Origin of the sequence: Nocardia implantans (assembly GCF_035544775.1) — a bacterium.
GTDB lineage: Bacteria > Actinomycetota > Actinomycetes > Mycobacteriales > Mycobacteriaceae > Nocardia > Nocardia implantans.
In genome coordinates, this window is sequence record NZ_JAYKYQ010000012.1 from 1 (window position 1) to 111,256 (window position 111,256).

The window sequence follows — 111,256 nt, forward strand, 5'->3', positions numbered from 1 at the left end:
TGCCCGACCAACGCCGCCGCGTCCATCAACTCCGGATCCGGCCTGCCCTCTCCCTGCACCCAAACATTCTCCTCGAACCGGCCCGCAGGGCCGGGTCGACACCCCGCGTTATTCAGCAGCGTCCTAGGTGTGCGTCGGCGTGGCAGGTCGGACGGCCATACGCACCCCACGCCGAGCAGCGCCGCGCCGCAGGCGGCGAAGACCGTCACGAGGGTGGACAGCAGGGTCCCGATATCCACTCTCGCTCACCGCTGGCAGCCGTCGCCCGAACCGGCGCGCAGGTCCTCGGCGAGCTTGCTCAACCCATCGAGGACCTGCTGGAACGTCCGGGGTTCCGGCGCGCCGTCGGCATAGGCCGGGTGCTCGGTGTGGTCGATGGGGAAGGCGATCCCCCGCCGGTTATCCTCTCCCGCCCACCTGGGCGGTGACGTCGAGTGGCACATGGCTGCGGCATTTCGCGAGAAGAGCTCTCCACCATGTGCCGTTGATCTTGATGTGTGCGGTCTTTACGCCTGGCCGCTCGGTCATCGTCCGCAGGATTCGGACTTGTGTGGCGGGGAGGCTTCCCTGTTGCTCGGCCATGCGGCTATGTTGCTGCAGGCCAACAGCATTCGGGCTCGGAAAACGGACGGTCCGATGAAGTCGGCCATTCACGCAGAGCCCGGACCGGTCTACACATAGTTCGGCGTCCGAACCGGACCGGGTTCTGGGCCGTTTCGGACCGAGCAGGGGAAAGGGGGCGATGGGGAAGGACGATCAGCCTGGTTCGACATTGCCGCGCAGGCAACTCGGGCGGGCATTGCGGGAGGCGCGAGAAGGGGCCGGGTTCACCCTCGAGCGTGCCGCGCAGCTCATGGAGATGGGCAAGACCTCGGTCGGCAGGATCGAGAAGGGGCAGAACGACAAGGTGAGGCTGCGTGATGTGGAGGCGTTCGGCAATTTGTACGGACTTGGTGAGGATCAGATCGAGCAGTTGAAAGTCCTTGCGCAGCAAACACCTACGAAATCGTGGTGGCAGGCATCCCGCCAATTGTTCCTGCGTGGATTTCACACGTATTCGGGGCTTGAATCCGGCGCATCACAGCTGTCCTTCTATCAGCCCATGATTGTTCCAGGTCTGTTGCAGTCGTCTGAGTACGTGAAAGCTGTCGAGAGGCCGTTCTTACCCGGAGATACCCAAGAGGACGTCGACAGCCGCGTTGCACTGCGACTGCAACGCGCGGCAATCTTGACCAGACAGCGCAGTCCCATATCGGCTGAGTTCGTGTTGCACGAAAGTGTCCTGCATACGATCGTTGGATCGCCGGCTGTCATGGCTGGGTGTCTGCGGCACGTAGCCGACATGAGCACCTTGGCGAACGTCTTCGTGCGGATACTGCCGTTCACAGCCGGGTTTCCATGGGACGGGACTCCTGTGCTGCCGTACATCATCCTTGACTTCCCGGCCGGAAGCGGCGGGTTCGGGGCGGAGCCGTCGGTTGTCTACACCGAAAATACCATTGGCACAATGTTTTTCGAAGATGATGATGACGTGCGACGCTACCGCGAGATTCACGAAACAATCTGGTGCGTCGCACTGGAGGAACAAGCCTCTCGAGACCTGCTCCGGCAGGTGGCAAGGAGATATGAACGGTGACTATCGACCTATCCGATGCGCAGTGGTTCAAATCGAGCCTGAGCAGCGCCAATCGAAGCGTGCGTAGAAGTGGCTTGGCTCGCAACCGGGTACGTCGGTGTCCGCGATTCGAAGAACCCCACTGGTCAGGCGTTGATATTCGCGCCCGGCCAGTGGGATGCTTTCGCCGCTGGCGTCCGTGGCGGCGAGTTCGACCGGCCGACTTCCTGATCTCAGGCGGACTCGTTGAGATGAACAAGCAGCCAAGACCTGCTCCGGCGGGTGGCAAGGAGGTAGGAGCTGTGACTCTCGATCTGAGCGGCGAACGGTGGTTCAAGTCGACACATAGCGGCACGGCGAACGAGTGCGTCGAAGTCGCCTGGCTCGAGGCAAGCAGGTCGGTGTCCGTGATTCGAAGAACCCGACCGGCCCGGCGCTGATCTTCGAGCCGAACCAGTGGGACGCTTTCGCTGCGGACATCCGTGCCGGCAATCCGACCGATCGGCCTGAACTGGATTCCCGCCCCGAACAACAGCGGCCCTGCACTCGATCAACGCATGGTCGGGCCAGGGCCGCTGCCTACGCACAGGAGTTAACCGTTCACGTCGGCCAGTGCCGGGGTAGCCGTGTCGACCGACGCGCGCGAGATCTCCTTACGTTGCAGAGCGTGGCTGCATGCCACGACAGCGAGGGCGACCAGCCCGAGAACCACGCCGATCCACGCCACCGCCGTGTAGCCGAGGCCCGCGCCGATGGCGAGGCCTCCGAGCCAGGGACCTGCGGTGATGCCGACGTTGAACGCGGAGATGTTCGTGGCTCCCGCCAAGGTGGGCGCGTCGCCCGCCAGGGTGAAGACCCGGCTGTTCAAGGTCGGGTTGATGCCGAAGCCGAACGCGCCCAACAGGAACGACAGCACGACGACGGGCACGGTGTGTTCCATCGTGACCGCGAGCAGCGCCGAGGTGAGCACGCCGCCGGTGATGCCGACGTACAGGCTGGTGAGCGGGTGATCGTCGGCGGTGCGCCCACCGACGACGATGCCGAGGAACGCGCCGAGCCCGTAGACGCCGAGCACCACCGGGATCCAGCCGTCCGCCAGTCCGGTGGTGCGCGACAGCAGAGCGCCGAGGTAGGCGAAGGTGACCATCAGGGCGGCGATGGACAGCGCGGTGGTTGCGTAGGACAGCCACAGCGCGGGGCGCAGCATCGTGCGCAGTTCGGTGCGCAGGCGCAGCGGCGCGCCGGTGCGTCCGCCGGGGATCTTCGCCAGCACGCCGATGGCCGCGACCGTCGACAGCAACGCGACCGCCCAGAACGCCGCGCGCCAGCCCAGCTGCTGTCCGATCACGGTGCCCGCGGGCAGTCCGATGATGATGGCCAAGGTGAGCCCGCCCGCCACGATGCTCATCGCCTTGCCGCGCGCGGTGGGCGGGACGAGACCGATCGCCGTCGTCGCGGCCACCGCCCAGAATCCGGCGTAGACGAACGCGCCGACCACCCGCGTCGCGAACAGCACCCAGTAGTCGGAGGTCAGCGCCCCGACGACGTGGGAGCCGACGAACACGGCGAGGAAGGCCAGCAGCGCGGTGCGCCGCGGCCAGCGCAGCGTCGCCACCGCCAGCACCGGCGCGCCCACCAGCATGCCCATCGCGAAGCCCGAGATGAGCAGGCCCGCGCGGGGCACGGAGACGCCAAGGTCCCCGGCCATCTCGGTGAGCAGGCCCGCGAGCATCAGCTCCGAGGTGCCCTGGGCGAAGATCGACAGACCCAGGACATAGATCGCCACGGGCATCGGTACCTCCTTGTTTTGTACTGATCTATCCAAAATGAGGGCGCGGCAGAGCCGTCGCCGGATGCGGTCTCAGAGAGCGTCGAGCGCGGTGGTCGCGATGGCGGCGAGCGTTTCGCGGTCCGCGCCGCCGCGCGCGGCCACCCGCATGCCTCCGATCGTCGCGATCACGAAGTGCGCCAAGGCGACCGGGTTCTTGTCCGGTGCGATCTCGCCCGCGCGTTTCGCCGCCTCGAATACGTCGGTCAGCGCGGCTAGGCGTCGCCCCTGGTCGGCGGCGAGCACGGCGGCCAGTTCGGGGTCGCGTGGGGCCAGTTCGATCGTCGAATTGACCACGAGACAACCGAGGGGGTCCTCTTCGGGGGCCTCGACGATCTGCCACAGCAGGGCGCGGATCTTGGCGCGCGCGTCCGACTCGGTGTCGAGCAGGTCGAACGTCGCGGCGTTCTTGGTCGCCATGTAGCGGCGCAGGGCGCGGCCGAACAAGTCCCGCTTGCTGGTGAAGGTGTTGTAGATGCTGCTGCGGCCCAGGCCGGTCGCGGCGCAGAGGTCCTCGGTCGAGGTGGCCTCGTACCCCGCGCGCCAGAACGCCTGCATCGCCGCGTCCACCGCGCGGTCCTCGTCGAAGGATCTGGGTCGTGGCATGAATTCACGGTAGCACAGTTTTGAACAGATCGTTCCAATATGGTTGGCGGCTAGGGAGTGTCGCGGTCCAAGCGGCTGTTAAGCGTCCGATAGGCGGGATCGCGCAGAATTCCGGGCAAGTCGTCCACTCAGGAAACGAGGATCACCATGCAAGCCATCCTGCGCACCCTGCGCCTGCTCGTGCTCGGCGTGACGCTGTTCGTGCCCGCGTTCGCCGTCGCGACGGTCGGGGCGGGCGCGGCGAACGCGGGCTCGGTCTACGAGATCGAGTTCGCGCCCGGAAGCGATCGCACGTCGATCGACGGAGCGGTCGTCCGCGGCGACGCCGACACCTACGCGTTCGAGGCGCGGGCGGGGCAGACCTTGACTCTCGAGCTCACCTCGCTCGAGGACAACGCGCGGTTCTCCACCACCGGCCCCGACGGAAGCGTCTTGTGCCTGGAGGAGACCTTCAGCCGGATCACCCTGCCGCGGAGCGGCTACTACGCCATCTCGGTGGAGCCCAGCCGCGGCAACGCGACCTATACCTTGTCGGTGCGCATCGTCTGAGCCTCAGGGCGACACCGCGACGCCGAGCGTCTGGGCGACCAGGAAGCGGGGAGCGTGCTCCCCGTAGAACTGCTCGGCGTCGCGGATCTCGAAACCGGCGTCTGCCACCAGGCCGCGGATATCGCGGTTCAGGTGGCAGCCGCCGAACAGTCGTTTCTGGACCGGGTTCAGCCGGTTCTGCCAGGTCCGCACGTTCTCGTCCGGCGCGAGCCCGTGTTCGACGAAATGCAGGGTGCCGCCGGGGACGAGCACCCGGCGCATCTCGGCCAGCGCAGTGTCGATGTCGGGGATGGTGCACATCGTCCAGGTCGACAGCGCGCAGTCGAAGGAGTCGTCCGGGAAGGGCAGCGACTGTCCGTCCAGCCCGGCCCGCTCGACCGGCACGGTGGCGGCGGCCAAGCGCTCGCCCGCCAGCCGCCAGCCCAGATCGGCGGGTTCGACCGCGTGCACCTTCTCGACCCCCGCCGGGTAGAACGGCACGTTCAATCCCGAACCGAAACCGATCTCCACGACCCGCCCGTGCAGCCCGGCGCATGCCCGCTCACGCAGCGGCTTCAAGTCCCGCAGTCCGCAGGCCACGTTGACGATCCGAGGGACCACGTGCTCCGTATAGACGCCCACCCCTCCACTCTTGCAGGCATGACCCGTTCGGACCAGGGGCGCACCACCATTTGCCCAGTGGGTTCTGCGCTCGGTCGCCCCTCGACCCTGGACATACTGGCGCCGCGCGTGCCGTGGTCGCCGCGCATGCCGCGCTGGTCGTACCCCGCGGCGGACCGAGTGAAGAGACTTGGCCCGTTGCCGTGAAGTCGGGACTGCTGCCCGCGAGGTCGGCGTCCGTATCCGGCGGAGCGGGCGTGCCCGTGGGATGCTGGCGCGGTGACTGTGTTCGAGGTGTGGGCGCCGCGGCCGGAGTCGGTGCGGCTGGATCTGGAGGGTGTCGTTCATTCGATGACGCGGTCGCCGCACGGGTGGTGGCGCGCCGACGTGCCCGCCGCGAACGGCGCCCGATACGGCTTTCTGCTCGACGACGACCCGACCGTGCTGCCCGATCCCCGCTCCCCGCGCCAGCCCGACGGTGTGCACGCCCGCTCGGCCCTGCACGCCCTCGATCCGGCGGGATGGACCGACGCGGCGTGGACCGGCAGGCCGCTCGCCGGGGCGGTCTACTACGAACTGCACATCGGGACCTTCACCCCGGAAGGCACCTTCGACGCGGCGATCGAACGGCTCGACCACCTGGTCGGGCTCGGCGTCACCGTGGTCGAAGTGATGCCGGTGAACGCCTTCGACGGCCCGCACAACTGGGGCTACGACGGCGTGCTCTGGTACGCGGTGCAGGAGAGCTACGGCGGCCCCGACGGTTTGCAGCGGTTCGTGAACGCCTGCCACGCCCGCGGGCTCGCGGTCTGCCTGGACGTCGTCTACAACCATCTCGGCCCGTCCGGCAACTACCTGCCGCGCTTCGCGCCCTACCTGACCGAGGGCCGCAACACCTGGGGGCAGAGCCTCAATCTGGACGGCCCGCAGTCCGATCACGTGCGCGGGTACATCATCGACAACGCGCTGCGCTGGCTGCGCGATTTCCACATCGACGCGCTGCGCTTGGACGCGGTGCACGCCCTGGTCGACCGCACGGCCACGCATCTGCTGACCGAACTCGCCGTCGCGACCGAGCGCTTGGCCGCCCACGTGCGCAGGCCGCTGACGCTCATCGCGGAGAGCGATCTCAACGATCCGACCCTGATCACCCCGCGCGCGGCCGGCGGCTACGGCCTGACCGGGCAGTGGAACGACGACCTGCACCACGCCGTGCACACCGCCGTCTCCGGCGAACGGCAGGGCTATTACGCCGACTTCGGCTCCCTGCGCTGCCTGGCCCACACCTTGAAGCACGGATACTTCCACGCCGCAACGTATTCCAGTTTCCGTGGCCGCACACACGGCCGCCCGATAGATCGCGGCCTGATTGCCGGCAGCGCCCTGCTGGCCTATACCTGCGATCACGACCAGATCGGCAACCGGGCGCTCGGTGACCGCCCGAGCGCCTACCTCACCGACGGCCAGCTCGCGATCAAAGCCGCCCTGGTGCTGTGCGGGCCGTTCACGCCGATGCTGTTCATGGGCGAGGAGTGGGGCGCGCGCACGCCGTTCCAGTTCTTCACCTCGCACACCGACCCGGATGTCGCCGCCGCCACCGCCTCCGGGCGCAAGAAGGAGTTCGCCGCGCACGGCTGGCCCGAGGGCGAGGTGCCGGACCCGCAGGATGTGAAGACGTTCCTGCGCTCCAAACTCGACTGGACCGAAGCCGACGAGCCGGGCCACGCGCGGCTGCTGTCCTGCTATCGCACCCTGCTCGCCCTGCGCCGCGACCGCGCCGAGCTCAGCGATCCCTGGCTGACCCATGTTTCGGTGGACTACGACGAGGCGGCGCGCTGGATCGTCGTGCACCGGGGCACCCTGGCCCTGGTGTGCAACCTCGGCGAGGACCAGGTGGGGGTGCCGGTCGCGGGCCTGCCGCTGCTGTCCTGGGAATCGCCGACGGTCGGGCCTTCCGCCACAACCGTTCCCGGCCACTCCTTCACCCTGCTGGACACCGCGCTGCCCGGCCCGCGCTGAGCCCGTGGAATCCCAGCTCGGAGCGGGCTTTCTGGCGGGTGGCGGGTAACGGGCGTACAACTGTCCGAGACAGGCGCTTTGCCGGAATCGTCCGATGCCATTACCGTGGAGAGATGAGCAACGTCGCTTCCGGGGACCTCGCGGTTCTTCCCCCGGGGATGGGTGGCAGCGCCGCCGCCGAATTCGCACCGTTCGTGCGCGCTTTCGCGCGGGCGTTCGGCACCCGCCGGGGTGCGGGCGCGGCGTTCACGCTGCACCGGCACGGAGAACCGCTGGTGGACATCTGGGTCGGCTCCGGTGGCGACGTTCCGTGGACCAGGGACACCGGCACGATCATCTTCTCGGCCACCAAGGGGATCGCGGCCACCGTCGTGCATCGTCTCGCCGACCGCGGGTTGCTCGACTATTCCGCCCCGGTCGCGGAGTACTGGCCGGAGTTCGCCGCCAACGGCAAGCACAAGATCACCATCCGCCACCTGCTGACCCACCGCGCCGGCCTGTCCGCGCTGGCCCCGATCGCCACCGGCGGCCTGTCCGACGTGCTCGACCACGAGCTCATGGAACAGCGCCTCGCCGCCGCGAAACCCGACCGGCTGCTCGGCGTTCCCACCTACCACGCGCTCACCTTCGGCTGGCTGGTCGGCGGCCTGACGCGCGCGATCACCGGCACCAGCTTGGGCGAGCTGATCCGCACCGAGGTCGCCGAACCGCTCGGCATCGAAGGACTGCATCTGGGCAAGCCGCCCGCCGGTTCGCCGATCACCTACGCCCCGCTGGCGGGCACCCAGCTGAGCATGCTCGGCAAACCGCTCGGCGCCGCGGTGATGGGCCGTAGCCACCGGATTCCCGGCGCGCTCGGCGCGGCCACCCGCTGCCTGTTCCTGCCCGGCCTCGAATCCATTCTGGAGGGCGTGAGCCCGCCGATCCTGGAGACCGAACTCGGCGCGGGCAACGGGGTAGCCACCGCGCCCGCGCTGGCCACGATGTACGGCGCGCTCGCGGGCGACGGCACCGTGGCCGACCGCAGGTACCTCGGCCGCCACACCATGAAGGCGCTGCGCCGCATCGAGACCTACCAGCCCGATCGCGCGCTGTTCTACCTGCCGATGATGTGGCGTCTGGGCTACCACTCGCTGCCGATGCCGGGCGCGCACGCCGGGTTCGGGCACATCGGCCTCGGCGGTTCCTTCGGCTGGGCCGAACCACGGCTCGGCCTTTCGGTCGGCTTCGTGCACAACCGCCTGTCCGCCGCGCAGCTCAGCTACGACCAGTCGGCGGCCTTCTGGCTGCTGCCGCTGATGCTGAACTGCCTGCGCGCTTCCCGGCGCCGGATACCGGCGGCGCAGACGCCCAAGGCCGCCTGACCGCCGGAGCCGGGCTCAAGTCAGGTAGCGGTAGGCCGGTGAGTCGGGCTCGAGGCGCTCGCACTGGATCGGGGAGTGGTGCATCCGCTCCAGCAGCGGCGCCAGCCCGTCGGGCGCGCCGAGTTCGATGCCGACCAGCGCGGCGCCGGTCTCCCGGTTGTTGCGCTTGACGTACTCGAACAGCGTGATGTCGTCTTCCGGGCCGAGCACCTCGTTGAGGAATCGGCGCAGCGCGCCGGGCTCCTGCGGGAAGTCCACCAGGAAGTAGTGCTTGAGCCCGCTGTGCACGAGCGAGCGTTCGATGATCTCGCCGTATCGGGACACGTCGTTGTTGCCGCCCGACACCAGGCACACCACCGTCGAACCCGGCTCCACGGTGATCTCCGCCAGCGCGGTCGTGGTGAGCGCGCCCGCGGGCTCGGCGATGATGCCCTCGTTCTGATACAGGTCGAGCATGGTCGTGCAGATCGCGCCCTCGTCGACCTGCATCATCTGGAAAGCGCCCGCGCCCCTGGGGGATTCGGTGACGGTCAGCAACGGCAGCGAGGCGTGCGAGACCACGCGCCCGCCGAACCCGGCCACCGCCGCGTAGGGCACCGCGCCCACCCGGCGCACCGCGGCGCCGTCCACGAACGGATCGATCTCCGGCAGGGTGACCGGGCCGCCCGCCACGAGGGCCGCGGTCATCGAGGCGGCGCCCGCGGGCTCCACGCCGAGGATGGCGGTGCGCGGCGAGCGCGCGCGCAGGTAGGTGCCGATGCCGGCCAGGCAGCCGCCGCCGCCCACGGGCACGATCACCAGATCGGGCGTGGTCGGCAGCTGCTCCAGGATCTCCGCCGCGATGGTGCCCTGACCGGCGGCGGTGCGGGTGTCGTCGAACGGCGGCACCATGGTCGCGCCGGTGCGCTCCACGTCAGCCGTCGCGGCCGCGGCGGCGGCGTCGTAGGTCTCGCCGACCGCGATCAGCTCGACGAATTCCCCGCCGTGCACGCGGATGCGATCGCGCTTCTGCTTCGGCGTCGTGGTCGGCACGTAGATGCGGCCCTTGATCCCCATCGCCTGGCAGGCGAACGCGACGCCCTGCGCGTGGTTGCCCGCGCTGGCCGCGACCACGCCCGCGGCGCGTTCCGCCTCGGTCAGCTGCACCACCAGGTTGTAGGCGCCGCGCAGTTTGTAGGAGCGGACCGCGCTGAGATCTTCGCGTTTCAGATAGACGTTCGCCCCGGTCAGCTTGGACAGCCGCTCGCTGCGCTGCAGGGGCGTCGGATCGATGACGTCGGCAATTCGCTTGGCGGCAGCATCGATCTCGTCCGCGGTGAGCGCGGGGCGAGAAACGGTCAGTGCGTCGAGGACATCAAGCGGATCGGACACCCCGAATATGCTGCCACCCGCCGCGGCGGCGAGCTGCGGCGGGTGGCGGTGACACGCGGGCTACCTGCGCGGAAGCTACCTGGGCGTGAGCACGAAGACGGGGATCTGGCGATCGGTCTTGGTCTGGTAGTTCGCGTAATCCGGCCACACCTCGACCGCGCGCTCCCACCATCGCGCCTTCTCCTCGCCGAAGACCTCGCGCGCGGTGTAGTCCTTGACGACCGGGCCGTCACGCAGCTCGACGTGCGGTTCGGCCTTGATGTTGTGGTACCAGACGGGATGCTTGGGCGCGCCGCCCAGCGACGCCACCACGGCGTACTCGCCGTCGTGCTCCACCCGCATCAGTGGCGTCTTGCGCAGCTTGCCGCTCTTCGCGCCTTTCGTGGTGAGCAGGATGATCGGCACACCTTGCAGGGTGTTGCCCTCGGTGCCGCCGGAGTTCTCGTACTTCTCGGCCTGCTCGCGGGCCCAGTCGGAGGTACTCGGTTCGTATTCACCTGTCAGTGGCATGTCTGCGGCAACACCGCGGCGACTACGTGTGTTCCCGGCGACAGAAAGTTCGCTGGCCCGAACTTCCGATTCCGACTACCCTGAGGAGATGGCGGTCGTTCACTCCTCGGCACGCGGCGCCACCATCGACATCGCGGGCAGCGCGTGGCCGGTATACAAGCTCGACGCACTGGTCGTCGGCCTGGCGACCTGCCTCGTCTTGGCCCTGATCACCGGATCGCTGCAGATCGCGGTGCTCGCCGCGGCGGCGCTCGGCGCGGCGCGGTGGCTGATCGGCATGGCCGCCGCGGGTAGCGGCGAGCGGCCCGGCGGCACTCCATAGCCCACCCGCATTAACGGTTCCCCTCCCCACGCGATGAATTCGAGTAGTCGAGTACGCGGGTTTCGGTGGGATGCCGGCGGGAGGATCAACCTTATGAAACGACTCGTGGTGTGTTGTGACGGCACGTGGAAGGCCGAGTCGAGCAGCACGGTTTCCAACATTGTCAAGATCGCCCAGACGATCCGCTTCGACGCGCAGGGACCGGCGGGGGAGACGATCCAGCAGTGGGTCACCTACGTCTCCGGGCCGGGCGCGCGCGGGTTCCTCAGCGATCGCCTGATGGGCGGCGCCTTCGGCCTCGGGCTCGAGGCGAACCTGTCGTCCGCCTACTGGCACTTGGCCCTGAACTGGGAGAAGGGCGACGAGATCTACATCTTCGGGTTCAGTCGCGGCGCCTTCACCGCGCGCAGCCTGGCCGGTCTGATCAGCCGTATCGGGATCATGACCCCCGAAGCGATGATCGAAGGCAAGTACCCGGAGGCGCTGCGCATCTACCGGCAGCGACCGCCGGCGCCGACCCCGGAGAACCCCGATCCGGACGAGCCCGAGCAGTGGCGGGAATTCCGCCGCAAGTACTGCCGCAGAGCGAAGATCGATTTCCTCGGCGTGTTCGACACCGTCGGCGCGCTCGGCGTCCCCGGCATCACCTCGTTGCGGCACCGCTTCCACGACGTCAAGCTCTCCCGGCACGTGCACTGCGCGCGCCAGGCGCTGGCCATCGACGAGCGGCGGCGCAACTTCGAACCGTCCGTGTGGGAGGTGCCGGTCGAACCGACGGTGAAGTACCGGCGCGGCTTCGAGCGGGTCAAGCAGGTCTGGTTCCCCGGCGTGCACAGCGACATCGGCGGCGGCTATGCCGAATGCGGCCTGTCCGACATGACGCTGCAGTGGATGGTCGGCGAGGCGGAGTCGGTCGGGCTGGCCTTCGACCGCGACCGGCTGGCCGCGCTGTCGAAACGCTGCGACCACACCGACGGCGACCACATGCGGCTGCACGATTCCCTGAAGATCGGTTACCGCATCCTGAATGTGCTTCGCACACTGCGCAATCCGCGCAGCCCCCGGTTCCACTGGGATTCCTGGCGCCGGATGTCCATACCCACCGATCAGGGGGTGCGACTGGCGGCAAGCGCTCAGGACGCGCTGGACTACCATCCCCCGAACCTGCGACGCTGGCGCGAAGAACTGGGCGGCGCGATTCCGGAGAAGACCTTCGAGCAGGTCCGCGGGGTGTTCTCGAAGCAGCTCGAGCATGTTCCCCCCGCGCCTGCGCGGGAGGCGTCAGCGCACCAGGAGCGCGACGGGGAGTCTGGCGAACATCTTCTCCAGCCTGGCCCGGCCCTGGAAGGTGTGGCCGGTCAGCCGGTCGGTCCAGCTGCCCGCGGGTAAGTCGAGGAACGTGTCGCCCCACCCGGTCTCGGCCAGACCGACGCTGTGGCGGGTGACGGCGACGATGACCTCGGGGGCTTCGCCGGCCCGGCCACGGGCGTAGGAGACCACTTTGGACGCGTGGTCGCCGGTGGCGAACAGCGGCCGGTAGGCGCCGCCGACGAAGCACTCGGGACGTTCCCGGCGCAACCACAGCGCGTAGGCGACGATCCACATCTTCGCCGCGCCGGTGGTGTCCAGCGCGGGCGTGCCGGTGAGCGATTGCAGCATGCCGGCGCGGGCGGCGAAGTCCACCGGCCTGCGGTTGTCCGGGTCGACGAGGGAGTCCTCCCACAGCTCGCAGCCCTGGTAGACGTCCGGGATGCCGGGCCCGCACAGTTGCAGGAGCTTCTGCGACAACGCGTCCGACCAGGCGTGCGGAGCCAGCTCGTGCACCAGGTCGCCGAGTTCGGAGCCCACCGGTCCGTCGATCACCGCGTCCAGCCAGGCGTGCACCGCGGCCTCGAACTCGGCGTCCGGTTCCTCCCAGGAGGTCTTGGTGTTCGCCTCCCGCATCGCCTTCTCGGCGAAGGTGTGCAGGCGTTCGCGCAGGCCGGGCACCGACGCGGCCGGTCGCCCGTCGGCGGGCCAGACCCCGAACATGTTCTGCAGCAGGAACAGCGCCGTCGCCCCGTCCGGGGCAGGGGTGGTCTCCAGCCAGGAGTCGACGTTGCGCGCCCAGGTCTCCGCGGCCTGCGACAGCACGCCGATGCGGGCGCGCACGTCCTCGCCGCGCTTGGTGTCGTGCGTGGACAGCGTCGTCAGCGTCGCGGGCCACAGCTGCGCGCGCTGGCTCATGGACAGGTGGAACTCGTTGAGCGAGTGACCGAACCGTGCCGGGTTGCCGCCGACCTCCTGCAACGACACCAGCCGGGCGGCCTGGTAGAACATGGTGTCCTCGACCGCCTTCGCGGTCACCGCGCCGCAGACCTGGCTGAAGCGCACCGCCGCGGCGCCGTCGGCGGCCAGCGCGGCGACCAGGACCGCCAGCGGCGCGGTGAGCTCGCTGTTGCGCTTCTCCACCTCGGCGATCACCGCGCCCGTCATCCCGGCCAGCGGCGCGTAGTCGGCCCGGTAGACCGGCATGAACGCCAGCACCTCGATGGTGGCGTTGGTCAGCGCCATGGTGTCGAAGCTCTCGGCGTTCGCGTCCTGTTTGATCGCGGCCACCAGCCGCCGGACCTCCGGCGTCAGAATGGTCTCCGCGACCGCGCGCTTGATCCGGTGCTCGGTCTCGCCGATCCAGGCCCGGTCGCTGCCGTGCCCGGCGACCCGGCGGGACAGTTCGGTGAGCGCGTGCTCGCCGCGCGGATCGATCAGCACGCCGCCGAAGTCGGCCAGCGCCTCGTAGCCGGTGGTGCCGTCGATCGGCAGCGTCGCGTCCAGCGGCTCGCGGTTGGCCAGGATCTTCTCCACCAGCAGCAGCCGGTGCGGGCCGATCAGCCTGCGCAGCCGGGTGAGATAACCGGCGGGATCGGCCAGACCGTCCGGATGGTCGACCCGCACGCCGTCGATCAGGTCGTGCTCACACCACGCGGCGAGCTCGCGATGGGTGAGCTCGAAGACCTCGGGATCCTCCTGCCGGATCGCGGCCAGGCTGCTGACCGCGAAGAAGCGCCGGTAGGTACACAACCCGGCCTTCCAGCTCACCAGCCGGTAGTGCTGTTTGTCGTGGATGCGCAAGGCGTTGTCGCCGTCGGTGCCCGGCGCGATGGGGAAACGCAGATCGTGCAGCGCGAGCATCGGTTCGGCGCCGGAGCGGTCGACGGTCAAGGCGGCCGGGTCGTTCTCGCTCTGCAGGACCGGCAGCGCCAACCGGCCGCCCGCGCCGTTGCCGGGGCTCCAGTCGATGTCGAAATACGACGCGAACCGCGACTCCTGGCCGTTGCGCAGCACGTCCCACCACCACGCGTTCTGCCGGGGATCGGCGACGCCGACGTGGTTGGGCACCAGATCCACGATCAGGCCCATGCCGCGGCTGCGCACCTCGTCGGCGAGGGCTTTGAGCCCCGTCGGCCCGCCGAGGGCGGCGGAGACCGTGGTCGGATCGGTGACGTCGTAGCCGTGCGTCGAGCCGTGCGCCGCGGTCATGATCGGCGAGAGGTACAGGTGCGAGATGCCCAGCTGCTGGAGGTATTCCGCGATGGCGCGGGCCTCGGCGAAGGTGAGCGCGTCCGGGCGCAGCTGCAGCCGGTAGGCGCTGCGGATCGTGGTCTGGCGGGCGGGCCTGCGTCGCAGGGACACCGGGTCGGTCACGTGCATCTCGGTGGGATCGGGTGCGTTCATCGGCATTCGGGTCAGGCGGCCTGGCGGAGGACGAGGAGACAGCGGGCTTCGACGGTGACGGTCGCGCCACCGGGGTATCCGGCGTCGGCCAGGCCGGTCGGCGTCGAGCAATCCAGTGCCACCGCCCATTCCGCGCCGTCGCCGGTGCTCGGTAGCACGAAGTCGATAGCCGCGTCGTGGGCGTTGAAACACAACAGGAACGAGTCGTCGGAGATCCGCTCGCCGCGCGGGCCCGGCTCGGGGATCGCCTCGCCGTTGAGGTAGACCGCCAGCGACTTGCCGAAGCCGCTGTCCCAGTCCGCCTCGGTCATCTCCTCGCCGGAGGGGGTGAGCCAGGCGATGTCGCGGGCGTTGTCGGGCGAACGGACCGGCCCGCCCGCGAAGAAGCGGCGGCGCCGGAAGACCGGGTGCTCGGTGCGCAGCGCGACCACCGCGCGGGTGAATTCGAGCAGTTCGGCGTTCTTCTCCCGCAGTGACCAGTCCATCCACGCCAGCGGCGAGTCCTGGCAGTAGACGTTGTTGTTGCCGTGCTGGGTGCGGCCCATCTCGTCGCCGTGCGCGAGCATCGGCACGCCCTGGCTGAGCATCAGCGTGGCCAGCAGGTTGCGGCTCTGCCGGTCGCGCAGGGCGAGCACCTCCGGGTCGTCGGTCGGGCCTTCGACGCCGCAGTTCCACGACCGGTTCCAGCTCTCGCCGTCGCGGTTGTCCTCGCCGTTGGCCTCGTTGTGCTTCTCGTTGTAGGACACCAGATCCCGCAGCGTGAACCCGTCGTGCGCGGTGACGAAGTTGATGCTGGCGCTGGGCCTGCGGCCGGTGGCCTCGTAGAGGTCCGACGAGCCGGTGAGCCGGGAGGCGAACTCGCCGAGCGTCGCCGGTTCGCCGCGCCAGTAGTCGCGCACGGTGTCGCGGTACTTGCCGTTCCACTCCGTCCACAAACTGGGGAAATTGCCCACCTGGTAGCCGCCCTCGCCCACGTCCCACGGCTCGGCGATGAGCTTGACCTGACTCACCACCGGGTCCTGCTGCACCAGGTCGAAGAACGTCGAGAGCCGGTCCACGTCGTGCAGTTCCCGCGCCAGCGTCGCGGCCAGGTCGAAGCGGAAGCCGTCGACGTGCATCTCCAGGATCCAGTAGCGCAGCGAGTCCATGATCAGCTGCAAGGTGTGCGGATGGCGCACGTTGAGGCTGTTGCCGGTGCCCGTGTAATCCATGTAGTGCGAGGGGTCGTCGTCGACCAAGCGGTAGTAGGCGGCGTTGTCGATGCCGCGGAAACCGATGGTCGGGCCGCGGTGGTTGCCCTCGGCGGTGTGGTTGTAGACCACGTCGAGGATCACCTCGATGCCCTCGGCGTGCAGCGCGCGCACCATCGCCTTTAACTCGGTGACCGCCGAGCCCGCGCGGTCCATCGTCGCGTATTCGTTGTGCGGGGCGAGGTAGCCGAAGCTGTTGTAGCCCCAGTAGTTGCGCAGTCCCTGGTCCAGCAGCACGCGGTCGTGCAGGAACTGGTGCACCGGCATCAGTTCGATCGCGGTGACGCCCAGGCCCTTCAGGTGGTCGATGATCGCCGGGTGCGCGATGCCGGAATAGGTGCCGCGCAACTCCTCGGGCACTTCCGGATGCGTCATCGTCATGCCTTTGACGTGCGCCTCGTAGATCACCGTCTCGTGGTAGGGCCGGTTCGGCGCGCGGTCGGCGCCCCAATCGAAGTACGGGTTGATCACCACGCCGGTCATGGTGTGGCCGAGCGAGTCGAGCCCGTGGGTGTAGAGCGAGGGGTGATCGTCGAAATCGCCGTCGAAAGCCTTGCCGTAGGGATCGAGCAGCAACTTGCTCGGGTCGCAGCGCAACCCGCGATCGGGGTCGTACGGGCCGTGCACCCGGAATCCGTAGCGCTGACCCGGATCGATTCCGGGCAGGTAGGCATGCCAGACGTAGCCGTCGACCTCGTCGAGCGCGATGCGCGTCTCGGCGCCGTCCCCGTCGATCAGGCAGAGTTCGACCGCGTCGGCAACCTCGGAGAACACCGAGAAATTGGTGCCAGCGCCGTCGTAGGTGGCCCCGAGGGGGTAGGCGGTGCCGGGCCAGACACCCAGGGGTGCCGCGTCACCGGGCGCTGCGTCGGGCTGAGCCATGGCAACGACAGTAGCGCCAGCCGGGCTCCGCGCACTGCGGGTGGTTGTGGATGCGTAGGTCGGGCGAGGTCGGAGGCCCTTCTTCGGTCGGCGGCGGCAGTAGCCGAGGAATGCCACGACGCGCGAGACCGCCGGGTGCGTTCCGGCAGGCATACCCGCCGGGCAACCGTCCTGCAGTCCCGCAGCCGGGCGAGAGGACAGGGTTCGACGCGGAGGACGCACCACCCCGGCGGCCTCGTGCGCGTCAGTTCGCGGACGTGAGCGACCGCCGCCAGGTCTGGCCGACGAGGTCGTGGCCCCAGCTGTGGTGCGGTTGCTGCTCGACGAGTTCGAATCCGGCGCGCTGGTAGACGCGGCGCGCGGCGGTGAGCACGTCGTTGGTCCACAGCACGATCTCTCGGTACCCGGCCTCGGTCGCGAAGCGCAGGCACTCATCCACCAGCGCCGAACCGACGCCGAGGCCGCGGGCGGTCGGCTCGACCAAGAGCAATCGCAGCCGCGCGGTGGTCTCGTCCTCGCGAACGCAGAAGACGCTGCCCACCGGGCGGCCATCGGCTTCCGCGATCCAGGCGCGCTCGCGCCGCTCGTCACGTGAAGCCAAGTAGTCGGCCACGATCCGCACGATCAATTCCTCGTAGGTCGCGTCCCAGCCGTATTCGTTCGCGTAGAGCTCCGCGTGCCGCTGGATCACCCAGCCGTAATCGCCGGAACGCGGCGGCCGCAGCGAGAAGGCGGGCGCGTCGGCGGGCCGGTCCAGGATCTGCTGGATGGTCCGCATCGCGGTGATCAGGCGAGCCCGGGTCGCTTGCGGCTGCGCGCCGAGCAGCGCGCCGACCTCGTCGCTGGAGCGCCGATCGAGCGTCGCGAAGACCTCACGGCCCCGGTCGGTCAGCCGGACCTCCTGGCGGCGGCCGTCGCGGCCCGAACGGTTGCGCCGTACCAGGCCGGACCGCTCGAACCGGGCGAGGATGCGGCTGAGGTAGCCCGCGTCGAGGTCGAGGGCGTGCCGTAGCGCCACCACTTCGGTCGTGTCGGAGGCGGCCAGTTCGAACAGGATCCGCGCCTCGGTGAGCGAGTAGCGGCTGTCGTGCAGTCCTTCTCCCAGCACACCGATCACGCGGGTGTAGTGGCGGTTGAATGCGCGGACGGCGGCGATGTCGGCGGGTGCGGCAGCGGTCACGGCGGCTCCAATCTTTGACTCCGTCAAAGAATATGGCGCGGCGGCGTCGCTGGGTGGGGAAACGGCCGAACTCGGCCCACTGTTGTGGGCGCGCCCAGCTCGGGTGCTAACTTGAACGACGTTCAGGACGCCCCGGGGACCGGGGCCGTGATGCGAGGATTCCCGTGGCACTGACCCCCGACGAGATCACCGCCCTCGACGCCGAGCACGTCTGGCATCCCTACGGCGGCTTCCCCGCGACGACCGAACCGCTGGTGGTGGCCGCCGCGGCGGGAACCAGGCTGACGCTGGCCGACGGGCGCGAGCTGGTCGACGGCATGAGTTCCTGGTGGGCCGCCATCCACGGCTACCGGCACCCGGCCCTGGACGCCGCGCTGGTGGAGCAGGCGCGGCGGATGAGTCACGTGATGTTCGGCGGGCTCACCCACGAGCCCGCGGCCCGGCTGGCCGAACTGCTGGTGGAATCGACGCCGGACGGGCTGGACAAGGTGTTCCTGTGCGACTCCGGCTCGGTGTCGGTCGAGGTCGCCGTGAAGATGTGCCTGCAATATTGGCGTTCACTCGGCAAACCGCAGAAGCGGCGGCTGCTCACTTGGCGCGGCGGGTATCACGGCGACACCTTCACCCCGATGAGCGTGTGCGACCCGGAGGGCGGCATGCACTCGCTGTGGACCGACATCCTGGCGAACCAGCTGTTCGCGCCGGTGCCGCCGCGCGAGTACCACCCGGAGTACGTGGCGGAACTGGAGCGCATGATCGCCGAGCACGCGGGCGAACTGGCGGCGGTCATCGTGGAGCCGGTGGTCCAGGGAGCGGGCGGGATGCGCTGGCATCATCCCGGCTACCTCGCCGATCTGCGCAAACTGTGCGACGAGCACGGCGTGCTGCTGGTCTTCGACGAGATCGCGACCGGATTCGGCCGCACCGGAACCCTGTTCGCGGCCGACCAGGCCGGTGTCTGCCCGGATGTGATGTGCGTGGGCAAGGCGCTGACCGGCGGCTACCTCACCCTCGCCGCCGCGCTGTGCACCACGCGGATCGCCGAGACGATCAGCGCGGCGCACGGCGGGCTCATGCACGGGCCGACGTTCATGGGCAACCCGCTGGCCTGCGCGGTCGCCGTCGCGTCGATCGAGTTGCTGCGCTCGCGCGACTGGCGCGGCGAGGTGACCCGGATCGAGGCGGAACTCACGGCGGGGCTGGCCCCGGTGCGCGAGCTGCCGGGCGTGGTGCAGGCGCGCGTGCTCGGTGCGATCGGCGTGATCGAGCTGGACCGCCCGGTCGACATGCGCGCCGCGACCGACGCCGCGGTGGCGGCCGGAGTGTGGCTGCGTCCGTTCCGCAACCTCGTCTACACGATGCCGCCGTTCGTCAGCACGTCCGGCGACATCGCCACGATCACCGCCGGGATGCGCGCCGCGGTCGCCGCGCAGCTCGGGCGCTGACCGGTCAGGCGATCCACGGCGGGACGATGGTGGCCTCGGTGTCCGGTGTTCCGGCCCGAGCCCCCGCCGGCGCGGTGACGATGGCGGTGAAGCCGTCGCCGGTGCGCACCTGCCGCAGCGCGTTCGGCGGGAGAATCACCGTATCGCCTTCCGCCGCGGTGAGTTCCGTGCCGTCGAGCGCGACGTCGAGCCGTCCGGCGAGGACGGTCCAGATCTGCTCGGCGTCGATGAAGTGCAACGGTCCCGCGGTGTTCGCGGGCACCTCGACCCGCCACAGCGCGAGCCCGGAGCCGCCCTGGGTGGGGGAGGCGAGCGTGGTCATGACGCCGCCGGCGGTTTCGGTGCGGCGGGTGTCGGAGTGCCGGATGACGGTCATGGGGGTACCACCTCTAGAATAGACAACATGGTTGTCCATATAGTCAATGAGGTTGTCCATCATGTCAAGTGACCGGGGCGGCTACGAGTTGCCGCTGCGCATGCTGCTCGGCTTCCGCTCGGCGATCGACGAGGTGCACGCGGATCTGGCCGGGCACGGTCATCCCGAATTGCGGCCGATGCACGGCTTCGTCTTCCAGGCGATCGGTCGCGCGGGCGGTCCGCACGGTTGCACGGCCGCCGACCTCGGGCGCGCGCTCGGCGTCTCGAAACAGGCCGCGGGCAAGCACATCGAGGCGCTGGAGCGGCTGGGCTACCTACGCCGCGGGCACGATCCGTCCGACGCGCGGCGCAAGGTCTACACGCTCACCGAACGCGCCGAAGACGTGCTCATCCGATCGGCGCGAACGTTCGACCGGATCCGCGATCGCTGGTCGGAGCTGCTCGGCGCGGACCGGCTGGCCGCATTCGAGCGCGACCTGCGCTTGCTGACGCCCGGCGAGGTGTTCCGGCTCGATACGCCGAATTGGTTCACCGGTCCGTGAGCCGGTCGGGCGCGTGGTCGGCGATCTCCGGGCGATCGCTGTCGGACACCATCTCCCATACCCGGAAGATGCAGTGATAGTCGTCCGACCAGCCGCGCACCATCAGCAGGTAGGTGTCGCCGTCGCGGAGCACGATGCGGCGACCGCGCAGTTTGGGATGCTCCGGAGTGTAGGTGGGCAGCACACCGGCCAGCTTCGCCAGTGCCTGTGCGCGCGTGCCGACCACTTCGGTGAGAATTCGGGGTGACCAGCGCTTGTGATCGCCCGAACCCGTTGTTTCCTCGACGACTATCGCCCACCGCGGCATCCGGCCGTAATCCTCCCCGGTGCAGCTTGTCACCGCGGGCCGGTGACACCACCAACGATGGCTCAACCGTACCAGCGGACCTCGGGGCGGGTGTCCTGAACGGTGTTCAAGTATGCTGCCCAGCTGTGAGTACCGATCCGTTGAGCTGGTTGGACGAACGCGCTTCCGCACGGGTGGCCGCGGGACTGCGCCGTGAGCTGCGCCCGCGCGCCCCGCGAACGCCGTCGATCGATCTCGCCTCCAACGACTATCTCGGCCTGGTCCGCCATCCCGAGGTGACCGAGGGCGCGATCGAGGCGGTGCGCCGCTGGGGTGCGGGATCGACCGGGTCACGGCTGGTCACCGGCACCACCACCGAGCACGAACTGCTGGAGACCGAGCTGGCCGAATTCGTCGGCGCGGAAGCGGGACTGGTGTTCGCCTCCGGATACGCGGCCAACCTCGGCGCGGTGACCGCGCTGGCCGGGCGCGGCTCGCTGGTGGTCTCCGACGCGGGCAGCCACGCGTCGCTGGTGGACGCGTGCAGGCTCTCCCGCGCCCGGGTGGAGATCGCGCCGCATCGCGACGTCGCCGCCGTGGACCGGCTGCTGTCGGAGCGGACCGAGGACCGTGCGCTGGTGCTCACCGATTCGGTGTTCAGCGCCGACGGCGATCTCGCGCCGCTGACCGAGCTGCATCGCGTGACCAGGGCCAACGGTGCGGTGCTGGTGGTGGACGAGGCGCACGGCATCGGCGTGCGCGGCGCGGGCGGGCGCGGATTGGTGCACGAGACGGGCCTGGCCGGGGCGCCGGACCTGGTGATCACCGCGACGCTGTCGAAATCCCTCGCGGCACAAGGCGGTGTGGTGCTGAGCAGCGCGCGGGTGCGCGCCCACCTGATCGACGCCGCGCGCACGTTCATCTTCGACACCGGTCTCGCGCCCGCCGCCGTCGGCGCCGCGCGGGCCGCGCTGCGGGTGCTGCGCGCGCAGCCGGAGCTGGCCGAACGGGTGCTGGCTCGCGCCGCGGACATCGCCGCCATCGCCGGTGTGCCCGCGCCGCCTTCGGCGGTGGTGTCGGTCGTGCTCGGCCCGGCGCAGGTGGCTTTCGACGCCGCGCAGGCGTGCCGGGCGCGCGGGCTGGACGTGGGCTGCTTCCGTCCGCCGACGGTGCCGGAGGGCACGTCGCGACTGCGCTTGACCGCGCGGGCGAATCTCTCCCCGGCCGAACTGGATGTCATCGCGAGGGTGCTCGGCGAGGTGCTGGCGCAGGCGCGAGAGGCGGTACCGGCATGACCGTGCTGCTCGTCACCGGCACCTCCACCGATGTCGGCAAGACCGTCGTCACCGCGGCCGTCGCCGCCGCGGCGATGGCCAACGGCCGTTCGGTGGCGGTGTGCAAGCCGGGCCAGACCGGTGTGGCGGCCGGTGAACCCGGCGATCTCGCGGAGATCCAGCGGTTGTCCGGCGTCACCCGCACCCTCGAACTCGCCCGCTACCCCGACCCGCTCGCGCCCGACACCGCCGCCCGCCGCGCCGGGCTGCCGGAACTGACGCTGGCCGAGACCGCCGCCGCCGTCGACTCTTTGACCGGCGCCGACCTCGTTCTGGTCGAGGGCGCGGGTGGACTGCTCGTGCGCCTGGGCGATTTCACGTTGCTCGACCTCGCCCAGAAACTCGGCGCACCCGTCCTGCTGGTCACCGCCGCCGGGCTGGGGACGCTCAACCACACCGAACTGACCACCCGCACACTGCACGCGGCGGGCGTGCGGTGCGCGGGCCTGGTGATCGGTTCCTGGCCCGCCGAACCCGATCTCGCCGCCGAGTGCAACCGCACCGACCTGCCGCGCGTCACCGGCGTCGACCTGGTGGGCTCGGTGCCGCAAGGCGCAGGCGGCTGGGAGCGCGCGCGATTCACCGCCGCCGCCCCCGGCTGGTTCGAGCCCGCCTGGTCACCTTTCCGCTGACCGGCCGCGTTCGCGAAGGGCTCCGAACGGCGGTGGCTCCAACACGATGCCCAGGGCGGCACTGATATCCAGGCGGTGGACGCGGGGTGCCCAGCGGAATGGTGCCAGAGGACAACGAAATCGGCCGCCGGACCGTCCCCGGGGAACTCGCGGCCATGGCCGCGGCGGCACGCTGAGCGATAGCGGGCTCGTGGCGACCATCCGCACCCGTGCCTACAGTGGGATGGATGTCGCCGATGGACGAGAGGCACCCGTCCACCGTCTCCGACTGGGACGACGCGCGACGCCGAGCCCGGCTGCGGGACACGAGCCCGGGGCACGGGTGGAAGACGTTGCGCCGCACCAGGGTGACGCTGCTCCGGGTGGCCGCGCTGCTGCTGGCCGGGCTGGTGGTGTTCGCGCAGTACTGGAAGTACGACGTCGCGCCGGAACAAGCGCGACTGGCGCGCACCGAGCCCGCCATCCTGCCCGTCGCCCCGCCGGTGGACCCGCAGAACTGGGACACCGTCGTGGTGGACCTGGTCGGGCTCGGCGGGCTCGACGCCGGTGACACCGCCGCCGCGCTGCCCGCTCTGCGCAGGATGGGCATGGTGTGGGCGATCCGCTACGACAACCAAGGTATCGACACCAAGGTCATCGCCGATCTCGTGGTGCGCGCCGCCGAACTCTCGGGCCTGCGCAACATCGTGCTGGTCGGCCACAGCATGGGTGGAGTGATCGCGCTCGAGGTCGCCGAGCACATCCACCGCGACAGCGACCGCAGACTGGTCGGGGTGATCCTGGACTGCACGCCGGTCGACCTGAACGCCGTGCGCCCGGAGAGCCGCGGGCGCGGTGAGGACATGCTGCGCTGGATGGGCTGGCTGCCCGGCGCGCGGGAAAGCCGCATGCTCCGGCTGGCCGTGGAGACCTACGCCCGCCGGGACCGTTTCGTCGACCGGGGCCACGGGCTGCCCGGCGTCCGGCTCGGCGAGCTGGGCGAGGTGCTGGCGGAAGTGATGCGGGAGAAGATCGTCTCGCGCGACGCGGCGAGCAACGGCCTGATCGAGTCCCAGTTCACCGCCATCGTGGCCGGTGGCGCGACGGACGACTTGCGCACCCTGGCCCAGCCGGTGGCGGACAAGCCGCGGCCCGCGATCGTCTTCATCCGGCCCCGCGACGCGAACGCCGACCGCGTGGTCGATGTCGAGTACTCCCACCGGGTGCTGATCGAGCAGTCCGGCGGAGTGGACGGCACACTGCTGGTGGTGCTGGCGCGCAACACCGGGCACGCCAATCCCATGCAGCGGCCCCGGGAGTACAACACGGTGATCGAACAGCAGATCCTGCCGTTCGTGCAGCGTTATCAGCAGCAGGTCCGGTCGGCGACGGTGGCCGCGCCGCCGCGCTGAGGGGTTCGAACCAGGCTGAGACAAACCGTTCTCGCGCCGGTTTCGTCTTGTTGTAATTCGCGTTATGTTCCGACCAAGTACGTTCCGGTCCGGCCGCCGCGGCCGCGCGACCGCCGCATTGCTCGCCGTTGCGACCGTTGCGACCCTCGGACTCACCGGCTGCGCGAAGGACGACGAGCCGGTCGGTCCCACCGCCGACGGGCCATTGCCGACCGAGGTTCCCGCCGGAACCACCCTCGTGGTCGCCGATCAGTCCGAGCGCCTGCAATCCGTGCTTCGCCTGTCCGGCGAGCTGGACAAACTGCCGTTCAAGGTGGAGTTCGCCAACTTCGTCGGCGGTCCCGCGATCCTGGAGGCGTTCCGCGCGGGCGCCGCCGACGTCGCGCAGGTCGGCGACGTCCCGCCGATCCACGCGTTGGTGGCCGGGCAGGACGTTCCGATCATCGCGTCCTACCAGACCAGCACCACCGCCTTGAAGCTGGCGGTGGCGCCGGGCAAGCCGGTGTCGAAGCTGTCGGATCTGAAGGGCAAGAAGATCGCCTACGCCGAGGGAACCGCCCAGCAGGCCGCCGTGCTGCGCGCCATCGACAAGGCCGGGCTCACCACCTCCGACGTGCAGTTGATCCGGCTGCAGCTGGCCGAGTTCCCCGATGCCGTGCGCACCGGCCAGGTCGACGTCGCGCCGCTGATCGAGCCGAACGTCACCCGGTTCCTGCGCACGCCGGGCGCCTCGCTGGTCCCGGATTCGGAGACCGCAGGCATCTACGGCGGTCTGGCCTACCTGTACGCGCGCCGGGCCGTCGTGCGCGACCCGGCGAAGGCCGCCGCCAGCCGTGCGCTGGTCGGCGCGTTCGTCCGCGCCTACCAGTGGGCCAACACCCACCCGGAGGACTGGGCGCGCCGCTACTACGTGGACAACCAGAAGGTGAGCGCCGACGACGCCAAGCGCATCGTGGAATCCCTGGGCGCCTACGTCTTCCCGCACTTGGACCAGCAGCTCGTCGACCGGCAGCAGGCCACCATCGACGCCATCGCCGAGGCGGGCGAACTGCCCGAGAAGGTGCAGGCGGCCAACGGCTTCGACCTGCGCTTCGACGCCGCGGTGACGCAGGCGGTCACCGAGAGCGGCGCGTCGTTCGAGCCGAAGGCCCGCTGATGGCGACCGTCGACGCCGCGGTGCTGCGCCGCTTCGGTCGCGGCCGCTCCGCGACGGAACCGGTGCCGGCGAAGCGCAAGCCGACCCGGCCGCGCCTCGGACCAGGCCGTCCCATCCCGTTCGGCATCGCGGTGGGACCGCTGTTGCTGATCGCCGCATGGGTGGCCGGATCGGCCACCGGCACACTGGACCCCGAGACGCTGCCCGCGCCGTGGACGGTCGCCGAGACCGCCGGTGACCTGCTGGCCGACGGTCGTCTGCAGAGCAATCTGCTGACCTCGGTGCAACGCGCCGCGATCGGGCTCGGCCTTGGTGTCGCGATCGGCCTGGTGCTGGCGTTGCTGGCCGGGCTGAGCCGGATCGGTGAAGCGCTGGTGGACGGGCCGATCCAGATCAAGCGCGCCATTCCGACGCTCGCGCTGATCCCGCTGTTCATCGTGTGGTTCGGCATCGGCGAGGAGATGAAGCTGGTGGTGATCACCACCAGCGTGGCGATCCCGATCTACTTGAACACGCACGCGCATCTGCGCAGCGTCGACGCCAGGTACGTGGAACTCGCCCAGACCGTCGGTCTGTCGCGGTGGGGATTCATCCGCCGGATCGCGCTGCCGGGATCGCTGCCCGGTTTCTTCACCGGCCTGCGGCTGGCCGTCACCATCTCGTGGCTGGCGCTGGTCGTGGTGGAGCAGGTCAACGCCACCAGCGGCATCGGATACCTGATGACCCAGGCCCGCACCTACGGCCAGATCGACATCATCGTGGTCGGCCTGGTGATCTACGGCCTGCTCGGCCTGTTCGGCGACCTGCTGGTGCGCGCCGTGGAAAGGAGGGCGCTGTCATGGCGGCAGACACTCGGGGACTGAACGTGGTCCGTGTCCGGCGGCTGCGCCGTGGCTTCGGCGACCGGGTCGTGCTGCGCGATCTCGACATCGACATCGCCCGCGGCGAGTTCGTCGCGTTGCTCGGCCGCAGCGGGTCGGGCAAGAGCACGCTGCTGCGCGCGCTGGCCGAATTGGATTACGACGTTCCGGGTTCGGGCGAGTTGAGCGTGCCCACCGAGCGCTCCGTGGTGTTCCAGGACTCGCGGTTGCTGCCCTGGGTGCGGGTGCTCGACAACGTGACCCTCGGCCTCGGCGGTCCGGACGCGGCCGGTCGCGGCCGCGCGGCGCTGGCCGAGGTCGGGCTCGCGGGCCGAGAGCAGGCCTGGCCCAAGGAGCTGTCCGGCGGCGAGCAGCAGCGCGTCGCGCTGGCGCGTTCGCTGGTGCGCGAACCCGAATTGCTGCTGGCGGACGAACCGTTCGGCGCGCTGGACGCGCTGACCCGGATCAAGATGCACGCACTGCTGCAGGACCTGTGCGCCAAGCACCGGCCCGCCGTGCTGCTGGTCACCCACGACGTGGACGAGGCGGTGCTGCTGGCCGACCGCGTCCTGGTGCTCGACGAAGGGCGCATCGCGGTGGACCAGCGCATCGACCTGGAACGTCCGCGCAGCCACGGTGATCCCGCCTTCCTGCGGCACCGCTCCCTGCTGCTGGCCAGCCTGGGCGTCGACATCGCCGACGCGCCCACCGACGAGAAGAAAGCCTCATGAACGCACCGCGCCAACTCAGCCTCAACGCCTTCATCTATCCCTCCGGCCACCACGAGGCGGCCTGGCGGCATCCGTGGAGCAGCCCCGACCGAATCTACGACGTCGCCTACTACCAGGAGATCGGACGCACCGCCGAGGCGGCGAAACTGGACGCGGTGTTCTTCGCCGACGGACCCGCCCTGCGCACCGACGTCGAGCACAACGCGGCCTCCGGTCTGGAGCCGATCACCCTGCTCACCGCGATCGCCACGGCGACAACGCATCTCGGCCTCATCGCCACCGCGTCGACCACGTATTACGAGCCCTACAACCTGGCCAGGCTGTTCTCCACGCTGGACCACATCTCCGGCGGCCGGGCGGGCTGGAACATCGTCACCACCGGCACCGATCTCGCCGCGGCCAACTTCGGTCTGGACAAGCATCCCGTCCACGCCGAACGGTACGCCCGCGCACGGGAATTCGTCGACGCCGTGGTCGCGTTGTGGGACAGCTGGGAGGACGACGCCATCGTCCTGGACCGGGCCTCCGGCGTGTACGCCGACCCGGAGAAGATCCACCGGATCGACTTCGCGGGCGAACACCTGCGGGTACGTGGTCCGTTCACCGCGCCGCGCACCCCGCAGGGCCACCCGGTGCTGGTGCAGGCGGGCGCGTCGAACGACGGGCGCGCGTTCGCGGGCAAGTACGCGGAGGCGATCTTCACCGCGCACCAAAGGCTCAGCGACGCCCAGGCGTTCTACGCCGACATCAAGCAGCGGGCCCGCGGCTTCGGGCGCGACCCAGAGCACGTCAAGATCCTGCCCGGGATCAGCCCGTTCATCGCCGACACCGAGGCGGCGGCGAAGAAGTTGGAGCAGGAGTTCAACGAGCTCACCGTGCCGGAATACGGCCTGGCGCAACTCGAGGGCATCGTCGGGATCAGCCTGCGGCACCTGCCGCTGGACGAGCCGATCCCGGTCGAATTGTTCGACGCGGCGGGCGATGTCACCGACAACGGGCGGAGCCGGTTGCAGGTCGTGGCCGGCATCGTGCAGCGGGAACGGCCGACCGTGCGCGGCCTGCTGCACCGCCTCGCCGGTGCGCGCGGCCACCGGGTGTTCGCCGGGACGCCCGAGCAGGTCGCCGACACCATCGAGGAATGGTTCCGCAACGGCGCCGCCGACGGGTTCAACGTGATGCCCCCGTACTACCCGGGCGGACTGGAGATCTTCGCCGAGACGGTCGTGCCGATCCTGCAGGAGCGCGGCCTGTTCCGCACCGAGTACAGCGGCACCACCCTGCGCGACCACTTCGGCCTGCCCCGCCCCGACAGCCGCTTCGCCCGGCAGCCCGCGCTGGCCCGGTGAGCGGCGGCGACGGAAGCGACTGTCCGCCCGGGCGCAGGGCTGTCCGCCGCAGGACGGCACCGGTGGGAGCGAAATCGGCGCGCGATCTCGCCTCGGGCAGCGTCTTCGGGCTGCCGGTGATCGAGGGGAGCGCGGCGTCGTGGCGTCGAGCGGTGGCGCGATGAGCGAGCGGTCCGCCGTGGCGGGCGAAGTCGTCGGCGCGGTGCGGTTGCGGTCGCTGACCTGGACGGTGTTCGTGCCGATGGTGGTGTACGGCATCGGGTCCGGCGCGGCCGCGCCGATGTACGCGCTGCGCGCGCTCGATCTGGGGGCGTCGGCCGGGCTGGCCGGCGTCGTCGTCGCGCTGTCCGGACTGGGCATGGTGCTCACCGATCTGCCCGCCGGGCGGGTGGTCGCCAGGATCGGCGAACGCGGCGCGCTGGCGCTCGGCTCGGTGCTCGGGGCGCTCGGCGTGCTCGCGGCGATCGTCGCGCCGAATGTCGGCGTGCTCGCGCTGGGCATGCTGCTGGGCGGCGCGGCAAGCGCGGTGTGGGGCCTGGCTCGCCAGTCCTATCTGGTGGCCGTGATACCCACGAACGACCTCGGGCGCGCGATGTCGACGCTGGCCGGTTCCATGCGGCTGGGGTTCTTCTGCGGCCCGTTCCTCGGTGCGGCCGTGGTGCATTCGCTCGGTCCCAACGGCGCGCTGTGGTTGCAGCTGGCGACCACGGTGGTGTCCGGCGCGGCCATGGCGGCGATCCGATCGCCCGAGGCAGCGGGCGGACGGGGCGCCGGGCACGCGCTGACGGCGATCGTGGTCGAGCACCGCAGGACACTCGGCACGCTCGGGCTGGCCGCGCTGCTGGTCGGCGCCGCGCGGGCGGCGCGGCTGGCGCTGCTGCCGTTGTGGGCCGCGCACATCGGAGTGAGCGCCTCGACGACCAGTCTGATCTTCGGCGTGGCGGGCGCGATGGACGTGCTGATGTCCTATCCCGCGGGGGTGTGGCTGGATCGCTACGGCAGGCGGGCGACCGGTGTGCCGTCGATGGTCCTGTTCGCCGCCGGTTTCGGCGTGTTGCCGTTCACCTCCTCGGTGTTCGGTCTCGGGTGCGCCGCCGTGCTGCTCGGGCTGGCCAACGGGATGAGCAACGGGCTGATCATGACGGTCGGCGCGGACGTCGCGCCCGACGGGCAGCGCGCGGAGTTCCTCGGCGCTTGGCGGCTCACCCACGACATCGGCATGTTCGCCGGGCCGGTGGCGGTCGGCGCGATCAGCGCCGTCACGGTGCTGGGCGGAGCGGCCGTCGCGCTCGCGCTCACCGCCGCGGCGGGCGCCTACACCATGCACCGCTGGTTTCCCGGGGTGGTCGTGCCGCCGGCACGGCAGCCGTCCGCCGAGACCGGGTAGCCGCTCGGCCCTCGCCGCCACTGCGCGGGATAAGGGAATTTCCACTGGTGGCTGGTGTCGCTGGGGCGTTGTCACCGATGCGCGTCGGTATGGTGCTGCGCCATGCCCATCCCCTTCCTTCGGCGAGCCGTTCCGGTCGCGGCCTCGATCAGCATGTGCGTCGCTGTCACGCTCGCGGTGGCGCCCGCGGCAGCGGAAAGCCCGGCGACCGGGCAACTGAGTGCGATCGAACTGCTCGATCCGGCGTGGACATTCCCCGAGGCCATGGCCTCGTTCGGGATCGGCTACACCACGACCGATCAGCACGGAGCCGCCGCGCAGGCCTCCGGTGCGCTCTATCTGCCCAAGGGCCTGCCGCCGGAGGGCGGATGGCCGCTGGTGGTGTGGGCGCACGGAACCGCCGGCATCGGCGATGCCTGCGCGCCGTCGCGCCGCCCGCAGTCCGAGCGGAACACCTCGTATTTCGACCGGATTCTGGAGAACGGGTACGCGGTGCTGGCTCCGGACTATCAGGGCCTCGGCACCCGCGGGCAGTTCAGCTACTACAACACGCAGGTCGAGGGAATGTCGATAGTGGACGCGGTCGCCGCGCTGCGCGCGACTCCCTTTCCGCTGTCGCGGAGATGGGTCGTCGTCGGCCAGTCGGAAGGAGCGCACGCGGCGATGAGCGCTGCGGCCCTGTACGCCGAGAAAGGCGGTTCCGCGCCCGGTTTGAGCGGGGTAGTGGTCACCGGACTGCGCACCGACCCGAGTAAGAGCCTGCCGGAGATGTTCCGGCGCGACTCGACCGGCTCGAAGAACCAGATCGCCTACGCGGCGTATTACCTGGCTTCGCTGGAGGAACTGAACCCCGGCAGCGTCACCCCGTACCTGTCGGATTTCGGCAAGGAATTCGTGGAAAAGGCGGCCCACGAATGCTTGTCGCGCCTGGTCGAGCGCGCCGAGGGCCGCAGGCCGTCGGCGCTCGTCGCCGATCCCGATCGGCCGACGCCCACCTTCACCGAGGACATCGCCGCCTTGACGAGATATCCGGAAGACCGGTTCACCAGCGATCTCAGGATCGGCTACGGCACGGCCGACATCGATGTGCCGCCCACCGACACCGAGGGCTACGGGCAGAAGTTGCGACAGCTCAACCCCGGAGTACAAGTGACGGTCCAGAGCTACCCCGGCCAGGACCACAGCGGTGCGTTCTTGGCATCGCTTCCGGACACATCGGCTTTCCTGAACACGCACCTGCGCTGAACCCTCGGCGCGCCACAGCGGGCCGCCGGAAACCAGGCCGCTACACCGAACGCGGAACCGTCATGCCGACGCGTCGGACGTCAGCGGACGCGAGTGCCGAGCAGGTGCCGCACCCCCGCCACGAACAATTGCAGGCCGAAGTCGAAACGAGCGGTGGCGTCGGTGGTCTCCTCCAGCGGCGACGCGCCCTCGGGCAGGGCGCCCGCCGAGTCCATCTGCATCCTGGACTGCTCGTCCACGGTCTCGCCGAGCACGTAGTACAGCAGCGTGAACGCCGCGAGTTCGGCCTCCTGACGCGGCATCCCCGCGCGAATGGCCGCGCTCGCCAAGCGTTCCCGCCCCTTGCTTGTGGTGAGTCTCGACGCGTAGGTCGCCGAGACCAGTTCGGCGCCGTCGCGATAGGCCAGCAGGCAGTCGCGCAGCCGGTGGGCCAGCTCGGTGATCTGCCCGGACCACTCCTCGGCTTCGATCGGGTCATCCATGGGCGCGAGTATCTTGTCCGCGACCGCGCCGAGCAGCGCCTGCTTGTTGGGGAAGTGCCAGTACAGCGCTCCCGGCTGGACCTGGAGCGAACCGGCCAGCCTGCGCATGGTGAGGTCGGCCAGGCCGTATCGGTCCAGAATCGCGATGGCGCCGTCGACCACGTCCGCCCGGTGCAGTTGCACTCGATGCCCTTCCCGTCGTGCTTTGACTCACTCCTGTCGCTACCCTAGCCTGAACACCGTTCAAGTTGCACGGCCACCTCGGCCGGACGAAGGGATTCGTGCAGTGACCCAGGCACCCGTAGCCACCGGCATTCTGTCGATCGCCCGCGAGCAGGTGCTCGAGCGCGGTGAAGGGCTGAATCAGGAGCAGACCCTGGCGGTGCTGCGCCTCGGCGACGACCAGTTGGAGGAGTTGCTCGCCCTGGCGCACGAGGTGCGCATGAAGTGGTGCGGTCCCGAAGTCGAGGTCGAGGGCATCATCAGCCTCAAGACCGGCGGCTGCCCCGAGGACTGCCACTTCTGCTCGCAGTCGGGCCTGTTCCAGTCGCCGGTGCGCGCGGCGTGGCTGGACATCCCGAGCCTGGTGGAGGCCGCCAAGCAGACCGCCAAGACCGGCGCCACCGAGTTCTGCATCGTGGCCGCCGTGCGCGGGCCGGACGAGCGCCTGATGGCCCAGGTGGCCGCCGGTGTCGAGGCCATCCGCAACGAGGTGGACATCCAGGTCGCCTGCTCGCTGGGCATGCTCACCCAGGAGCAGGTCGACCAGCTGGCCGCCATGGGCGTGCACCGCTACAACCACAACCTGGAGACCTCCCGCTCCTACTTCCCGAACGTGGTGACCACGCACACCTGGGAGGAGCGCTGGGACACCCTGCGTATGGTCCGCGAAGCGGGCATGGAGGTCTGCTGTGGCGGCATCCTCGGCATGGGCGAGACCCTGGAGCAACGCGCCGAGTTCGCCGCCAACCTGGCCGAACTCGAGCCCGACGAGGTCCCGCTGAACTTCCTCAACCCGCGACCGGGCACGCCGTTCGGCGACCTGGAGGTGCTGCCCGCGTCCGACGCGCTGCGCGCCGTCGCCGCCTTCCGGCTCGCGCTGCCGCGCACCATGCTGCGCTTCGCGGGCGGCCGGGAGATCACCCTCGGTGACCTCGGCGCCAAACAGGGCATCCTGGGCGGCATCAACGCCGTCATCGTCGGCAACTACCTGACCACCCTCGGCCGCCCCGCCGAACAGGACCTGGACCTGCTCGGCGAGCTGAAGATGCCGATCAAGGCGCTCAACGAAACGCTCTGACCCGGCTCGGTTGCGACGAAGAGGCAGGCGAGCATGGGTACTGTCATGGACATGGACGAGCGCTACAACCCGTTCACCGGCAAGCGGATAGTGCCGGGCCTCGACGACGCGATCCCGCCCGCCGCCGCGCTGGGCCTGGAGCCGCCGCGCTTCTGCGAGCAGTGCGGCCGCCGCATGATCGTGCAGGTGAGCCCGGACGGCTGGTGGGCCAAGTGCTCCCGGCACGGCGTCATCGACTCCGCCGAACTGGAACGCCGCTAGTGGCGTCGTCGCGGGGTGAGGGGCGGGCGGCGGCGGTGGTCGCCGTCGCCGTGGTGGTGGTGAGCGCGCTCGCGGGTGTCGGCTGGGGTCTGCTCGCGCCTACCGAGCGTCTGCTCGTGGTCGAGCCGGGTCGTGGGGTCGCGCTGACCGGAGAGAGCACTCATCAGTTCGACGCGCTGGCGTTGTTCGTGCTCGCGGGGGCGGTGCTCGGCCTGCTCGGCGCGCTGGCCGTATGGCGCTGGCGCTCGGCGCGCGGGCCGCTGCTGCAACTGGGCCTGCTGCTCGGCAGCGGCGCGGGCGCGGTGGCGATGGCCCGCGTGGGGGAGCAGGTGGCCGAGTGGTCGCATCCGCGCCCGCACGACCCGCCGGTCGGCCAGATCGTCACGCTCCCGATCGAATTGGGCAGTGATCTCGCGTTGATCGTGCAGCCGCTGATCGCGTCGTTCGTCATGCTGTTCCTCGCCGCGCTCAGTACGTCGGAGGATCTCGGCAGCGGACGCCGCGCCGCCCGGAAGGAGCAAACCTTCACGGGCTCCGGAGGCGTCGCTGCGAGCGGGGAAGAGCTGCCTTATCGTGGCTACGAGCCTGCCTCGGAAGAGTATTCGGTACCCGAATACCGGCAACGGTATTGACCCGGCGCGTGGTGGCGGCAGGCTCGACCACCGCGGGGTGGCGCGAAGCGCGGGGAAGGAACAGGACGTGACCTTTGTCGGTGGCGGGCCGGTCGTCGAAGAGCTCGACGCCAAGTTCTGGCGGGTGACCGAACCGTTCGTCTACCGCGGGGCGAGTGCGGAATTCGTCATCCCCGCCGGTTTCCGCACCGATTTCGCGTCGGTGCCACGCCCGCTGATCTGGCTGATCCCCCGCTACGGCATCTACACCCGCGCCGCGATCCTGCACGATTATCTGCTCAGCACACACGCCGTCAGCGTGGCCGACGCCGACGGCATCTTCCGCCGCAGCCTGCACGAACTCGGGGTCTCGCTGCCGCGCCGCTGGATGATGTGGGCGGCCGTGCGTGCCGCCCACCGCTTGCGTGGCGCGAGCGCGGGCGAGGTCGCGCGCTTCCTCGTCGTCGCGATCCCTTCGGTGTTCTTCCTCGCCGTCCCCGCGACCGTCGTGACGCTGTTCCTCCTGCTGTTCTGGCTCGTCGAACTGGCCTTCTGGGCCGCTTCCCGACTGTCGCAACGAACCGAAGCTCCCCCGCCGAGCCCGCAGATGAAGGCCGCTTGATCGCCTCTTCATGATCAACGGCACAGGAATCTACTCGCGAAACGCCGCGGCGTGCCGTTGATCTTGTTATTCCGGCGAAAACCGGTGGAGGCCGGTGTGGGCGTGGGGATACGGTGGGTCGCCGAGAAAGCGTTGGAAGGGGTTGGGGCGGTGAGGCGCGCACCTGGAGCGGAAGCCGGGACGGTTCCCGCGGAGAGCGAACGGGCCGATCTGGCGGCGTGGCGGCGGCGGGATGCCTTGCGGCGTAGTAACGCTGCGCGGCCTGTGCCGAGCAAGCGGCAGTACCGTCGTTGGAGCAAGCACCGTAAGGCTTCGGCCGATTAGGGCGGCCAGGCGGGGTCAGGAAGGGCCGGGAGGGCGCAGGGCCGCGAATTCGTCTGTCACGCGGAGTCCGGAGTCGGTGAAGCGGTACACCGCGGCGGGGCGGCCGCCCGCGCGGCCGGGTGCGGCGGTGGCTCCGGTGGGGGTGATCACCTTGCGGCGGGAAAGGACGCGCTGGAGGTTCGTGGGGTCCACGTCGTACCCCAATGCGGCGCAATAGATTTCGCGCAGTGTGGACATGGTGAACCGGTCCGGCGCGAGGGCGAAGGCGATGTTGGTGTAGGACAGTTTCGCCGCCAGCCGGGTGCGGGCGTGGTCGACGACCGTGCGATGGTCGAAGGACATGGCCGGCAGTGCCGAGACCGGATGCCATGCGGTGTCCGGGGGCAGATGGGGGTCGGCGGTCAGCGGGACCAGTCCGAGATAGGCCGAGGCGATGCGGCGCGGGCTCGGCACCCGGTCGGGGGCGCTGAACACCGAAAGCTGTTCCAGGTGGCTCAACTCGCGCACGTCGACCTTCTCGGCGAGCTGGCGGCGCGCGGAGGTGTCGAGGTCCTCGTCGTCGCCGAGGCGTCCGCCGGGCAGCGACCAGGTGCCCTTCTGTGGATCCAATGCGCGTTCCCACAGCAACACCGCCAGTTCGGTCCGCTGGTCGGGCGGGCAACGCCGCAGCATGCCTTCCGCCCGGTCGGCTGGGGTGTGACCTGCGGCGATGTCCCGGGGGAAGCGGCGAACCTGGAACACCGCGGTGAGCGATTCGTGGATGGTGCTACTATGGGCCACGTTTTCGATTATAAGTCGAAAACCTGGTTTGGTGCGAATCGGCGGTGTAGCCGACCGCACGAGGAAGGGAGCCATCCATGGCGACGACGGGTGCGAAACTGGCGCCCCCGCTGATGGGGCAGGTGTTCGACGGACCATCGGGGTTCGCGGGTGTCGAGGCAACGCCGGAGTGGGCGCGGGAAGTAAAGCGACTGGCCAGGGAGCGCAACGCGACGATCCTGGCGCACAACTACCAGTTGCCGGAGATCCAGGACGTGGCCGACCACGTCGGCGACTCGCTGGCGCTGTCGCGGATCGCGGCCGAGGCGCCCGAGGACACCATCGTGTTCTGCGGCGTGCACTTCATGGCCGAGACCGCCAAGATTCTCAGCCCGGCGAAGACCGTGCTCATCCCCGATCAGCGTGCGGGATGTTCGCTCGCGGATTCGATCACGGCCGATGAGCTGCGCGCCTGGAAAGCCGAGCACCCCAACGCGGTGGTCGTGTCGTACGTGAACACCACGGCCGAGGTGAAGGCGCTCACCGACATCTGCTGCACCTCGTCCAACGCGGTGGACGTGGTCGCCTCGATCGACCCGGACCGCGAGGTGCTGTTCCTGCCGGACCAGTTCCTCGGCGCGCACGTCAAGCGGGTCACCGGCCGCGCGAACATGCACATCTGGGCGGGGGAGTGCCACGTGCACGCGGGCATCAACGGCGACGAGCTGACCGAGCAGGCGCGCACCCACCCGGACGCGGAGCTGTTCGTGCACCCCGAATGCGGCTGCGCCACCTCGGCGCTGTACCTGGCCGGCGAGGGCGCGTTCCCGGCCGAGCGGGTGCACATCCTGTCCACCGGAGGCATGATCGACGCGGCCAAGGCGGCGAAGTCGAACCAGGTGCTGGTGGCCACCGAGGTCGGCATGCTGCACCAGCTGCGCAAGGCCGCCCCCGGCATCGACTTCCAGGCCGTGAACGACCGGGCGTCGTGCAAGTACATGAAGATGATCACCCCGGCGGCGCTGCTGCGCTGCCTGGTCGAAGGCCGCGACGAGGTGCACGTCGATCCGGAGACCGCCGCGCTGGGCCGCAACTCGGTGCAGCGGATGATCGCGATCGGCAATCCCGGCGGCGGTGAATGAATCCGACCGCTGCCTTCGCGGCGGTGGGTCGTGCTCCGGCCGGACGCGGTGACCGCCGCGTCCGCTCCGGAGGTCGTTCGCGGAACGGAAGACAGAGAGGCGCGGGCCGATGACAACCCGGGTTTCCATCGACTGGGAGGCCGAGGCCGATCTGGTCGTGATCGGCGGCGGCGTCGCGGGACTGACCGCGGCGCGCACCGCGTCACTGCGCGGCCTGCGGGTGCTCACGCTCAGCAAGGGCGGGCCGACGGACACCTCCACCCAGTACGCCCAGGGCGGCATCGCCGTCGTCGCGCCGCACGGTGACTCGGTCGAATCGCACGTGCGCGACACGGTGGAGGCGGGCGCCGGGCTCTGCGACGTGGACGCCGTGCGCTCCATCGTCGAGGGCGGGCAGGCCGCGGTGGCCGCGCTGACCGACCTGGGCGCGGTGTTCGACCTCGGCCGCGACGGCCAGATCTCGCGGACCCGCGAGGGCGGGCACAGCACCCGCAGGATCATTCACGCCGGAGGCGACGCCACCGGCGCGGAGGTGCAGCGGGCGCTGAACGAAGCCCGGCTGCCGGTGCTGTTCGGCGCGGCGGCAGCCGAGATCGTCACCGGGCCGACCGGTGTGCGGGGTGTGGTCGCGGTGTCGGAGCGGGGGTTCGGCGTGGTGCACGCGCCCGCCGCGCTGCTGGCCACCGGCGGGCTCGGCCAGTTGTACGCGCTGAGCACCAATCCGCCCGGCGCCACCGCCGACGGCATCGCGCTCGGGTTGTGGGCCGGAGCCGCCGTCGCCGATCTGGAATTCCTGCAGTTCCACCCCACCGTGCTCTACACCCCGGGCGGCCTCGGACGCAGGCCGCTGATCAGCGAAGCGGTGCGCGGCGAAGGCGCGACGCTGGTCGACACCGAAGGCGACCCGGTGACCGCGGGGGTGCACCCGCGTGGCGATCTCGCCCCGCGCGATGTCGTCTCTCGCGCCATCGCCGCGCGCATGCGGGCACTCGGCACCGAGCACGTCTATCTCGACGCGCGCTCGATCGACGGTTTCGCACAACGGTTTCCGACGATCACCGCCTCGTGCCTCGCGGCGGGCATCGATCCGCGCACCGATCTCATCCCGGTCGCACCGGCCGCGCACTACCAGTGCGGGGGAGTCGTCACCGACACCCACGGCCGCACCGCGGTGCCCGGCCTGTACGCCGCAGGCGAGGTCGCGCGCACCGGGCTGCACGGGGCGAACCGGTTGGCTTCCAACAGCCTGCTGGAGGGGCTGGTGGTCGGCGAGCGCGCCGGAGCCGCCGCCGCCGAGCGGCTCGGTGAGCGATCCGGGGTCGTCGAGATCCCCTCGCGCGCGGTCGAATACGCCGACCGCGACGTGGTGCAGCACCTGATGACCACGCACGCCTCGGTGGTCCGCGACCGCGCGGGGCTCGCCGAAGCGCTCAAGCGGCTCGACGACGCGGTCACCCGCCGCGACACGCGCGCCGCCGCCCATCCGATCGCCGCGATCGAGGACGCCGCGCTCACCCTCGCGGCCCGCGCCCTGCTGCTCGCGGCGCTCGCCCGCACCGAGAGCCGCGGTTGCCATACCCGCTCGGACCACCCCGACGCCGCGCCCGAACTCCGCCACAGCCTCCCGATCCGGCTGAACGGTGACGGCGTCGCCGAGTACGCACCCCTTCCCTGACCACACGCGCCGAAACGGACTTGTCCACCGGTCCCGCTCGGCGAGAGAGGAACGCTTCGATGGCTCTGGACGCCGCTCTGGATCGCGACGAGGTGCTGCGCGTCATCCGCGCCGCGCTGGACGAGGACCTGCGCTACGGCCCCGACGTCACGACGACGGCCACCGTGCCCGCGGACGCGGTGATCAAGGCATCGGTGGTGTCGCGGGAGCCGGGGACCGTGGCCGGGCTCGACGCGGGGCTGCTGGTGCTGGACGAGGTGATCGGCGCGGACGCCTACGAGGTCACCGACCGCGTCGCCGACGGAACCAGGGTGTCGCCGGGACAGTCCGTGCTGACCTTGATCGCACCCACGCGGGGGCTGCTCACCGCGGAGCGCACCATGCTCAACCTGGTGTGCCATCTGTCCGGCATCGCGACGGCGACGGCCGCCTGGGTGGACGCCGTCGCGGGCACCAAGTGCCGCATCCGCGACAGCCGCAAGACGCTGCCGGGACTGCGCGCGCTGCAGAAGTACGCCGTGCGGGTCGGGGGCGGCGTCAACCACCGCATGGGTCTCGGCGACGCCGCGCTGATCAAGGACAATCACGTGGTCGCAGCGGGATCGGTGGTCGAGGCGCTGCGCGCGGTCCGCTCCGCCGCACCCGACATCGCCTGCGAGGTGGAGGTCGACAGCCTCGAACAGCTCGACGCCGTGCTCGCCGAGAACGTGGAACTGGTGTTGCTGGACAACTTTCCGCTCTGGCAGACCCAGGCGGCCGTGCAGCGCCGCAACGCGGCGTCCCCGCGGACCAAACTGGAGTCCTCCGGCGGCCTGAGCCTGGACGTCGCCGCCGACTACGCGCGCACCGGCGTCGACTACCTCGCCGTCGGCGCCCTCACCCACTCGGTGCGGGTGCTCGATCTGGGGCTGGACATGTAGGCGCGCGGCTTCGCCCGGTCAGGCGGTGAGTTCGCGCTCCAGTGGCGTCCGGAAACGGGGAATGGCGCGCACGTCGCCGTACCACTCGCGAATACGTTGCGCTTGCGTGGCGATCATCGCCTCGGCCTCGCTGCCCACGTCTTCGAGCAGGCGGTAGACGATCTCGCCGTCACCGCGCTGTGCCCAGCCGCCCACGATGCGCCCGCCCCACCAGACGGTGGGACCGATGTTGCCGTTGCGGTCGAACAGGTTCGCGGCGTGGGGGCCGAGGAACCACTCTCGTGCCTGCCAGCCCATGGGCGTCGGGTCGAGGGCGGGCAGCAACGCCGCCCACGGTTCCGGGGCGGCGACCGGTTCCACGTCGTCGGCCAGCAGTACGCCGGTCACGCCGTCCAGATCGACTTCGACCAGATCGAGCGCGCCGAGCGCCGCGCGCACCTCGCCGAGCGTCCATCCGGTCCACCACTTGATGTCGGACACCGGCGCGGGGCCGAACGCGCGCAGCCAGCGGCGGACCAGCTCGGCGCGGGCTTCGGCGGCGGGGAGGGCGGGAACGCCTTGCGGCAACCACGATTCGATCGGCGACCAGGTGTACTGGCTGCTGGTCCAGCTGCCGTTCGGCCGTCCGCGCACGATGCGGCCCTCACAGCCCAGCGTCACCAGCACCCAGGTGGTGATGTTCGTCGGCTTCGAATACGGCTTGTCCGGCGCGGTGTTCACCTGGGTACGCAAGCGCGGGACGTCCCTGCTCAGCTGCGCGCCGGTCGCCGCGCCGCGGTCGAGCAACGCTTTGTGCGTCTCGGTCTCGACCTCGGCCCACCAGCGCCGCACATCGCCGTCCCCGATGCCTGCCTGCTCCAGGTACTTGGCGTAGGTGCGCCGCTGCTTGTGCGCCAGCGCGTCCGCGCACGAAGCCTGCAGCACCGGAACGAGTTCCACCGGCACGACGAACATGGTGCGGCGCATGGCGAGCATCCGCAGCAGCGACCGGTCGTCGTAGAGGGCCCGTTCGACATCCGAGGGCGTCAGCCCCTCGCCGCGCGCCGCGACGGAGAGGAAGACGGTGGCCGGATCGGTCGCGTGCAAGGCGACCAGCGACCGGGCGATGTCCGCGACCTGGCCGCTGCGCTCCGAAGCGGCCAGCCGGTGTCGTATCGCCAACCGAGCGCGCCGCTCGGCGGCATCAATCGAACGCATAGGCGAATCGTAGCGTTCGCGCCGCGGGTCAGAGGCCGAAGCGCTCCGGGGTCAGGCGCAGCGTCCGGCAGGCGTCGCGGACGGCCTCGGCCGCCGCGGGGCCGCATGCGCCCGCGTCGCTGCCGATCAGCAGGCCGGTGCGGATCACCGCGTCCGCCTCGACCGGCCGGTGCGCCGCTGTGGCGATCTGCCGCAGCACGTGGGCGTAACCGCGCACCGGAGCGTTCGCCAGTCGATTGCAGTTGTCCTCGAACAACGCGCGCAAGTCGTCGACCGGGAAGTTGCACAGCACCGGATCGGCCGTGACCAGTTCGCCGACGGTCGCCCGGTCCACGATCGCGTCGTCGGCCACGGCGACCAGCGCGCACAGGGCCACCGCGGCGTCGCGGAAGGAGCCGCCGCGCAATTGATTCCGCTCGGCCAGCAGTAGTTCGCGCCAGCCGGCGGCGATCTCGGGCGTGCTGATCAGGGTCGCGTCGGGGGTGCGGCGGGGTGCGAAGGTCATGGCTGACTCCCTGCGAAGGCGTCCGAACGCGCGGACCCGTGCCATCCGGACTCGGTATGAATACCCGGACCGTAACAGGGCTGCGACGCCGGGACCTGCCCCCAAAGTTCAGGATCAGTCCACGGGCTCCCAGGCGCGGACCAGGTCGAGCAGGCCGGGAAAGCGCGCTTCGAGATCCTCGACGCGGACCTGGCTGCGGCGTTCGAGTCCGTAACGGCGCTGCCGGGTGACGCCGGCTTCACGCAGCACCCGGAAATGGTGCGTGAGCGTGGATTGGGGCGATCGATGCCGAACCACGAGCACGGCCGGTCGGTGTCGGGGGAGTCCAGCAGCAGCCTGCGGACAATGGTCAGGCGCAGGGGGTCGCTCAGCGCGGCGAGCACATGGTCCAGCCGCAGATCGGCACGGTCCGGCTCGGGCAGCACGGAGGTGGCCTCGGCCTACGGATCGAGCGCGGGAGTGACCGCGTTCGGCGTGGTGGTCGGCCTCGCGGCGGTCGCGGGCGGACTGCTCGTCGTCGTGCGCTCCCGCGCCGCGCTGACGACGTGACATCATCCGAGGATGCGACGGGCATCTGCGGCACTCGGACTCTGCTGCGCACTGATCGGCGTGATCATGACGACAATCCCCGCGGCGGCGCCGGTTTCCGCGGAGCCGGACTGCGCCGGGGGCGTGGCGGTGCGCCCGGTTTCGCTGACCGTGGACGGGGATGAGGCGACCGGCCGGGTGTACGAGCCCTATCGGTGCGCCGAGCAGGACACGCCTGCGCAGGCGCTCGTGGTCGCGGTGCACGGGCACGGCGGGTCTTCGGCGGATTTCGCGGGCTACCTCGAGTCGATCGCCCGGCGCACCGCGACGCCGATCCTGGCGATGGATCTGCGCTCGGCGCAGAGCGAATGGCGCGCCGGAGAGTGGAATCTGTGGGCGGGGTGGCGCGATGTCGTCGCCGCGACCGCGTGGTACCGGGACGCCCATCGCTCGATCACCCGCACGGTGCTGTGGGGCTGGAGCCAGGGCGGCATCACCAGCGGTCTCGCGGCGGCGCACGGTCCGCGCGGGATGTTCGACTACTGGGTCGACAATTACGGTCCGGCCGACGATTTCACGATGTGGCTGGGCGCCGGGGCTGTCGATCCGGCGCTGCCCGCGCAGATCGAGCGCGACGCGGGTGGTTGCCCGCCCGCCGCCTGCCCGCTCGCCTACGCCGAACGCTCGCCCGCGCTGCTTGCGGCCCGGATGGACGTGCGGCGCGCGTTTCTCGTCCACGGCACCGCCGACGACGTGGTGCCGTACGCCACCAGCGTCGAGATGCGCGCGGGGTTGCTCGCCGCGGGCAGGCCCACCTCGATGTACACCGTCGTCACGGGGCACGACCTGAACGGCAGGGTGGTTCCCGGCGACCACAGCGTGGGGCCGGCCTTCTTCGAGGGCGGTTGCGTGGTCGAGCGCCTGCTGCTCGGCGCGGAGCCGGTCGAGGGCCCGGACCGCGACTACCTCGTGGACGTCGCGCACGGCGTCGTCACCGCACCGGCGGCCCCCGCGGGCGCGAAATGCGCGGCCTGAGGGAACACGAAAGCCGCCTCATGCGGTTGACCGACAAAACGACGACGAAGTGAGGACGCGATGAACAAACCCGCCGACCCGGCTTACCACTGGAACGGAGCGGACCTCGATCTGGACGCCTACCTGGCCAGGATCGGGTTCGACGGCGAGCGCGCCCCCACCGTCGCGACGCTGCGCGAATTGGTGCGGGCGCACACCACCGCGATTCCGTTCGAGAACCTGGAGATCATCCTGGGCCGGTCGATTCCGCTGGACCTGGCGACCTTGCAGGACAAACTCGTGCGGCGGCGGCGCGGCGGTTACTGCTACGAGAACGTCGGACTGTTCGCGGCCGCGCTGGAACGGCTCGGATTCGGCGTCACCGGCCTCAGCGGGCGCGTGAGCATGGGCGCGGGCACGGCGCTGCGCCCCGCCACCCATGCCTTGTTGCGCGTGACCACCGGCGACGACGACCGCGTCTGGCTGTGCGACGTCGGCTTCGGCGCCGGACCGCTCGTGCCGTTCGAATTGTCCGCGGGCGAATTCACCGGCGGCGACTGGAAATTCCGGCTGGAGAGCAGGCGCGGCGAGCTGGATTCCGAGCTGTGGGTGCTGCACCAGTTCGGCCGCGACGGGTGGATCGACCGGCACAGCTTCACCCTGAATCCGCAGTACGGCATCGATTACGCCGTCGGCAATCACTTCGTGTCCACCTCGCCGCGTTCGCCGTTCACCACCCGGCCGTACGTGCAGCGCTTCCACCCCGACGTCCACTACGTGCTGGACGGCACCACGTTCGTCACCGAGTACCCCGACGGCACGGGCCAGACAAGGGAACTGGAACCGACCGAGCTGCCCAAGGTTCTCGCCGAAGTGTTCGACATCGACCTCGGCGAGGACGATGCCGCGACGCTCGCGCGGGGCGCGTGGGCACGCGACTGACCTGGCGATCGGGTCGGGGTTTTCGTCCGGCCGACCAGACGTAATCGCGCCCGCACTGCGGCCGTGCACGGGTTTTCGTCGGGCGCAGTGCGGCTCTGCTCGTCACGCGTATCCCTGCACCCGGGCTGTGCACGGGTTCTCGTCGGGGGCTGTCCGGCTCTGCTCGTCACGCGGATCCCTGCACTGCGGCCGTGCGTGGGTTTCGTCGGGCTCTGTCCGGCTCCGCTCGTCACGCGTGCCCAGCACCGCGGCCATACGCAGGCTGTCGGCGGACGCGGTCCGCCCGCGCCCATTATGGTCGTCGGGGTGCGTACCAACCGGAAAGCCCTCGTCCTGTTCGCCGCACCGCTGCTCGTGCTCGCCGCCTGCTCGTCCGGACCCGACCAGCCCGACACCGTGGCCGCGCAGTTCGCCGACGCGCTGAACCGCGACGACGTCGCCGCGGCCGCCGCGCTCACCGACGATCCGGCCAAGGCCGCCGAGGCCATCGGCGCCCTGTACGAGGGGCTCGGCAAGGACGTGCGCTTCGAAGTCCGCTCGGTCGAGGAGAACGGCTTCGCGTTGGCCGCCACCTGGAAGCTGGGCGCGGACGGCAAGTCGGAGTGGACCTACACCACCACCGGCGCCGCCCGCGACGAGGGGAACGGATGGCGGGTGAAGTGGGACCCCGCCACCGTCGCTCCCGGACTCGCCGCGGGGCCCTTGAGCTACAGCAGGGTCTATCCGCAACCGGCGCGCGTCCTCGACGCCGCCGGCGGCGAGCTGATGACCGAGCAGATCGTCACGCTGGTGAACGTCGGCCCGAACGCCGACCTGCCCGCGATCGCGGAGCTGCTCGGCCCACTCGCACCCGGTCTCACCGCCGGATCGATGCAAGCCGAACTCGCGGCGGCGCAAGGAAAGCCGATCACCGCGATCACCTTGCGCGAGGCCGACCTCGCCCCGGTCCGAGACCGCCTGACCGCGCTGCCCGGTGTCACCCTGGCGCCGCAGACCCGCCTGCTGACGACCGACAAGGCCCTGGCCGCCCCCACCCTGTCCGGGCTGGCCGAGCTGTGGCAGCAATCCGCCGACGCACACGCCGGGTGGGCCGTGCGCGCCCAGACGCCGCAGGGCACCGAGCGCGTCGCCGGAACCGATGCCACGCCCACCGCCGACATCACGACCACTCTCGATCCCGGCTTACAGCGCGCGGCCGAGGCGGCGCTCGCCCCGGTGGCCCAGCCCGCCGCGATGGTCGCCCTGCGGCCCTCGACCGGCGAGGTCGTCGCGATCGCGCAGAACGCCGCCGCCGACGCGCAGGGCCCGATCGCGCTGACCGGGCTCTATCCGCCGGGTTCGACGTTCAAGACGGTCACCGTCTCCGCGGCATTGCAGGCGGGCGCCGTCACGCCCGACACCGTGCTGCCCTGCCCCGGCACCGCGAACATCGAGGGCCGGCGCATCCCCAACGACAACAATTTCGATCTCGGCTCGGTCCCGTTGCACACCGCCTTCGCCCGGTCCTGCAACACCACGATGGGCGCCATGGCCGTGCGATTGCCCGCCGATGCGCTGACTGAAGCGGCGGCGCAATTGGGCCTCGGCATCGATTACGTCACACCGGGCTTGACCACGGTCACGGGGAAGGTGCCCACGGCCGACACCTCGGCGTTACGTGTCGAGTCGGCGATCGGTCAAGGGCAGGTGACAGCGTCACCGTTCGGCATGGCTCTGGTCGCCGCCTCCATCGCCCGCGGCTCGGTGCCCGCGCCCGCCGTGGTCGCGGGCAAGCCAGGCACCCAGGATCGCACCCCGGACCCGCTGCCGCCGCAGGTCGACGACCAGCTGAAAGCCATGATGCGCGAGACCATCACCGACGGCACCGCGACGCAATTGCGGGATATCCCCGGCCTGCTCGGCAAGACCGGCACCGCCGAGTACATCGACGACGCCCACGCACACGGCTGGTTCGTCGGCATCGACGGCGACCTGGCCTTTTCCGTCTTCATCAGCGACGCGGGCAGTTCGGCGCCCGCGGTGGAGGCCGCGGGCCGGATGCTGCGGGCCCGTGGATAGTCTGTGGCGGGCGATTGCGGGCGGCGAGAAGGCCCGGCTGACGCGTGCGAGCATTCCGGCGCCCGCTACACTCATCCCCGGACCGCGTGAGTAATCAATATGCGGGATGTCACGATTTCGAGAAGGTTCGGAGTAGGCGCCATCGATACCGGTCAGTTGATCGCGGAGCATTACCGCCTGGTCGAGCGGATTGGTAGCGGCGGCACGGGCGTGGTCTGGCGTGCCGTCGACGAACGCCTCCAGCGCTCCGTGGCCGTCAAGCAGATCCACATCCAGCCGAGCCTGCCCGAGGCCGAACGGGACGTGGTGCGCCAGCGTGCGATCCGGGAGGCGCGCAACGCCGCCCGCTTCCAGCATCCGAACGCGATCGTCGTTTTCGACATCACCGAGCACGAGGGCGACCCCTGCCTGGTGATGGAGTACCTGAAATCCAAGAGCCTCGCCGCGGTGATCGCCGCGCAGGGCACCTTGCCGCTGACCCAGGTGGCGCGGATCGGCGAGCAGGTCGCTTCGGCGCTGATCGCCGCGCACCAGGCGGGCATCGTGCACCGCGACGTGAAGCCGGGCAACATCCTGCTCGACGATCACGGCACGGTGAAGATCACCGACTTCGGCATTTCCCGCGCCACCGGCGACGTCACGCTCACCGAGACCGGACTGATCTGCGGCACCGCCGCCTACCTCGCGCCCGAGGTCGCCCGCGGATCCGATCCCAGCCCCGCCTCCGACGTGTTCGCGCTGGGCGCCACGCTGTTCCACGCGCTCGAGGGCGAACCGCCCTACGGGGCGGGCTCCAATCCGCTCGCAGTGCTCTACGCCGCCGCGAACGGGCAGCTGAGCGAACCGCGCAACGCCGGTCCCGCCACGGATTTCCTGCTCGACCTGCTCAGCCCCGAACCGCGCGAGCGTCCGAGCATGCGGGCGGCGCGTGATCATCTCGCCGCGTTCGCCGACGCCGGTCCCGCCCCGGTGGCGGCCGGGTTCGTGCCAGCCAGCGAGGCGTTCGCCCGGCCGCGGGCGGGCCAGTCCGAATCGGCGACCCGCGAGCTGCGGCCGTCGGCGATGGCCTCGGCGCCCTACACGCCGACCGAGCGTCAGCCGCGACCCCGACCCACGCCCCCGCCTCCGGCGCAGCCGGACACCGCGTCGCATCCACGCACCATGGCGCAGCCGCGCCCGGTGCAGCGGCAGGGATCGGGCGGCAAACGCCGCGCGATCCTGATCGGCGCGCTGATCGGCGCGGTCGCCGTGGTGGTGGCCGTCGCGGTGAACATGATGAGCTCGTCGGGGTCGGGCACCAGCGCGGCCCAGGGCAGCACGTCCTCGGCGGTCGCGTCGACGCGGCCGGGCGCGAACACGACGTCGGCCGCCGCCGCGGTGGGCGAGACGAAAAGCGTCGGCAAGGCCGACCCGCGGCAGTCCATCGATCTGGTGGTGAACTTCTACAACAACCTGACGTACTTGAGCTTCTCCGCCGCGTGGAAGCAGCTGACGCCCGCCGCCCAGCAGGTGTTCGGCAGCCAGCAGGCCTTCGAGGACTACTGGACGCAGAACCGGGTCACGGGCTTCAACACCGTCGACGCGGCCGGTGGCGGTTCGGGCAGCAACGCGGACGGTTCGGTGGACGTCAATGTCGCCAGCGTGACCTACGGCGGCCAGAACAAGTCGGTGACGCTCCGGTTGATAAACCCCGGCAACGGGTCCGTGCTCATCGACAGCGACACCCGCTGACGCGAGCGCCGGAACCGGCCTCGCCGACCGGCTCGGACACCACCGGCCAGCGATGAAGCGACGCGCCCAGGTCCGCCGCGGTAACGGCGTCGTCGCGCGGACCTGCGCACACAGGTCCCCTGCGCCCCCGCCGCCCGGACCACGCGGATAACGGCTGGCGTCGCCCCATTAGGCTGGTAACGGCAACTTTCCTGTTGCGCGATCAGCTGGAGACAAGGACCGACACCACATGACAACCCGCATCGAGCTCGCCCGCGTCGATCTGCGCGGTCGCACTCCCTCCGTCGCCGAGCTGCGCGCCGCGCTGCCGCGCGGGGGAGTCGACGTGGACTCGGTGCTGCATCAGGTGCGTCCGGTGGTCGAGGCGATCCGTGATCACGGTGTGTCGGCGGCGCTGGAGTTCAGCGAGCGCTTCGACGGCGTCATCCCGGCGACGGTGCGGGTGCCGGCGGCCGAGCTGGAATCCGCCCTGGAGCGGCTGGACCCCGCCGTCCGCGCCGCGCTGGAGGAATCCATCGCCAGGGCGCGCAAGGTGCACGCCGACCAGCGGCGCGCCGACAAGACCACCGAGGTGGTGCCGGGCGGCACCGTCACCGAACGCTGGGTGCCCGTCGAGCGGGTCGGCCTGTACGTGCCGGGCGGCAACGCCGTCTACCCGTCCAGCGTCGTGATGAACGTGGTGCCGGCGCAGACCGCGGGCGTCGGCTCGCTGGTGGTCGCCTCGCCGCCGCAGGCGCGGTTCGGCGGGCTGCCGCACCCCACCATCCTGGCCGCCGCGCAGCTGCTCGGCGTCGAGGAGGTGTGGGCGGTCGGCGGCGCCCAGGGCGTCGCGCTGCTGTCCTACGGCGGCGTCGACACCGACGGCGCGCAGCTGGAACCGGTCGATCTGATCACCGGGCCCGGCAACATCTACGTCACCGCGGCCAAGCGGCTGTGCCGCGGCCTGGTCGGCATCGACGCCGAAGCCGGGCCCACCGAGATCGCCGTCCTCGCCGACGCGACCGCCGATCCGGCGCACGTCGCCGCCGACCTGATCAGCCAGGCCGAGCACGACGTGCTGGCCGCGAGTGTGCTGGTCACCGACAGTGAGCAGCTGGCCGACGCGGTGGACGCGGCGCTGACCGCGCAGCTGGGGGTGGTCAAGCACGCCCACCGGGTGAGCGAGGCGTTGCGCGGCAAGCAGTCGGGCACCGTCCTGGTCGACGACATCGAGCAGGGCCTGCGCGTGGTGAACGCCTACGCCGCCGAGCACCTGGAGATCCAGACCGCCGACGCGCCCGCGGTCGCGGCCAGGGTGCGCAGCGCGGGCGCGGTGTTCGTCGGCGCGTACGCCCCGGTCAGCCTGGGTGACTACTGCGCGGGCTCCAATCACGTGCTGCCCACCGCGGGCTGCGCGCGGCACTCCTCCGGCCTGAGCGTGCAGACCTTCCTGCGCGGCATCCACGTCGTGGAGTACACCGAAGCGGCGTTGAAGGACGTCGCGGGCCACGTGGTGGCGCTGGCCGACGCCGAGGACCTGCCCGCCCACGGCCAGGCCGTGCAGGCGCGTTTCGAGGCACTGTCGTGACCCGCGCGGTGAGCGCGCCCGGCGCGGACCTGACCTTGGACGAGCTGCCGCTGCGGGACAATCTGCGTGGCAAGAAGCCTTACGGCGCACCGCAGTTGACGGTTCCGGTGCAGCTGAACACGAACGAGAACCCGCATCCGCCGAGCCGGGCCCTGATCGACGACGTCGCCGAGTCGATCCGGGCGGCCGCCGCCGACCTGCACCGCTACCCGGACCGCGACGCCGTCGCGCTGCGCACCGACCTGGCGCGGTATCTGACCGCGCAGACCGGCGTCGCGGTGCAGACCGGCAATGTGTGGGCGGCCAACGGCTCCAACGAGATCCTGCAGCAGCTGTTGCAGGCCTTCGGCGGGCCGGGTCGCAGCGCTTTGGGTTTCGTGCCCTCGTACTCGATGCACCCGATCATCTCCGAGGGCATCGACACCGAGTGGATCGAGGCCGAGCGCAACGCCGACTTCTCCCTCGACATCGAGCACGCGCTGGCCGCCATCGCCGAGCGCAGGCCGGACGTGGTGTTCGTGACCAGCCCGAACAATCCCACCGGGCACAGCATCCCGCAGGACGAGCTGGCCCGCATCCTCGCGGCCGCCCCCGGCATCGTGGTGGTCGACGAGGCCTACGGCGAGTTCTCCGCGCAGCCCAGCGCCATCGGGCTGATCGACCGGTTCCCCGCGAAGCTGGTGGTGACCAGGACGATGAGCAAGGCCTTCGCGTTCGCAGGCGGGCGGCTCGGTTATCTGGTCGCCGCGCCCGCGGTGATCGACGCGATGCTGCTGGTGCGGTTGCCCTACCACCTGTCGGTGGTCACCCAGGCCGCGGCGCGCGCGGCCCTGCGGCATGCCGACGAGACCCTCGGCAGCGTGGCCGAACTGGCCGCGCAGCGCGACCGGGTGGCGGCCGCGCTGCGGGAACTCGGGTACGACGTGATCCCCAGCGACGCCAACTTCCTGCTGTTCGGCCGCTTCACCGACGCGGCGGCCACCTGGCAGCGCTATCTCGATCACGGCGTGCTGATCCGCGACGTCGGCCTGCCCGGCTACCTGCGCACCACCATCGGCCTCGCCGCCGAGAACGACGAACTGCTGCGGGTCAGCGAGCTGCTGGCGGGCACCGACCTGGCACCGCGATGAACCAGCGCCGACAGCCTTCGGCGCCGACCCGATTGGACGTGAGCATGAGTAGGACCGCCCGGGTGGAGCGGGTCACCAAGGAATCCAGCATCGTCGTCGAGCTGGATCTGGACGGCACCGGCAAGACCGAGATCGCCACCGGCGTCCCCTTCTACGACCACATGCTGACCGCGCTCGGCGCGCACGCGAGCTTCGACCTGACCGTGCGCGCGGAGGGCGACATCGAGATCGAGGCCCACCACACCGTCGAGGACACCGCGATCGTATTCGGCCAGGCGCTGGGCAAGGCGCTGGGCGACAAGGCGGGCATCCGCAGGTTCGGTGACGCCTACATCCCGATGGACGAGACGCTGGCGCACGCCGCGGTCGACGTGTCCGGCCGCCCCTACTGCGTGCACACCGGAGAGCCGGATCATCTGGTGCACACCGTGATCCCCGGTTCCGGGCCGGGCGCGCCGTACTCGACTGTGCTCAACCGCCACGTCTTCGAGTCGATCGCGCTGAACGCGCGCATCGCGCTGCACGTGCGGGTGCTCTACGGCCGCGACCAGCACCATGTCACCGAGGCCGAATTCAAGGCGGTGGCGCGCGCGCTGCGCACCGCCGTGGAGCTCGATCCCCGGGTGAGCGGGATCCCGTCGACGAAGGGAACGCTGTGACCGCCAAATCCGTCGCCCTGCTCGACTACGGGTCGGGGAATCTGCACTCCGCCGAACGCGCCCTGGCCAGGGCGGGCGCGCGGGTCGAGGTGACCGCCGATCCGGAGACGGTGCTGGCCGCCGACGGTCTGGTCGTGCCCGGCGTCGGAGCGTTCGCGGCGTGCATGGCGGGACTGCGCGAGGTGCGCGGCGAGCGCCTGATCGGTCAGCGGCTGGCCGGCGGGCGGCCGGTGCTCGGCATCTGCGTGGGCATGCAGATCCTGTTCGAGCGCGGCGTCGAGTTCGGCGAGGAGGCCGACGGGTGCGCCGAATGGCCCGGCACGGTCGAACGGCTGTCCGCGCCGGTGCTGCCGCACATGGGGTGGAACACCGTCTCCGCCCCGTCCGACAGCGTGCTGTTCGCGGGCTTGGACGCCGAGACCCGGTTCTACTTCGTGCACTCCTATGCCGCGCAGAGCTGGGATCTGCCGCCCGCCGAGCACTTCGCCGCGCCCAAGCTGACCTGGGCCGAGCACGGTGTGCCGTTCCTGGCGGCGGTGGAGAACGGCGCTCTGTCGGCGACCCAGTTCCACCCGGAGAAGTCCGGCGACGCCGGCGCCCACCTGCTGCGCAACTGGGTGAACGCGCTGTAGGGCCGGTCCCGCGCGCGCCGGGAGCACGGGACCGCCCGCTCGGTCAGTGCTTCCTGACCTTGCTGACCAGCCAGCGCCCGTCGACGTGCTCCACCGTCACGGTCATCGACATGCGGCCGGTCTGCGGGAGACCGTCGGTCTCGTCGCTGGTCACGGTCCGCACCACGTCGACGTCCACCTCGGCGCGGTTGTCGTCACCGGAGACGATGCGGCAATCGGCCGAGTTGGCCTCGGCGCGGATGTGCGCGGCCTCCGCGCTCGACTGGATGTTGGCGCGGAAGCTCTCGAACTCGGACCGGAATTCCCCGGTGCTGAGGTCGAGCATCCGCCGGGCGTGGTCGCCGAACCGCGCGTAGTCGTAAGTCGCCGCGGCGGAGCCGAATTCGCATCCGGCCAGGCGCGCCTCCTCGGGCGGCGCGGCGGTGGCGGCGGGTGCGGCGACGAAGGCCGCGGAGCAGGCGGCTGCCGAAAGGGACAGGGCGGCAGCGAGTTTGGATCGTGACATGCACTTCCTCGGTGCGAAATGAAAGCGGCGAACGGGATGATCACCGAGCGGAGACGATACCGCCCGCGCGGCACGGCTCGCGGCGAACTCGTGGCGAATCGCCCCTCCACGCCGTCGTGACGTTTTCGTGGTCCGGGCGGGCGGGCGGATCGCCGCGCATGGGATGTTCTCGAACCCCGGCCGGCATTCGAGGCCGGCGGCTTCCGGGTAGACCCTGACTCGTCTATTGGGGGCTCGTTCCGGATCCGCCGGCTGCGGCCCGGAATCTACCGTCGACGCGAGGAGGTCGACATGAGAAGCGTCACTGTTCCGCTGACGACGGGGTGCGCGGTGCTCGCCGCCCTGGCCTGCTACCGCGCACGCGTGCTCGCCGCGCGGTGATCACGGGCGCTTGCCGGTGGACCAGGCGGGAGTGGTCTGCACCCGGGACAGGCGCCAGCCTTCGCCGGTGCGGACCGCGTCGAAGCGGTAGACCTCGCCCAGGGTGTAGACCGGCGGCGGAGGCGTGCCATCGGAGGTGGCGAGCGCGAACGTGGCGATCAGGTTGGCCCTGACCTCCGCCGTGTCGCCGTGCAGGTCGATCAGCACGTTGCCGACGACGTGCTGGATGCGCAGGTGTTCGCCGTGGTTGCGGCTCGCCTGGGTGATCAGCGCGTCGCGTCCCTCGGCCGTGCCGCCGGGCGTCTTCGCGGTCGCGCCGGGGGTGTAGATCGCCCGCAGGTCGTCGAAGCGTCCCTCGTCCAGGGCACGGCCGAGTCGGTCGACCAAGGCGGTGATCTCCTGACGGTCCATCAGTTCCCGCAGTTGCGCCGTCGGCGTCGCGGTGGCGGAGGCGCAGGCCGCGGTGAGTGCGGCCAGCGGGAGGGTCAGCAGGGGCAGGGCGAGCCGGAGTCCGCGCATGGGAGGCACCTTTCGAAAAATGTTGGCTGATCCAACGTTGGCTCTGCCAACGTATCAGGTCGTGGGTGGCCCCAACAAGTCTGGGGGGAGTGGTTCTCGCGCAGCACGTGCTCCGTGCCTGCGCCCCGATCTGATCCGTACGTTGCGAGACGGGGACCGATCGCGGGCGCCGACCGGCGCGCGCCGACCGGTCCGGATCCGTGATCGAGGTCCCATCCGCCCAGGCCCTGCGCCCGGACGCCGCCGGGTAACCACTAGGCTGCTCTCGTGAGTCTTGTGCTGCTACCCGCCGTCGATGTCGCCAACGGAGAGGCCGTGCGCCTCGTACAAGGAGAAGCCGGAAGCGAAACCAGCTACGGCTCGCCTCGGGAGGCGGCGCTGGCCTGGCAGGAAGCGGGCGCGGAATGGGTGCACCTGGTCGACTTGGACGCGGCCTTCGGACGCGGCTCGAACCGGGAACTGCTCGCGGGCGTCGTCGGTGAACTCGACGTCAAGGTGGAACTGTCCGGCGGCATCCGCGACGACGAAAGCCTGGAGGCGGCCCTCGCCACGGGCTGCGCCCGGGTGAACCTCGGCACCGCCGCGCTGGAGGACCCGGTCTGGTGCGCCAAGGCCATCGCCCGGCACGGCGAGCGCATCGCCATCGGCCTCGACGTGCGCATCGTCGACGGCGAGCACCGGCTGCGCGGCCGCGGCTGGGTCAGCGACGGCGGCGACCTGTGGGAGGTGCTCGAGCGCCTGGAGCGCGACGGCTGCTCGCGCTACGTGGTGACCGACGTGACCAAGGACGGCACGCTCACCGGCCCGAACCTCGACCTGCTGCGCGAGGTCTGCGCGGCCACCGACGCCCCGGTCATCGCCTCCGGCGGCGTCTCCACCATCGCGGACCTGGTCGCGATCGCCGAACTGGTGCCGGAAGGCGTCGAGGGCTCGATCGTCGGCAAGGCGCTCTACGCGGGCCGGTTCACCCTGCCCGAGGCGCTGGCCGCGGTGAGATGACCCAGGATCTGTCGAGACTGCTCGCGGAGGCGAGCGAGGTCCTCGACTCGGTGCGCCCTCGGTTCATCGAGGGCATCGGCGCGCCGAGCGCGGTCAGCAAAGGCCGCAACGACTTCGCCACCGAGCTGGACCTGGAACTGGAGCGCACCGTCTCCGCCGAACTGCGCAGGCGCACCGGCATCGAGGTGCACGGTGAGGAATTCGGCGGGCCGCAGCTCACCTCGGGCACCGCATGGGTGCTCGACCCGATCGACGGGACCTTCAACTACTCGTCCGGGCATCCGCTCTCCGGCATGTTGCTGGCGCTGGTCCGCGACGGGGAGCCGGTGCTCGGGCTGACCTGGCTACCGCTGCTCGGCCGCCGCTACGCCGCCATGACCGGCGGCCCCGTGCTGCTGAACGGCCGAGCGCTGCCGCCGCTGCCGCGCGGCAGACTGGCCGAGGCGATGATCGGCTTCGGCGCGTTCAACGTCGACTCGCACGGCCGCATCCCCGGCCAGTTCCGCTTCGACCTGCTCGGCCCGCTGAGCAGGCTGTCCTCCCGGGTGCGCATGCACGGCTCGACCGGCATCGATCTGGCGTTCACCGCCTCTGGCGTGCTCGGCGGCGCGATCGTGTTCGGGCATCATCCCTGGGACAACGCGGCGGGCGTCGCCCTGGTGCGCGCGGCGGGCGGAGTGGTCACCGACCTGGTGGGCAGGCCGTGGACCATCGCCTCCGGCTCCGTGCTGGCGGCCGCGCCCGGCGTGCACGAAGAACTGCTCGACATGATCTGCACGGTCGCCGACCCGGCGGCCGCGGAGAAAGGGTGAGGCAATGACGTTGGCCGTACGGGTGATCCCGTGTCTGGACGTCGACGCGGGACGCGTGGTCAAGGGCGTCAACTTCGAAAACCTGCGCGACGCGGGCGATCCCGTCGAACTGGCCGCGCTCTACGACGCGCAGGGCGCCGACGAGCTGACCTTCCTCGACGTGACCGCCTCCACCGGCGACCGCGGCACCATGATCGACGTGGTGACCCGCACCGCCGAGCAGATCTTCATCCCGCTCACCGTCGGCGGCGGGGTGCGCACGGTCGAGGACGTGGACCGCCTGCTGCGCGCGGGCGCGGACAAGGTCTCGGTGAACACCGCCGCGATCGCGCGGCCGGAAGTGCTGCGCGAGATGTCCGAGCGCTTCGGCTCCCAGTGCATCGTGCTGTCGGTGGACGCGCGCACCGTGCCGGACGGGCAGCCGCCGACCCCGTCCGGGTGGGAGGTGACCACGCACGGCGGCAAACGCGGCACCGGCATCGACGCCGTCGAATGGGCCGTGCGCGGCGCCGAACTCGGTGTCGGGGAGATCCTGCTCAACTCGATGGACGCCGACGGCACCAAAGCCGGTTTCGACCTGCCGATGATCCGCGCCGTGCGGGCGGCGGTCACCGTGCCGGTGATCGCCAGCGGCGGCGCGGGCGCGGTCGAGCACTTCGCCCCCGCGGTGCACGCGGGCGCCGACGCGGTGCTCGCGGCCAGTGTGTTCCACTTCGGTGATCTCACCATCGGCCAGGTCAAGGACTCGATGCGGGCGGAGAAGATCGTCATCCGGTAGCGATTGGCGGAAATCCGCCGCGCAGGAAGGCGGGTGGTCCCGGTGCGGTTGCATCGGGCATGACCATCGGAATCGTGCTCTCGCCGTCGGCCATCGATGCCACCGGCAACGCCGTGGACACGGCGGTGGCGCTGGGTGCGGCGGCGGCCGCCGCGGGAGTCTCGTCGGTGTGGCTGGGCCAGCGGCTCAGCTACGACGCCATCGCGCTGGCGGGGATCGTCGGCCGTGCCGTGCCCGGACTGACGGTCGGCACCTCCGCGGTGCCGATCACCGCCCGTCATCCGCTGCTGATCGCCAGTCAGGCGCAGACCGCGCAGGCGGCCACCGGAGGCCGGTTCACCCTCGGGCTCGGCCTCGGCGCGAGATTCCTCGCCGAACCGGTGTTCGGTGGATCCTTCGACCGGCCGATCACCCGACTGCGCGAGTTCCTCACCGCGTTGCGCACCGTCCTGCACACCGGCACGGTGGATTTCCACGGCGAGACGCTCACCGCCGCGGCGCCGCTGCCGGCCGCGGTGGCCGGGGCGCGTCCGCCCGCGCCGATCCTGGTGGCCGCCATGGGCCCGCAGGCCCTGCGCGTCACCGGTGAGCTGGCCGACGGCACCCTGCCCTACCTGGTCGGCCCGAAGGCGCTGGGGGAGCACATCGTCGCACCCATCACCGCGGCGGCCGAGCGGGCCGGTCGCCCCGCGCCGCGAATCACCGTCCTGGTCCCCGGCGTGGTCACCGCCGACGTCGACGCCGCCCGTGCGGCCGCCGCGGCCCAGACGGCGTTCTACGACGACATCCCGTCCTACGCGCGGGTGATCGAGTTGTCCGGCGCGTCGCGGGCGGCCGACCTGGTGGCGATCGGCGACGAGGAATTGATCGCGGCCCGCGTCGCGGAGTACTTCGCGGCGGGCGCGACGGAGGTGGTGTTCGCGCAGACCGATCTGACCACGCCGGAGGACCAGCGACGCACCTGGGAGGTGCTCGGCGAACTCCAGCGCTCCCGCGTGGGCTGATCGCGGCACTCCGGTCGCGCCTGCTCGCGGACGCTCCTGTTATAACGGTGCCATGAGTCTCGACCCCGCCATCGCCGCCCGTCTCAAGCGCAACGACGCCGGGTTGGTGTCGGCCGTCGCGCAGGAACGCGCCACCGGCGACGTGCTGATGGTCGCGTGGATGGACGACGAGGCGCTGGCGCGCACCCTGGAAACCCGTAAGGCCACGTACTATTCGCGGTCGCGGCGGCAGTACTGGGTCAAGGGGGAGACCTCCGGCCACACCCAGTACGTGCACGAAGTGAGGCTCGACTGTGACGGCGACACGATCCTGCTGATCGTCGACCAGGAAGGCGCGGCCTGCCACACCGGCACGCACACCTGCTTCGACTCGGACGTCCTGCTGGCCGCGCGCTCCTGAACCCGCTCAGGAGTCCCCGTTCCGGCGCTGGGAATCGTCGCGGTTCGCGGGCGTGAGTTCGCCGAGCCGGTCGAGCGCGTCGGCCAGCCGCGCGGCCAGCAGCTCGCCGAGTTCGGCGACCTGCGCCTTCTGCGCCTCGTCCAAGCCGTCGAAGACCAAGTGCCGCACGGCTTCCAGATACCCGGGTGCGGCTTCGACGACCTTGCGGTACCCGTCGTCGGTGAGAACGGCGTGCACGCCGCGCCGCCCCGCCGTCACCGAACGCTGCGCCCAGCCCATGCGCTCCAGCTTGGACACCACATGCGACAACCGCGATAACGATGCATTTGCCTTGTGGGCAAGCTCACTCATCTGCAGTCGGTGGCCCGGTTCCTCCGACAACAGTGTCAACACCCAGTACTCGAAATGCGTCACGCCGGACTCGCGCTGCAGCTGGGTGTCGAGAGCTCCTGGCAGCCGCGTCATCAGCGCCACGATCGCACGCCACGCGCGTTGTTCGACCGGGTCGAGCCACTTCGTCACTGTGTGCCTTCTTTCAAGCCGAGTGACGTGGATTCGCGTGCACAGTCACCCGCGACATCGAGTTTGCCACGACTTCGCTCGACCGTCATAAAGATGCTGCGTGAGGTGAGTTCACTCACACGGGCCGCGACGTCGTGTCCTCGGTTTCCGGCGTGCCCGGGTGCGTGCGCCGCCACCTGCGCAGCAGCCACAGCGCGACGGCGAGCAGGAACAGCAGCGTCGCGATGACCGCGCCGGTGAGCATCGCGCCACGGAACGCGGGCGCGTCGACATCCAGGATCCGCTCACCCGCGTGCGCGGCGCTGCTGTTGCCCAGCACGATGGTCAGCGTCATCAGGCTGGGCAGCGCGAACAGGATCGCGACGACCACGGCCGCGCCCGCCGCGAACCTACCCCCTTTGCGCCGCCACACCAGCACGGCGAAAAGCAGCAGGAAAAGCGTGAGGATGGTGAACAATCCGCCGTAGCACAGGCCCCAACCGATGCCCTTGGCGAAACTTCCGTGCACCATCGATCCGACCCGCTGCGCCCACCAGCGCGGGATGAACGCCGACAGGATGAAGTACAGGACGACGAGGACGGCCACTAGCGCCGCACCGCCGATGATCCGGGTGCGCCAGGCGGATGCCGTGGATTTGCGCTCGACCGGCTGACCCTCGGTGGAAGTCATGGATCTAGCCTAGGCCGCGGCATTGCCCGACCGTGGCTGCGAACGCGGCGCGGCGCGCGACTAGCGGCTGCGCAGGTAGTTCAGTGCTTCGTCGGCATGCACGGCGGCGCGCAGCTCACCGGTGATGACCTTGCGAATGGTGCGGTCTGTGTCGATGACAAAGGTTTGCCGCTTCACCGGCGCGAGTTTGCCCAGCAGTCCGCGCTTGACGCCGAACTTCGCGGCGACGGCGCCGTCGGCGTCGGAGAGCAACGGGTAGCCGAGGCGCTGCTTCGCGGCGAATCCGGCCTGGGTGTCCACGTTGTCGGTGCTGATGCCGACACAGGTGGCGCCGAGCGCGGCGAATTCGGCGGCCAGGTCACGGAAGTGACAGGCCTCAGCCGTGCAGACGGGCGTATTGGCCGCGGGATAGAAGAAGAGGACCAGCGGGCCGTCCGCGAGCAGAGCGTCGAGCGAGCGGGGAGCGCCGGATTGATCGGGAAGCTCGAAGTCAGGGGCGAGCTGTCCTTGCTGCATACCCGGGAACACTACCGCGCGGTCGGTGCGAACGGGTATCTCGCGCGGGGGCGGACCTGATGCTCGTGCCCGGCATGCGCCGCTTGCGATCCGATCGCGGCGCCGGTGATTCGGGCACGAGCCGAGGGGACGGCTACGCGCCGATGAGTGCCGCCACCTCAGGGTTCTTGATCGCCATCACATCGAGGATGCCGTGTGCGCGCAGGAACGGCCGCAGCTCCTTGATGCGATCGCTGTGGACGGCGTATTCGTCGGGGAAGCGGTTCTTGTCGAGAGACTCCAGTGCTTTGACGTAGGTGACGAAGGACGCGAGCGCGTTGCCTGGGGCGCCTTGCCGGTGGGTCGGCTGACCCGGGCCAGCGGTGCGCGCGGCTTGCAGGCGAGCGACGGGGTGGTTCGGGACGTGCCGAGGACCCTCGGGCGCTACCGATTGCGAGGGGTACATCAGTTGTCTCCTCTCGAGATGGATACCGCATGCGACGTGGAACGCCGCGAGTGTAGTGAGCCGCGCCACACCTCCGGCGACCGCGTGGGAACCGGACGGTCGACCTGATTTGTCCGGTTTGCCGCGCCGGGTCGTCGCGTGGGCGGCACCGCTCACCGGCCGGCCGGTCCGGCCTGGGATGATGAGTGCATGCCAGGCGCGTCCACTCCCACGACCACGACCCGCGAACAGTTCCATCAGCTGGCCGCGGAGCACCGGGTGGTCCCGGTGACCCGAAAGGTCTTGGCGGACTCCGAGACTCCGCTGTCGGCCTACCGCAAGCTCGCGGGCGACCGGGCGGGCACCTTCCTGTTCGAGTCCGCCGAGAACGGCCGGTCCTGGTCGCGCTGGTCGTTCATCGGCGCGGGCAGCCCGTCGGCGCTGACCGTCGTGGACGGCGAGGCGGCCTGGCTGGGCAGCGTCCCGGCCGACGCGCCCTCCGGCGGCGATCCGCTGGTCGCGCTGCGCGAGACGCTGGAGCTGCTGCGCACCGAGCGCCTGCCCGGCCTGCCGCCGCTGACCGGAGGCATGGTCGGATACCTCGGCTACGACGCGGTGCGCCGGATGGAGCGGCTGCCCAGCCTGGCGCTGGACGACCTGCGACTGCCGGAGATGGTGTTGCTGCTCGCCACCGACCTGGCCGCGTTCGACCATCACGAAGGCGCGATCACGCTGATCGCCAACGCGGTGAACTGGAACGGCACCGCCGAGCGCGTCGACGAGGCATACGACGACGCGGTGGCCCGGCTGGACCGGATGACCGCCGCGCTCGGCGCGCCCGCCGACTCCACCGTGTCGGTGTTCGACCGGCCCGAGCCGCGATACCGGCGCAGGCGCACCACCGAGGAGTTCGGCGCGGGCGTGCGCCGCCTGGTCAAGGAGATCGAGGCGGGCGAGGCGTTCCAGGTGGTGCTGTCCCAGCGTTTCGAGATGGACTACGACGGCGCGCCGATCGATCTGTACCGGATGCTGCGCGCGTCGAATCCGAGCCCGTACATGTACCTGCTGCACGTCCCGGACGGCACGGGCGAGACCGCGTTCTCCATCGTCGGCTCCAGCCCCGAATCGCTGGTCACCGTGAAAGACGGCGTGGCGACGACCCATCCGATCGCGGGCACCCGCTGGCGCGGCGCCACCGAGGAGGAGGACCTGCTGCTGGAGAAGGGCCTGCTCGCCGACGAGAAGGAGAACGCCGAGCACCTCATGCTCGTCGACCTGGGCCGCAACGACCTGGGCCGGGTGTGCGAGCCGGGCACCGTGCGGGTCACCGAGTACCGGCACATCGAGCGCTACAGCCACGTCATGCACCTGGTGTCGACCGTGTCGGGCCGGTTGGCGCCCGGCCGGATCGCGCTGGACGCGGTGCGGGCGTGCTTCCCCGCGGGCACGTTGTCCGGCGCCCCCAAGGTGCGCGCGATGGAGCTGATCGAGGAACTCGAACCCACCCGGCGCGGCATCTACGGCGGCGTCGTCGGGTACCTGGACTTCGCCGGTGACGCGGATACCGCTATCGCCATCCGCACCGCGTTGCTGAAGGACGGCACCGCCTACGTGCAGGCGGGCGCGGGCATCGTCGCGGACTCGGATCCGGAGTACGAGGACGTGGAATCGCGCAACAAGGCGATGGCGGTGCTCAAGGCGATCGCGGCGGCCGGGACGGTGCGGGCCTACGGCGCCGAACCGGGTACGGCGGACGGCGGACCGCTATGACGGCTGCCCCTGACGACGAACCGGGCCGGGCGCGGGAACCGGACACCGGCGCGCCGGCGCGGCCGGAAGCCGCTCCGGCGGCGGACGCTTCCCCGTCGGCCGGAACGGAAGGCGCTGCGCGCCGCAACCATCCCGTTCTCCCCGTGGCGCTGCTCGCCGTCGCCGCGGCCGCGCTGTGGGGGTCGTCGCGGATGACGTGGGTGACGGTCACCTCGTCGGACGGTCTCACCCAGCCCCGCACCGATCATCTGAACGGCGGTGTGTGGTTCGGCGCGCTGACGCCGCTCGCACTGGTCCTGCTCGCCTCGATCGCGGCCGTGCTGGCCACCAAGGGCTGGTTGCGCCGTGTGGTCGGCGTGCTGATCGCGTTGGTCGCCGCGGTGGCGGCGGTGCCCGCGTTCGCGCTGCTGACCGAGTCCGGCCAGATCGCCGAGCGGGCCGCGAAGCTCGCCGAACTCCCGGCGCGCGCGCAGGTCGAGACGGCGACCACGGCGGCGTTCCCCGCCGTGCTCGCGCTGCTCGGCGCGATCGCCGCGTTCGGCGCGGGCGCGCTGCTGGCCCGCATGCCCGCCGAGACGGCGCGGTTGTCGGGCAAGTACGACAACCCGGTCTTCCGGCGCGCCGCGGCCACCGCGGAGGTCACGCAGCGGCGCGCGCAGTCCACGGACGACCGGTCGGCGCCACAGCTGTCCGAGCGCGTGCTGTGGGACGCGCTGGACGCCGGCACCGACCCGACCGACGAACCCCCGGCCGGGCAGACGCCTCCGGAGGATTCCGGCCACGGTGAGGCAGGCCGCCGTGATCGCTGAGCTATCCGCGCGCGGCGAGTGTGGCGGGTGCCACCTTGCGCCGAGCCCTTCCGCATGGTCCAACCACGGCCCCGGCGGATACGCGCCCGGTAGGTCCATTTATTCTTTGACAGCATCGGTGAGACAGCGCCTGGGGGGATTCTCAGGTAGCAAGTCCGTCTCCCCAGAAAGGATTCGAGCCAGATGACGGTACTCGACTCGATTCTCGACGGGGTCCGCGCGGATGTGGCCGCTCGGGAAGCCCTGCTGGACTTCCAGGCGGTCAAGGCGGCCGCCGCGGCGGCGCCCGCGCCGCTGGACGCCCGCGCGGCGCTGCTCGAGGACGGCATCGGCGTCATCGCCGAGGTCAAGCGAGCAAGTCCGTCCAAGGGCGAGCTGGCGGACATCCCGGACCCGGCGAGTCTGGCCAAGGCCTACGAGGACGGTGGCGCGCGGATCATCAGCGTGCTCACCGAGGGCCGCCGCTTCAACGGGTCGCTGGACGACCTGGACGCGGTCCGCGCCACGGTGAGCATCCCGATCCTGCGCAAGGATTTCGTCGTCGGCCCGTACCAGATCCACGAGGCGCGCGCGCACGGCGCGGACGTCATCCTGCTGATCGTCGCGGCGCTGGAGCAGGACGTGCTGTCGTCCCTGATCGACCGCACCGAGTCGCTTGGCATGACCGCGCTGGTCGAGGTGCACACCGAGGAGGAGGCCGACCGCGCGCTGGAGGCGGGCGCGTCGGTGATCGGCGTGAACGCGCGCAACCTGAAGACGCTCGAGGTCGACCGCGACGTCTTCGCCCGGATCGCGCCCGGATTGCCCACCGAGGTGATCCGGATCGCCGAGTCCGGCATCCGCGGCACGGCCGACCTGCTGGCCTACGCGGGCGCGGGCGCGGACGCCGTCCTCGTCGGCGAGGGTCTGGTGACCAGTGGCGACCCCCGCGCGGCGGTCTCCGAACTGGTGACGGCGGGCACCCACCCGTCCTGCCCGAAGCCGGCGCGGCGGGGCCGGTGACCGGCGTGGCGGTACCCCAGGCCAGCGACGGAGTCGCCCAGCGCAGCGGACACGAGCCCGACGTGGGCGGGCACTTCGGCGTCTACGGCGGCAGGCACGTGCCGGAGGCGTTGATGGCGGTCATCGAGGAGGTCACCGCCGAATACGAGAAATCGAGGCTCGACGACTCCTTCCTCAACGAACTCGACCGGCTGCAACGCGACTACACCGGCCGCCCGTCGCCGGTGTTCGAGTGCAAGCGGCTGTCCGAGCACGCGGGCGGGGCCCGCATCCTGCTCAAGCGCGAGGACCTGAACCACACGGGCTCGCACAAGATCAACAATGTGCTCGGCCAAGCGCTGCTGGCCAAGCGGATGGGCAAGACCAGGGTCATCGCGGAGACCGGCGCTGGCCAGCACGGCGTCGCCACGGCGACCGCCTGCGCGCTGCTGGGCCTGGACTGCGTCGTCTACATGGGCGCGGTCGACACCGCGCGCCAGGCGCTCAACGTGGCGCGGATGCGCCTGCTCGGCGCCGAGGTGATCTCGGTGACCTCCGGTTCGCAGACGCTCAAGGACGCCATCAACGAGGCGCTGCGCGACTGGGTGACCAACGCCGACGACACCTACTACTGCTTCGGCACCGCCGCGGGCCCGCATCCGTTCCCGATGCTGGTGCGCGATTTCCAGCGCATCATCGGCATGGAGGCACGCGCCCAGGTGCAGGCCGCCACCGGGCGGTTGCCCGACGCGGTCGTCGCCTGTGTCGGCGGCGGATCCAACGCCATCGGCATCTTCCACGCGTTCCTCGACGACACCGACGTCCGGTTGATCGGATACGAGGCGGCCGGTGACGGCGTCGACACCGGCAGGCACGCGGCCACCTTCACCGGCGGGACGCCGGGAGCGTTCCAGGGCGCGTACTCGTACCTGCTGCAGGACGAGGACGGCCAGACCATCGAGTCGCATTCGATCTCGGCGGGCTTGGACTACCCCGGCGTCGGCCCCGAGCACGCCTACCTCAAGGACATCGGCCGCGCCGAGTACCGGCCGATCACCGACACCGAGGCGATGGACGCCCTGCTGCTGCTCAGCCGCAAAGAAGGCATCATCCCGGCGATCGAGTCGGCGCACGCCGTGGCGGGCGCCCTGCGACTGGGCAAGGAACTCGGCGAGGGCGCGATCATCCTGGTGAACCTCTCGGGCCGGGGCGACAAGGACATGGATACGGCAGCGCGGTGGTTCGGGCTGTTCGACGAGCCGAAGGAGCAGGGCCGGTGAGTCAGCAGTCCCGCTTGGCGAACACCTTCGCCGCCTGCCGCGCCGATGGCCGCGCGGCACTGATCGGCTACCTGCCCGCGGGCTATCCCGACCTGGCCGGTTCCATCGAGACCGTGCGCGCGATGGTCGCAGCGGGGTGCGACATCATCGAGGTCGGCGTCGCCTACTCCGATCCCGTGATGGACGGACCGACCATCCAGGCCGCCGCCGAGCAAGCGCTGCGCGGCGGTGTGCGGGTGCGCGACGTGTTCTCGGTGGTCGAGGCGATCACCGGCGCCGGAGGCCAGGCAGTCGTGATGAGCTACTGGAATCCGGTGCTCAAGTACGGCGTGGATCGCTTCGCGCGGGATCTGGCCGCCGCGGGCGGCGCGGGCATCATCACCCCCAACCTGATCCCGGACGAGGCCGACGACTGGTTCGTCGCCTCCTCCACGCACAACCTGGACCGCATCTTCCTGGTCGCGCCGTCGTCCACCGAGGAACGCCTGGTGAAAACGCTCGAGGCCAGCCGAGGTTTCGTCTACGCCGCCTCCACCATGGGCGTGACCGGCGCGCGGGACGTGGTGTCTTCGGCCGCGCCCGCCTTGTGCGCGAGGATCCGGGCCCACTCCGACATCCCGATCGGCGTCGGCCTCGGTGTCCGCTCGGGTGAGCAGGCCGCCGAGATCGCGTCCTACGCCGACGGGGTCATCGTCGGCTCGGCGCTGGTCACCGCGGCGGGCCAGGGACTGGACGCGGTGCGTGCGCTCACCGCGGAACTGGCCGAGGGCGTGCGTTCGGCGACCGTGGCGTCCTAGCCGACCCGGCGGTACCGCGCACCACTTGGACCAGCGATTCCGCCGCACGTTGCTCCGAGGTCGCGGCCGGGTCGCCATTGGACCGGGATCAGCCGACGGGTTCCCACGCCGCACGATAGGCGGAACGCCGAAAAGAGCGGTGCGAGGGCGGCCGTCGGTCGGCACCCCGGGCGTGTTCCGCGCGGCCCGGGCGAGCCCTCACACGACGAGCGCGGTGCGCTGGTGGCGGGACGGTCGAGCATCTCCGCTACGGTGGCCCCGTGACGTTACGAGTCCTCGCAGACAGTGTCCTGGCCGACGGCGGCGTCAGCGGCGCCGTGCTGGCCTACCTCCCCAGCCCCGCGCGCGGCGTCTGGCAACTCGGTCCGTTCCCGCTGCGGGCGTACGCCCTGTGCATCATCCTCGGCATCATCGTCGCGATCTGGTGGGGCGAACGGCGCTGGCGCGCACGCGGCGGCCAGCCCGGCGCGATCCTGGACGTCGCGATGTTCGCCGTGCCGTTCGGTCTGGTCGGCGGCAGGCTCTACCACGTGGCCACCGACTGGCAGAAATACTTCGGCGCCGACGGGCACCCGATCGACGCGCTGAAGATCTACCAGGGCGGCCTCGGCATCTGGGGCGCGGTGCTGCTCGGCGGCATCGGCGCCTGGATCGGCTGCCGGGTCTACAAGATCCCGCTGCCCGCCCTGGGTGACGCGGTCGCACCGCCGATCCTGCTGGCGCAGGCCATCGGCAGGATCGGCAACTACTTCAACCAAGAACTCTACGGGCGCGAGACCGACCTGCCGTGGGGCCTGGAGATCTACCGGCGGGTGGGCGACGGCGGACAGCTCGACATGATGAACGGCGCCTCCACCGGCGTGGTCGAGAAGATCGTGCACCCCACCTTCTTGTACGAGCTGCTGTGGAACCTGCTCGTCGTCGTGCTGCTGGTCTACGTGGACAAGCGTTTCCGGATCGGCCACGGCCGCCTGTTCGCGCTGTACGTCGCCGGGTACTGCTTCGGACGGTTCTTCGTGGAACTGATGCGCGCCGACGAGGCGACGAAGATCGCGGGCATCCGGATCAACTCGTTCACCTCCGCCCTGGTGTTCCTGGCCGCGATCGCCTACTTCGTGTTCGCCACCAAGGGGCGGGAGACGCCGCAGCAGTTGCAGCCGGGTGGGAGCCCGCGACCGTGGCCGTGGCAGCTGCGGGCGTTGCGCGCGGCAGGAGCGGCGCGAACCGAGAAGCCCTCGGGCACGGGCGAAGCCGAGAACGCCGGGTCCGTTGCCGACGCCTCCGGGACCGGCACGTCCGTTGCCGAGCCGGACGCGACCGAGCCGGCCCGGCGAAGCGAGGGTTCCGAGAGCGGTTCGCAGAGCACGGATTCGGACAAAGCCGCCTCCGACAAGGGTTGACCCGGCACGTGGCATCCGCTAGGCAACGTTCGGGCGACCCGCCGCGATAACCACTGGAAGCGCCGGCCGCTCCGGGGAGGACAACCAGGTCGTTCCCGGTGACAATGACTCGTGATCGTCGCGAGCCACGGTTCGGCGATCCAGTGAGGCCGGGGGCCGACAAGAGGGTGCCCGCACTAATGAGGAGGACATCGGTGACCGACCCTTACCAGCAGAACCAGGGCGCCGGGGGCCCGCAGTACGGCCCGCCCGGCACCGGGCCGGACCTGACCAAGCCGCTGGAAGCGCAGAGCCAGCCGTCCTACAGTCCGCCGTCGGACCCCTACGTCCAGCAGCCCCAGTACGGTCAGCCGGCGGGAGCCTACGGCCAGCAGCCGGGCGGTTACTTTCCCGCGCCGTACCCGGCCGGTCCGCAGGGCTACAACCCGAACGACCCGGAGGCGCCCTGGGGCCGCGACCCGTTCGGTGTTCCGCTGTCGGACAAGCAGAAGCTCGTCGCCGGCCTGCTGCAGATCTTCCTCGGCAGCTTCGGCGTCGGCCGCTTCTACCTCGGCTACACCGGCCTCGGCGTCGCCCAGTTGGTGGTCAGCGCCATCACCTGCTTCACCGTCGGGTGGATCTGGGGCATCGTCGACGGCGTCCTGATGCTCACCGGCAAGGTGCCCGACAGCGACGGCCGCCCGCTGCGCGACTGACCGCGGCGGATCGTCGGAGGCGGGCGCGGCGTGCCCGCCTCCGAGTCGTCGCGGGCCGCAGGCATCGACAGCAACCGTTGCGCGCACGGTGATCGGGATACTGTCGCCGGTGAAAATCCTGGCGTAGCATGACCGGACTCGCGTGCCGTGTGTGGAGCTCCACGCACCGAAGAGAGGGATTCCGTGCGTCGCAAGCTGTTCGCCGCCGCCATGCTCGCCATCGTCGCCGCCACCGGATCGACCGCGTGCGGTGGCAGCGACCCCAACGTGCTGAAGGTCGGCACCGAGGGCACCTACGCCCCGTTCAGCTTCCAGGGCTCCGACGGCAAGCTCACCGGATACGACGTCGAGGTGATCCAGGCGGTCGGCGACAAACTCGGCAAGAAGGTCGAGTTCGTGCAGACGCCGTGGGACGCCATATTCGCGGGCCTGGAGTCCAAGCGCTTCGACCTGGTGGCCAACCAGGTGACCGTGAACGACGAGCGCACGGCCAAGTACGCGCTGTCGACGCCCTACACCACGTCGGTGGGCGTGATCGTCACTCGCGCCGACAACAACGCCGTCACCGGCCTGGCCGATCTCGCCGGGAAGACCTGCGCGCAGTCGGCCACCAGCAACTGGAGCAAGGTCGCCACCGACGCGGGCGCGAAGGTCGAGGCCGTCGAGGGCTTCGTGCAGGCCGTCCAGCTGCTGAAGAACGGCCGCGTGGACGCCACCGTCAACGACAATCTCGCCGTCGCCGAATACACCGAGAAGACCGGCGACACGAGTGTGAAGATCGCCGCCAGGACCGGATCGGTGAGCAAGCAGGCGTTCGCGGCGCGCAAGGGCGACGCGCTGATCACCGACGTGGACAAGGCGCTCGACCAGCTGCGCGCCGACGGCACCCTGGCGAAGATCTCGGACAAGTACTTCGGTACCGACGTCAGCCGGTAGCCGGCATCGTTCATGGACGCCGCCACCCGGGATCTCATCTGGCACAACCTGTCGCCGATGCTGCAGGCCACCGTCACCAAAACCCTTCCGCTCACCGCCATCAGCTTCGCCATCGGGCTGGCGCTCGCGCTGTTCGTCGCGCTGGCCAGGATGTCGCCTGCGTGGCCGTTGTCGGCGGCGGCCCGTTTCTACATCTCGATCATTCGCGGCACGCCGCTGCTGGTGCAGCTGTTCATCGTGTTCTACGCGCTGCCGCAGTTCGGCATCGTGATCGACCCCTTTCCCGCCGCGGTGATCGCGTTCAGCCTCAACGTCGGCGGATACGCGGCCGAAGTGGTGCGCGCCGCGATCCTGAGCGTCGCGACGGGCCAGTGGGAGGCGGCGCAGGCGCTCGGCATGTCGTACCCGATGATGCTGCGGCTGATCATCCTGCCGCAGGCCGCGCGCATCGCCGTGCCGCCGCTGTCGAACACGCTGATCTCCTTGGTGAAGGACACCTCGCTGGCCTCGACCATCCTGGTGACCGAGCTGCTGCGCGTCGCCCAGCTCGCCGCCGCCCCCACCTTCGACTTCTTCGCGCTCTACGGGGTCGCGGCGCTGTATTACTGGGTGATCTGCCTGATCCTCGGGTTCGGGCAGACCCGGCTGGAAACGAGGTTGGCCCGTCATGTCGCCCGCTGAATACTCATTTGTACCTGCGATGGAGCTGTCGTTCATTTTTTTCACCAAGGATTCACCGTGGCCACGGCGGGACCTGTCCGCCGAGCGGGACTAGGCTCTACCCGTGATGCGACGGACGAAGATTGTGTGCACGCTCGGACCGGCCACTGCCACCGAGGACCGTATCCGCGAACTCGTCGAGAGCGGCATGGACGTGGCTCGGCTGAACTTCAGCCATGGCGAGCACGCCGACCATGCCGAGAACTACAAGAAGGTGCGTCAGGCCTCCGACCACCTCGGCCGGGCCGTCGGCATTCTCGCCGACCTGCAGGGTCCCAAGATCCGCCTCGGCCGTTTCCTGGAGGGCAGGACCGTCTGGGCGACGGGCGAAGAGGTCCGCATCACCGTCGACGACATCGACGGCACCCACGACCGCGTGTCCACTACCTACAAGGAACTGGCCCAGGACGCCAAGCCCGGCGATCGCCTGCTGGTCGACGACGGCAAGGTCGGCCTCATCGTCACCCGTGTGGACGGCAACGACGTGGTCTGCCGGGTCACCGAGGGCGGACCGGTCTCCAACAACAAGGGCGTGTCGCTGCCCGGCATGGACGTGTCGGTCCCCGCGCTGTCGGAGAAGGACATCGAGGACCTGGAATTCGCGCTGAAGCTCGGCGTGGACTTCATCGCGCTGTCGTTCGTGCGGTCCCCGTCCGACGTCGAGCTGGTGCACGACGTGATGGACCGGGTCGGCCGCCGGGTGCCGGTGATCGGCAAGCTGGAGAAGCCGGAGGCGATCGACAACCTCGAGGCCGTCGTCCTGGCCTTCGACGCGGTGATGGTCGCGCGCGGCGACCTCGGTGTGGAGCTGCCGCTCGAGCAGGTGCCGATCGTGCAGAAGCGCGCCATCCAGATGGCCCGCGAGAACGCCAAGCCGGTCATCGTCGCCACGCAGATGCTGGAGTCGATGATCGACAACTCCCGCCCCACCCGCGCCGAGGCTTCCGACGTGGCCAACGCGGTGCTCGACGGCGCCGACGCGGTGATGCTGTCGGGTGAGACCTCGGTGGGCAAGTACCCGATCGAGACGGTGCGCACGATGGCGCGCATCGTGCACGCGGTGGAGACCGAGTCGACCCGGGTGCCGCCGCTGACCCACGTGCCGCGCACCAAGCGCGGTGTGATCTCCTACGCCGCCCGCGACATCGGCGAGCGGCTCAACGCCAAGGCGCTGGTCGCGTTCACCCAGTCGGGCGACACGGTGCGCCGCCTGGCGCGCCTGCACACCCCGCTGCCGCTGCTGGCGTTCACGCCGCTGCCTGAGGTCCGCAGCCAGCTGGCGCTGACCTGGGGCACCGAGACCTTCATCGTGCCGACCGTGAGCAGCACCGACGCGATGATCCACCAGGTGGATGTAGCACTTCTGTCGATGGGCCGATACCAGAAAGGTGACCTGGTGGTCATCGTGGCCGGGTCGCCGCCCGGTACCGTCGGTTCCACCAACCTGATCCACGTTCACCGAATCGGTGAGGAGGACCATTAGTGAGTGCTTCCCTGAGCAGCCCCGTCGCCGTCGCGGAGTCCGATGCGCAGCGTTCCGACCTGGACGTGCTGCTCGGCCTGCTCGATCTCGAGCAGATGGACGAGGACGTCTTCGTCGGCCAGCACCCGGAGAAGGTGTGGAGCCGCACCTTCGGCGGTCAGCTCGTCTCGCAGGCCATCATCGCGGCGGGCCGGACGGTCGGCGACCGTCCGGTGCACGCGGTCAACGCGCATTTCGTGCGCGGCGGCGATGTGAAGAAGCCGATCGAGTACCGGGTGGACCGGCATCGCGACGGTCGCGCCTTCGCCAACCGCACGGTCACCGCCAGCCAGGACGGCCAGGAGCTGTTCGTCATGCTCGCCGCCTTCCAGGACTGGGGCACCGGTCTGGAGCACGCGCACGCGCAGCCGGAGGTGCCGGACCCGGAGACGCTGCCGCGGGTGGAGGAGAGCTTCGAAGGCTTGGAGGACAAGCTGGAGATGTTCGTCAAGGCGCCGCATCCGATCGATATGCGCTACACCAACGATCCGGCATGGATCTTGAAGGGCACGGGGGAGCGGCTCAACCACAACCGGGTGTGGATGCGCGCGGACGGCAGGCTGCCCGACGATCCGCTGATCCATGTGGCGACGCTGGGCTACTCGTCCGACACCACGGTGCTGGACTCGATCATCACCACCCACGGGCTGTCATGGGGGCTGGATCGCATCGTCGCGGCCACGGTCAACCACTCGATCTGGTTCCACCGCCCGTTCCGTTTCGACGAGTGGGCGCTGTACTGCACCGAGTCGCCGGTGGCCGCGGGCTCCCGTGGCCTGGCGACCGGCCGCTTCTACTCCCGCAGCGGTGATCTGCTGGCCACCACGGTGCAAGAGGGACTCATCCGCCACTTCCCCGCGCGGCGCTGAGCCCCGCAGCGGTTCGAATCACAGCAGTTCGAGATCGCGATCGATGTCGAGATCGACGTCGGTGCAGTGCGAAGCGTGAATCGAGACCGGGATATCGGCTCCCGGCTCGGTTCGCGCCAGCCCCGAGATGCCGTGCAGCAGCTGGCGTTCCAGCGCGGCCATGTGGTCGTCGGTCAACTGGTCGGGTGCGCCGACCAAACTGAGCGCGATCTCGTAGGTGCTGCGATGGTCCGAGCTCTCGCCGGGACGATCGGCGCGGCAGCGGCTCTCCAGAGCCGTGTGGGCCGGATCGTCGGCGTCGACGGGCAGGGTGAAGCGCCAGGCGAACACGTCCCGGTCGGTGAGATGGTCGTCCACCACCTCGCGCACGGCGTCGACGACGCGTTCGAGAGTTTCCGGTGTCACATAAACATGGAGCGAAACATCCGAAATGCGTTTCGGCATGTCTGATTCCTGTCCTGTGTCGAACCAGCAACGGCGGAGAGTGTTGTCCGGCGGGAGTTTAATGCGTCCGGCGCGGAAATGAACACAGCCCGTTGATAACAGGTTCGATACGCGATGGCGCCCAGCGCGCTGACGGGTGCGATTTCCGCCCGCGGTCACCGGGTGCGCTGGGCGGCGAGGAAGGTCGCCAGCGGCGCCGGTGCGCCGCCGGGGCGGATGACCAGTCCGCGGCGCTCGTCGTGCGGCCAGCGCGGCTGTTCGTGCGGGGCGAGCGCCAGCAGCAGCGGCACCAGCGCCTCGGCGATGCGGTCGCCCACCTCGCAGAACGCCTGGGCGGACAGCCCGACCGGATCGGCGATGTTCTCCCGGCCCACCAGGGACAGGTCGTTGCGAGCACGGTGCAATTCGGCGACCGTGCGCGCGCCGGTGACGTGCGCGATGCGGTGGGCCTCCAGCAGCGTGAAGGTGCGCGCTCCGGCGCCGAAGGCCAAGTCCGCCACCTGCTCGCGGATCTGCTCGGTCATCGTGAGAACCAGGTCGGCCTTGTCAATCATCTCCGGCTTCAGGCGGCGTGCCCGGAAATTGCTCGCGTCGGCGCCCAGCCCGGTGATGGTCTGCGCGGCCAGCGGCTCGACGGGAAATCCCACCAGCGCACGGGTTCCCGCACTTTCGGCGGTGAGATAGGGGAGATCGTGTTCGACCGCGAGGGCGCGCGTGAGCCGCTCGGCGATCACCGAACGGCAAACGTTGCCGTTGCAGACGAACAGGACGTGCATACCGCTAACGATAAACGGCGCGGAGGCTACCAGAAGGGTCTGAGTCGTTCGTCCCACATGTGGGAACAACATATTCATCTGTTCGTAGCGCGCCGTACACGAAGCGCGCCGCTTCGACCCTCTGGCCTGCGACGTACGTCACTCCGAAGAGCGGTGCGGTTCAATTGTCTCCAGGTTTGTACCCCGGCGGTCCCGCATTCAAACGACACACTGTGATTGCTTCGTGATTGGAAGGGCACGCAGGTTCTCGGATTCGCCACCGTAGTAAACGCTTTCGCTCACCACGGGTTCGATCACGGCCTGCCTACCCCGGACGCGACCTCGCCTCGTGACCGCTGGAGGCGACCACGGGCGCGAACCGCGCAAGTCCCGTCGCGGGATCCATCCCCCGGCGGCACATGGATCACGCGAGCGCTCCGGTGCACGGTTCGCCGCGTCGTGGGTCGGACTGGCTCGGGGGATCTCACCGACCGAACATGGCGATCCGGAACAGTCGCCCGCGATGACCCGGGCGCCTCTGACCACTGGCGTCGATGCCGCTCGCGGGCCAGCTCGCACGATTCCGGCAAACGCAGAACGGAGGCGTCGACACCTGGACTCACTGTCGCAACGCACTCGAAGCCCCGATCGCGACGCACCGCCGAAGCCCCGATCGCGACGCACCGCCGAAGCCCCAACCACTACGCACCGCCGAAGCCCCGATCGGAACGCACCGCCGAAGCCTCAATCGCAACCCACCCCAAAACGCCCCATCCCACGCGACGCAACCACGCACTCCGGGGGGTTCGGGGGGCGAAGCCCCGCCGAGCGGGGCCTGGGGGTTGCACCCCCAGAAAAAACGACGAGCGCCCCCCGCGAGCAGGGGACACCCAAAGCGAGTGCCGAGTGTGGGACTCGAACCCACACGTCCTTTCGGACAACGGTTTTTGAGGTTGTCACTCTCGACGTTTGAGGTCGTTGGCGGACGTTGGATACCGGGGTCTATCTGGGGGTGACCAGCGAACATGTCGGTTTGGCTCGTTGTTGTCGTTGGGTGTCTTGGGGGCCGCTGCGGACTGGCTGCGGACAAGTGGGCTGGCCCGAAACGCGCGTAGATAGATGCGTTGGACATGCGGAGCCCTCGGTCCGACCGGGCTACTGTTCACTCCTGTGCTGACGACTTGGGATCAACGCGACATAGCCATGCTGGCGCTCATCGTCGCGACGTGTAGTGCAGTTTTTGTCCTTGGCGGCCTCGTTTGGCAAATTACTTTGTACCGATTGTCGGGTGCGCGGTTACGTGTGACGATCGCCCACGGCGCGATCAGTCCTTTGACTGAAGCGCTGCATTCAGCGGCACCTGGTCACCTCCTATCTGTCGACAAAGTCGACACCCCCAAGTCGCGGATGCGGGAGGAGTTGATCGAGGTGGTTTTGTGCAAGGTCGTCAACACCGGACGGGCCGCGATCTCGATTGAGCACATTGGGATCGACTTCGGGAGAGAACGTTGGTGGCGGCGTGGTCGGCGGTCAATGGTGCCAGCCGCAGTCACCGCATTCGGCGGAGTTGCGGTTGGTACCCATCGGCTCGACGCTGGCGAATCCGCAACGCTGATATTCCCGCTTTGGGGTTGCGTGACGTATGAGCAGCGTCAGCGGGGTGATGTCCGCCTTGCTGCCTACGCCTCACCGGCGGGCAGACGAACAGTCATCTCCAAACGATCAAAACGATTGGTGTTGAGAACGGGCAAAGAGACACTGCTCCGCGACCACGTCGTCACCAGGGAGGAGCGGGCGCACCGAGCATTTTGGTCACATACACGGGGGACTGACGGCCAAGGCGAATCAGGCGTCAGATGGTCTATGCTGCGTGATCGACTCGAAGCGGCAAAGAGCGCCGAGGATGTGCGCGATGGCCTCAACCTGAATGGGGATGAGAACGGTTACCACATAGCCTCGGCGGCAGTTTGGGAGGCGTACAACTGGAGTGCCGGACACCAGCGTGTCTGGGATGGGTACTAACCGCTCGGTCGCGTCGGTGTGTGTCGATTGCCCGGCGCCGCATGTCCCATCATTCGTGTGCTCGGGGCGGCAGTAACAGTCGCAGAGATCGCGGCTAATTCAAATTCGCGCTTCCGGCACTAGCGCACCTAAGTGACACGCGCCTGGCCCTGGTTGGTGGTGGGTTGCGCTCGTCGGGGCTGGCTACCCCGCCTGCCCCCTAGGGCCTGCCCGTCACGCGCAGAGGCTCACAGGTCAAGAGTCGGCGAATGCCGATCCCGTAGGGACGCCGTAGGCGCTCTTGAGGTGTGAGGGGCGCGGGATCACAATGCAGGCCACCACCGACCAGGGCCAAGCGGCCGAAGGACGCTCAGTAGTTCGGCAACCGTGAGAAGGGGGCCGAAAGCCCCCTCCGGGTCAGTACGGGTAGCGGTCGAGCATCTAGAGATTGCGTCGGTGCTGGGTGTTGCACGGGGTGCAGTGCCAGATGACCTCGTCCTGGGGGCCGTACTTGGAGGTGAATGGGACGGCGGCGGGCTGGTCGCATCCGCGGAGCTGGCAGGTGGTGGGCTTGGTGGTCATCTCGCGGGTTCCTCTCCGGTTGGGGTGGTCGGGCTGAGGGCGTCTCGATCACGGCTCCGGTGGGTGTCAAGAGTGGCGCCAGCCATCACGCAGTGACGCCGTAGGCGCTCTTGATGCCCGCTGGTGGCGTGATAGCCCTCGGATCAGTCAGGCCGCCACGGCCGGAGAGAAACTGGTGACCGGCGAGCCCTGTCGACTGGATGCGGTGACCTCGCTTGTGCAATTCGGGGACCTCGGCGGGACCACAGCCAGTGGACCGGGCAGAGTGCCGGCCGATTCGTGCACGGCTGCGGGAGGTAAGTCGGGTACGGCTCTCGGCGTGCCCAGCACTGCTTCGGTTGATGCAGAAGCGACCAGACAGGAACTGGGTGCGCCCCGGCGGCCGAGTGTCGCCGACGCGCTCGACGCGCCGCGAGCGACGCCCCATCAGCCGCGCTGCGCGTCGCAGCGCGGCGGCGGCGCGAAGCGCCGCCGGGGCGCTCTTGTTGCTGTATGGCGAAATTCGGCAACAACTCGCGTACGTGCCCCTGGTGGTGACGGGTCAAAGTCGGAGAACGGCGAGCGTCTTGTCGTCGTGACGCTTCGAGCGGGGAAGGATACGGCCTCGGGGGTCGGTCTCAGCCTCCCACGCTTCGCATCGGTCGAGTTCATCATGGAGTTGTGCGGACGTGTGGTTCGCGATCTGCGGCCAGGAAACCTCGAGCGCGGCGAGGGTGTCGCTTGCGCCATCGGTTGCGGCGATGACCCACGAAACACGGTCGCGCGGGAAGATTTTGCAAAGAGCGTGGTCGGCGGCGTTGGGGTCGGCCTCGGCGATCCAGTAGCCGCCTGAGCGATTGCGGTGCTGACGTTCCCGCTGTTGCAGTTGTCCGAGAAGCTCTCGATGGTGCTGGTCGAAGTCCGCCCCTGCGGCGAGACGTGCACGGTAGGTCTGGGCTTCGGCGAGGTCGAGTTGAGAGAGCCTTGTGTCGGTAATGGTGCGGTGGGTGCCGTCACGGAATCCGACGACAGCACACGAGTCGCCGAGTACGAGCACCTCGACCGATGCCTTGCCAACGCGCACAAGGACCACAGTGCTTGATGGCGCTTTACCGCGGATCAGATGCAGGTCTGCGGCGGTGGCGGCGATGGATACACGAAGGACTTGGGGAAGGGGGGCGGTGGAGTCGAGTTGGTGGGCGAGATGTCGGCCGAGGTGCCGAACGTAGTCGCTGGCGGGAGGAGTGCCCGGGGTGTGAGAGGTCGCTCCGTCGAGCACCACGAGCCCTCTCGGAGTCGGGAAGACCCAATCGTCGGTTCCGCGTTCCGGCAGCTGCGCCGCAGCGACTTCCATCACTAGCGCTCGATTCGGTATGGGCCAGCGATAAGGCGGGAATCGGTGATCACGGTTTCGCTCTCGAAATCGCACGCGATCGCGCAGCTGATGAACGTGTCTTTGGGGCTGTACACGTCTGTGAGATGGGCGGTGAGCCAGTGCGCCACTCCGAGCGATCCGATGGCCGTGATGCCCGCGATGTGGACGATGACGCGGTTGTCTTCGATCCGGCGCGATAGGTAGCCGACATCCGAGCGGCGAGCACTGTCCTGCCGGTATGGGGAACCGTGGCGCAGACCGGTCTGAGCATCGATGATCCACCAGCCGTCGCTGTTGTGTTCGAACGACAGGTTCGTGTCCGCTTCGAGCAGCCTGCGGGCAACTGGGGCCGACTTCGGGCCACACACAACTATCGAGTCACCGTCAGGCAGTGACTCAGTATCCGGACGGATTGCAAATCGACTGGTGCTGAACGAAAGCCGTTCAAGGTCGGCGTTGAGCCGGTCGCGAACAGCCTCGTCGCTCTCATCAAGAAACGGTCGTTCACGACCGTCCTCGAAGCCCATTCGGTGCGGTATCCCGATCGCGACAGGGCCGACACCGAAGAATGCCCGCTCGGGCGGTGGCGCCGACTTCCGAATCTGGCTGACGCGGCTCTTGGTAATCCCGATCTGCGCGGCGAGATCGGTGTAGCTGAGTCCGGTGGTCTGATGTGCCTCTTCGAGGGCTTCCCTGCGTAGCCGGGCCAGCTCGGCTCCACGCTGTTGGTAGACAGTCATCAGGTCCGTTGCCCGCCGTCCCCGGCGGATGGGGTCCGGGTCTCGCCGGACCTGGTCGAACTCATCAGCGTTGGCCACAGCACGAGTTTAGAACCCCTTGACCACGAGCCGCACGGTACGTATGGTTTTAGTTTATACCCCTCAACTATGCAGCTGGAGCGCAGCAGGCACGAGTTTAGGGGTATCAACTCAAGCATCAAGGAGACGAAAACATGGCTTTGAAGGATGTTTGGTTCACCCCGGCGTTCGAAGACGCGTTCCCGATGGGTCTGTTCCTGTTGGGTGAGATCGCGCCGGTGACAGAGTTCAGCTCCGACCGCAACGCGCCGAAGCGTCAGCGGTTGGATCTGGACGCGGAGGGCAACGGCACCGGTAAGCGGTTGTGGAAGGGCACGGTCACCGATCCGGCGGCGGCGAACGCGAAGCAGGCGAGTTTCGATGTGGTGTTCGTCGCGGATGTGCAGCCGGTTCCGGCGGCTCCGGAGATCGCGCGGGGTATGCGGCCGGTGGAGCTGGAGGGGTTGCAGGTCAAGCCGAAGATCGCTGGTCAGGGTGAGTTCAAGTCGATCGGCTGGACGATCCGAGCGACGGGGATCAAGGGCGACAACTCCGGTGCCAAGGCTGCGACCGGTAAGGCGGCGGCGTGATGTCGGAGGTCGAGATCGGCTCGCGGGTGAGTACGACGGTGCTCGTTGAGCAGTTGAGCGTGAAGTACCGCCCGGCCTATGAGTTCCGTGGTGACCGGTATTCGGCGTCGGTGGATATCGATTTCGGGGTGGGCATATCAGCGTCGGTGACGTTGAGCATCGCTGATGCCCGCACGCTGGCCGAAGTTCTGCCCGGCATCCTGGCTGAGCATGATGCCGCGGTGTCCGCGTCGGTGGATAAGGCGGCCTGACGATGAATACGGCGGACCGGTCGGCGGGGATGCGTCTTGCGCGCTGGTCCGCCGTGGTCATCATCATCGCGGTCGGCGCCGCGGCGTTCCGACTCAGCTTCGCCACGCTGAAGGACCTCGCGGTCCTGGCGCACATCCCGGCGTCGGATGCGTGGCTGTTCCCGCTGATCGTGGACGGCACGATCCTTCTCGCCACGTTCGGGGTGCTGGTCCTGGCCAACGCTCCGGAACGCCGGTTCTTCGTTACGGTCCTGGTCATCGGCTCGATCGTGTCGGTCGCGGGCAACTCGCTGCACGCGGTCGCGGCCGGTCGGGAACTGCCGTGGTGGGCCTCGGCGCTAGTGGCTGCGATCGCCCCGATTTCCCTGCTGGCCGATACGCACGGGTTGGCGCTGCTGATCCGTGCGGCACAACGAGATTCGGCACCCGAACCGGCTCCTGCTGCCGTGGTCGAGCCTGCCGTCGAGCAGGCAACGCCCGAGCCCGATCCGGAGCCGGTGTCGGTCCCCGAACCCGAACCCGAAACCAAGCCTGAGCCTGTCCCGTTGCCGGTGCCTGAGCCGGTACGGGTGGCTGAGCTTCGCCCGGTGCCTGATGCGCCGGTCCACATTCCTGTTCGTTCTTCGCGACCGCAGCAGACCATGCTGCCGATCGCTGTTCCTGTTGGGGGTTGAGATGACTGCTTTTGTTCCTGCTGTGGCGACGGGTGTTTCCGCGCTGGTCACCGTGCTGGCTGGTGTCGGGGTGCTGGTGGACCGGCCTTCGGATACTCCGGCTCCGGTTGTCCCGGCCGCTGCGTCCTCCTCGGTGGCGACTACGACCGCGAGCCCGGCTCTGGTTTCGGATCGGTGCGTGATGTTCTGCGAGAACGCCGGGCCGGGTCGCTCTGAGTTCGAGATGGTTCCGGCGTCTCCGGTGCCACAGGGGTGCCGGTTGTTCTGCGAGTTGGAGCGTGGCCGGGAAGGTGGGGCGTTCTGATGAGTGTCGCGGGAACGGTGATGCTCGCCAGCGGTATGTGCACGGGCGCGTCGGCGTTCTGGTGGCTACGGTCACTGGCTGCGCGCGGCGGGGATATGCGACCGGCTGGTGCTGTCCGTGAGGTCGTCGCGGCGGCTCCGGTCGAGTTGCGCACGGCGGTGTTGGTGATCGCTGATCCTGAGCAGCGTCCGCGCATGTTCCTGGCGCTGAAGCTGGGGTCGGTCGAGGCCGGTTTCCCGGTGCTGGAGGACTGGGTGTACACCGACTACGGCCTCCAGGTGGATCTGTTGATGCTGTCGGGTCAGACCCGCAACGACTGGTCCAAGGACGAAACCCGCGACGCCCTGTGCCAGGTCCTCGCGGTGCCGGAGGTACGGGTGGTGTTCCCCCATCCGGGCGTGGTCCGTCTCGAACTGCGGGTGTTCGACACCCTCGCGGATACCGCCACCCTGCCCGGCTCGGTCTCCGCGGCGGGTGTGGATTTGGAAGCGGTCCCGGTCGGGGTGACCGAGGACTTCGACACTTGGCGGGTACGGGTGCTCTACGGACACACTCTCCTGGCCGGGGCCACGGGGTCGGGTAAGGGGTCTGTGCTGTGGTCGATCATCGCCGCACTCGGCCCCGCGATCAAAGCCGGATTGGTGGATCTGTATCTGGCTGATCCGAAGGGCGGCGCGGAGTTCGGCAAGGGCGAAAACCGGCTGTTCGTGCGCTTCGCCACCGACAACACCACCATCCTCGCCATGCTCGCCGAAGCCGTCGAGCTGATGCGTGAACGTCTCGCCAGGATGCGGGCGGCGGGGCTGCGCAAGATCGTGCCCAGCACGGATGAGCCGCTGATCCTGATCATCATCGATGAGGCGGCCTCCCTGTCGTCCTACGCCACTCGGGAGGAACAGCAAGAATTCCGGCGCCTGACCGGGCTGTTGCTGTCGCAGGGGCGTGCGGCGGCGGTGTCGGTGATCGCGGCGTTGCAGGACCCGTCGAAGGAGACGATGCCCAACCGGCAGCTGTTCCCCGTCCGCATCGGTCTGCGCCTGGACGAACCCACCCAGACTGGCATGGTCCACGGTCAAGGCGCGCGCGATCGCGGTGCCCGCTGCGACGAAATCTCCGACCTGACACCGGGTGTCGGCTACGTCGGCGAGGACGGCAGCAGCGAGTTCGTGCGGGTGCGGGCGTACTTCGTCTCCGACGACGACATCGACGCCATCGTGGACGCCTACTCTCCGGCGCCCGAGATCGGCGCTCCGGCTGAGGATTACAGCGGGTTCGACCCGGATGACCTCGGTGACGGCGACGAGTCCGAAGGGTCGGTGGCGGCATGAAACGCGGTCTGGTCATCGAACAGCACGTGGTCGTCTACTGCGATTCCTGCGGCGACCACTACACCGAGGGCGAGAACGAAGCGATCTGCTTCGACTCCATCACCCAGGCCATCGCGTATCTGACCGTCCATTCCGCGGGCGGTGTCGGCTGGGTCTACGACGGCGACAAAGTCACCTGTGACGGCTGCCGGGCCACCAACCGGTGCGTCGAGCACGGCCATTCCTTCCCTGAGTCCTGGCGTACCACGGTGTGGCCGCTGGGCAATTCCACCCGTTCGCGCACCTGCCAGGTGTGCGGCGTCCCCGAGATCGAGGCCCAGCCATGAGCGACCACACCACCGGCCACCGTTACGACGACAACGTGATCGACCTGGCGGCTCGTCGCCGCTGCCACCTGGAGCGCTCCGGGTTGGAGTCGGCCGCGATCGCCGCGCACCTGCTGGTCGAGACCGGGATTGTCCCGCTGTGGGACAACAGCGACGACGACCACGACTTCGACGGCGGGGACTGGGCGGCATGACCGACACACCGAACACCGAAGCCGGGCGGGTGAATCCGATCGTGCGGGCCGCGGCCGAGCAGGTGAGCGACCGCAAGCGGCGTGCCCGCAAGGACATCCACGCTCCGTGTTCTGGGCAACTGGCGTTGTTCGACCCGAGACCAGGAGAGCGGGCATGACACGGCCGAGGCTGCTGGACTTGTTCTGCTGCGCGGGTGGGGGCGCCACGGGCTATCACCGTGCCGGGTTCGATGTCGTCGGCGTGGACATCGCGCCGCAGCCGCGCTACCCGTTCACCTTCCACCAGGGGGACGCGCTGGAGTTCCTGGCCGCCCACGGGCACGAGTTCGATGTGGTGCACGCTTCCCCGCCGTGCCAGCGCTACAGCCCGCTGGCGGCGTTGTACCCCGACCGGGAGTACCCCGATCTCGTGGCGGCGACCAGGACGGCGTTGCTCGCTGTCGGTGCGCCGTTCGTGATCGAGAACGTCATGCCCGCCCCGCTGGATCTGGCGCGCTCGATCACGTTGTGCGGCAGCATGTTCGGGCTGCGCACTTACCGCCACCGCCGCTTCGAATCCAACGTCACATTGCGGCCCCCGGCTCACCCGGCGCATACCGCTCGCACCGCCACGACCAAGAGGCGGCAGCGGTGGGCGGAGGGCTGGAACGTGTCGGTCACCGGGCACATCGGCACCTACGTCGGGCCTGAGGCCATGGGCATCGACTGGATGACCGGTGACGAACTGTGCCAGGCCATCCCACCCGCCTACACCCACCACATCGGCGCCCAGCTGCACACGCACCTGAGCGACCCGTCCGGACAACTCTCACTCTTCGAGGTAGCGGCATGAACACCACCACCGTCCACATTCGCAAAGACACCCACCTGGACGCCTTCGACCTGGCCGCGCTCGGCCTGCTCCACCTCGCGGCGGCAACCCTGGTCGGCCTGTGGTGGCTGGTGCTGTTCCCGATGATCTCCCTCCCCCTCGCCTTGGTCGTCACGGCCTGGGTGCTGTGGGGGTGGCCGGTCGGGCTCGCGGCTGCCGGGGTGTCCGTCGCCGGGCTCCTGCTCTGGCAGCGTGCCCACCCGCGGATGTTCGACCGCTGGGTCACCGCGCGGGCACGTTCCCGGTTCCTGACCTGGCACCGCTACCGGCGCCGCTGGGTCAAGCTGATGCGCGCCTGCCACCTGAGCATCGACCGCGGCGACCGAACCTTCATCCCCCGCCTGCTCGGGGTCGAGATCGGCCCGGCTACTGATCGGGTACGGGTGCGGATGCTCGATGGGCACTGCCCGGCGGACTTCGAGAACCGGGTGTCGCATCTGGCGCACGCCTTCGGCGCCCTGGACTGCCGCGCCACCATCACCGGACCCGGCACCGTCGAGCTGGCGTTCCGGCGCGCCGATGCCCTCGCGGAGACCGTCATCCTGCCGCGGGTGGACCACTGGACCAAGGGAGGAGGGCAGGCGGCATGACCAAGCCCATCGACCTGGACAACGACAACAACGACACCACCCCGGCCCGGCAGACCGCGGCTGAGCTGCGTGCGCTCCCGAACTTCACCGATGTCGCCATAGCTACGGCCGAGAAGTTCGGGGTCTGCACCCGGCCGGTGACGATGCGATCGTTCGACCCCAAGACGGGCAAGGTCGAATACGTCGCTTCCCCGTGCAAGTCCACCGTCGCGTCGGTGTGCAAGCCGTGCGCGGACAAGGCCCGCTGGCTGCGGATGACCCAATGCCGTGAAGGCTGGCACGCCGAAGTCGAACCGGTCGAGGAAACCCGCGACCCGTCCGACACACAAACCGAGTTGCTCACCGCGCGCGCCGACCTGGCCCAGCAGTACCGGCAGGCCCGCGATGACGGGGATGACGAGATGGCTGATGCCATCGGTGAACTGGTGGGCAGCCTGGACCGTGACTTGCGGGACTCGGGGTTCCGCGGGCCGATCCCTCCGTTGGACCCGAAGGAGCGGAAGCGGCGGTCCCGCTCGACCAAGCGGCGTCAGGATGTGCCGAACCTGCCTCGGAAGAAGGTCGAGCGCCACACGATCGGGCGGGTGATCGGCGGCTACCGGTCCTCGATGATGGTGACGCTCACGATGCCGTCGTATGGGGCGATCAACCAGGACGGGGCGGTGGACAGTGAGGGTAAGCCGTGCTCGGACGGCTCCCCACGAAACCCCGACAGCTACGACTACGCGCGGGCTGCCCGTGACATCGTGTTCTTCTCCAAGCTGGTCGACCGCTGGATTCAGAACTTGCGCCGCTGCGTCGGCTACGACGTGCAGTACTTCGCCACCGTCGAGCCGCAGAAGCGCGGGGCGCCGCACCTGCACCTGCTGCTGCGGGGTGTGATCTCGCGGGAGATTCTGCGGATGGTGACCGCGGCGACGTATCACCAGGTGTGGTGGCCGCACTTCGACCCGGAGAACGAGGTGTACTCCGGCGACCGGATGCCGGTGTGGGACTACCGGGCCATGACGTTCGTGAACCCCGACACCGGGCAGGCGTTGACCGGCTGGGACGACGCGATGGACGTTCTTGATGCGGTGGATGATCTGGAACCGGCGTACACGGTGCGGTTCGGCGAACGCATGGACCCCGGCCACATGAAGGGTTACATCCCCGGCCAGAAGGCCGACCGGGCGATCGGCTACGTGACGAAGTACCTCACCAAGTCGATCAGCGAAGTCTTGGAAACCGATTCAACCCGCACCGCGATCCACTACGACCGGTTGCACGCGGAGTTGCAGCACACGCCGTGTTCGCCGCGGTGCGCGGTGTGGCTGCGCTACGGCATCGTCCCGCAGGGCGCCAGCGACAAAACGATTCCCGGCCGCTGCAAGGGCAAGGCCCACCGGCGGGACACCCTCGGCCTTCCCGGCCGCCGTGTGCTGGTGTCGCGGCGCTGGAGCGGGAAGACGCTGCCCGATCACAAGGCCGATCGTGCGGAGTTTGTTCGGCAACTGCTGGCCTCGGTCGGCATCCACAAGCCGGATACCTCGCATCTGATCATCCGGCCGGTCGAGCCTGGAGACCAGTCCGCCCCGCCGCGGGATCACCTGATCCTGGCCGCGATCGCCCAGCGCACGAAATGGCGCGCGGAATACACCAACGCCCTACTGGCGGCGGGGGCAGCGGCACAGCAGGAACATTCGGCAATTCAGCAAGCAGCATAGGGAGGGAAACGATATGAGCGAGGAAGAGATCTACCTGCGGGCCAGAGACTGTGAGGCCCTGACCGGGATTCCGGAAGCGACTTGGCGGTGGTGGGCGCACGTCGGATCAGGTCCGGCGAGCTTCAAGCTGGGTCCGCGGCGGCGCGTATGGCGTAAGTCGGTCGTGCTGGCCTGGATCGCGAAGCAGGAGAAGTTGACCGGTTCCGGTGAGGCTGCCTGATGGCAACACGGCGCAATCCCCGCGCGGGCATCGAGGACCGCTGGTATCCGACCGTCGTTGAGGTCGATCCGGAAACCGGCAAGGTGACCAAGAAGAAGGTCAAGTCGGACGAGCGTTTCGGCAAGGGCAAGCGATGGCGGGCGCGGTACGTCGACCCGAACGGCGTGGAGCGCTCGCGCTCGTTCGACACCAAGGCCGCCGCTCAGAAGTTCCTCGATAGCGACGTGACAACCAAGGTCGTGACGGGAACCTGGGTTGACCCAGACCGTAGCGGCGTGCTGTTTGAGGTCGTCGCTGAGAAATGGTTCGCCACGAAGAAATTCCGCAAGCCGAAGACTGTCGCCGGATACCGGTCATTGCTCGACACGATCGTGCTGCCGCGGTGGGGCGAGGTTCGGCTGCGAGAAATCGAATTCGAAGACATTCAGGAGTGGGTGGTCGCCCTGTCGGAGTCGGGGAGTTCTCGATTCGAGGGGCGTGGCTTGTCGGCGTCGCGAGTTATCCAGTCTTACCAGGTGCTCAGCCAGGTTCTGAGGTTCGCCATCAAGGCGAAACGTCTGGCAGCGAATCCAGCGGAGGACATCGACCTTCCTTCGATGATGGCGGGGGAGCGGCGGTACTTGACGCACGTGGAGGTGATGCGGCTGGCGATGGCGGCGGGCCGGTTTCGTCCGTTGGTCCTGACCCTGGCCTATACCGGGATCAGGTTCGGCGAGGCGATCGCACTGCGCACTTCCAATGTCGATCTTGAGCAGCGGCGTATCCGCATCACTCGTTCGGCAACCGGGGTCACGGGCAAGGGCATCGTGGAGACCGATACGAAGAACCACACCACGCGGGCGGTTCCTGTGCCGGGCACGCTGGCGAAGGACCTGGCGAATCTTCTGAGCGGTCGTCGGCCGGACGCGCTCGTGTTCCCGAGCCACAAATGCGGCTACCTCACCTCGACGGAGTTCCGGTGGGTGTTCGACCAGGCGGCGAAGGAGGCGGGGCTCGTCGGAGTCGTGCCGCATGGGTTGCGTCACACGGCGGCGTCACTGGCGATCAGTGCCGGGGCGAACATCAAGGTCGTTCAGCGGATGCTCGGTCACAAAACCGCGACCCTGACGCTTGACCTCTACGGGCATCTGTTCCCGGATGATCTGGACGTGGTAGCCGATGGAATGGACGCCGGAGCGAGGGCGGCTGCGGACTATCTGCGGACTGCGTGAGGAGGGGAATGTGGGCGGCGTTGAGAAAACCGCCCACTACCTTGGTGCCGAGTGTGGGACTCGAACCCACACGTCCTTTCGGACAACGGTTTTTGAGACCGTCGCGTCTGCCAGTTCCGCCAACCCGGCGCACCGGATGGCAACTATAGCCGGTCGGGTGGCGCAGACGGAAATGGGTTGGTCCGTGCGGCGCGGGGGGGCGGTTTGCGCAGGGTATATGCGTTCTATGCCGAAGTGAAAGGTACTCTTTACATCACTCGACAGCCCGAGGGATGGCCCGTGCTCGTCCCCGTGCGAGCGCGGCTTTCCTTTGGTTGGGTCGGGTACAGGGCATCGGAACCAGAGGGGTCTACCTATGAGCACAGCAGCTGGGGGCGCCGGCACCAAGAAGGACGCCGGGGCGAAGCGGGTCGTCGTCGCCGAGGACGAGGCGCTCATTCGCATGGATCTGGTCGAGATGCTGACCGAAGAGGGCTATCAGGTGGTCGGCGAGGCGGGTGACGGCCAGCAGGCGGTCGACCTCGCCGTGGAGCACCGGCCCGATCTGGTCATCATGGACGTGAAGATGCCGCGCCGCGACGGGATCGACGCCGCGGCGGAGATCGCGTCGAAACGCGTTGCCCCCGTGGTCATCCTGACCGCGTTCAGCCAGCGTGACCTGGTGGAGCGGGCGCGTGACGCGGGTGCGATGGCCTATCTGGTGAAGCCGTTTACGAAATCGGATCTGGTGCCTGCCATCGAATTGGCCGCCAGCCGCTTCCACGAGATCACCGCGCTGGAGAGCGAGGTCGCCAATCTCGCCGAGCGGCTGGAGACCCGCAAGCTGGTCGAGCGCGCCAAGGGCGTGCTGATGCAGACGCAGGGCCTTTCGGAGCCGCAGGCGTTCAAGTGGATTCAGCGCACCGCGATGGACCGGCGCACGACGATGAAGGCGGTCGCCGAGGTGGTGCTGGAGAACCTGACGCCGAAGTGACCGCGCGTCGCGAAAGAATTTACGCGAACGAAACGTAGTCGTGAACAAGAATTCGGAACGATGTCGCGCGCATGATCCGAATGTGATGCGGAACTAACGTACCGACGCTATGTTCTGACCGGGCTGATGTGAGTCGGCCTCCTCGGCGACCCCGGGGGAGCACAGAACATAGATGAGGTGCAAAGTGCTTAGTTCGACATGGCGCAGGCGCTCGACGCGAGCTGTTGTGGCCGTCGGCGCCGCCGCCGCGCTGGTGCTGACCGGTTGTAGCGACAAATCCACCAGCAGCGGTTCGGATTCCTCGGGTACCAACGGGGCGGGCGGCCTGTCCATCCAGCCGCTTCTGCAGGTCGACCAGCAGGGCAAGGAAGTGCCGAAGGCCGACGCGGCCACGGCGGCCGATCCCGCCGGCGACGGCAAGGCGACCTGCGCGCCCGGCACGGCCGTCGCGATGGCGGGTGCGCTGACCGGCCCCGACGCCGCGCTCGGCATCAACATCGTCAACGGCGTCAAGCTGGCCCTGGACAAGCACAACAAAGCCAACCCCGGCTGCAAGATCGAGCTGAAGCAGTTCGACACCGAGGGTGACCCGCAGAAGGCCACCCAGGTGATCCCGCAGATCGTCAACGATCGTTCGATCATCGGCCTGGTCGGTCCCGCCTTCTCCGGCGAGACGAAGGCGACCGGAAAGATCCTCAGCGACGCGGGCCTGGTCTCGGTGACCTCGTCGGCCACCAACGCGACGCTGACCCAGAACGGCTGGACCACCTTCTTCCGCGGCTTGGCCAACGACGACGTGCAGGGCCCGTCGGTGGCGAAGTACCTCGTCAACAGTGCCGGATACAAGAAGGTCTGCGTCATCCAGGACAACACCGACTACGGCACCGGCCTGGCGAAGTCCATCACCGACGGCCTCGGCGCCGCGGCCGACCCGGCGTGCGCGGCCAGCATCAAGAAGGGCGACAAGGACTTCTCGGCGACGGTCACCAAGGTGGCGGCGGCGAATCCGGACGCCATCTTCTACTCCGGCTACTACTCCGAGGCGGCGCCGCTGGCGCAGCAGTTGAAGTCCGGTGGCGTGAAGGCGGTCTTCGTCTCCGCCGACGGCACCAACGACCCGCAGTTCGTCGCTCAGGCTGGCAGCGCGGCCAAGGGTGCGAAGCTGTCGTGCCCGTGTGGTCCCGCTCCGGAGAAGTTCGCCAAGGATTACGAGGCGCTCAACGGTCAGGCGCCGGGCGTGTACTCGGTGGAGGCCTACGACCTCACCACGATTCTGGCCAAGGGCATCGACGGCGGGAAGGTGACCCGTCCGGACCTGCTCGATTATGTGCGGACGTACGACGGTGCCGGCCTCGCGCGTCAGTACAAGTGGAACCCGAACGGTGAGCTGTCGAATGCGCTGATCTGGGTGTACGAGGTCAAGTAGTCCCGGATCCCGGGCGCACGGCACGTACGGGGGTTCGCCGGAATCCCCGTACGTGCCGTTGTTCGGTGGGCGAATGGATGAGGGCGGAAATAAATGAAACAAACGGCATCGGCCGCCGGGATACAACTCGTGGCCGGCTCGATCGACTTCAACTACGAGGCGCTGATCGATAATTTTTGGCGGCTGACCGTCGACGGCGTGACCTACGGCGCCATCTATGCCTTGGTCGCCGTCGGCTACACCCTGGTGTACGGCGTATTGCGGCTGATCAATTTCGCCCATTCGGAAATCTTCATGCTCGGGTTGTTCGGCCAGTTGATCGGATTGATGATCTTCGGATTCACCGCGAGCCCCGATGTGTACAGCCAGGGGGTGGTGCTCACCGTCGTGTATCTGGGTCTGGCGATGGTCGTGGGCATGCTCGTGTCCGGCGGCGCGGCAGTCGGATTGGAGCGGGTGGCCTATCGCCCGCTGCGCAAGCGCGGCGCGAAACCGCTGGCCTTCCTGATCACCGCGATCGGCATGTCGTTCGTCCTCCAGGAACTGGTGCACTTCGTGCTGCCGAAGATCCGTCCCGATCTCGGCGGCACCAACGCGCAGCAGGCCATCCGGCTCGTCGAGCCCACCGTGCAGTTCGGCTTCGGCGGCGCCGAGGTCACCAACATCATGCTGCTCATCGTGATCGCCGCCGTGGCGCTGGCGATCGCCACCGAAGTGCTGATCAACCGGACCAAGTTCGGGCGCGGTATCCGCGCCGTGGCGCAGGATCCCGACACCGCGACGCTGATGGGCGTCTCGCGGGAGCGGGTCATCATGCTGACCTTCCTCATCGGCGGTGTGCTCGCGGGCGCGGCGGCGATGCTGTACACGCTGAAGATCCCGAACGGGATCATCTACTCCGGCGGATTCATTCTCGGTATCAAAGCGTTCAGCGCCGCGGTGCTCGGCGGCATCGGCAATCTGCGCGGCGCGCTGCTGGGCGGACTGGTGCTCGGCGTGGTGGAGCAGTACGGCCAAATCCTGTTCGGCACCGAGTGGCGCGACGTGGTCGCGTTCGTGGTGCTCGTCCTGGTGCTGATGGTTCGCCCGACCGGCATCCTCGGCGAGAGTCTCGGAAGGGCGCGCGCATGACCGACACGACCAAGACGGCGGCCACGCCGGACACCGCGCGCCGCGGCGTCGGCGACGCGATCCGCACCTGGTGGGACGGCCTGAGCAGGCCCGCGCAATGGGGCGTCGGCGTCCCGATCCTGCTGCTGCTCGCGCTGCTTCCGCTGTTCCCGCCGCCGCTGCTGAACACTCCTTCCTACAACTTCGGCCTGGTGATGGCGCAAGTGGCGATGTACGCGCTGCTGGCCATCGGCCTCAACGTGGTGGTCGGGCAGGCGGGCCTGCTCGATCTCGGCTACGTCGGTTTCTACGCCGTCGGCGCCTACACCGTCGGCCTGCTCACCAGCCCGAACAGCCCGTGGAACCAGACCGACGGCGGCTGGCTCGATCCGAAGTGGGCCTGGCTGGCGTGCCTGCCGATCGCGGTCGCGGTGACCGCGGTGTCCGGCCTGATCCTCGGTTCGCCGACGCTGCGGCTGCGCGGCGACTACCTGGCGATCGTGACGCTCGGCTTCGGTGAGATCGTCCGGCTGCTCGCGGAGAACCTGACCGAGCTCACCAACGGCAGCCTAGGCCTGTCGGGTGTCGCCTACCCGCACGTCGGCGAGTCCGCGAGCAGGCCGGAGGGCGTGTTCTCCGGCGGAAACCCTGGCGACCCGGACAGCGCCAACCTGCTCGACCGCGCCAGCTACGGCACCTATTGGTACTGGTTCGGCATGGCGCTGGTGGTGATCGTGCTGCTGGTGGTCGGGAACCTGGAACGCAGCCGCGTCGGCCGCGCCTGGGTCGCCATCCGCGAGGACGAGGACGCGGCCGAGATCATGGGCGTACCGACCTTCAAGTTCAAGTTGTGGGCGTTCATGATCGGCGCCGCGGTGGGCGGCATGTCCGGCGCGATCTACGCCGGGCAGGTGCAGTTCATCAATCCCACCGGCTTCAACATCATCAACTCGATGCTGTTCCTGTGCGCGGTGGTCATCGGCGGGCAGGGCAACAAGCTCGGGGTGATCTTCGGCGCGTTCGTCATCGCCTATCTGCCCGCGCGGTTGCAATCGGTGAACCTGGTGAGCAACGAGTCGACCGGCTACGTCCTGCTGGCGATCGATGTCGCGGTGTTCGTCGCGTTGATCGTCGCGTGGCGGTTGTGGTCCGGTCGGCTGGGAGTGTGGCCGCGGCGCGGAGTCGTCACCGCGATGGTGGTGACCGGCGTACTGGCGCTGCTGTTGCTCGGCAGCGTGCTGCTGTTCCGCAAGGGCGGCGCGCAGTCGCTGGGCGACCTCAAATATCTGTACTTCGGTATCGCGTTGGTGGTGATGATGATTCTGCGTCCGCAGGGTCTGTTCCCGGTGCGGCAGAAGCTGCTCACCTATGGCAGGCAGGTGTACCAGGCCGTGCGCAGACCGGCCGCGGCCGAACCGATCGGAGCGGGCCGATGACCGGGCCGAGCGCGGGTGACGCGCTGTTCGACAACGAGGACATGGCCGCGGGCTACGCGGCCGAACCGGAGGCCGAGTCGGCGGGCACGGTCGACGTCACCCAGGTGATCCCGGAACTCGCCGACGCGGCGACCGTCGCGGAAGTGGTCGCCCCGCACCGCGATATCGAGACCGCGGTGGGTGAGCCGCTGCTGCGCACCGAGGGCCTCACGGTGAAATTCGGCGGTCTCACCGCTCTGGATCAGGTGAGCTTCGAGATCCGCCGCGGCGAGATCCTCGGTCTCATCGGGCCCAACGGCGCGGGCAAGACCACCTGCTTCAACGCGATCACCGGCGTCTACCAGCCCGCCGCCGGACTGGTGTACTTCGACGGCAAACCGCTGACCAAGACCAAGCGCAACGCGATCACCCGCCTCGGCATCGCCCGCACGTTCCAGAACGTGCGCCTGTTCGGTGAGATGACCGCGCTGGAGAACGTCGTGGTCGGCACCGACGCGCGGCACAAGACCTCGGTGCCGGGCGCGGTGTTCCGTACGCCGCGGCATCGGCGCGAGGAACGCGACGCCATCGAGCGCGGCATGGCGCTGCTGGAGTTCGTCGGGATCGCCCCGCGCGCGGTGGAGAAGGCGCGCAACCTCTCCTACGGCGATCAGCGCCGCCTGGAGATCGCCCGGGCGCTGGCCACCGAGCCGAAGCTGCTGTGCCTGGACGAGCCTGCGGCCGGGTTCAATCCGAGCGAGAAGTCCGCGCTCATGGACCTGATCCGCAAGATCCGCGACGACGGGTTCACCGTGCTGCTGATCGAGCACGACATGCGGCTGGTCATGGGCGTGACCGACCGGATCGTGGTGCTGGAGTTCGGCCGCAAGATCGCCGACGGACTGCCCGCCGACATCCGCGACAACCCCGCCGTGATCGCCGCGTACCTCGGCGTGCCGGATATCGATGCGGTCGAAACCCGCACCGACGCAAGCGAACACGACGTGCCCGGGGATGACGCGGCGTCCGGCCCCGAGCCGGATGTGTCGGCCGAAGCTGCGGTGGTGACAGCGCCGGGGACGGAGGCGACGCGCGAGCCCGCCGCGGGCGCGCCGCTGCTGGAAGTCGAGGACATGGTCGTCAACTACGGCAGAATCCAAGCGCTGCACGGGATCTCGCTGACGGTCGCGGAGGGCGAGCTGGTCACCCTGCTCGGCGCCAACGGCGCGGGGAAGACGACCACGATGCGTGCGATGTCCGGCCTGCTGCCGCTGACCCGGGGCCGGATCCTGTTCGAGGGCCGCGACATCACCCGGATGAAGGCGCACGAACGGGTGCTGCACGGGTTGATCCAAGCGCCGGAGGGGCGGGGTGTCTTCCCCGGCATGACGGTGCAGGAAAACCTCGACATGGGTTGCTATGGACGAGGTTTCAAGCAGAAGGCGGAGTACGAGCGGACCTTGGAGTGGGTGTTCGAGCTGTTTCCCCGGTTGCTCGAGCGGCGCAAGCAGGTCGGCGGCACGCTCTCCGGCGGTGAGCAGCAGATGCTTGCCATCGCCCGCGCGCTGATGGCGCGGCCGCGGCTGCTGTTGCTCGACGAGCCGTCGATGGGGTTGGCGCCCATGGTGATCCAGCAGATCTTCCGGATCATCGGCGAGATCAACCAGCAGGGCACCACGGTGCTGCTGGTGGAGCAGAACGCGCAGCAGGCGCTGGCCCGCAGCGACCGCGCCTACATCATGGAAACCGGCGAGGTCACCAAAACCGGGCGCGGCGCGGAATTGCTCACCGATCCCGCGGTGAAATCGGCGTATCTCGGCGTGGGTTGACCTCCCCACCCGGCGCGCAGCCGAGTCCGGTGCCGCGCGGCCCGGCTCGAGGCATGATCGTGACCATGGATGGTCACGACGAGCTGATGAGCTTGGCCGAGCGGTACTGGGACAGCGTGCTCGAGGCGGCGCCGAGCGAGGCGACCCTGCTCGGCGACCGCCGCTTCGACGATCGGATCGAGGATCTGTCCGTCGAGGCCGAACAGCGGCTGCTGTCGACCTGGCGCGAGCTGCTGCGGGCGGTCGACGCGCTCGACGCCGAACGGCTCGGCCAGGCCGACCGCATCACCCGTAGCCTGCTGCGCACCGAATTGAGCGGCGCGGTCGAGCACCTGGAATGGCGGCCGATGGAGCTGGCCTCCGATCAGATGAACGGCGTGCACGCCGGCGTGCTGATGGTGGCGCCGCAGACGAACGCGCCGCGGCCGGAGCACGCGCTGGCGCTGGTGCGCCGCTACCGCCAGTTCGGGGACATGCTCGGCCAGGCCGTCGAGCGGTTCCGGGCGGGGCTGGCCGCGGGCCGCACGCCCGCGCGGATCGCCATCGAGCGCTCGCTCAACCAGCTGGACGGCTACCTGGATTCCGACGTGGCCGCCGACCCGTTCGTCACCTTCGCCGGTCCGGAGGGCTGGGACGGCGAGGCCGCGTGGCGTTCGGAACTGGCCGAGGTGACGCGGGATGTCATCCGGCCCGCATTCCAGGTCTACCGCGACGCGCTGTACGACGAACTGCTGCCCGCCGCTCGTCCCGACGACCAGCCGGGCCTGTGCTGGCTCGGCGGCGACGGCGAGGACATCTACCGGCGGTTGCTGCGCCACCACACCACGCTGCCCGATCTCGGCGCCGACGAGATCCACGAACTCGGCCGCACCGAGCTGGCGAAGCTGCGCGAGGAGTACGCGACGGTGGGCGCGCGGCTGTTCGGCACCGGCGATCTCGGCGAGATCTTCGCCCGGCTGCGCGACGATCCCGCCCTGCGCTACGACGACGCCGAGCAGATCATGTTCGACGCCCGCCGCGCGCTCGCCCTGGCCACCGCCGAAATGGGGAACTGGTTCGGCCGGCTGCCGAAGGAGTCCTGCGACATCGTCCCGGTGCCCGAGTTCCTGGCCGCGGATTCGCCTGCGGCGTACTACTTCCCGCCCGCCGCCGACGGCTCGCGGCCGGGCACGTACTTCGTCAATCAGCACCATCCCACCGGTCGTGGACGCTTCGAGACCGCGTCGGTGGCCTACCACGAGGCGATTCCCGGTCACCATCTGCAGCTCACCATCGCCAACGAACTCGACCACCTGCCGCGCTTCCAGCGCCAGTCCTTCGCCAACACCGCGTTCGTCGAGGGCTGGGCGCTCTACACCGAGCGGCTGGCCGACGAGATGGGTTTGTACGAGGACGATCTCGGCCGCCTGGGCATGCTGGCGGGCGATTCCTGGCGTTCCTGCCGGTTGGTGGTCGACACCGGCCTGCACGCGAAAGGCTGGAGCAGGCAACAGGCCATCGATTTCATGGTGGCCAACGCGCCGGTCGGGCTGGCCGAGATCACCGTGGAGGTGGACCGCTACATCGCCATGCCGGGGCAGGCGGTCGGCTACAAGATCGGGCAGCTGGAGATCCTGCGCCAGCGGGTGGCGGCCACCGAGCGGCTCGGCGCAGGCTTCGACATCAAGGCCTTCCACGACGTGGTGCTCGGCTCCGGCTCGGTGAGCCTGCCGGTGCTGCGCGAACTGGCGGGCACGCTGTGACGGCGCGGGGCGCGATCGCCGGTCGCGCGCCCCGCGAACCGCGATCCGGTCCCGGCGGCCGCGGCTGCCGGGTGTCGGCGTATCGCCATGTCGGTGCCGGTCCCTAGACTCTGGGGCGTGAGTTCACCCACGACCGCTCCGCGTCCTGCCCCCGCGTCCGGCTCCGGCGATCCCGGCTCGGGAGACCGGCCGACGCTGCTGTTGCTGGACGGGCATTCGATCGCCTATCGCGCGTTCTTCGCGCTACCGGCGGAGAATTTCAAGACGGTCACCGGGCAGACCACCAACGCGGTCTACGGCTTCACCGCGATGCTGATCAACCTGCTGCGCGATGAGAAGCCGACGCACGTGGCCGCGGCGTTCGACGTCTCGCGCCAGACCTTCCGCGCCGAGGCGTATCCGGAGTACAAGGCCAACCGCAATGCCACGCCGGACGAGTTCCGCGGCCAGGTCGAGCTCACCAAGGACGTGCTGGGCGCGCTGGGCATCCCGGTGATGGCGATCGAGGGCTTCGAGGCCGACGACATCATCGCCACGCTCACCACGCAGGCGACTGCCGCTGGTTTCCGCGTCCTCATCGTCACCGGCGACCGGGACTCCATCCAGCTGGTGAACGAGAACGTCACCGTGCTGTACCCGCGCAAGGGCGTCTCGGACCTCACCCGGTTCACCCCCGACGAGGTGATGGCCAAGTACGGCCTCACGCCCGGCCAGTACCCCGACTACGCGGCGCTGCGCGGCGACCCGAGCGACAACCTGCCCGGCATCCCCGGCGTGGGGGAGAAGACCGCGGCGAAGTGGATCCGCGAGTACGGCGACCTGAACACCCTGGTCGAGAAGGTCGACCAGGTGAAGGGCAAGGTCGGCGACGCGCTGCGGGCCAACCTGAGCAGCGTGGTGCTCAACCGGCAGCTCACCGAGCTGATGCGGGAGGTGCCGCTGCCCTACACCCCCGACCAGCTGGCGCAGGGACCGTGGGATCGCGAGAAGATCCATCAGCTGTTCGACGATCTCGAGTTCCGGGTGCTGCGCGACCGGCTGTTCGAGACGCTGGCTCCGCCGGAGCCGGAGGCCGAAGCCGGTTTCGAGATCAGCGGCGGCGCACTGGAGATCGGCGCGGTCGCCGACTGGCTCGCCGAGCACGCGAAAGCCGGTGTGCGCCATGGTGTCTCGATCGTCGGCACCGGCTCGCCCGCCGGTGGCGACGTGCGCGCGCTCGCCATCGCCGCGGGTGACGGCGAGAGCGGCTACATCGACGTCACGGTGCTCACCCCCGAGGACGAGGCGGCGCTGGGCGCCTGGCTGGCCGACCCGGCCGTGCCGAAGGCGCTGCACGAGGCCAAGTCCGCCCTGCACGCCCTGCGCGGGCGCGGGTGGACGCTCGGCGGGCTCACCAGCGACACCGCGCTGGCGGCGTATCTGGTGCGTCCCGGCCAGCGCACGTTCAACCTCGACGACCTGTCGCTGCGCTACCTGCACCGGGAGCTGCGCGCCGAGACCGGCGACACCGCGCAGCTGTCGCTGCTGGACGACGAGGACGCCGCCGACGCGGAGCTGGCGCGGGCGCAGATGCTGCGCGCGCGTGCCGTCGCCGACCTGGCCGACGCGCTCGACGGGGAACTGGCCCAGATCGAGTCCACCCCGCTGCTGGCGGACATGGAACTGCCGCTGCTGGGTGTGCTGTCCACCTTGGAGGCGGCGGGCATCGCGGTGGACACCGACCAGCTCGCGACGTTGCAGCGGCAGTTCGCCGACCGGGTCGCCGAGGCGGCCGAGGCGGCCTACGAGGTGATCGGCAAGCAGATCAACCTCGGCTCGCCCAAGCAGTTGCAGGTTGTGCTGTTCGACGAGCTGGACATGCCGAAGACCAAACGCACCAAGACCGGCTACACCACCGACGCGGACGCCCTGGAATCGCTCTACGAGAAGACCCAGCACGCGTTCCTGGAACATCTGCTCGCGCACCGCGACGCCACCCGCCTGAAGGTCACCGTCGACGGCCTGCTCAAATGCGTCGCCGAGGACGGTCGCATCCACACCACGTTCAACCAGACGATCGCGGCCACCGGCCGGTTGTCCTCGACCGAACCGAACCTGCAGAACATTCCGATCCGCACCGACACCGGCAGGCAGATCCGTGACACCTTCGTGGTCGGCTCCGGCTACGAGTCGCTGATGACCGCCGACTACAGCCAGATCGAGATGCGGATCATGGCCCACCTGTCCGGGGACGAGGGACTGATCGAGGCGTTCAACTCGGGAGAGGACCTGCACAGCTTCGTGGCGTCGAAGGCGTTCGACATCCCGATCTCCGAGGTCTCCCCGGAATTGCGCCGCCGGATCAAGGCGATGTCCTACGGCCTGGCCTACGGGTTGAGTTCCTACGGCCTGTCCGCGCAGCTGAAGATCAGCACCACCGAGGCGAAGGAGCAGATGGAGGTCTACTTCGCCCGCTTCGGCCGCATCCGCGACTACCTCTACGAGGTGGTGGAGCAGGCGCGCAAGGTCGGCTACACCGAGACGCTGTTCGGCCGCCGCCGCTACCTGCCCGATCTGGACTCCAGCAACCGGCAGCGGCGGGAGGCCGCCGAACGGATGGCGCTCAACGCGCCCATCCAGGGCACCGCGGCCGACATCATCAAGGTGGCGATGATCAACGTGCACCGGGCGATGCGAGAGGCGGGCCTGCGCTCCAGGATGCTGTTGCAGATCCACGACGAACTGCTGTTCGAGGTCGCCGACGGGGAGCGGGAGACGCTGGAGGCGCTCGCGCGCGAGCAGATGTCCGCGGCGATCGCGCTGTCGGTGCCGCTGGAGGTCTCGGTCGGCGTCGGGCGCAGCTGGGACTCCGCCGCGCACTGACCGGCGCGAGCGCGTCGCACCGACATGCCGGGCCCCACCGCACGGGCCCGGCATCCGGCATCCGGAGAGCTATCATCGGGCCACCGCGCGCAAGTAAACGAATCACGGTGAACGGGACCCATGTCCCATGCCGCGCGGCCACCTACCGTGGGGCTGGTCATACATAGGGATTCACGCATACCGAGCGCAGGGGATGGCCCATGACTGTCACCGATGAGTACCTGCAGAACAACGCGGCATACGCGAGCACCTTCCAGGGCCCGCTGCCGCTGCCGCCCGCGAAGGGCGTGGCCGTGGTCGCGTGCATGGACGCGCGGCTCAATGTCTACGGCGCGCTCGGCCTCGCCGAGGGCGAGGCGCACGTCATCCGCAACGCGGGCGGTGTCGTCACCGCCGACGAGATCCGCTCGCTGGCCATCAGCCAGCGGCTGCTCGGCACCAGGGAGATCATCCTGATCCACCACACCGACTGCGGCATGCTCACCTTCACCGACGACGACTTCAAGGCGAGCATCCAGGAGGAGACCGGCATCAAGCCCGAGTGGGCGGCGGAGGCCTTCTCGGATCTGGAAACCGATGTGCGCCAATCGATCGCGCGCATCGTCGCCAGCCCGTTCGTGCCGCACAAGGACTCGATCCGCGGCTTCGTCTTCGACGTCGCCACCGGCAAGCTGAACGAGGTGCTGCCCGCGTAGGGGCGAAAACCACACTGCCGCAGTGAGATCCGGGTGCGATCGCCCGGATCTCACGGCGTTTCACGACGGTCGCCGCGCGATCCGCCGCGCCGACGCCGCGCCGAGGTCCACCTCGTCGCGCGGCGGCGCGCCCGCGGAGGAGTCCTCCCGGTGCATCAGCGTCGTCATCCGCTGTTCGAACTCGTGGTGTTCGCCGCCCTGGAAAACCGCCGTGACCTCTTCGAACCCCGCCGCGGCGACCGGGATCCCCGACCGCTCGCGGGTCCAGGGCAGCGCGCGGCCGCCGGTGAGCTTGTTCCAGGCGACTTCGGCGAAGGCCAGCAGGATGAGCAGGACGGCCAGACCCGGGATGGTCGGCGCCACGAGGAGACCCATGTCACCGACGCTAGCCTCCGCCGGGCTGCGCCGTCCTGAACTGCGACGATGGTACTCGCCAGTAGACAAATCGGGCATCGTATGTGGTTGCTATTGCGTCGCGATGTCCCTATCCTCGATCCCGTGCCGAATCCCGCCGACCGCCGCAGCGCAGCGCTCCACGTCGCAGACCGCGACAGCGCTCTGCTTTCGGCGTCGCTCATCGGGCCCTCCGTGGCCGCGCAGGCTACCGCCTCCGTGCCCGAGGTTCGCGCCGAGCTACTTCCGCTCACCGCGATGGTGGCGTCGCTTCCCCGAGTCCTCGTAGTAGCCCGCCGTAGCGGGGTCTGATTCGGGCCGGCCCCCTCGCTGCGGGCAAAAACCACTTGTTAGTGCTGGTCCCCTCTGTCAACTGAGCCACGACATTCTTCGGGAAGACCTACTTTCAATGACCATCCTGACTCTTGATACAGACATGTTCCACGCCGCCGCCCCCAAGGGCCTACGCGCCGAAGCCGCCGGGCTGACCTCGGCGGAATTCCACAGCCGCTACTGCGCGCACGGCGGACCGATCCGGCTCGGCGAGTGGTCGCCCGCCGGCACGCGGACCGCGGAGTTCACCGCCACGCTGGAGTTCGCCGGGCATCTGCGGAGCGTCGTCGCCACCGGCAACCCTGTCGCGGCGATGACCTCTGCCCTCTACGACGAGGGCTACCCCGTCGAGATCCTGCAGTTCCACCAGCGGCGCACCGCCGACGGCACCGCCACCTTCGTGCAGTGCGAATGCAACGGCAGGCGCGGCTGGGGCGCGGCGATCGCGGACGACGGCGCCGAGTCGACCGTCCGCGCCATGATCGCGGGCGTCAACCTGCTCGGCGCGTCCTGACTCGGGGCATCGCACCCTCGGGGCATGCCGCCCTGAGGGTGCGCCCGGCCCCGGACGCGCAGCGGGCCCGGACACGGACTGCCGCTTCCGCGTGTCCGTATCCGGGCCCGAATGAATTCCCTTGCGGCGCGGTGGTTCACCGCGCCGCGCGGATCACTGTCCAGCCTGCTGCTGCTCGGCGAGTTGCTTGCGCACCTCGTCCATGTCCAGTGCCTTGACCTGGGTCACCAGATCCTCGAGCGCCGCGGGCGGCAGCGCGCCGGGCTGCGCGAACACCAGCACGCCCTCCCGGAAAGCCATGATGGTCGGGATGGAGCGGATGTTGGCGGCCGCCGCGAGGCCCTGCTCGGATTCGGTGTCGACCTTTCCGTGCACCACGTCGGGGTGCTTGTCGGAGGAGGCCTCGAAAGTCGGTGCGAAGCTCTTGCACGGACCGCACCAATCGGCCCAGAAATCGACGAGTACCACGTCGTTCCCGGTGACTACCTCATCGAAATTGTGCTGGGTCAGCGTCTGGGTGGCCATGACGTCCTCTCGTTTCGGTGTGCTCGCTATAACGCGGGCTGCTCCGGTTATCTTCCACGGCGGACCCGGCCGACCGGCCACTCGCGCCGCTGATCCCCGTCCCATCGACGGATACCCACCACCGTCGCGGAGAAATCCCGGTCCCGGGCGACGGCGTGGACGGCCTCGCCGAGCTGGAGCGGAGGCACCCGCCTGGCGAGGGTGATGTGCGGAGTCCACGCGTCCGGATGCAGGTTGGCCGGAACGCCGGGGCACGAGGAGATCGTGTGGAAGATCCGGCGGTGCAGGGCGAGCAGCGCCTCGGACGGGACCACCAGCCGGACCAGAATGGGGCGGCGGGCGCCGAAGACCACCAGCCCGCCGAGCCGGACGGGGATCGGCGCGACGGCCAGCTCGTCCAGCGCCTGCTCGATGCGCGGCCAGATCTGCCTGGCCACCCCGGCGGTGATGTGCGGACGATTCGACGCGTCGCCGCGCGCGGCGAGACTCGGCACGCCCGCTTCCGCCAGCAGCTGCCACTGGCGGCGGATCTCCGCGTCGGCGGCCTCGTCGAGCAGTAGTTCGACCGACTGCACCATGGTCCCCCGAAGGTAGCCGCAACCGGCGTGTCCGCGGGCCGGTTCCGGCGGCAGGGCGCGCCGGCGGGAGGATGTTCCGGTGAACGACGCGAATCGACCCCGGCTGGACCGGGCGCTGCGGCTGGGCCTGATCGACGGCGACGGCATCGGCCCCGAGGTGGTGCGAGCGGCCAGGCAGGTCGTCGACGAGGCGCTGTCCGCGGCCGGAGCCGCCCCGGTCGAGTGGGTGCCGCTGGTCATGGGGCATCAGGCCATCGCCGAGTTCGGCACGCCACTGCCGGAGCGGACGCTGGAGCGGTTGGCCGCCGTGGACGCATGGATTCTCGGCCCGCACGACAACGCCTCCTACCCGCCCGAACATCGCGTCGCGCCGGGTGGGGCCATCCGCAAGCATTTCGGCCTCTACGCCAACATCCGTCCGGCGCGGGCTTTCGCCGGCGTGCGCGCCGCGGCGCCCGACATCGACCTGGTGATCGTCCGGGAGAACAGCGAAGGGTTCTACGCCGACCGCAACATGGTCGCCGGGTCGGGGGAGTTCCGGCCGACGCAGGACATCGCGATGTCGGTCGGGCTGGTGACCCGGGCCGCCTGCGAACGGATCGCGCATCAGGCGTTCCGGCTGGCCGCCAGGCGACGCAAACGGGTGACGATCGTGCACAAGGCCAACGTGCTGCCGCTGACCATGGGTCTGTTCCGCGACGTCTGCCGTGAGGTCGCCCAGGAATACCCGGGAATCGAGGTGGACGACGAACACGTCGACGCGGCGGCCGCGCACCTGGTCCGCGCCGCATCCGACTACGACGTCCTGGTCACCGAGAACCTGTTCGGGGACATCCTGTCCGATCTGGCGGGGGAGCTGAGCGGATCGCTCGGGCTGGCCGCGTCGCTGAACTGTTCGGACACCACGGCCATGGCCCAGGCGGTGCACGGCGCGGCGCCCGCGCTGGCCGGGCACAACCGGGCGAACCCGGCGGCACTGCAACTGTCGGCGGCGATGCTGCTGCGCTGGCTGGCGGCCCGGCACGCCGAGGTGACCTTGGCGCGGGCGGGCGAGCGAATCGAACGGGCCGTCGCCGCGGCCTTCGAGGCCGGCATCGCCACCGCCGACCTCGGCGGACTGGCATCCACCAGCGAATTCACCGAGCAGGTGTGCGCCAGGGTGCATCGCAGGTAGCCGGAGAACGTTCACTCCAGGTCGACGCCGATCTCGCGCGGTCCTGCTGGACCAGTTCGCAGCCGGTTCGTCGTTCAGGTGGAGCGCCCGGCCAGTTCTCGCAACCGCGCCCAGTTCAGCGTCGGAGGCGCGACCCGCGTCCCCGGCCGCGTCCGCGGGACCCGCACGCGCAGGGCGCCGGGCGAGATCGCGCAGCGCACGGGCGTTTCGAGGCGCAGGGATTCACCGTCCACGCCGACCGGGATCTCGGCCGCGTCCGCGTCGACGACCACCTCGGTGGCGGTGAGCCGCACCAGACCGCGATCGTGCGCACGGCGCAGCAGACCCACCGCTTGTCGCGTGCTCGCCACCGTGACCGTCACGACGCCGAGCAGGCCCGCGTCCAACCGGGCGCGGCGGCCGAGGCCGGCGAGATCGCCGGTGGCATACGGGCCGTTGCTCACCAGGACCGCCTGCGGCCCGTCCACGGCCACGTTGCCGACGCGCGCTCGCAGCCCGGAGCCGCAGCCGTGCCCGAGCAAGTCGGGCAGCATCCGCAACACGGTCCCGGTCTTGTCGTCGCGGTACTGCGGGCTGCGCACCACCTCCGCGTAGACGCCGAAGGAAGCATTGTTGACGAACGTGCGCCCGTTGATCGTGCCGAGGTCGACCCGGATCTCCACACCGTCGCGCAGCGCCGCCAGGCCGGTGGCCGGATTCTTCGTATCCAGTCCCAGATCCCGCGCGAAGTGGTTCCGTGTTCCAGCGCCGATCACCAGGAAAGGTAGCCGGTATTCCGCCGCGACCGCCGCGACCGAAGCCTGTGTTCCGTCGCCGCCGGCCACGCCGAGCAGATCGGCGCCGCGCTGGACCGCTCGCCGGGCCAGCGCGGCGACATCGATCGGATCCGGGCCGGCCAGCAGGGCCACTTCGGCGCCGAGTTCGCGGGCCTTGCGCGGCAGATCGAACAGCAGGACTTTGCCCCCGCCGGAGCGGGGGTTCATCACGAGGAACGGGTGTTGTGCCGGGGCGGCGGGGAACTCGGGCACCGGCCACTGCGCACGGTCGTCGCGCAATGCCCGGCGCGCGCACACCTGGGCCACTGCGAGCAGCGCGCCGCAGATCAGCATCACCCACAGTTGACGTTCCCGCATGAACAGAAGCACCACCACGATCGGCGACAAGATCGCCAGGGCCGCCGAAACGGCCCGCAACGCGCCCCGGTTGATCAACGACCAGTAGACCCCGGCGACGGTGAGCGCGACGCCGCCGGCCCCGGCGATCAACAGAGCGAGCAAGCCGCGCAGCCCGGCCACCGCGAGCGGCAGCACGACCGCGGCGATCGCGGCGGCGAATGCCGCCCTGGCCCACCACTGCCGAGCGCTCAGCGGCCGCGCCGCGCCGACCTGGGCTCCCGGCATCACGCACCGCCCCCGACCGAGGTCCCGTTGTCCGCCTCGGGCTCGGCCGGTCGCCGCCCGACCCCAGCGGGACGAATCATCAGCGTGCGGCGCGCGCTCGGGAAGCCCGGGTCCGCACCGGGTTCGGCGGGCGGGATCGCCGCAGCTGCCGTACCGCGTTCATGCCGCGCCCGGATCCACGGTGCGCCGCGGTGGGCGAAGCCCACCCGCCGGTGAGGTAGGCGCCCAGCGCGCTCACCAAGCCTGGCACGGCGACCCCCCGCAGCGCGGTCCGCGGCGGCGTCGGCACCGCGGTGGTCACTCGCGTGGGAATCCATGGGTTCCGCACTCCGGGAACGGAGTCGGGGCAGGCGGGACGCGCCCGGGCGCTGCTCAGACCGTCGCCGAGCCGGAGGGCGGCGCTTCGGGGCCGGTGGCCGCGTTCGGCCCGGAGAACGTCGTGTCCGGGTTCCATGTCGCGACGGCCCAGATCACCACGGTGTCGAGCGCGATGATCAGGATGGACCAGCCCGGGTAGTAGGGCAGCCACAGGAAGTTGGCGATGATCGACAGCGCCGCGATGACGATCGCCGACACCCGCGCCCAGGTCGCGCCGGTCATCAACGCGATGCCGACGACGATCATCACCACGCCGAGCGCGATGTGAATCCAGCCCCACGCGGTGAAGTCGAACTTGAAGGTGTACTGCTGGCCTTGGACGAAAAGCTCGTCCTCGGCCACCGCCGATATCCCTTGGAACAACTGAAGGAACCCGATGGTGGTCAGTATGATCGCGGCCGCGATCGATGTGCCTGCGGCGATGCCTTGCCGGACGCGATGGTCTTCTCGATTCACCGGCGTGTGCTGCGACATTTGCGCTTCCCTTCGCGACTGATTCCTATCGGCATGAGCGGTGCGCATACACGTCGTGCCGGAACGGGCTTCGTGCCCCGGGGGGCCGGGCCGGATATTGCACGACCGGGTGACGGTCGGCGGCATATGACTGAGATTAGCACCGGGATGGCAGGCGAATTCGTGGTTGTCAGTTCCCGGATCCGTGATACCGGTTCGTATTCCGGCGGATATCGATCGGCGCGGCGGCCCGATTCGAACGGATTTCGTCGTTTCGCAACGGAAAAGAGGCTTCCGGTGACCGATATCGATATCGCCGCGATAGGGTTGGTTGACTGTCCCGTTATCGAATCTCCCCCGGTATGCGGCCCAGCCCGCCGCGCCACCGGCCGGGCCCGCGCCACCGAGTGACGGCGGTGCGGGCATGGACCGGATCACCGCGTCGAAGGAACTCGCTCAACTCGGAGCGCCGCTCACCGCGCCACCGGCCGGGCGGGGGGTACCCCGGTCTGCTGCGGCGCCTGCGCGGCGCTCGGTTGCGCGGCGTGGCCGGGCTTTCCCGCCAGTGCATGGGCCTTGAGCTGCTCGAACTCGGCCACGGTGATCGCGCCCGAGTCGAGGAGGGCTTTGGCGTCGGCGATGCTCTCCGCGGGAGACTTGCCCGCGACCTCCCGGATGTATTGGTCGGTGGCCTCTTTGGCCTCGGCTTGGGCCCGCTGGGCGCGCAGCGCCATACCCCGGCCCCGGACGATGAGGTAGACCAAGGCCGCGAGATAGGGGAACACCACCAAGGCGATCACCCACAGGGCTTTGGCGACGCCAGAAACGGAGTGGTCGCGAAACAGATCGACCAGGATCTGGAACAGCACGATCAGGTATGCGACGAAAGCGAATACAAGGATCGTGTACCACACGTAGTCCCAGAACGAATCCATGATGAACCTCCTCGGGTGAGCCCGCGGCGTATGCGAATCCACGGCTCACCATGTTCTGGATCGGGCCGTCGGGCGGCCCGGTGGCCGGAAAACAAACCTTCCTCTGTGCGCGTGCCGGGCTCTGCCTGTCGTACGCCGATTCGCTCGGTAGGCCGACCCGCATCGGTGCTCGGGGCGGGCGTCGGTGCGAAGCGCTCGAGAAAGAAAACGTTTCACCGGCGCCGTGCCGCTCGAATATTCGAGAGCACATCAATTTTCGAGTGTCCGGACAGGTCGTTCGCTGCAGCCGTCGAGCCGGAGAAACTCGTCCGGCCCGAAAAGACCGGCAAATAATCATCGACGCTGGCGGAGACGTCGTCAAGATTTCCGGTGAATTCGCCGGCTGCGCGGGGGCCTCGCGCACGGAGCCGGTGTCGCAGCGGTGTCCTGCATGGTATGTGACCACTTGTGCCCGTGAGCCGCGGCCGACGCCCCGAACAGCGCGTGCGGGAAGCAGCGGCACCGCGCCGACGCACCCGGCGGGTAGGGTCTCGCGCCGGTGCACCGGCACGGGGTCGCGCGAGCAGATCTTGTTGCTGTTGCATTACTGTCCAGCGCGGAGCGGCCCGGTCGCTTAGATTGCCAAACGGGTGATGACGCCCGGGTTGCGTGGATCCGAAATGTGGAGGGCTGCTGTGTCTGATCGTTCGTTTCTCGGCAGGCGCGCCCTGCGAGCCGCCGCGGGCGCGCTCGCCGCGGGCGCGCTGGTGCTGACCGGATGTACCACGAACACCGAGGACACCGGCCCCTCGGTGGCGAAGGTGCAGGTGGAGAAGGTCGACGAGATCGCGGCGCAACTCCCCGACAAGATCGAACAGTCCGGCAAGCTGGTCGTCGGAGTGAACATCCCCTATCAGCCGAACGAGTACAAGGACGCCGGTGGCCGGATCGTCGGCTTCGACGTGGACCTGATGGACGCGGTCGCCTCGGTGCTCGGCGTCAAGGCCGAGTACGTCGAGTCGGCCTTCGAGAAGATCATTCCTTCGATCCAGGCGGGCACCTACGACGTGGGCATGTCGTCGATCACCGACTCCAAGGAACGCGAGCAGCAGGTCGACTTCACCACCTACTTCAACGCGGGCATCCAGTGGGCCCAGCAGAAGGGCAAGCCGGTCGACCCGGAGAACGCGTGCGGCAAGAAGGTCGCCGTGCAGGCCACCACCGTCGAGCACACCGACGAGGTGCCCGCCAAGAGCGCCAAGTGCGTCGCCGCGGGCAAACCCGCCATCGACATCAAGTCGTTCGACGAGCAGAGCGCCGCGACCAACGCGCTCGTGCTCGGCCAGGTCGACGCCATGTCGGCCGACTCACCGGTGACGGCGTACGCGATCAAGCAGAGCGACGGCAAGATCGAGAACGCGGGCCCGGTGTTCGACTCCGCACCCTATGGCTGGGCCGTGCCCAAGGGCGCGCCGCTGGCCGCCGTGCTGCAGAAGGCGGTCCAGCACCTGATCGACACGGGCAAGTACCTCGAGATCACGAAGAACTGGGGCGTGCAGGAAGGCGCGATCGCCAAGTCCGTCGTCAACGGTGCCGTGAGCTGAACGATGACGGACAAAGACACTCGGCCTGCGCCCGGCGATCCCGGGCCCGGCGGAGCGGACTCGACGCGGGAGCCGGAGCCGATCAAAGCGGTTCCGCTGCGCAGGCCGGGGCGCTGGATAGCGGCGGCGGTCATCCTCGTCCTGGTGGCGCTGTTCGTCTACGGCGCCGCGACGAACCCGGCCTATCGCTGGGACACCTACGGGAAATACCTGTTCGATACCAGGATCACCGCGGGCGCCGTCGTGACGCTGGAGCTGACCGTGTGCGCGATGGCGATCGCGGTCGTGCTCGGAACGACGCTCGCCGTGATGCGGCTGTCGCCGAACCCGGTGCTGCGCAGCTCGGCGTGGGTGTATCTGTGGATCTTCCGCGGCACCCCGGTGTTCGTGCAGCTGGTGTTCTGGGGACTGGTCCCGTCGCTGTACAGCCGGATCCAGCTGGGCGTTCCGTTCGGGCCGCAGTTCTTCCACCTCGACGTGCAGCAGTTGCAGGCCGCGTTCGCCTTCGCCGTGCTCGGCCTGGGACTCAACGAGGCGGCCTACATGGCCGAGATCGTGCGGGCCGGGATCAACTCCGTCGGGGAAGGGCAGCGGGAGGCGTCGTTCGCGCTCGGCATGTCCTGGAGCCAGACCATGCGCCGCACGGTGCTGCCGCAGGCCATGCGCGTGATCATCCCGCCGACCGGCAACGAGCTCATCGGCATGCTGAAGACCACCTCGCTGGTCACCGGCATCCCGCTGAGCACCGATCTGTTCGGCCGGGCGCGCGACATCTACGGCGTGAACTTCCAGCCCATTCCACTGTTGCTGGTCGCCGCCACCTGGTATCTGGCGATCACGAGCGTGCTCATGGTCGGGCAGTACTACTTGGAGCGCTACTACTCGCGCGGCGTCTCCCGCACGCTGACCACCAAGCAGCTACAGGAACTCGCCGACGCGCAGCAGGGGGAGAAGGCGAAATGAGCGTGGACGTCGCGAAGACCACGGCCCTTCCCATGGTGGTCGCGGACCGGGTCTGCAAGAACTTCGGCGCCCTGCAGGTGCTCAAGGGCGTCTCCCTCGAGGTGGGCCGCGGCGAAGTGCTGTGCCTGATCGGGCCGTCCGGCTCGGGCAAGTCCACCTTCCTGCGCTGTATCAACCACTTGGAACAGGTGAACGCGGGCCGGCTCTACGTCGACGGCGAGATCGTCGGCTACCGGGAGAAGAACGGCAAGCTCTACGAGATGCACCCGCGCGAGGCGGCCAAGCAGCGCCGCGAGATCGGCATGGTGTTCCAGCATTTCAATCTGTTCCCGCACCGGACCGCGCTGGACAACGTCATCGAGGCGCCCACCCAGGTCAAGAAGGTGCGCAAAGCGGAGGCGGTGGCCAGGGCGAAGGAGCTGCTGGACCGGGTCGGGCTGGCGGACAAGGCGAACGCCTACCCGGCGCAGCTGTCCGGCGGTCAGCAGCAGCGCGTGGCGATCGCCCGCGCCCTGGCGATGGATCCCAAGCTCATGCTGTTCGACGAGCCGACCTCCGCGCTGGACCCGGAGCTGGTCGGCGAGGTGCTGACCGTCATGCGGGAACTGGCCGAGTCGGGCATGACGATGGTGGTGGTGACCCACGAGATGGGCTTCGCCCGCGAGGTCGCCGATCAGCTGGTCTTCATGGACGGCGGCGTGGTCGTCGAGGCGGGGCCGCCCCGGCGCGTGCTGGCCGATCCGCAGCACGAGCGCACCAAGGCATTCCTCTCGCGATTGCTCTGACACCCGCCCGCCGAACGCCGGTAGGAACCTCGGCGGTCGGGCGGTGTGCCGCCATCGGGTCCAGCGGAGACGCGCGGCCGGGTTCACGTGTCGGCGCGCAAGGCGATGCGCAGCTGCCCGAGCAGCACTTTGGCCGCGGGGCTCGCGGGATGGTCGGTGCGCCACGCCAGCGCGAGGCGCCCGCGCGGTTCCGGCTCGATGATGCGGACGGTGCGCACCCCGAAGGACGCGGCCTCCGCGGCGGTGAGTTCGGGCACGACGGCGATGCCGAGACCTCGGGCGGCCAGGCGCAGCAGCAGCGCAGGCGCCGCCGCCTCGTAGGCGACGGCGGGCTCGAACCCCGCCGCCGCGCAGGCGCGCTCGAACACGCCGCGGATACCGGTGCCCGGTGTGAGGCAGATCAGCGGGCGATCCCGCAGCGCGGTGAGCGGCAGCTCCGCGCCGTAGCCGGGGTCCGCCGCCGCGACCGCGGCCACCAGCGCGGTCTCCAGCACCACTTCGATGCCGATGGCCGGGTCGAGTTCCGCGCCGGTCATCCCGATCAGGGCCATGTCCAGTTCGCCTCGGCCGAGGGCGTCGAGCATCCGCTCGGAGGTGTCCTCGGTGAGGCTGATGGCGACCTGCGGGTGGTCGTGATGAAAGTCCGCGAGCACGGCCGCGACGTCGAATTCCTCGACCGCGGCCCCAGAGATCAAGCCCACCCTGACCTGCCCGCGCAGCAAGCCGGTGAACTCGTCCACCGTGTGACCGACCCGCTCGGCGGCGGCGAGCGCCGCCTGCGCGTGCGGTAGGACGGCGGCGCCGACCTCGGTCAGCGTGACCGTGCGTCCACCCCGGTCCAGCAGCGGATGACCGAGTTCGCGCTCCAGTTGGCGGATCTGGGCGCTGAGCCCCGGTTGGGCCAAGTGCAGCCGAGCCGCCGCGCGGGTGAAGCTCGCTTCCTGGGCGACGGTGACGAAATAGCGTAGGTGGCGCAGCTCCATAATTGATCATTATAGGGATCAGAAGAACTATCTGTTTTACTTCTTTCTCCTGGCCGGGCAGGGTCGAACTCATGGGAAACAACACCGCACAGATCGAAGACAACAGCGATATCTTCACCGGCCCGGTGTTCCGTCCGGGCGACGAGGGCTACGACGCGGAGGTCGCCGGGTTCCAGACCGCCTACACCCATCGGCCCGCCCTGATCGTCGGCGCCGCGCACGCCGAGGACGTGCGCGCGGCCGTGGAATACGCCGCCCGCCACGAGCTGCCGATCGCCGTGCAGGCCACCGGCCACGGACTGTCCGTCGCCGCGGACGGCGGCGTGCTGATCAGCACCCGGCGCATGACCGGCATCCGGATCGACCCGGTCCGCCGGTCCGCGCACGTCGGCGCGGGAGTGCGAGCGGGCGCGCTGGTCGAAGCGGCGGCCGAACACGGGCTGGCTCCGTTGAACGGGTCGTCGCCGTCGGTGGGCGTGGTGGGCTACCTGCTCGGCGGCGGCGTGGGGCTGCTCGCGCGCAGGTTCGGGTACGCGGCCGAGCACGTGCGATCGATCGAGCTGGTCACCGCGGACGGCCGGGTGCGCACGCTGACGCCGGAGGACGAGCTGTTCGGCGCCGTGCTCGGCAGCGGGGGCAATTTCGGCGTCGTCACGGGCATGGAGGTCGGCCTCGTCCCGGTCACCACGGTCTACGGCGGACAACTGATGTTCGATACGCCGCTGGTGGAGCGGGCTCTGGACGCATGGCGGCAGTGGACCGCGACCGTGCCGGAGGAACTCACCTCGACGGTCACGATGCTCGCCTTCCCCGACATCCCGCAGGTGCCCGCGCCGCTGCGCGGACGGTACGCCGCCTCGATCCGGATCGCCTACCACGGACCTGCGGAGGAAGGGCAACGGCTGGTCGCGCCGCTGCGGGCGGTCGGGGAGCGGCTGAAGGACGACCTGCGCGAGATGCCGTACACCGAGTCGCACACCATTCACAGCGATCCCGACCATCCACATGCCTACGCCGCCACCAACGCGCTGCTCGGCGAGTTCACCGGCGAGACGGCCGCGGCCCTGCTCGCCGTTGCCGGCCCGGATTCCGGCGCGGGAGCGGTCGTCGATGTCCGGCATCTCGGCGGCGCGCTGGCCCGCCCGAGCGACGCCCGCATCGCCGTCGACCATCGCGAGGCCGCGTACGTCGTGCGGATCATCACCGGCCCCGAGGACGCCGCCGCCCGCGCGGCGATCCGTGCCGCGCTGACGCCGTGGACACTCGGGCACAGCTTGAACTTCCTCTACGGCGCGGGCGCCGAGGCGGACGAAGAGCAGACCCGGGCTGGGTACGCGCCGCAGACCTACGCCCGGCTGGCCGCGCTCAAGGCCCAGCACGATCCGCGCAATCTGTTCCGTTTCAACCGCAACATCCGGCCGGACGCCGGGTGATCGCGCCGCCGCCGCGCCTGTTCGGCGCGGCGGCAGCATGCTATCGTCGTGATATCACTCTGATATTGGGAGGATGTCATGCAGTTTCGCTCCGCGTTCCACCTCGACGGCTTTCTGGTGCTGTTGGGCTGGTTCGTGCTCACGGTCCTGTTCGGCGGCGGCGCGGCGCTGGGTTTCGCCGTCGGCGCCAGGAACGGCAACGGCATCGCCGTCGCCGGGGCGGTGGCGGCCACGGTGGTGGTCGTCGTCCTGCTGTTGCTCGCCACCGGCTTGACCGTGGTGAACCCGAACGAGGCCAAAGTGGTGCAGTTCTTCGGCCGCTACGTCGGCTCGGTGAGCGAGCCGGGCTTCTACTCGGTGCTCCCGCTGACCGACCGCAAGAGCATCTCGCTGCGCGTGCGGAACTTCGAGACCCAGAAGCTCAAGGTCAACGACGCCGACGGCAACCCGGTGGAGATCGCCGCGGTGGTCGTCTACCGGGTGGTGGACAGCTTCAAGGCCGCCTTCGCCGTCGACGACTACGAGGAGTACGTGGAGACCCAGTCCGAGGCCGCCGTCCGGCACCTGGCCACGACGCACCCGTACGACGCGCACGAGGCCGACCGCACCAGCCTGCGCGACGGCGCCGAGGTGGCCGAGGAGCTGACCGTCGAACTGCGCGAGCGCACCGAGATGGCCGGCATCGAGGTGCTGGAGGCGCGGATCACCCATCTCGCCTACGCGCCGGAGATCGCCCAGGCGATGCTGGTGCGCCAGCAGGCCGCGCAGGTGGTCGCCGCGCGGACCAGAATCGTGGAGGGCGCGGTCGGCATGGTCGGTCTGGCGCTGGAGCGGCTGGCCCAGGAGGGCATGGTGGAACTGGACGAGGAGCGCAAGGCGGCGATGGTGTCGAACCTGCTCGTCGTGCTGTGTGGCGACCGCCCCACCCAGCCCGTCGTCAACGCCGGTTCGCTTTACTCCTGAGGCGGGGGCTGCCCGTGGCCGAGCGCAAGAAACTGCTGCTACGCCTGGATCCGGCCGTCCACGACGCCATCGCGAAGTGGGCGGCCGACGACCTGCGCAGTATCAACGCCCAGATCGAGTACGCGCTGCGGCTGGCGCTCGAGCAGGCCGGGCGTAAACCGAAGTCGCAGTGACACGACCTCGATACCGATCAGAGATGGTGCCCCGGCCCGATGGCGCGAAGACTTGCAAGGTGTCAGCAAATCTCCGGCCATCGGAACCGAAAGGGGAAATGATGACCACGATCGTGCATATCGACGACACCGTGCGCGACTACGACACGTGGAAGCCCGCCTTCGACGGTCTCGAGCAGTTCTTCGCGGATGCGGGGGCCCGCAACTGCCGGGTGGCACGGTTCACGCACAACCCCAATCGAGTGCTCGTCGAGCTGGACTTCGACACCATGGCGGAGGCCGAAGCCTTCCGGGACGAACTGCACAAGCTCATCGACCTGCCGCGGACGCAGATGCTGCTGGTCAGCCACGAGGTCTCCCTCCTGGAGCTGGTCGACGACCGCCGCCTCACGGTCCGGGCTTCCTCGTGACGAAGATGGCCGTACCGGGAAACAGTTCGCCGCGCAGCGGGCTCCACTGTCCCCATTCGCGGTCGAGCCATTCCGGCCACTCCGGTTCGACGATGTCCTCCAGCGCCAGTCCCGCCGCGACGATCTCCCTGACCCGGTCGCCGATGGTCCGGTGATGCTCGACGTAGGTGGGCACGTCGTCGCCGTCGACCTCGACATATGGGGTGCGGTCGAAGTACGGGATGGTGGCGGTCAGGCCTGCGGGACCGGGATCGTCCGGGAAGATCCAGCGCATCGGGTGGTTCACCGAGAACACCCAGCGGCCGCCGGGCCGCAGCACCCGCGCCACCTCGCGCATCACCAGCGCCGAGTCCGCGACGAACGGCACCGCGCCGAACGCCGAGCAGGCCAGATCGAACGACGCGTCCGCGAACGGGAGAGCCTCGGCGTCCGCTTGCACCAGCGGAACCCGCGGGCCACCGCGCGCCATGACCGCGAGGCCGCGCTCGAGCATCCCGCGCGACAGGTCGAGCCCGACAGGCCGCGCGCCCTGCCCGGCCAGCCAGCGCGAGCACGGAGCCGAGCCGCAGCCGATCTCCAGCACCGCCTTGCCGGTGACGTCGCCGAGGAATCGCATGTCGCCCTCGTGCAGGCCCTCCGGGCACCACACGAACTCGCCGCCGGGGGAGTCGACGCCGAGGAACTCCGCGTGCGTCTCGTGGTATTGCGCGGCGTCGGCGTCCCACCACCGCCTGCTGGCCAGTCTGCTGGCCGCCGAGCCGATCCGGGTCCGCACCGTGCCCGCCGTTCCGAGCTGTGCGTTTGCTTGCGCATGGCGATCTTCCGACACGCCGATCAGACTATCGGCGTGGCGACCCGACCGGTTTGCCCGCCCGGACCGAGGTCGCGTACGCTGAACGCGCGAGTGTCTTCCGTACAGCCGTACCGGAGTTCAACCCGTGCTGAGTTTCACGCGCGTCGCGTGCGGTACGTTCCTAGTGTCCGTCTTCACACCTCGCGGTGAGATCGCAGCGTACCGAAAGTTCCAATGTCCGCAACCGACCACAATCCGTCCGGAGCAAACCGACATATGCCCACCACCGTCACCTCGCCGCAGGTAGCCGTCAACGACATCGGCTC

117 protein-coding genes, 1 tRNA gene and 2 pseudogenes (1 of these 120 cut by a window edge) are annotated in these 111,256 nt (G+C 69.5%); 83 read left to right on the forward strand and 37 right to left on the reverse strand.

Annotation, left to right across the window (positions count from 1 at the left end):
- Nucleotides 1-239: hypothetical protein (locus U3653_RS25825; protein ID WP_195082667.1), on the reverse strand; the 239-nt coding region annotated here is incomplete at its 3' end.
- Between the two features lie 503 nt (nt 240-742).
- Here U3653_RS25825 and U3653_RS25830 point away from each other — a divergent pair.
- The 3 genes and pseudogenes from U3653_RS25830 to U3653_RS25840 form a co-directional block, all read left to right on the forward strand.
- Nucleotides 743-1,636 (forward strand): helix-turn-helix domain-containing protein, encoded by an 894-nt coding sequence (locus tag U3653_RS25830; protein ID WP_195082668.1) that lies wholly within the window; start codon nt 743-745, stop codon nt 1,634-1,636.
- A gap of 69 nt (nt 1,637-1,705) precedes the next feature.
- On the forward strand, nt 1,706-1,846 hold the full coding sequence (locus tag U3653_RS25835; protein WP_323124500.1) for a DUF397 domain-containing protein: 141 nt from the start codon (nt 1,706-1,708) through the stop codon (nt 1,844-1,846).
- Nucleotides 1,847-1,866: 20 nt separating this feature from the next.
- Nucleotides 1,867-2,087: pseudogene (locus U3653_RS25840) on the forward strand (DUF397 domain-containing protein); the annotation flags it as partial.
- A 120-nt stretch (nt 2,088-2,207) separates the two neighbouring features.
- On the opposite strand, the gene U3653_RS25845 reads toward U3653_RS25840, so the two are convergent.
- Nucleotides 2,208-3,407 (reverse strand): Cmx/CmrA family chloramphenicol efflux MFS transporter, encoded by a 1,200-nt coding sequence (locus tag U3653_RS25845; RefSeq protein ID WP_195082669.1) that lies wholly within the window; start codon nt 3,405-3,407, stop codon nt 2,208-2,210.
- 69 nt (nt 3,408-3,476) lie between these two features.
- Complete coding sequence (locus U3653_RS25850; RefSeq protein ID WP_195082670.1) at nt 3,477-4,049, reverse strand: TetR/AcrR family transcriptional regulator; 573 nt, start codon at nt 4,047-4,049, stop codon at nt 3,477-3,479.
- A gap of 147 nt (nt 4,050-4,196) precedes the next feature.
- Between U3653_RS25850 and U3653_RS25855 the strand changes: the two genes are divergently transcribed.
- Entirely contained in the window at nt 4,197-4,598 is a 402-nt protein-coding gene (locus U3653_RS25855) for a hypothetical protein (RefSeq protein WP_195082671.1), read from the forward strand.
- 3 nt (nt 4,599-4,601) lie between these two features.
- On the opposite strand, the gene U3653_RS25860 is transcribed toward U3653_RS25855, so the two are convergent.
- Entirely contained in the window at nt 4,602-5,219 is a 618-nt protein-coding gene (locus U3653_RS25860) for a class I SAM-dependent methyltransferase (RefSeq protein ID WP_195082672.1), read from the reverse strand.
- A gap of 258 nt (nt 5,220-5,477) precedes the next feature.
- On the opposite strand from U3653_RS25860, the gene treZ reads away from it, so the two are divergent.
- Both treZ and U3653_RS25870 read left to right on the forward strand, forming a co-directional pair.
- Complete coding sequence (gene treZ / locus U3653_RS25865; protein WP_195082673.1) at nt 5,478-7,217, forward strand: malto-oligosyltrehalose trehalohydrolase; 1,740 nt, start codon at nt 5,478-5,480, stop codon at nt 7,215-7,217.
- 113 nt (nt 7,218-7,330) lie between these two features.
- Complete coding sequence (locus tag U3653_RS25870; protein WP_195082674.1) at nt 7,331-8,581, forward strand: serine hydrolase domain-containing protein; 1,251 nt, start codon at nt 7,331-7,333, stop codon at nt 8,579-8,581.
- 15 nt (nt 8,582-8,596) lie between these two features.
- Here the strand turns inward: U3653_RS25870 and ilvA are convergent, their stop codons facing one another.
- Entirely contained in the window at nt 8,597-9,952 is a 1,356-nt protein-coding gene (ilvA, locus tag U3653_RS25875; RefSeq protein WP_195082675.1) for a threonine ammonia-lyase IlvA, read from the reverse strand.
- A 75-nt stretch (nt 9,953-10,027) separates the two neighbouring features.
- Nucleotides 10,028-10,462: a nitroreductase family deazaflavin-dependent oxidoreductase gene (locus U3653_RS25880; RefSeq protein WP_195082676.1), complete on the reverse strand. Its 435-nt coding sequence runs from the start codon at nt 10,460-10,462 to the stop codon at nt 10,028-10,030.
- A gap of 88 nt (nt 10,463-10,550) precedes the next feature.
- On the opposite strand from U3653_RS25880, the gene U3653_RS25885 reads away from it, so the two are divergent.
- Together U3653_RS25885 and U3653_RS25890 are read left to right on the forward strand one after the other, a co-directional pair.
- The gene (locus tag U3653_RS25885) at nt 10,551-10,784 is read left to right on the forward strand and encodes a hypothetical protein (protein WP_195082677.1); all 234 of its coding nucleotides are present in this window, start codon (nt 10,551-10,553) and stop codon (nt 10,782-10,784) included.
- Between the two features lie 93 nt (nt 10,785-10,877).
- Nucleotides 10,878-12,173 carry a T6SS phospholipase effector Tle1-like catalytic domain-containing protein gene (locus U3653_RS25890; RefSeq protein ID WP_195082678.1) on the forward strand — a complete coding sequence of 432 codons (1,296 nt, stop codon included), beginning with the start codon at nt 10,878-10,880 and terminating at the stop codon, nt 12,171-12,173.
- Here the strand turns inward: U3653_RS25890 and treY are convergent.
- The 3 genes from treY to U3653_RS25905 form a co-directional block, all read right to left on the reverse strand.
- Nucleotides 12,066-14,474 (reverse strand): malto-oligosyltrehalose synthase, encoded by a 2,409-nt coding sequence (treY, locus tag U3653_RS25895; protein ID WP_323124505.1) that lies wholly within the window; start codon nt 14,472-14,474, stop codon nt 12,066-12,068. The genes U3653_RS25890 and treY overlap by 108 nt on opposite strands.
- Before the next feature lie 35 nt (nt 14,475-14,509).
- Nucleotides 14,510-16,630 (reverse strand): glycogen debranching protein GlgX, encoded by a 2,121-nt coding sequence (glgX, locus tag U3653_RS25900; protein WP_195082680.1) that lies wholly within the window; start codon nt 16,628-16,630, stop codon nt 14,510-14,512.
- 244 nt (nt 16,631-16,874) lie between these two features.
- Nucleotides 16,875-17,810 carry a bifunctional helix-turn-helix transcriptional regulator/GNAT family N-acetyltransferase gene (locus tag U3653_RS25905; protein ID WP_195082681.1) on the reverse strand — a complete coding sequence of 312 codons (936 nt, stop codon included), beginning with the start codon at nt 17,808-17,810 and terminating at the stop codon, nt 16,875-16,877.
- 164 nt (nt 17,811-17,974) lie between these two features.
- Here U3653_RS25905 and U3653_RS25910 point away from each other — a divergent pair, with 164 nt between their 5' ends.
- Nucleotides 17,975-19,255, forward strand: coding sequence for an adenosylmethionine--8-amino-7-oxononanoate transaminase (locus U3653_RS25910; RefSeq protein WP_195082682.1), 1,281 nt, complete (start codon nt 17,975-17,977; stop codon nt 19,253-19,255).
- A 4-nt stretch (nt 19,256-19,259) separates the two neighbouring features.
- Here the strand turns inward: U3653_RS25910 and U3653_RS25915 are convergent, their stop codons facing one another.
- A complete protein-coding gene (locus U3653_RS25915; RefSeq protein ID WP_195082683.1) occupies nt 19,260-19,631 on the reverse strand; it encodes a cupin domain-containing protein in 372 nt (123 codons plus the stop codon).
- Between the two features lie 61 nt (nt 19,632-19,692).
- On the opposite strand from U3653_RS25915, the gene U3653_RS25920 reads away from it, so the two are divergent.
- Nucleotides 19,693-20,175: a MarR family winged helix-turn-helix transcriptional regulator gene (locus U3653_RS25920; RefSeq protein WP_195082684.1), complete on the forward strand. Its 483-nt coding sequence runs from the start codon at nt 19,693-19,695 to the stop codon at nt 20,173-20,175.
- Here the strand turns inward: U3653_RS25920 and U3653_RS25925 are convergent.
- Nucleotides 20,162-20,482, reverse strand: a complete 321-nt coding sequence (locus U3653_RS25925) for a hypothetical protein (protein ID WP_195082685.1) — start codon at nt 20,480-20,482, stop codon at nt 20,162-20,164. The genes U3653_RS25920 and U3653_RS25925 overlap by 14 nt on opposite strands.
- A 125-nt stretch (nt 20,483-20,607) precedes the next feature.
- Between U3653_RS25925 and U3653_RS25930 the strand changes: the two genes are divergently transcribed.
- The 9 genes from U3653_RS25930 (at nt 20,608) to U3653_RS25970 (ending at nt 30,543) form a co-directional block, all read left to right on the forward strand.
- Entirely contained in the window at nt 20,608-21,756 is a 1,149-nt protein-coding gene (locus U3653_RS25930) for an 8-amino-7-oxononanoate synthase (protein ID WP_195082686.1), read from the forward strand.
- A complete protein-coding gene (gene bioD / locus U3653_RS25935; RefSeq protein WP_195082687.1) occupies nt 21,753-22,427 on the forward strand; it encodes a dethiobiotin synthase in 675 nt (224 codons plus the stop codon). Before U3653_RS25930 ends, bioD begins: the two co-directional genes overlap by 4 nt.
- Before the next feature lie 227 nt (nt 22,428-22,654).
- Entirely contained in the window at nt 22,655-23,818 is a 1,164-nt protein-coding gene (locus U3653_RS25940; protein ID WP_195082688.1) for an alpha/beta fold hydrolase, read from the forward strand.
- A 64-nt stretch (nt 23,819-23,882) separates the two neighbouring features.
- Nucleotides 23,883-24,974, forward strand: coding sequence for an ABC transporter substrate-binding protein (locus U3653_RS25945; protein ID WP_195082689.1), 1,092 nt, complete (start codon nt 23,883-23,885; stop codon nt 24,972-24,974).
- Nucleotides 24,974-25,837, forward strand: coding sequence for an ABC transporter permease (locus U3653_RS25950; protein ID WP_195082690.1), 864 nt, complete (start codon nt 24,974-24,976; stop codon nt 25,835-25,837). Before U3653_RS25945 ends, U3653_RS25950 begins: the two co-directional genes overlap by 1 nt.
- Entirely contained in the window at nt 25,813-26,565 is a 753-nt protein-coding gene (locus tag U3653_RS25955) for an ABC transporter ATP-binding protein (RefSeq protein WP_195082691.1), read from the forward strand. The genes U3653_RS25950 and U3653_RS25955 overlap by 25 nt, the downstream gene beginning before the upstream one ends.
- Entirely contained in the window at nt 26,562-27,911 is a 1,350-nt protein-coding gene (locus U3653_RS25960; RefSeq protein ID WP_195082692.1) for an LLM class flavin-dependent oxidoreductase, read from the forward strand. The genes U3653_RS25955 and U3653_RS25960 overlap by 4 nt, the downstream gene beginning before the upstream one ends.
- A gap of 160 nt (nt 27,912-28,071) precedes the next feature.
- Complete coding sequence (locus U3653_RS25965) at nt 28,072-29,298, forward strand: MFS transporter (RefSeq protein WP_195082693.1); 1,227 nt, start codon at nt 28,072-28,074, stop codon at nt 29,296-29,298.
- Between the two features lie 102 nt (nt 29,299-29,400).
- Nucleotides 29,401-30,543 (forward strand): alpha/beta hydrolase family protein, encoded by a 1,143-nt coding sequence (locus U3653_RS25970; RefSeq protein WP_195082694.1) that lies wholly within the window; start codon nt 29,401-29,403, stop codon nt 30,541-30,543.
- A gap of 80 nt (nt 30,544-30,623) precedes the next feature.
- Here the strand turns inward: U3653_RS25970 and U3653_RS25975 are convergent, their stop codons facing one another.
- Complete coding sequence (locus U3653_RS25975; RefSeq protein WP_195082695.1) at nt 30,624-31,208, reverse strand: TetR/AcrR family transcriptional regulator C-terminal domain-containing protein; 585 nt, start codon at nt 31,206-31,208, stop codon at nt 30,624-30,626.
- A gap of 103 nt (nt 31,209-31,311) precedes the next feature.
- Here U3653_RS25975 and bioB point away from each other — a divergent pair, with 103 nt between their 5' ends.
- From bioB to U3653_RS25995, 4 genes are all read left to right on the forward strand, one after another.
- A complete protein-coding gene (gene bioB / locus U3653_RS25980) occupies nt 31,312-32,325 on the forward strand; it encodes a biotin synthase BioB (protein WP_195046255.1) in 1,014 nt (337 codons plus the stop codon).
- Nucleotides 32,326-32,358: 33 nt separating this feature from the next.
- Complete coding sequence (gene bsaP / locus U3653_RS25985) at nt 32,359-32,586, forward strand: biotin synthase auxiliary protein BsaP (RefSeq protein ID WP_323124499.1); 228 nt, start codon at nt 32,359-32,361, stop codon at nt 32,584-32,586.
- Nucleotides 32,586-33,218: a DUF2567 domain-containing protein gene (locus U3653_RS25990; RefSeq protein WP_195082696.1), complete on the forward strand. Its 633-nt coding sequence runs from the start codon at nt 32,586-32,588 to the stop codon at nt 33,216-33,218. The genes bsaP and U3653_RS25990 overlap by 1 nt, the downstream gene beginning before the upstream one ends.
- Before the next feature lie 67 nt (nt 33,219-33,285).
- Nucleotides 33,286-33,819: a DUF1353 domain-containing protein gene (locus U3653_RS25995; RefSeq protein WP_195082697.1), complete on the forward strand. Its 534-nt coding sequence runs from the start codon at nt 33,286-33,288 to the stop codon at nt 33,817-33,819.
- Between the two features lie 339 nt (nt 33,820-34,158).
- Here U3653_RS25995 and U3653_RS26000 read toward each other — a convergent pair whose 3' ends face one another.
- On the reverse strand, nt 34,159-34,923 hold the full coding sequence (locus U3653_RS26000) for an NUDIX hydrolase (protein WP_323124498.1): 765 nt from the start codon (nt 34,921-34,923) through the stop codon (nt 34,159-34,161).
- Between the two features lie 77 nt (nt 34,924-35,000).
- On the opposite strand from U3653_RS26000, the gene nadA reads away from it, so the two are divergent.
- From nadA to nadC, 3 genes are all read left to right on the forward strand, one after another.
- Entirely contained in the window at nt 35,001-36,044 is a 1,044-nt protein-coding gene (nadA, locus tag U3653_RS26005; protein ID WP_195082698.1) for a quinolinate synthase NadA, read from the forward strand.
- 109 nt (nt 36,045-36,153) lie between these two features.
- Nucleotides 36,154-37,719 (forward strand): L-aspartate oxidase, encoded by a 1,566-nt coding sequence (locus tag U3653_RS26010; RefSeq protein WP_195082699.1) that lies wholly within the window; start codon nt 36,154-36,156, stop codon nt 37,717-37,719.
- A gap of 59 nt (nt 37,720-37,778) precedes the next feature.
- A complete protein-coding gene (nadC, locus tag U3653_RS26015; RefSeq protein ID WP_195082700.1) occupies nt 37,779-38,639 on the forward strand; it encodes a carboxylating nicotinate-nucleotide diphosphorylase in 861 nt (286 codons plus the stop codon).
- 18 nt (nt 38,640-38,657) lie between these two features.
- Here nadC and U3653_RS26020 read toward each other — a convergent pair whose 3' ends face one another.
- The 3 genes from U3653_RS26020 to U3653_RS26030 all read right to left on the reverse strand — a co-directional run bounded on the left by U3653_RS26020 (nt 38,658) and on the right by U3653_RS26030 (nt 40,590).
- Nucleotides 38,658-39,836, reverse strand: coding sequence for a winged helix DNA-binding domain-containing protein (locus U3653_RS26020; RefSeq protein ID WP_195082701.1), 1,179 nt, complete (start codon nt 39,834-39,836; stop codon nt 38,658-38,660).
- Between the two features lie 28 nt (nt 39,837-39,864).
- On the reverse strand, nt 39,865-40,341 hold the full coding sequence (locus U3653_RS26025) for a TerB family tellurite resistance protein (protein ID WP_195082702.1): 477 nt from the start codon (nt 40,339-40,341) through the stop codon (nt 39,865-39,867).
- 114 nt (nt 40,342-40,455) lie between these two features.
- Complete coding sequence (locus U3653_RS26030; protein WP_323124497.1) at nt 40,456-40,590, reverse strand: hypothetical protein; 135 nt, start codon at nt 40,588-40,590, stop codon at nt 40,456-40,458.
- 96 nt (nt 40,591-40,686) lie between these two features.
- On the opposite strand from U3653_RS26030, the gene U3653_RS26035 reads away from it, so the two are divergent.
- The 9 genes from U3653_RS26035 to hisH all read left to right on the forward strand — a co-directional run bounded on the left by U3653_RS26035 (nt 40,687) and on the right by hisH (nt 50,602).
- Nucleotides 40,687-40,890 carry a hypothetical protein gene (locus U3653_RS26035; RefSeq protein ID WP_195082856.1) on the forward strand — a complete coding sequence of 68 codons (204 nt, stop codon included), beginning with the start codon at nt 40,687-40,689 and terminating at the stop codon, nt 40,888-40,890.
- Nucleotides 40,891-40,902: 12 nt separating this feature from the next.
- Entirely contained in the window at nt 40,903-41,904 is a 1,002-nt protein-coding gene (locus U3653_RS26040; RefSeq protein ID WP_324722479.1) for an alpha/beta hydrolase family protein, read from the forward strand.
- A 60-nt stretch (nt 41,905-41,964) separates the two neighbouring features.
- A complete protein-coding gene (locus tag U3653_RS26045) occupies nt 41,965-42,825 on the forward strand; it encodes an arylamine N-acetyltransferase family protein (protein ID WP_195082704.1) in 861 nt (286 codons plus the stop codon).
- A gap of 294 nt (nt 42,826-43,119) precedes the next feature.
- A complete protein-coding gene (locus U3653_RS26050) occupies nt 43,120-44,883 on the forward strand; it encodes a penicillin-binding transpeptidase domain-containing protein (protein ID WP_195082705.1) in 1,764 nt (587 codons plus the stop codon).
- Between the two features lie 99 nt (nt 44,884-44,982).
- Nucleotides 44,983-46,614 carry a serine/threonine-protein kinase gene (locus U3653_RS26055; RefSeq protein WP_195082706.1) on the forward strand — a complete coding sequence of 544 codons (1,632 nt, stop codon included), beginning with the start codon at nt 44,983-44,985 and terminating at the stop codon, nt 46,612-46,614.
- A gap of 229 nt (nt 46,615-46,843) precedes the next feature.
- Nucleotides 46,844-48,181, forward strand: a complete 1,338-nt coding sequence (hisD, locus tag U3653_RS26060; protein WP_195082707.1) for a histidinol dehydrogenase — start codon at nt 46,844-46,846, stop codon at nt 48,179-48,181.
- Nucleotides 48,178-49,311: a histidinol-phosphate transaminase gene (locus tag U3653_RS26065; RefSeq protein ID WP_195046268.1), complete on the forward strand. Its 1,134-nt coding sequence runs from the start codon at nt 48,178-48,180 to the stop codon at nt 49,309-49,311. The genes hisD and U3653_RS26065 overlap by 4 nt, the downstream gene beginning before the upstream one ends.
- Before the next feature lie 44 nt (nt 49,312-49,355).
- Nucleotides 49,356-49,970: an imidazoleglycerol-phosphate dehydratase HisB gene (gene hisB / locus U3653_RS26070; protein WP_195082708.1), complete on the forward strand. Its 615-nt coding sequence runs from the start codon at nt 49,356-49,358 to the stop codon at nt 49,968-49,970.
- Entirely contained in the window at nt 49,967-50,602 is a 636-nt protein-coding gene (hisH, locus tag U3653_RS26075; protein ID WP_195082709.1) for an imidazole glycerol phosphate synthase subunit HisH, read from the forward strand. Before hisB ends, hisH begins: the two co-directional genes overlap by 4 nt.
- 43 nt (nt 50,603-50,645) lie before the next feature.
- On the opposite strand, the gene U3653_RS26080 is transcribed toward hisH, so the two are convergent.
- Both U3653_RS26080 and U3653_RS26085 read right to left on the reverse strand, forming a co-directional pair.
- Entirely contained in the window at nt 50,646-51,107 is a 462-nt protein-coding gene (locus tag U3653_RS26080; protein WP_195082710.1) for an Rv1363c family protein, read from the reverse strand.
- Nucleotides 51,108-51,488: 381 nt separating this feature from the next.
- Nucleotides 51,489-52,007 (reverse strand): nuclear transport factor 2 family protein, encoded by a 519-nt coding sequence (locus tag U3653_RS26085; protein WP_195082711.1) that lies wholly within the window; start codon nt 52,005-52,007, stop codon nt 51,489-51,491.
- A 267-nt stretch (nt 52,008-52,274) separates the two neighbouring features.
- Here U3653_RS26085 and priA point away from each other — a divergent pair, with 267 nt between their 5' ends.
- The 5 genes from priA to hisI are packed head-to-tail and all read left to right on the forward strand — an operon-like array spanning nt 52,275 to nt 56,000.
- Complete coding sequence (priA, locus tag U3653_RS26090) at nt 52,275-53,006, forward strand: bifunctional 1-(5-phosphoribosyl)-5-((5-phosphoribosylamino)methylideneamino)imidazole-4-carboxamide isomerase/phosphoribosylanthranilate isomerase PriA (RefSeq protein ID WP_039797252.1); 732 nt, start codon at nt 52,275-52,277, stop codon at nt 53,004-53,006.
- Nucleotides 53,003-53,818: an inositol monophosphatase family protein gene (locus tag U3653_RS26095; RefSeq protein WP_195082712.1), complete on the forward strand. Its 816-nt coding sequence runs from the start codon at nt 53,003-53,005 to the stop codon at nt 53,816-53,818. The genes priA and U3653_RS26095 overlap by 4 nt, the downstream gene beginning before the upstream one ends.
- Before the next feature lie 4 nt (nt 53,819-53,822).
- Nucleotides 53,823-54,596: an imidazole glycerol phosphate synthase subunit HisF gene (hisF, locus tag U3653_RS26100; RefSeq protein WP_067809507.1), complete on the forward strand. Its 774-nt coding sequence runs from the start codon at nt 53,823-53,825 to the stop codon at nt 54,594-54,596.
- A gap of 59 nt (nt 54,597-54,655) precedes the next feature.
- Nucleotides 54,656-55,600, forward strand: a complete 945-nt coding sequence (locus tag U3653_RS26105; protein ID WP_195082713.1) for a TIGR03564 family F420-dependent LLM class oxidoreductase — start codon at nt 54,656-54,658, stop codon at nt 55,598-55,600.
- Between the two features lie 52 nt (nt 55,601-55,652).
- Nucleotides 55,653-56,000 (forward strand): phosphoribosyl-AMP cyclohydrolase, encoded by a 348-nt coding sequence (hisI, locus tag U3653_RS26110; RefSeq protein WP_195082714.1) that lies wholly within the window; start codon nt 55,653-55,655, stop codon nt 55,998-56,000.
- A gap of 6 nt (nt 56,001-56,006) precedes the next feature.
- On the opposite strand, the gene U3653_RS26115 is transcribed toward hisI, so the two are convergent.
- From U3653_RS26115 to U3653_RS26130, 4 genes are all read right to left on the reverse strand, one after another.
- Nucleotides 56,007-56,465, reverse strand: coding sequence for a MarR family winged helix-turn-helix transcriptional regulator (locus U3653_RS26115; RefSeq protein ID WP_195082837.1), 459 nt, complete (start codon nt 56,463-56,465; stop codon nt 56,007-56,009).
- Nucleotides 56,466-56,637: 172 nt separating this feature from the next.
- The gene (locus U3653_RS26120; RefSeq protein WP_195082715.1) at nt 56,638-57,192 is read right to left on the reverse strand and encodes a permease; all 555 of its coding nucleotides are present in this window, start codon (nt 57,190-57,192) and stop codon (nt 56,638-56,640) included.
- Between the two features lie 60 nt (nt 57,193-57,252).
- Nucleotides 57,253-57,708, reverse strand: coding sequence for a peroxiredoxin (locus U3653_RS26125; protein ID WP_195082716.1), 456 nt, complete (start codon nt 57,706-57,708; stop codon nt 57,253-57,255).
- A gap of 133 nt (nt 57,709-57,841) precedes the next feature.
- A complete protein-coding gene (locus U3653_RS26130) occupies nt 57,842-58,153 on the reverse strand; it encodes a hypothetical protein (RefSeq protein WP_195082717.1) in 312 nt (103 codons plus the stop codon).
- A gap of 189 nt (nt 58,154-58,342) precedes the next feature.
- On the opposite strand from U3653_RS26130, the gene U3653_RS26135 reads away from it, so the two are divergent.
- The 11 genes from U3653_RS26135 to U3653_RS26185 all read left to right on the forward strand — a co-directional run bounded on the left by U3653_RS26135 (nt 58,343) and on the right by U3653_RS26185 (nt 69,911).
- Nucleotides 58,343-59,902, forward strand: coding sequence for an anthranilate synthase component I (locus tag U3653_RS26135; protein WP_195082718.1), 1,560 nt, complete (start codon nt 58,343-58,345; stop codon nt 59,900-59,902).
- A complete protein-coding gene (locus tag U3653_RS26140; protein ID WP_195082719.1) occupies nt 59,899-60,711 on the forward strand; it encodes a TIGR02234 family membrane protein in 813 nt (270 codons plus the stop codon). The genes U3653_RS26135 and U3653_RS26140 overlap by 4 nt, the downstream gene beginning before the upstream one ends.
- Before the next feature lie 183 nt (nt 60,712-60,894).
- On the forward strand, nt 60,895-61,713 hold the full coding sequence (gene trpC, locus U3653_RS26145; RefSeq protein ID WP_039797261.1) for an indole-3-glycerol phosphate synthase TrpC: 819 nt from the start codon (nt 60,895-60,897) through the stop codon (nt 61,711-61,713).
- Nucleotides 61,710-62,972, forward strand: a complete 1,263-nt coding sequence (trpB, locus tag U3653_RS26150; protein ID WP_195082720.1) for a tryptophan synthase subunit beta — start codon at nt 61,710-61,712, stop codon at nt 62,970-62,972. The genes trpC and trpB overlap by 4 nt, the downstream gene beginning before the upstream one ends.
- Nucleotides 62,969-63,769 carry a tryptophan synthase subunit alpha gene (trpA, locus tag U3653_RS26155; protein ID WP_195082721.1) on the forward strand — a complete coding sequence of 267 codons (801 nt, stop codon included), beginning with the start codon at nt 62,969-62,971 and terminating at the stop codon, nt 63,767-63,769. Before trpB ends, trpA begins: the two co-directional genes overlap by 4 nt.
- A 260-nt stretch (nt 63,770-64,029) precedes the next feature.
- Nucleotides 64,030-65,169: a prolipoprotein diacylglyceryl transferase gene (gene lgt / locus U3653_RS26160; protein WP_323124495.1), complete on the forward strand. Its 1,140-nt coding sequence runs from the start codon at nt 64,030-64,032 to the stop codon at nt 65,167-65,169.
- Between the two features lie 194 nt (nt 65,170-65,363).
- The gene (locus tag U3653_RS26165; protein ID WP_323124494.1) at nt 65,364-65,864 is read left to right on the forward strand and encodes a TM2 domain-containing protein; all 501 of its coding nucleotides are present in this window, start codon (nt 65,364-65,366) and stop codon (nt 65,862-65,864) included.
- A 210-nt stretch (nt 65,865-66,074) separates the two neighbouring features.
- Nucleotides 66,075-66,800: an amino acid ABC transporter substrate-binding protein gene (locus U3653_RS26170; protein ID WP_323124504.1), complete on the forward strand. Its 726-nt coding sequence runs from the start codon at nt 66,075-66,077 to the stop codon at nt 66,798-66,800.
- Nucleotides 66,801-66,812: 12 nt separating this feature from the next.
- The gene (locus tag U3653_RS26175; RefSeq protein WP_195082724.1) at nt 66,813-67,481 is read left to right on the forward strand and encodes an amino acid ABC transporter permease; all 669 of its coding nucleotides are present in this window, start codon (nt 66,813-66,815) and stop codon (nt 67,479-67,481) included.
- Nucleotides 67,482-67,584: 103 nt separating this feature from the next.
- On the forward strand, nt 67,585-69,003 hold the full coding sequence (gene pyk, locus U3653_RS26180; protein ID WP_195082725.1) for a pyruvate kinase: 1,419 nt from the start codon (nt 67,585-67,587) through the stop codon (nt 69,001-69,003).
- Nucleotides 69,004-69,098: 95 nt separating this feature from the next.
- Complete coding sequence (locus U3653_RS26185; RefSeq protein ID WP_245676355.1) at nt 69,099-69,911, forward strand: acyl-CoA thioesterase; 813 nt, start codon at nt 69,099-69,101, stop codon at nt 69,909-69,911.
- A gap of 18 nt (nt 69,912-69,929) precedes the next feature.
- Here U3653_RS26185 and U3653_RS26190 read toward each other — a convergent pair whose 3' ends face one another.
- Together U3653_RS26190 and U3653_RS26195 are read right to left on the reverse strand one after the other, a co-directional pair.
- Nucleotides 69,930-70,316 (reverse strand): hypothetical protein, encoded by a 387-nt coding sequence (locus U3653_RS26190; protein WP_323124493.1) that lies wholly within the window; start codon nt 70,314-70,316, stop codon nt 69,930-69,932.
- Nucleotides 70,317-70,510: 194 nt separating this feature from the next.
- The gene (locus tag U3653_RS26195; protein ID WP_195082728.1) at nt 70,511-71,131 is read right to left on the reverse strand and encodes an arsenate reductase/protein-tyrosine-phosphatase family protein; all 621 of its coding nucleotides are present in this window, start codon (nt 71,129-71,131) and stop codon (nt 70,511-70,513) included.
- 1,149 nt (nt 71,132-72,280) lie between these two features.
- Between U3653_RS26195 and U3653_RS26200 the strand changes: the two genes are divergently transcribed.
- Nucleotides 72,281-73,132 (forward strand): hypothetical protein, encoded by an 852-nt coding sequence (locus U3653_RS26200; protein WP_195082729.1) that lies wholly within the window; start codon nt 72,281-72,283, stop codon nt 73,130-73,132.
- 420 nt (nt 73,133-73,552) lie between these two features.
- Here the strand turns inward: U3653_RS26200 and U3653_RS26205 are convergent, their stop codons facing one another.
- The 3 genes from U3653_RS26205 to U3653_RS26215 form a co-directional block, all read right to left on the reverse strand.
- Nucleotides 73,553-73,693 (reverse strand): hypothetical protein, encoded by a 141-nt coding sequence (locus tag U3653_RS26205; protein ID WP_195082730.1) that lies wholly within the window; start codon nt 73,691-73,693, stop codon nt 73,553-73,555.
- A gap of 541 nt (nt 73,694-74,234) precedes the next feature.
- Nucleotides 74,235-75,026, reverse strand: coding sequence for a protein phosphatase 2C domain-containing protein (locus U3653_RS26210; protein WP_195082731.1), 792 nt, complete (start codon nt 75,024-75,026; stop codon nt 74,235-74,237).
- Nucleotides 75,027-75,028: 2 nt separating this feature from the next.
- On the reverse strand, nt 75,029-75,865 hold the full coding sequence (locus U3653_RS26215; protein WP_195082732.1) for a helix-turn-helix transcriptional regulator: 837 nt from the start codon (nt 75,863-75,865) through the stop codon (nt 75,029-75,031).
- Nucleotides 75,866-75,999: 134 nt separating this feature from the next.
- Here U3653_RS26215 and U3653_RS26220 point away from each other — a divergent pair, with 134 nt between their 5' ends.
- The 12 genes from U3653_RS26220 (at nt 76,000) to U3653_RS26275 (ending at nt 84,109) form a co-directional block, all read left to right on the forward strand.
- The gene (locus U3653_RS26220; RefSeq protein WP_195082733.1) at nt 76,000-76,434 is read left to right on the forward strand and encodes a hypothetical protein; all 435 of its coding nucleotides are present in this window, start codon (nt 76,000-76,002) and stop codon (nt 76,432-76,434) included.
- Nucleotides 76,434-76,685 (forward strand): hypothetical protein, encoded by a 252-nt coding sequence (locus U3653_RS26225; protein WP_195082734.1) that lies wholly within the window; start codon nt 76,434-76,436, stop codon nt 76,683-76,685. The genes U3653_RS26220 and U3653_RS26225 overlap by 1 nt, the downstream gene beginning before the upstream one ends.
- Before the next feature lie 2 nt (nt 76,686-76,687).
- Complete coding sequence (locus U3653_RS26230) at nt 76,688-77,359, forward strand: DUF2637 domain-containing protein (protein ID WP_323124492.1); 672 nt, start codon at nt 76,688-76,690, stop codon at nt 77,357-77,359.
- A 303-nt stretch (nt 77,360-77,662) separates the two neighbouring features.
- Nucleotides 77,663-78,991: an FtsK/SpoIIIE domain-containing protein gene (locus U3653_RS26235; protein ID WP_195082735.1), complete on the forward strand. Its 1,329-nt coding sequence runs from the start codon at nt 77,663-77,665 to the stop codon at nt 78,989-78,991.
- Entirely contained in the window at nt 78,988-79,317 is a 330-nt protein-coding gene (locus U3653_RS26240; RefSeq protein ID WP_195082736.1) for a hypothetical protein, read from the forward strand. The genes U3653_RS26235 and U3653_RS26240 overlap by 4 nt, the downstream gene beginning before the upstream one ends.
- Nucleotides 79,314-79,511: a hypothetical protein gene (locus U3653_RS26245; protein ID WP_195082737.1), complete on the forward strand. Its 198-nt coding sequence runs from the start codon at nt 79,314-79,316 to the stop codon at nt 79,509-79,511. The genes U3653_RS26240 and U3653_RS26245 overlap by 4 nt, the downstream gene beginning before the upstream one ends.
- Nucleotides 79,508-79,669, forward strand: coding sequence for a hypothetical protein (locus tag U3653_RS26250; protein ID WP_195082738.1), 162 nt, complete (start codon nt 79,508-79,510; stop codon nt 79,667-79,669). Before U3653_RS26245 ends, U3653_RS26250 begins: the two co-directional genes overlap by 4 nt.
- Entirely contained in the window at nt 79,666-80,343 is a 678-nt protein-coding gene (locus U3653_RS26255) for a DNA cytosine methyltransferase (RefSeq protein ID WP_195082739.1), read from the forward strand. Before U3653_RS26250 ends, U3653_RS26255 begins: the two co-directional genes overlap by 4 nt.
- A complete protein-coding gene (locus tag U3653_RS26260) occupies nt 80,340-80,972 on the forward strand; it encodes a hypothetical protein (RefSeq protein ID WP_195082740.1) in 633 nt (210 codons plus the stop codon). The genes U3653_RS26255 and U3653_RS26260 overlap by 4 nt, the downstream gene beginning before the upstream one ends.
- A complete protein-coding gene (locus U3653_RS26265; RefSeq protein WP_323124491.1) occupies nt 80,969-82,678 on the forward strand; it encodes a replication initiator in 1,710 nt (569 codons plus the stop codon). The genes U3653_RS26260 and U3653_RS26265 overlap by 4 nt, the downstream gene beginning before the upstream one ends.
- Before the next feature lie 13 nt (nt 82,679-82,691).
- Nucleotides 82,692-82,898 (forward strand): helix-turn-helix transcriptional regulator, encoded by a 207-nt coding sequence (locus tag U3653_RS26270; protein ID WP_195082741.1) that lies wholly within the window; start codon nt 82,692-82,694, stop codon nt 82,896-82,898.
- A complete protein-coding gene (locus U3653_RS26275; protein ID WP_195082742.1) occupies nt 82,898-84,109 on the forward strand; it encodes a tyrosine-type recombinase/integrase in 1,212 nt (403 codons plus the stop codon). The genes U3653_RS26270 and U3653_RS26275 overlap by 1 nt, the downstream gene beginning before the upstream one ends.
- 42 nt (nt 84,110-84,151) lie before the next feature.
- On the opposite strand, the gene U3653_RS26280 is transcribed toward U3653_RS26275, so the two are convergent.
- A tRNA-Leu gene (locus tag U3653_RS26280) sits at nt 84,152-84,238 on the reverse strand.
- Between the two features lie 226 nt (nt 84,239-84,464).
- Between U3653_RS26280 and U3653_RS26285 the strand changes: the two genes are divergently transcribed.
- The 9 genes and pseudogenes from U3653_RS26285 (at nt 84,465) to U3653_RS26325 (ending at nt 96,161) form a co-directional block, all read left to right on the forward strand.
- Nucleotides 84,465-85,082 carry an ANTAR domain-containing response regulator gene (locus tag U3653_RS26285; protein WP_039797267.1) on the forward strand — a complete coding sequence of 206 codons (618 nt, stop codon included), beginning with the start codon at nt 84,465-84,467 and terminating at the stop codon, nt 85,080-85,082.
- Nucleotides 85,083-85,266: 184 nt separating this feature from the next.
- The gene (locus U3653_RS26290; RefSeq protein WP_397071261.1) at nt 85,267-86,508 is read left to right on the forward strand and encodes a branched-chain amino acid ABC transporter substrate-binding protein; all 1,242 of its coding nucleotides are present in this window, start codon (nt 85,267-85,269) and stop codon (nt 86,506-86,508) included.
- A gap of 93 nt (nt 86,509-86,601) precedes the next feature.
- Entirely contained in the window at nt 86,602-87,639 is a 1,038-nt protein-coding gene (locus U3653_RS26295; protein ID WP_195082744.1) for a branched-chain amino acid ABC transporter permease, read from the forward strand.
- Entirely contained in the window at nt 87,636-89,054 is a 1,419-nt protein-coding gene (locus tag U3653_RS26300; RefSeq protein WP_195082745.1) for a branched-chain amino acid ABC transporter permease, read from the forward strand. Before U3653_RS26295 ends, U3653_RS26300 begins: the two co-directional genes overlap by 4 nt.
- Nucleotides 89,051-89,995: pseudogene (locus U3653_RS26305) on the forward strand (ABC transporter ATP-binding protein); the annotation flags it as partial. The gene U3653_RS26300 and the pseudogene U3653_RS26305, both read left to right, overlap by 4 nt.
- A 171-nt stretch (nt 89,996-90,166) precedes the next feature.
- Nucleotides 90,167-90,862: an ABC transporter ATP-binding protein gene (locus U3653_RS26310; RefSeq protein WP_323124502.1), complete on the forward strand. Its 696-nt coding sequence runs from the start codon at nt 90,167-90,169 to the stop codon at nt 90,860-90,862.
- Nucleotides 90,863-90,927: 65 nt separating this feature from the next.
- On the forward strand, nt 90,928-92,604 hold the full coding sequence (locus U3653_RS26315) for a DUF885 domain-containing protein (protein WP_324722482.1): 1,677 nt from the start codon (nt 90,928-90,930) through the stop codon (nt 92,602-92,604).
- Nucleotides 92,605-92,691: 87 nt separating this feature from the next.
- Complete coding sequence (gene polA / locus U3653_RS26320) at nt 92,692-95,466, forward strand: DNA polymerase I (RefSeq protein ID WP_195082748.1); 2,775 nt, start codon at nt 92,692-92,694, stop codon at nt 95,464-95,466.
- 200 nt (nt 95,467-95,666) lie between these two features.
- Nucleotides 95,667-96,161 carry a beta-class carbonic anhydrase gene (locus tag U3653_RS26325; RefSeq protein WP_195082749.1) on the forward strand — a complete coding sequence of 165 codons (495 nt, stop codon included), beginning with the start codon at nt 95,667-95,669 and terminating at the stop codon, nt 96,159-96,161.
- A 60-nt stretch (nt 96,162-96,221) separates the two neighbouring features.
- On the opposite strand, the gene U3653_RS26330 is transcribed toward U3653_RS26325, so the two are convergent.
- A complete protein-coding gene (locus tag U3653_RS26330) occupies nt 96,222-96,536 on the reverse strand; it encodes a DUF6191 domain-containing protein (protein ID WP_195082750.1) in 315 nt (104 codons plus the stop codon).
- A gap of 454 nt (nt 96,537-96,990) precedes the next feature.
- Between U3653_RS26330 and U3653_RS26335 the strand changes: the two genes are divergently transcribed.
- Complete coding sequence (locus U3653_RS26335; RefSeq protein WP_324722480.1) at nt 96,991-97,401, forward strand: 2-isopropylmalate synthase; 411 nt, start codon at nt 96,991-96,993, stop codon at nt 97,399-97,401.
- Between the two features lie 153 nt (nt 97,402-97,554).
- Here the strand turns inward: U3653_RS26335 and trxA are convergent, their stop codons facing one another.
- Both trxA and U3653_RS26345 read right to left on the reverse strand, forming a co-directional pair.
- Nucleotides 97,555-97,926, reverse strand: coding sequence for a thioredoxin (gene trxA / locus U3653_RS26340; protein WP_067808360.1), 372 nt, complete (start codon nt 97,924-97,926; stop codon nt 97,555-97,557).
- A 47-nt stretch (nt 97,927-97,973) separates the two neighbouring features.
- Nucleotides 97,974-98,504: a 2'-5' RNA ligase family protein gene (locus tag U3653_RS26345; RefSeq protein ID WP_195082752.1), complete on the reverse strand. Its 531-nt coding sequence runs from the start codon at nt 98,502-98,504 to the stop codon at nt 97,974-97,976.
- A gap of 79 nt (nt 98,505-98,583) precedes the next feature.
- Between U3653_RS26345 and U3653_RS26350 the strand changes: the two genes are divergently transcribed.
- A complete protein-coding gene (locus U3653_RS26350) occupies nt 98,584-99,678 on the forward strand; it encodes an isocitrate/isopropylmalate dehydrogenase family protein (RefSeq protein WP_195082753.1) in 1,095 nt (364 codons plus the stop codon).
- 74 nt (nt 99,679-99,752) lie between these two features.
- Here U3653_RS26350 and U3653_RS26355 read toward each other — a convergent pair whose 3' ends face one another.
- From U3653_RS26355 to U3653_RS26370, 4 genes are all read right to left on the reverse strand, one after another.
- Nucleotides 99,753-101,078 (reverse strand): diacylglycerol/lipid kinase family protein, encoded by a 1,326-nt coding sequence (locus U3653_RS26355; protein WP_195082754.1) that lies wholly within the window; start codon nt 101,076-101,078, stop codon nt 99,753-99,755.
- Between the two features lie 79 nt (nt 101,079-101,157).
- On the reverse strand, nt 101,158-101,379 hold the full coding sequence (locus U3653_RS26360; RefSeq protein WP_195082755.1) for a hypothetical protein: 222 nt from the start codon (nt 101,377-101,379) through the stop codon (nt 101,158-101,160).
- A 71-nt stretch (nt 101,380-101,450) separates the two neighbouring features.
- On the reverse strand, nt 101,451-101,930 hold the full coding sequence (locus U3653_RS26365; protein WP_195082756.1) for a DUF7144 family membrane protein: 480 nt from the start codon (nt 101,928-101,930) through the stop codon (nt 101,451-101,453).
- A 452-nt stretch (nt 101,931-102,382) separates the two neighbouring features.
- Nucleotides 102,383-102,844: a PLDc N-terminal domain-containing protein gene (locus tag U3653_RS26370; protein ID WP_195082757.1), complete on the reverse strand. Its 462-nt coding sequence runs from the start codon at nt 102,842-102,844 to the stop codon at nt 102,383-102,385.
- Nucleotides 102,845-103,503: 659 nt separating this feature from the next.
- Here U3653_RS26370 and U3653_RS26375 point away from each other — a divergent pair.
- The 3 genes from U3653_RS26375 to U3653_RS26385 are packed head-to-tail and all read left to right on the forward strand — an operon-like array spanning nt 103,504 to nt 106,175.
- Nucleotides 103,504-104,427: an ABC transporter substrate-binding protein gene (locus U3653_RS26375; protein ID WP_195082758.1), complete on the forward strand. Its 924-nt coding sequence runs from the start codon at nt 103,504-103,506 to the stop codon at nt 104,425-104,427.
- Between the two features lie 3 nt (nt 104,428-104,430).
- On the forward strand, nt 104,431-105,390 hold the full coding sequence (locus tag U3653_RS26380; RefSeq protein WP_195082759.1) for an amino acid ABC transporter permease: 960 nt from the start codon (nt 104,431-104,433) through the stop codon (nt 105,388-105,390).
- Between the two features lie 32 nt (nt 105,391-105,422).
- Entirely contained in the window at nt 105,423-106,175 is a 753-nt protein-coding gene (locus U3653_RS26385) for an amino acid ABC transporter ATP-binding protein (protein WP_195082841.1), read from the forward strand.
- 83 nt (nt 106,176-106,258) lie between these two features.
- On the opposite strand, the gene U3653_RS26390 is transcribed toward U3653_RS26385, so the two are convergent.
- Nucleotides 106,259-107,158 carry a LysR family transcriptional regulator gene (locus tag U3653_RS26390; protein WP_195082760.1) on the reverse strand — a complete coding sequence of 300 codons (900 nt, stop codon included), beginning with the start codon at nt 107,156-107,158 and terminating at the stop codon, nt 106,259-106,261.
- 71 nt (nt 107,159-107,229) lie between these two features.
- Between U3653_RS26390 and U3653_RS26395 the strand changes: the two genes are divergently transcribed.
- From U3653_RS26395 to U3653_RS26410, 4 genes are all read left to right on the forward strand, one after another.
- Entirely contained in the window at nt 107,230-108,591 is a 1,362-nt protein-coding gene (locus U3653_RS26395) for an FAD-binding oxidoreductase (protein ID WP_195082761.1), read from the forward strand.
- A gap of 78 nt (nt 108,592-108,669) precedes the next feature.
- Nucleotides 108,670-109,554 (forward strand): SPFH domain-containing protein, encoded by an 885-nt coding sequence (locus U3653_RS26400; protein ID WP_195082762.1) that lies wholly within the window; start codon nt 108,670-108,672, stop codon nt 109,552-109,554.
- A gap of 14 nt (nt 109,555-109,568) precedes the next feature.
- Nucleotides 109,569-109,727 carry a type II toxin-antitoxin system antitoxin gene (locus tag U3653_RS26405; RefSeq protein WP_168434213.1) on the forward strand — a complete coding sequence of 53 codons (159 nt, stop codon included), beginning with the start codon at nt 109,569-109,571 and terminating at the stop codon, nt 109,725-109,727.
- Between the two features lie 101 nt (nt 109,728-109,828).
- Complete coding sequence (locus U3653_RS26410) at nt 109,829-110,137, forward strand: hypothetical protein (protein WP_195082763.1); 309 nt, start codon at nt 109,829-109,831, stop codon at nt 110,135-110,137.
- Here the strand turns inward: U3653_RS26410 and U3653_RS26415 are convergent.
- Nucleotides 110,115-110,966, reverse strand: a complete 852-nt coding sequence (locus U3653_RS26415) for a class I SAM-dependent methyltransferase (RefSeq protein WP_195082764.1) — start codon at nt 110,964-110,966, stop codon at nt 110,115-110,117. The two genes, U3653_RS26410 and U3653_RS26415, sit on opposite strands and share 23 nt — an antisense overlap.
- Nucleotides 110,967-111,206: 240 nt before the next feature.
- Between U3653_RS26415 and rpsA the strand changes: the two genes are divergently transcribed.
- Nucleotides 111,207-111,256 carry the start of a 30S ribosomal protein S1 gene (gene rpsA, locus U3653_RS26420; RefSeq protein ID WP_195082765.1) on the forward strand. 1,417 nt of this gene lie beyond the right edge of the window, so 50 of the gene's 1,467 nt are visible here — the first part of the coding sequence; its start codon is at nt 111,207-111,209; the stop codon falls past the right edge of the window.

Excerpts from the sequence above, each read along its gene's own strand:
- U3653_RS25830 (WP_195082668.1), top strand. The coding sequence starts at position 743 with ATGGGGAAGGACGATCAGCCTGGTTCGACATTGCCGCGCAGGCAACTC.
- U3653_RS25845 (WP_195082669.1), bottom strand. The coding sequence starts at position 3,407 with ATGCCCGTGGCGATCTATGTCCTGGGTCTGTCGATCTTCGCCCAGGGC.
- U3653_RS25850 (WP_195082670.1), bottom strand. The coding sequence starts at position 4,049 with ATGCCACGACCCAGATCCTTCGACGAGGACCGCGCGGTGGACGCGGCG.
- U3653_RS25855 (WP_195082671.1), top strand. The coding sequence starts at position 4,197 with ATGCAAGCCATCCTGCGCACCCTGCGCCTGCTCGTGCTCGGCGTGACG.
- U3653_RS25870 (WP_195082674.1), top strand. The coding sequence starts at position 7,331 with ATGAGCAACGTCGCTTCCGGGGACCTCGCGGTTCTTCCCCCGGGGATG.
- U3653_RS25880 (WP_195082676.1), bottom strand. The coding sequence starts at position 10,462 with ATGCCACTGACAGGTGAATACGAACCGAGTACCTCCGACTGGGCCCGC.
- U3653_RS25885 (WP_195082677.1), top strand. The coding sequence starts at position 10,551 with ATGGCGGTCGTTCACTCCTCGGCACGCGGCGCCACCATCGACATCGCG.
- U3653_RS25890 (WP_195082678.1), top strand. The coding sequence starts at position 10,878 with ATGAAACGACTCGTGGTGTGTTGTGACGGCACGTGGAAGGCCGAGTCG.
- treY (WP_323124505.1), bottom strand. The coding sequence starts at position 14,474 with ATGCACGTGACCGACCCGGTGTCCCTGCGACGCAGGCCCGCCCGCCAG.
- glgX (WP_195082680.1), bottom strand. The coding sequence starts at position 16,630 with ATGGCTCAGCCCGACGCAGCGCCCGGTGACGCGGCACCCCTGGGTGTC.
- U3653_RS25915 (WP_195082683.1), bottom strand. The coding sequence starts at position 19,631 with ATGACCGTCATCCGGCACTCCGACACCCGCCGCACCGAAACCGCCGGC.
- U3653_RS25920 (WP_195082684.1), top strand. The coding sequence starts at position 19,693 with ATGTCAAGTGACCGGGGCGGCTACGAGTTGCCGCTGCGCATGCTGCTC.
- U3653_RS25925 (WP_195082685.1), bottom strand. The coding sequence starts at position 20,482 with ATGCCGCGGTGGGCGATAGTCGTCGAGGAAACAACGGGTTCGGGCGAT.
- bioD (WP_195082687.1), top strand. The coding sequence starts at position 21,753 with ATGACCGTGCTGCTCGTCACCGGCACCTCCACCGATGTCGGCAAGACC.
- U3653_RS25940 (WP_195082688.1), top strand. The coding sequence starts at position 22,655 with ATGTCGCCGATGGACGAGAGGCACCCGTCCACCGTCTCCGACTGGGAC.
- U3653_RS25945 (WP_195082689.1), top strand. The coding sequence starts at position 23,883 with ATGTTCCGACCAAGTACGTTCCGGTCCGGCCGCCGCGGCCGCGCGACC.
- U3653_RS25950 (WP_195082690.1), top strand. The coding sequence starts at position 24,974 with ATGGCGACCGTCGACGCCGCGGTGCTGCGCCGCTTCGGTCGCGGCCGC.
- U3653_RS25955 (WP_195082691.1), top strand. The coding sequence starts at position 25,813 with ATGGCGGCAGACACTCGGGGACTGAACGTGGTCCGTGTCCGGCGGCTG.
- U3653_RS25960 (WP_195082692.1), top strand. The coding sequence starts at position 26,562 with ATGAACGCACCGCGCCAACTCAGCCTCAACGCCTTCATCTATCCCTCC.
- U3653_RS25965 (WP_195082693.1), top strand. The coding sequence starts at position 28,072 with ATGAGCGAGCGGTCCGCCGTGGCGGGCGAAGTCGTCGGCGCGGTGCGG.
- U3653_RS25970 (WP_195082694.1), top strand. The coding sequence starts at position 29,401 with ATGCCCATCCCCTTCCTTCGGCGAGCCGTTCCGGTCGCGGCCTCGATC.
- bsaP (WP_323124499.1), top strand. The coding sequence starts at position 32,359 with ATGGGTACTGTCATGGACATGGACGAGCGCTACAACCCGTTCACCGGC.
- nadA (WP_195082698.1), top strand. The coding sequence starts at position 35,001 with ATGGCGACGACGGGTGCGAAACTGGCGCCCCCGCTGATGGGGCAGGTG.
- U3653_RS26010 (WP_195082699.1), top strand. The coding sequence starts at position 36,154 with ATGACAACCCGGGTTTCCATCGACTGGGAGGCCGAGGCCGATCTGGTC.
- nadC (WP_195082700.1), top strand. The coding sequence starts at position 37,779 with ATGGCTCTGGACGCCGCTCTGGATCGCGACGAGGTGCTGCGCGTCATC.
- U3653_RS26020 (WP_195082701.1), bottom strand. The coding sequence starts at position 39,836 with ATGCGTTCGATTGATGCCGCCGAGCGGCGCGCTCGGTTGGCGATACGA.
- U3653_RS26025 (WP_195082702.1), bottom strand. The coding sequence starts at position 40,341 with ATGACCTTCGCACCCCGCCGCACCCCCGACGCGACCCTGATCAGCACG.
- U3653_RS26035 (WP_195082856.1), top strand. The coding sequence starts at position 40,687 with ATGGTCAGGCGCAGGGGGTCGCTCAGCGCGGCGAGCACATGGTCCAGC.
- U3653_RS26040 (WP_324722479.1), top strand. The coding sequence starts at position 40,903 with ATGCGACGGGCATCTGCGGCACTCGGACTCTGCTGCGCACTGATCGGC.
- U3653_RS26045 (WP_195082704.1), top strand. The coding sequence starts at position 41,965 with ATGAACAAACCCGCCGACCCGGCTTACCACTGGAACGGAGCGGACCTC.
- U3653_RS26050 (WP_195082705.1), top strand. The coding sequence starts at position 43,120 with ATGGTCGTCGGGGTGCGTACCAACCGGAAAGCCCTCGTCCTGTTCGCC.
- U3653_RS26055 (WP_195082706.1), top strand. The coding sequence starts at position 44,983 with ATGCGGGATGTCACGATTTCGAGAAGGTTCGGAGTAGGCGCCATCGAT.
- hisD (WP_195082707.1), top strand. The coding sequence starts at position 46,844 with ATGACAACCCGCATCGAGCTCGCCCGCGTCGATCTGCGCGGTCGCACT.
- hisB (WP_195082708.1), top strand. The coding sequence starts at position 49,356 with ATGAGTAGGACCGCCCGGGTGGAGCGGGTCACCAAGGAATCCAGCATC.
- U3653_RS26080 (WP_195082710.1), bottom strand. The coding sequence starts at position 51,107 with ATGTCACGATCCAAACTCGCTGCCGCCCTGTCCCTTTCGGCAGCCGCC.
- U3653_RS26085 (WP_195082711.1), bottom strand. The coding sequence starts at position 52,007 with ATGCGCGGACTCCGGCTCGCCCTGCCCCTGCTGACCCTCCCGCTGGCC.
- U3653_RS26095 (WP_195082712.1), top strand. The coding sequence starts at position 53,003 with ATGACCCAGGATCTGTCGAGACTGCTCGCGGAGGCGAGCGAGGTCCTC.
- hisF (WP_067809507.1), top strand. The coding sequence starts at position 53,823 with ATGACGTTGGCCGTACGGGTGATCCCGTGTCTGGACGTCGACGCGGGA.
- U3653_RS26105 (WP_195082713.1), top strand. The coding sequence starts at position 54,656 with ATGACCATCGGAATCGTGCTCTCGCCGTCGGCCATCGATGCCACCGGC.
- hisI (WP_195082714.1), top strand. The coding sequence starts at position 55,653 with ATGAGTCTCGACCCCGCCATCGCCGCCCGTCTCAAGCGCAACGACGCC.
- U3653_RS26115 (WP_195082837.1), bottom strand. The coding sequence starts at position 56,465 with ATGACGCGGCTGCCAGGAGCTCTCGACACCCAGCTGCAGCGCGAGTCC.
- U3653_RS26120 (WP_195082715.1), bottom strand. The coding sequence starts at position 57,192 with ATGACTTCCACCGAGGGTCAGCCGGTCGAGCGCAAATCCACGGCATCC.
- U3653_RS26125 (WP_195082716.1), bottom strand. The coding sequence starts at position 57,708 with ATGCAGCAAGGACAGCTCGCCCCTGACTTCGAGCTTCCCGATCAATCC.
- U3653_RS26130 (WP_195082717.1), bottom strand. The coding sequence starts at position 58,153 with ATGTACCCCTCGCAATCGGTAGCGCCCGAGGGTCCTCGGCACGTCCCG.
- U3653_RS26135 (WP_195082718.1), top strand. The coding sequence starts at position 58,343 with ATGCCAGGCGCGTCCACTCCCACGACCACGACCCGCGAACAGTTCCAT.
- U3653_RS26140 (WP_195082719.1), top strand. The coding sequence starts at position 59,899 with ATGACGGCTGCCCCTGACGACGAACCGGGCCGGGCGCGGGAACCGGAC.
- trpC (WP_039797261.1), top strand. The coding sequence starts at position 60,895 with ATGACGGTACTCGACTCGATTCTCGACGGGGTCCGCGCGGATGTGGCC.
- U3653_RS26170 (WP_323124504.1), top strand. The coding sequence starts at position 66,075 with ATGCTCGCCATCGTCGCCGCCACCGGATCGACCGCGTGCGGTGGCAGC.
- U3653_RS26175 (WP_195082724.1), top strand. The coding sequence starts at position 66,813 with ATGGACGCCGCCACCCGGGATCTCATCTGGCACAACCTGTCGCCGATG.
- U3653_RS26185 (WP_245676355.1), top strand. The coding sequence starts at position 69,099 with ATGGACGAGGACGTCTTCGTCGGCCAGCACCCGGAGAAGGTGTGGAGC.
- U3653_RS26195 (WP_195082728.1), bottom strand. The coding sequence starts at position 71,131 with ATGCACGTCCTGTTCGTCTGCAACGGCAACGTTTGCCGTTCGGTGATC.
- U3653_RS26205 (WP_195082730.1), bottom strand. The coding sequence starts at position 73,693 with ATGACCACCAAGCCCACCACCTGCCAGCTCCGCGGATGCGACCAGCCC.
- U3653_RS26210 (WP_195082731.1), bottom strand. The coding sequence starts at position 75,026 with ATGGAAGTCGCTGCGGCGCAGCTGCCGGAACGCGGAACCGACGATTGG.
- U3653_RS26220 (WP_195082733.1), top strand. The coding sequence starts at position 76,000 with ATGGCTTTGAAGGATGTTTGGTTCACCCCGGCGTTCGAAGACGCGTTC.
- U3653_RS26225 (WP_195082734.1), top strand. The coding sequence starts at position 76,434 with ATGTCGGAGGTCGAGATCGGCTCGCGGGTGAGTACGACGGTGCTCGTT.
- U3653_RS26230 (WP_323124492.1), top strand. The coding sequence starts at position 76,688 with ATGAATACGGCGGACCGGTCGGCGGGGATGCGTCTTGCGCGCTGGTCC.
- U3653_RS26235 (WP_195082735.1), top strand. The coding sequence starts at position 77,663 with ATGAGTGTCGCGGGAACGGTGATGCTCGCCAGCGGTATGTGCACGGGC.
- U3653_RS26240 (WP_195082736.1), top strand. The coding sequence starts at position 78,988 with ATGAAACGCGGTCTGGTCATCGAACAGCACGTGGTCGTCTACTGCGAT.
- U3653_RS26245 (WP_195082737.1), top strand. The coding sequence starts at position 79,314 with ATGAGCGACCACACCACCGGCCACCGTTACGACGACAACGTGATCGAC.
- U3653_RS26250 (WP_195082738.1), top strand. The coding sequence starts at position 79,508 with ATGACCGACACACCGAACACCGAAGCCGGGCGGGTGAATCCGATCGTG.
- U3653_RS26255 (WP_195082739.1), top strand. The coding sequence starts at position 79,666 with ATGACACGGCCGAGGCTGCTGGACTTGTTCTGCTGCGCGGGTGGGGGC.
- U3653_RS26260 (WP_195082740.1), top strand. The coding sequence starts at position 80,340 with ATGAACACCACCACCGTCCACATTCGCAAAGACACCCACCTGGACGCC.
- U3653_RS26265 (WP_323124491.1), top strand. The coding sequence starts at position 80,969 with ATGACCAAGCCCATCGACCTGGACAACGACAACAACGACACCACCCCG.
- U3653_RS26270 (WP_195082741.1), top strand. The coding sequence starts at position 82,692 with ATGAGCGAGGAAGAGATCTACCTGCGGGCCAGAGACTGTGAGGCCCTG.
- U3653_RS26275 (WP_195082742.1), top strand. The coding sequence starts at position 82,898 with ATGGCAACACGGCGCAATCCCCGCGCGGGCATCGAGGACCGCTGGTAT.
- U3653_RS26285 (WP_039797267.1), top strand. The coding sequence starts at position 84,465 with ATGAGCACAGCAGCTGGGGGCGCCGGCACCAAGAAGGACGCCGGGGCG.
- U3653_RS26295 (WP_195082744.1), top strand. The coding sequence starts at position 86,602 with ATGAAACAAACGGCATCGGCCGCCGGGATACAACTCGTGGCCGGCTCG.
- U3653_RS26300 (WP_195082745.1), top strand. The coding sequence starts at position 87,636 with ATGACCGACACGACCAAGACGGCGGCCACGCCGGACACCGCGCGCCGC.
- U3653_RS26310 (WP_323124502.1), top strand. The coding sequence starts at position 90,167 with ATGGTCGTCAACTACGGCAGAATCCAAGCGCTGCACGGGATCTCGCTG.
- U3653_RS26315 (WP_324722482.1), top strand. The coding sequence starts at position 90,928 with ATGGATGGTCACGACGAGCTGATGAGCTTGGCCGAGCGGTACTGGGAC.
- polA (WP_195082748.1), top strand. The coding sequence starts at position 92,692 with ATGTCGGTGCCGGTCCCTAGACTCTGGGGCGTGAGTTCACCCACGACC.
- U3653_RS26325 (WP_195082749.1), top strand. The coding sequence starts at position 95,667 with ATGACTGTCACCGATGAGTACCTGCAGAACAACGCGGCATACGCGAGC.
- U3653_RS26330 (WP_195082750.1), bottom strand. The coding sequence starts at position 96,536 with ATGGGTCTCCTCGTGGCGCCGACCATCCCGGGTCTGGCCGTCCTGCTC.
- U3653_RS26335 (WP_324722480.1), top strand. The coding sequence starts at position 96,991 with ATGTTCCACGCCGCCGCCCCCAAGGGCCTACGCGCCGAAGCCGCCGGG.
- trxA (WP_067808360.1), bottom strand. The coding sequence starts at position 97,926 with ATGGCCACCCAGACGCTGACCCAGCACAATTTCGATGAGGTAGTCACC.
- U3653_RS26345 (WP_195082752.1), bottom strand. The coding sequence starts at position 98,504 with ATGGTGCAGTCGGTCGAACTACTGCTCGACGAGGCCGCCGACGCGGAG.
- U3653_RS26355 (WP_195082754.1), bottom strand. The coding sequence starts at position 101,078 with ATGCCGGGAGCCCAGGTCGGCGCGGCGCGGCCGCTGAGCGCTCGGCAG.
- U3653_RS26365 (WP_195082756.1), bottom strand. The coding sequence starts at position 101,930 with ATGTCGCAGCACACGCCGGTGAATCGAGAAGACCATCGCGTCCGGCAA.
- U3653_RS26370 (WP_195082757.1), bottom strand. The coding sequence starts at position 102,844 with ATGGATTCGTTCTGGGACTACGTGTGGTACACGATCCTTGTATTCGCT.
- U3653_RS26375 (WP_195082758.1), top strand. The coding sequence starts at position 103,504 with ATGTGGAGGGCTGCTGTGTCTGATCGTTCGTTTCTCGGCAGGCGCGCC.
- U3653_RS26380 (WP_195082759.1), top strand. The coding sequence starts at position 104,431 with ATGACGGACAAAGACACTCGGCCTGCGCCCGGCGATCCCGGGCCCGGC.
- U3653_RS26385 (WP_195082841.1), top strand. The coding sequence starts at position 105,423 with ATGGTGGTCGCGGACCGGGTCTGCAAGAACTTCGGCGCCCTGCAGGTG.
- U3653_RS26390 (WP_195082760.1), bottom strand. The coding sequence starts at position 107,158 with ATGGAGCTGCGCCACCTACGCTATTTCGTCACCGTCGCCCAGGAAGCG.
- U3653_RS26395 (WP_195082761.1), top strand. The coding sequence starts at position 107,230 with ATGGGAAACAACACCGCACAGATCGAAGACAACAGCGATATCTTCACC.
- U3653_RS26400 (WP_195082762.1), top strand. The coding sequence starts at position 108,670 with ATGCAGTTTCGCTCCGCGTTCCACCTCGACGGCTTTCTGGTGCTGTTG.
- U3653_RS26410 (WP_195082763.1), top strand. The coding sequence starts at position 109,829 with ATGACCACGATCGTGCATATCGACGACACCGTGCGCGACTACGACACG.